This window comes from Streptomyces justiciae (assembly GCF_015163075.1).
Taxonomy (GTDB): domain Bacteria; phylum Actinomycetota; class Actinomycetes; order Streptomycetales; family Streptomycetaceae; genus Streptomyces; species Streptomyces justiciae.
In genome coordinates this window covers 1-115,343 of record NZ_JADDXU010000006.1, presented here as the reverse complement: position 1 = coordinate 115,343, position 115,343 = coordinate 1, and the positions used below count along the sequence as shown (strand labels likewise).

General features: G+C 70.9%; 102 protein-coding genes and 2 riboswitches (1 of these 104 running past the window's edge). Of the genes, 33 read left to right on the top strand and 69 right to left on the bottom strand.

The window, feature by feature from the left end; translation table 11 throughout:
• From IQ210_RS18395 to IQ210_RS18375, 5 genes are all read left to right on the top strand, one after another.
• Positions 1–202: the final stretch of a DUF2252 domain-containing protein gene (locus tag IQ210_RS18395; protein ID WP_194080120.1), read on the top strand. It extends 1,124 nt beyond the left edge of the window; the window shows 202 of its 1,326 coding nt (coding positions 1,125–1,326); its start codon lies beyond the left edge, outside the window; its stop codon occupies positions 200–202.
• Positions 203–294: 92 nt separating this feature from the next.
• Entirely contained in the window at positions 295–987 is a 693-nt protein-coding gene (locus IQ210_RS18390) for a hypothetical protein (RefSeq protein ID WP_194080119.1), read from the top strand.
• An 83-nt stretch (positions 988–1,070) separates the two neighbouring features.
• Positions 1,071–1,883: a thioredoxin domain-containing protein gene (locus tag IQ210_RS18385; RefSeq protein WP_194080118.1), complete on the top strand. Its 813-nt coding sequence runs from the start codon at positions 1,071–1,073 to the stop codon at positions 1,881–1,883.
• A 103-nt stretch (positions 1,884–1,986) separates the two neighbouring features.
• Positions 1,987–3,645 (top strand): alkaline phosphatase D family protein, encoded by a 1,659-nt coding sequence (locus IQ210_RS18380; protein WP_194080117.1) that lies wholly within the window; start codon positions 1,987–1,989, stop codon positions 3,643–3,645.
• Between the two features lie 206 nt (positions 3,646–3,851).
• The gene (locus tag IQ210_RS18375) at positions 3,852–4,808 is read left to right on the top strand and encodes a zinc metalloprotease (RefSeq protein ID WP_390897672.1); all 957 of its coding nucleotides are present in this window, start codon (positions 3,852–3,854) and stop codon (positions 4,806–4,808) included.
• Between the two features lies 1 nt (position 4,809).
• Here IQ210_RS18375 and IQ210_RS18370 read toward each other — a convergent pair whose 3' ends face one another.
• Complete coding sequence (locus IQ210_RS18370) at positions 4,810–5,379, bottom strand: dienelactone hydrolase family protein (protein WP_194080115.1); 570 nt, start codon at positions 5,377–5,379, stop codon at positions 4,810–4,812.
• Positions 5,380–5,409: 30 nt separating this feature from the next.
• On the opposite strand from IQ210_RS18370, the gene IQ210_RS18365 reads away from it, so the two are divergent.
• Positions 5,410–6,525: a mechanosensitive ion channel family protein gene (locus IQ210_RS18365; RefSeq protein ID WP_194080114.1), complete on the top strand. Its 1,116-nt coding sequence runs from the start codon at positions 5,410–5,412 to the stop codon at positions 6,523–6,525.
• A 3-nt stretch (positions 6,526–6,528) separates the two neighbouring features.
• Here IQ210_RS18365 and IQ210_RS18360 read toward each other — a convergent pair whose 3' ends face one another.
• The 6 genes from IQ210_RS18360 to IQ210_RS18335 all read right to left on the bottom strand — a co-directional run bounded on the left by IQ210_RS18360 (position 6,529) and on the right by IQ210_RS18335 (position 12,096).
• The gene (locus IQ210_RS18360; protein ID WP_194080113.1) at positions 6,529–7,269 is read right to left on the bottom strand and encodes an SDR family NAD(P)-dependent oxidoreductase; all 741 of its coding nucleotides are present in this window, start codon (positions 7,267–7,269) and stop codon (positions 6,529–6,531) included.
• A gap of 109 nt (positions 7,270–7,378) precedes the next feature.
• Positions 7,379–8,965: a Na+/H+ antiporter gene (locus tag IQ210_RS18355; RefSeq protein WP_194080112.1), complete on the bottom strand. Its 1,587-nt coding sequence runs from the start codon at positions 8,963–8,965 to the stop codon at positions 7,379–7,381.
• A gap of 73 nt (positions 8,966–9,038) precedes the next feature.
• Positions 9,039–9,455 (bottom strand): GNAT family N-acetyltransferase, encoded by a 417-nt coding sequence (locus IQ210_RS18350; protein ID WP_228048018.1) that lies wholly within the window; start codon positions 9,453–9,455, stop codon positions 9,039–9,041.
• A gap of 50 nt (positions 9,456–9,505) precedes the next feature.
• Positions 9,506–10,450: an RluA family pseudouridine synthase gene (locus tag IQ210_RS18345; protein WP_194080110.1), complete on the bottom strand. Its 945-nt coding sequence runs from the start codon at positions 10,448–10,450 to the stop codon at positions 9,506–9,508.
• Between the two features lie 58 nt (positions 10,451–10,508).
• Positions 10,509–11,105: a signal peptidase II gene (gene lspA, locus IQ210_RS18340; protein ID WP_194080109.1), complete on the bottom strand. Its 597-nt coding sequence runs from the start codon at positions 11,103–11,105 to the stop codon at positions 10,509–10,511.
• 61 nt (positions 11,106–11,166) lie between these two features.
• Positions 11,167–12,096 (bottom strand): TraR/DksA family transcriptional regulator, encoded by a 930-nt coding sequence (locus tag IQ210_RS18335; protein ID WP_194080108.1) that lies wholly within the window; start codon positions 12,094–12,096, stop codon positions 11,167–11,169.
• A gap of 588 nt (positions 12,097–12,684) precedes the next feature.
• Here IQ210_RS18335 and ileS point away from each other — a divergent pair.
• Positions 12,685–15,822, top strand: coding sequence for an isoleucine--tRNA ligase (ileS, locus tag IQ210_RS18330; protein ID WP_194080107.1), 3,138 nt, complete (start codon positions 12,685–12,687; stop codon positions 15,820–15,822).
• A gap of 396 nt (positions 15,823–16,218) precedes the next feature.
• Here the strand turns inward: ileS and IQ210_RS18325 are convergent, their stop codons facing one another.
• The 16 genes from IQ210_RS18325 to rsmH form a co-directional block, all read right to left on the bottom strand.
• Positions 16,219–17,397, bottom strand: coding sequence for a DivIVA domain-containing protein (locus tag IQ210_RS18325; protein ID WP_194080106.1), 1,179 nt, complete (start codon positions 17,395–17,397; stop codon positions 16,219–16,221).
• Positions 17,398–17,449: 52 nt separating this feature from the next.
• Positions 17,450–17,734: a YggT family protein gene (locus IQ210_RS18320; protein WP_007448661.1), complete on the bottom strand. Its 285-nt coding sequence runs from the start codon at positions 17,732–17,734 to the stop codon at positions 17,450–17,452.
• 73 nt (positions 17,735–17,807) lie between these two features.
• A complete protein-coding gene (locus IQ210_RS18315) occupies positions 17,808–18,449 on the bottom strand; it encodes a cell division protein SepF (protein WP_097262896.1) in 642 nt (213 codons plus the stop codon).
• A 129-nt stretch (positions 18,450–18,578) separates the two neighbouring features.
• Positions 18,579–19,298, bottom strand: a complete 720-nt coding sequence (locus IQ210_RS18310) for a YggS family pyridoxal phosphate-dependent enzyme (RefSeq protein ID WP_194080105.1) — start codon at positions 19,296–19,298, stop codon at positions 18,579–18,581.
• Positions 19,299–19,304: 6 nt separating this feature from the next.
• Positions 19,305–20,033, bottom strand: a complete 729-nt coding sequence (gene pgeF, locus IQ210_RS18305) for a peptidoglycan editing factor PgeF (RefSeq protein ID WP_194080104.1) — start codon at positions 20,031–20,033, stop codon at positions 19,305–19,307.
• The gene (ftsZ, locus tag IQ210_RS18300) at positions 20,030–21,226 is read right to left on the bottom strand and encodes a cell division protein FtsZ (protein WP_126271386.1); all 1,197 of its coding nucleotides are present in this window, start codon (positions 21,224–21,226) and stop codon (positions 20,030–20,032) included. Before ftsZ ends, pgeF begins: the two co-directional genes overlap by 4 nt.
• Positions 21,227–21,504: 278 nt before the next feature.
• Positions 21,505–22,299 carry a cell division protein FtsQ gene (gene ftsQ / locus IQ210_RS18295; RefSeq protein WP_194080103.1) on the bottom strand — a complete coding sequence of 265 codons (795 nt, stop codon included), beginning with the start codon at positions 22,297–22,299 and terminating at the stop codon, positions 21,505–21,507.
• A gap of 26 nt (positions 22,300–22,325) precedes the next feature.
• Positions 22,326–23,423 (bottom strand): undecaprenyldiphospho-muramoylpentapeptide beta-N-acetylglucosaminyltransferase, encoded by a 1,098-nt coding sequence (gene murG, locus IQ210_RS18290; protein ID WP_109499348.1) that lies wholly within the window; start codon positions 23,421–23,423, stop codon positions 22,326–22,328.
• A 6-nt stretch (positions 23,424–23,429) separates the two neighbouring features.
• On the bottom strand, positions 23,430–24,794 hold the full coding sequence (gene ftsW / locus IQ210_RS18285; protein WP_194080102.1) for a putative lipid II flippase FtsW: 1,365 nt from the start codon (positions 24,792–24,794) through the stop codon (positions 23,430–23,432).
• A gap of 20 nt (positions 24,795–24,814) precedes the next feature.
• Positions 24,815–26,248, bottom strand: a complete 1,434-nt coding sequence (murD, locus tag IQ210_RS18280) for a UDP-N-acetylmuramoyl-L-alanine--D-glutamate ligase (RefSeq protein WP_194080101.1) — start codon at positions 26,246–26,248, stop codon at positions 24,815–24,817.
• Positions 26,230–27,303: a phospho-N-acetylmuramoyl-pentapeptide-transferase gene (gene mraY / locus IQ210_RS18275; RefSeq protein WP_194080100.1), complete on the bottom strand. Its 1,074-nt coding sequence runs from the start codon at positions 27,301–27,303 to the stop codon at positions 26,230–26,232. The genes murD and mraY overlap by 19 nt, the downstream gene beginning before the upstream one ends.
• Positions 27,300–28,706 (bottom strand): UDP-N-acetylmuramoyl-tripeptide--D-alanyl-D-alanine ligase, encoded by a 1,407-nt coding sequence (locus IQ210_RS18270; RefSeq protein WP_194080099.1) that lies wholly within the window; start codon positions 28,704–28,706, stop codon positions 27,300–27,302. Before IQ210_RS18270 ends, mraY begins: the two co-directional genes overlap by 4 nt.
• 4 nt (positions 28,707–28,710) lie before the next feature.
• Positions 28,711–30,366, bottom strand: a complete 1,656-nt coding sequence (locus tag IQ210_RS18265; RefSeq protein WP_194080098.1) for a UDP-N-acetylmuramoyl-L-alanyl-D-glutamate--2,6-diaminopimelate ligase — start codon at positions 30,364–30,366, stop codon at positions 28,711–28,713.
• Between the two features lie 27 nt (positions 30,367–30,393).
• The gene (locus IQ210_RS18260) at positions 30,394–32,355 is read right to left on the bottom strand and encodes a peptidoglycan D,D-transpeptidase FtsI family protein (protein ID WP_322656383.1); all 1,962 of its coding nucleotides are present in this window, start codon (positions 32,353–32,355) and stop codon (positions 30,394–30,396) included.
• Between the two features lie 5 nt (positions 32,356–32,360).
• Positions 32,361–32,885, bottom strand: a complete 525-nt coding sequence (locus tag IQ210_RS18255; RefSeq protein WP_194080096.1) for a septum formation initiator family protein — start codon at positions 32,883–32,885, stop codon at positions 32,361–32,363.
• Between the two features lie 8 nt (positions 32,886–32,893).
• Positions 32,894–33,850, bottom strand: a complete 957-nt coding sequence (gene rsmH / locus IQ210_RS18250) for a 16S rRNA (cytosine(1402)-N(4))-methyltransferase RsmH (protein ID WP_132797930.1) — start codon at positions 33,848–33,850, stop codon at positions 32,894–32,896.
• A 354-nt stretch (positions 33,851–34,204) separates the two neighbouring features.
• Here rsmH and IQ210_RS18245 point away from each other — a divergent pair, with 354 nt between their 5' ends.
• The 4 genes from IQ210_RS18245 to IQ210_RS18230 all read left to right on the top strand — a co-directional run bounded on the left by IQ210_RS18245 (position 34,205) and on the right by IQ210_RS18230 (position 39,849).
• A complete protein-coding gene (locus IQ210_RS18245) occupies positions 34,205–34,813 on the top strand; it encodes a beta-class carbonic anhydrase (protein ID WP_194080095.1) in 609 nt (202 codons plus the stop codon).
• A 250-nt stretch (positions 34,814–35,063) separates the two neighbouring features.
• Positions 35,064–36,095: an AAA family ATPase gene (locus IQ210_RS18240; RefSeq protein WP_194080094.1), complete on the top strand. Its 1,032-nt coding sequence runs from the start codon at positions 35,064–35,066 to the stop codon at positions 36,093–36,095.
• Entirely contained in the window at positions 36,092–37,468 is a 1,377-nt protein-coding gene (locus IQ210_RS18235) for a DUF58 domain-containing protein (RefSeq protein WP_194080093.1), read from the top strand. Before IQ210_RS18240 ends, IQ210_RS18235 begins: the two co-directional genes overlap by 4 nt.
• Positions 37,465–39,849, top strand: coding sequence for a transglutaminase TgpA family protein (locus tag IQ210_RS18230; protein WP_194080092.1), 2,385 nt, complete (start codon positions 37,465–37,467; stop codon positions 39,847–39,849). Before IQ210_RS18235 ends, IQ210_RS18230 begins: the two co-directional genes overlap by 4 nt.
• 210 nt (positions 39,850–40,059) lie before the next feature.
• On the opposite strand, the gene IQ210_RS18225 is transcribed toward IQ210_RS18230, so the two are convergent.
• The 3 genes from IQ210_RS18225 to IQ210_RS18215 all read right to left on the bottom strand — a co-directional run bounded on the left by IQ210_RS18225 (position 40,060) and on the right by IQ210_RS18215 (position 42,270).
• Entirely contained in the window at positions 40,060–40,455 is a 396-nt protein-coding gene (locus IQ210_RS18225; RefSeq protein WP_079308681.1) for a DUF3040 domain-containing protein, read from the bottom strand.
• A 283-nt stretch (positions 40,456–40,738) separates the two neighbouring features.
• Positions 40,739–41,503: a methyltransferase gene (locus IQ210_RS18220; protein WP_194080091.1), complete on the bottom strand. Its 765-nt coding sequence runs from the start codon at positions 41,501–41,503 to the stop codon at positions 40,739–40,741.
• A gap of 197 nt (positions 41,504–41,700) precedes the next feature.
• On the bottom strand, positions 41,701–42,270 hold the full coding sequence (locus tag IQ210_RS18215; protein ID WP_059197542.1) for an SAV_6107 family HEPN domain-containing protein: 570 nt from the start codon (positions 42,268–42,270) through the stop codon (positions 41,701–41,703).
• A gap of 170 nt (positions 42,271–42,440) precedes the next feature.
• Between IQ210_RS18215 and IQ210_RS18210 the strand changes: the two genes are divergently transcribed.
• The 5 genes from IQ210_RS18210 (at position 42,441) to IQ210_RS18190 (ending at position 48,440) form a co-directional block, all read left to right on the top strand.
• Entirely contained in the window at positions 42,441–43,175 is a 735-nt protein-coding gene (locus IQ210_RS18210; protein WP_194080090.1) for an ATP-binding cassette domain-containing protein, read from the top strand.
• On the top strand, positions 43,147–45,231 hold the full coding sequence (locus tag IQ210_RS18205; RefSeq protein ID WP_194080089.1) for a YhgE/Pip family protein: 2,085 nt from the start codon (positions 43,147–43,149) through the stop codon (positions 45,229–45,231). Before IQ210_RS18210 ends, IQ210_RS18205 begins: the two co-directional genes overlap by 29 nt.
• A gap of 44 nt (positions 45,232–45,275) precedes the next feature.
• Complete coding sequence (locus IQ210_RS18200) at positions 45,276–45,896, top strand: TetR/AcrR family transcriptional regulator (RefSeq protein WP_194080088.1); 621 nt, start codon at positions 45,276–45,278, stop codon at positions 45,894–45,896.
• A gap of 363 nt (positions 45,897–46,259) precedes the next feature.
• Positions 46,260–46,877, top strand: a complete 618-nt coding sequence (locus tag IQ210_RS18195; protein ID WP_194080087.1) for a DUF4126 domain-containing protein — start codon at positions 46,260–46,262, stop codon at positions 46,875–46,877.
• A gap of 48 nt (positions 46,878–46,925) precedes the next feature.
• Positions 46,926–48,440 (top strand): phytoene desaturase family protein, encoded by a 1,515-nt coding sequence (locus IQ210_RS18190; RefSeq protein WP_194080086.1) that lies wholly within the window; start codon positions 46,926–46,928, stop codon positions 48,438–48,440.
• A gap of 30 nt (positions 48,441–48,470) precedes the next feature.
• Here IQ210_RS18190 and IQ210_RS18185 read toward each other — a convergent pair whose 3' ends face one another.
• The 6 genes from IQ210_RS18185 to IQ210_RS18160 all read right to left on the bottom strand — a co-directional run bounded on the left by IQ210_RS18185 (position 48,471) and on the right by IQ210_RS18160 (position 53,591).
• Positions 48,471–49,421 carry an SCO2102 family sporulation regulator gene (locus IQ210_RS18185; RefSeq protein ID WP_194080085.1) on the bottom strand — a complete coding sequence of 317 codons (951 nt, stop codon included), beginning with the start codon at positions 49,419–49,421 and terminating at the stop codon, positions 48,471–48,473.
• A gap of 56 nt (positions 49,422–49,477) precedes the next feature.
• Positions 49,478–50,401, bottom strand: coding sequence for a methylenetetrahydrofolate reductase [NAD(P)H] (gene metF, locus IQ210_RS18180; protein ID WP_194080084.1), 924 nt, complete (start codon positions 50,399–50,401; stop codon positions 49,478–49,480).
• 122 nt (positions 50,402–50,523) lie between these two features.
• A complete protein-coding gene (thiE, locus tag IQ210_RS18175) occupies positions 50,524–51,180 on the bottom strand; it encodes a thiamine phosphate synthase (protein WP_194080083.1) in 657 nt (218 codons plus the stop codon).
• 359 nt (positions 51,181–51,539) lie between these two features.
• Positions 51,540–51,911 (bottom strand): Rv2175c family DNA-binding protein, encoded by a 372-nt coding sequence (locus IQ210_RS18170; protein ID WP_194080082.1) that lies wholly within the window; start codon positions 51,909–51,911, stop codon positions 51,540–51,542.
• 76 nt (positions 51,912–51,987) lie between these two features.
• Complete coding sequence (locus IQ210_RS18165; RefSeq protein ID WP_194080081.1) at positions 51,988–53,208, bottom strand: NAD(P)/FAD-dependent oxidoreductase; 1,221 nt, start codon at positions 53,206–53,208, stop codon at positions 51,988–51,990.
• A gap of 32 nt (positions 53,209–53,240) precedes the next feature.
• Positions 53,241–53,591: a hypothetical protein gene (locus IQ210_RS18160; protein WP_194080080.1), complete on the bottom strand. Its 351-nt coding sequence runs from the start codon at positions 53,589–53,591 to the stop codon at positions 53,241–53,243.
• 52 nt (positions 53,592–53,643) lie between these two features.
• Positions 53,644–53,755, top strand: a riboswitch (TPP riboswitch).
• On the opposite strand from IQ210_RS18160, the gene thiO reads away from it, so the two are divergent.
• The 6 genes from thiO to IQ210_RS18130 all read left to right on the top strand — a co-directional run bounded on the left by thiO (position 53,753) and on the right by IQ210_RS18130 (position 59,448).
• On the top strand, positions 53,753–54,913 hold the full coding sequence (gene thiO, locus IQ210_RS18155; protein ID WP_194080079.1) for a glycine oxidase ThiO: 1,161 nt from the start codon (positions 53,753–53,755) through the stop codon (positions 54,911–54,913). Its footprint overlaps the riboswitch before it by 3 nt.
• Positions 54,910–55,110, top strand: coding sequence for a sulfur carrier protein ThiS (gene thiS, locus IQ210_RS18150; RefSeq protein ID WP_126271412.1), 201 nt, complete (start codon positions 54,910–54,912; stop codon positions 55,108–55,110). Before thiO ends, thiS begins: the two co-directional genes overlap by 4 nt.
• Before the next feature lie 3 nt (positions 55,111–55,113).
• Positions 55,114–55,908, top strand: coding sequence for a thiazole synthase (locus IQ210_RS18145; RefSeq protein WP_194080078.1), 795 nt, complete (start codon positions 55,114–55,116; stop codon positions 55,906–55,908).
• Positions 55,909–56,026: 118 nt separating this feature from the next.
• Positions 56,027–57,955, top strand: a complete 1,929-nt coding sequence (pknB, locus tag IQ210_RS18140) for a Stk1 family PASTA domain-containing Ser/Thr kinase (protein ID WP_194080077.1) — start codon at positions 56,027–56,029, stop codon at positions 57,953–57,955.
• 58 nt (positions 57,956–58,013) lie between these two features.
• Positions 58,014–58,874, top strand: a complete 861-nt coding sequence (locus IQ210_RS18135; protein WP_194080076.1) for a deoxyribonuclease IV — start codon at positions 58,014–58,016, stop codon at positions 58,872–58,874.
• Positions 58,875–58,950: 76 nt separating this feature from the next.
• Complete coding sequence (locus IQ210_RS18130) at positions 58,951–59,448, top strand: DUF4396 domain-containing protein (protein WP_194080075.1); 498 nt, start codon at positions 58,951–58,953, stop codon at positions 59,446–59,448.
• 16 nt (positions 59,449–59,464) lie between these two features.
• Here IQ210_RS18130 and IQ210_RS18125 read toward each other — a convergent pair whose 3' ends face one another.
• The gene (locus IQ210_RS18125; protein ID WP_194080074.1) at positions 59,465–60,097 is read right to left on the bottom strand and encodes a sulfite oxidase-like oxidoreductase; all 633 of its coding nucleotides are present in this window, start codon (positions 60,095–60,097) and stop codon (positions 59,465–59,467) included.
• Between the two features lie 175 nt (positions 60,098–60,272).
• Between IQ210_RS18125 and bfr the strand changes: the two genes are divergently transcribed.
• Complete coding sequence (gene bfr, locus IQ210_RS18120; protein ID WP_194080073.1) at positions 60,273–60,752, top strand: bacterioferritin; 480 nt, start codon at positions 60,273–60,275, stop codon at positions 60,750–60,752.
• 11 nt (positions 60,753–60,763) lie between these two features.
• Here the strand turns inward: bfr and IQ210_RS18115 are convergent, their stop codons facing one another.
• From IQ210_RS18115 to IQ210_RS47910, 4 genes are all read right to left on the bottom strand, one after another.
• Positions 60,764–61,015 carry a (2Fe-2S)-binding protein gene (locus IQ210_RS18115; RefSeq protein WP_194080072.1) on the bottom strand — a complete coding sequence of 84 codons (252 nt, stop codon included), beginning with the start codon at positions 61,013–61,015 and terminating at the stop codon, positions 60,764–60,766.
• A 138-nt stretch (positions 61,016–61,153) separates the two neighbouring features.
• Complete coding sequence (locus tag IQ210_RS18110) at positions 61,154–62,506, bottom strand: class II 3-deoxy-7-phosphoheptulonate synthase (protein ID WP_194080071.1); 1,353 nt, start codon at positions 62,504–62,506, stop codon at positions 61,154–61,156.
• A 101-nt stretch (positions 62,507–62,607) separates the two neighbouring features.
• On the bottom strand, positions 62,608–63,294 hold the full coding sequence (locus IQ210_RS18105; RefSeq protein ID WP_194080070.1) for a T6SS immunity protein Tdi1 domain-containing protein: 687 nt from the start codon (positions 63,292–63,294) through the stop codon (positions 62,608–62,610).
• Positions 63,294–69,638: an RHS repeat-associated core domain-containing protein gene (locus IQ210_RS47910; RefSeq protein ID WP_194080069.1), complete on the bottom strand. Its 6,345-nt coding sequence runs from the start codon at positions 69,636–69,638 to the stop codon at positions 63,294–63,296. The genes IQ210_RS18105 and IQ210_RS47910 overlap by 1 nt, the downstream gene beginning before the upstream one ends.
• On the opposite strand from IQ210_RS47910, the gene IQ210_RS48485 reads away from it, so the two are divergent.
• Both IQ210_RS48485 and IQ210_RS18090 read left to right on the top strand, forming a co-directional pair.
• Positions 69,637–69,816, top strand: coding sequence for a trp operon leader peptide (locus tag IQ210_RS48485; RefSeq protein WP_407699707.1), 180 nt, complete (start codon positions 69,637–69,639; stop codon positions 69,814–69,816). The genes IQ210_RS47910 and IQ210_RS48485 overlap by 2 nt on opposite strands.
• A 100-nt stretch (positions 69,817–69,916) precedes the next feature.
• Positions 69,917–71,797: an anthranilate synthase family protein gene (locus tag IQ210_RS18090; protein WP_194080067.1), complete on the top strand. Its 1,881-nt coding sequence runs from the start codon at positions 69,917–69,919 to the stop codon at positions 71,795–71,797.
• Here the strand turns inward: IQ210_RS18090 and IQ210_RS18085 are convergent.
• From IQ210_RS18085 to IQ210_RS18050, 8 genes are all read right to left on the bottom strand, one after another.
• Positions 71,749–72,744 carry a 2-hydroxyacid dehydrogenase gene (locus IQ210_RS18085; protein WP_194080066.1) on the bottom strand — a complete coding sequence of 332 codons (996 nt, stop codon included), beginning with the start codon at positions 72,742–72,744 and terminating at the stop codon, positions 71,749–71,751. The genes IQ210_RS18090 and IQ210_RS18085 overlap by 49 nt on opposite strands.
• Positions 72,745–72,793: 49 nt before the next feature.
• Entirely contained in the window at positions 72,794–73,651 is an 858-nt protein-coding gene (locus tag IQ210_RS18080) for a hypothetical protein (RefSeq protein WP_194080065.1), read from the bottom strand.
• A gap of 10 nt (positions 73,652–73,661) precedes the next feature.
• Positions 73,662–74,003 carry a hypothetical protein gene (locus IQ210_RS18075; protein WP_194080064.1) on the bottom strand — a complete coding sequence of 114 codons (342 nt, stop codon included), beginning with the start codon at positions 74,001–74,003 and terminating at the stop codon, positions 73,662–73,664.
• 29 nt (positions 74,004–74,032) lie between these two features.
• The gene (locus tag IQ210_RS18070; protein WP_194080063.1) at positions 74,033–77,725 is read right to left on the bottom strand and encodes a CHAT domain-containing protein; all 3,693 of its coding nucleotides are present in this window, start codon (positions 77,723–77,725) and stop codon (positions 74,033–74,035) included.
• A gap of 91 nt (positions 77,726–77,816) precedes the next feature.
• Complete coding sequence (locus IQ210_RS18065) at positions 77,817–78,845, bottom strand: 6-phosphofructokinase (protein ID WP_194080062.1); 1,029 nt, start codon at positions 78,843–78,845, stop codon at positions 77,817–77,819.
• 153 nt (positions 78,846–78,998) lie between these two features.
• Positions 78,999–79,676 carry a response regulator gene (locus tag IQ210_RS18060; RefSeq protein ID WP_194080061.1) on the bottom strand — a complete coding sequence of 226 codons (678 nt, stop codon included), beginning with the start codon at positions 79,674–79,676 and terminating at the stop codon, positions 78,999–79,001.
• On the bottom strand, positions 79,673–80,887 hold the full coding sequence (gene macS, locus IQ210_RS18055; RefSeq protein ID WP_194080060.1) for a MacS family sensor histidine kinase: 1,215 nt from the start codon (positions 80,885–80,887) through the stop codon (positions 79,673–79,675). The genes IQ210_RS18060 and macS overlap by 4 nt, the downstream gene beginning before the upstream one ends.
• A gap of 34 nt (positions 80,888–80,921) precedes the next feature.
• Positions 80,922–81,668, bottom strand: a complete 747-nt coding sequence (locus tag IQ210_RS18050) for a lysophospholipid acyltransferase family protein (protein WP_194080456.1) — start codon at positions 81,666–81,668, stop codon at positions 80,922–80,924.
• Between the two features lie 169 nt (positions 81,669–81,837).
• On the opposite strand from IQ210_RS18050, the gene IQ210_RS18045 reads away from it, so the two are divergent.
• Positions 81,838–82,620 carry an alpha/beta hydrolase gene (locus IQ210_RS18045; protein WP_126271422.1) on the top strand — a complete coding sequence of 261 codons (783 nt, stop codon included), beginning with the start codon at positions 81,838–81,840 and terminating at the stop codon, positions 82,618–82,620.
• Positions 82,613–83,227 carry a hypothetical protein gene (locus IQ210_RS18040; protein WP_194080059.1) on the top strand — a complete coding sequence of 205 codons (615 nt, stop codon included), beginning with the start codon at positions 82,613–82,615 and terminating at the stop codon, positions 83,225–83,227. Before IQ210_RS18045 ends, IQ210_RS18040 begins: the two co-directional genes overlap by 8 nt.
• On the opposite strand, the gene IQ210_RS18035 is transcribed toward IQ210_RS18040, so the two are convergent.
• From IQ210_RS18035 to IQ210_RS18010, 6 genes are all read right to left on the bottom strand, one after another.
• Positions 83,224–83,937: an endonuclease/exonuclease/phosphatase family protein gene (locus tag IQ210_RS18035; RefSeq protein WP_194080058.1), complete on the bottom strand. Its 714-nt coding sequence runs from the start codon at positions 83,935–83,937 to the stop codon at positions 83,224–83,226. The two genes, IQ210_RS18040 and IQ210_RS18035, sit on opposite strands and share 4 nt — an antisense overlap.
• Before the next feature lie 143 nt (positions 83,938–84,080).
• Entirely contained in the window at positions 84,081–85,034 is a 954-nt protein-coding gene (locus IQ210_RS18030; RefSeq protein WP_194080057.1) for an ROK family glucokinase, read from the bottom strand.
• Positions 85,035–85,089: 55 nt separating this feature from the next.
• Positions 85,090–85,575, bottom strand: coding sequence for a DUF5304 domain-containing protein (locus IQ210_RS18025; RefSeq protein ID WP_194080056.1), 486 nt, complete (start codon positions 85,573–85,575; stop codon positions 85,090–85,092).
• A 57-nt stretch (positions 85,576–85,632) separates the two neighbouring features.
• The gene (locus IQ210_RS18020; protein WP_194080055.1) at positions 85,633–86,802 is read right to left on the bottom strand and encodes an ArsA family ATPase; all 1,170 of its coding nucleotides are present in this window, start codon (positions 86,800–86,802) and stop codon (positions 85,633–85,635) included.
• 34 nt (positions 86,803–86,836) lie between these two features.
• Positions 86,837–87,280 (bottom strand): SRPBCC family protein, encoded by a 444-nt coding sequence (locus IQ210_RS18015; RefSeq protein WP_194080054.1) that lies wholly within the window; start codon positions 87,278–87,280, stop codon positions 86,837–86,839.
• Between the two features lie 127 nt (positions 87,281–87,407).
• On the bottom strand, positions 87,408–88,205 hold the full coding sequence (locus tag IQ210_RS18010; RefSeq protein WP_194080053.1) for a metallophosphoesterase family protein: 798 nt from the start codon (positions 88,203–88,205) through the stop codon (positions 87,408–87,410).
• Positions 88,206–88,501: 296 nt separating this feature from the next.
• Here IQ210_RS18010 and IQ210_RS18005 point away from each other — a divergent pair, with 296 nt between their 5' ends.
• The gene (locus IQ210_RS18005; RefSeq protein WP_194080052.1) at positions 88,502–90,298 is read left to right on the top strand and encodes an AMP-dependent synthetase/ligase; all 1,797 of its coding nucleotides are present in this window, start codon (positions 88,502–88,504) and stop codon (positions 90,296–90,298) included.
• A gap of 17 nt (positions 90,299–90,315) precedes the next feature.
• On the opposite strand, the gene IQ210_RS18000 is transcribed toward IQ210_RS18005, so the two are convergent.
• Both IQ210_RS18000 and IQ210_RS17995 read right to left on the bottom strand, forming a co-directional pair.
• Positions 90,316–91,953, bottom strand: coding sequence for a GMC oxidoreductase (locus IQ210_RS18000; protein WP_456115061.1), 1,638 nt, complete (start codon positions 91,951–91,953; stop codon positions 90,316–90,318).
• A 40-nt stretch (positions 91,954–91,993) separates the two neighbouring features.
• The gene (locus tag IQ210_RS17995; RefSeq protein ID WP_194080454.1) at positions 91,994–93,136 is read right to left on the bottom strand and encodes a glycosyltransferase family 4 protein; all 1,143 of its coding nucleotides are present in this window, start codon (positions 93,134–93,136) and stop codon (positions 91,994–91,996) included.
• A gap of 164 nt (positions 93,137–93,300) precedes the next feature.
• Here IQ210_RS17995 and IQ210_RS17990 point away from each other — a divergent pair, with 164 nt between their 5' ends.
• On the top strand, positions 93,301–94,548 hold the full coding sequence (locus IQ210_RS17990; protein WP_194080051.1) for a glycosyltransferase 87 family protein: 1,248 nt from the start codon (positions 93,301–93,303) through the stop codon (positions 94,546–94,548).
• On the opposite strand, the gene IQ210_RS17985 is transcribed toward IQ210_RS17990, so the two are convergent.
• Positions 94,497–95,807 (bottom strand): MATE family efflux transporter, encoded by a 1,311-nt coding sequence (locus IQ210_RS17985; RefSeq protein ID WP_194080050.1) that lies wholly within the window; start codon positions 95,805–95,807, stop codon positions 94,497–94,499. The genes IQ210_RS17990 and IQ210_RS17985 overlap by 52 nt on opposite strands.
• A gap of 93 nt (positions 95,808–95,900) precedes the next feature.
• Here IQ210_RS17985 and IQ210_RS17980 point away from each other — a divergent pair, with 93 nt between their 5' ends.
• On the top strand, positions 95,901–96,458 hold the full coding sequence (locus IQ210_RS17980) for a PadR family transcriptional regulator (RefSeq protein ID WP_194080049.1): 558 nt from the start codon (positions 95,901–95,903) through the stop codon (positions 96,456–96,458).
• Here IQ210_RS17980 and IQ210_RS17975 read toward each other — a convergent pair.
• The 5 genes from IQ210_RS17975 to IQ210_RS17955 all read right to left on the bottom strand — a co-directional run bounded on the left by IQ210_RS17975 (position 96,415) and on the right by IQ210_RS17955 (position 101,759).
• Positions 96,415–97,605, bottom strand: coding sequence for a hypothetical protein (locus IQ210_RS17975; RefSeq protein ID WP_194080048.1), 1,191 nt, complete (start codon positions 97,603–97,605; stop codon positions 96,415–96,417). The two genes, IQ210_RS17980 and IQ210_RS17975, sit on opposite strands and share 44 nt — an antisense overlap.
• 46 nt (positions 97,606–97,651) lie before the next feature.
• Positions 97,652–98,671: a C40 family peptidase gene (locus tag IQ210_RS17970; RefSeq protein WP_194080047.1), complete on the bottom strand. Its 1,020-nt coding sequence runs from the start codon at positions 98,669–98,671 to the stop codon at positions 97,652–97,654.
• A 222-nt stretch (positions 98,672–98,893) separates the two neighbouring features.
• Positions 98,894–99,928: a C40 family peptidase gene (locus IQ210_RS17965; RefSeq protein ID WP_194080046.1), complete on the bottom strand. Its 1,035-nt coding sequence runs from the start codon at positions 99,926–99,928 to the stop codon at positions 98,894–98,896.
• 210 nt (positions 99,929–100,138) lie between these two features.
• On the bottom strand, positions 100,139–101,482 hold the full coding sequence (locus IQ210_RS17960) for an NYN domain-containing protein (protein WP_194080045.1): 1,344 nt from the start codon (positions 101,480–101,482) through the stop codon (positions 100,139–100,141).
• A 37-nt stretch (positions 101,483–101,519) separates the two neighbouring features.
• Positions 101,520–101,759 carry a hypothetical protein gene (locus IQ210_RS17955; protein ID WP_037719539.1) on the bottom strand — a complete coding sequence of 80 codons (240 nt, stop codon included), beginning with the start codon at positions 101,757–101,759 and terminating at the stop codon, positions 101,520–101,522.
• Positions 101,760–101,933: 174 nt separating this feature from the next.
• Here IQ210_RS17955 and IQ210_RS17950 point away from each other — a divergent pair, with 174 nt between their 5' ends.
• Together IQ210_RS17950 and IQ210_RS17945 are read left to right on the top strand one after the other, a co-directional pair.
• Complete coding sequence (locus IQ210_RS17950) at positions 101,934–102,674, top strand: rhomboid family intramembrane serine protease (protein ID WP_194080044.1); 741 nt, start codon at positions 101,934–101,936, stop codon at positions 102,672–102,674.
• The gene (locus IQ210_RS17945; RefSeq protein WP_059197589.1) at positions 102,671–102,952 is read left to right on the top strand and encodes an Lrp/AsnC family transcriptional regulator; all 282 of its coding nucleotides are present in this window, start codon (positions 102,671–102,673) and stop codon (positions 102,950–102,952) included. The genes IQ210_RS17950 and IQ210_RS17945 overlap by 4 nt, the downstream gene beginning before the upstream one ends.
• On the opposite strand, the gene IQ210_RS17940 is transcribed toward IQ210_RS17945, so the two are convergent.
• The 7 genes from IQ210_RS17940 to ctaE form a co-directional block, all read right to left on the bottom strand.
• Positions 102,949–105,096: a protein kinase domain-containing protein gene (locus IQ210_RS17940; protein WP_194080043.1), complete on the bottom strand. Its 2,148-nt coding sequence runs from the start codon at positions 105,094–105,096 to the stop codon at positions 102,949–102,951. The two genes, IQ210_RS17945 and IQ210_RS17940, sit on opposite strands and share 4 nt — an antisense overlap.
• Before the next feature lie 66 nt (positions 105,097–105,162).
• Positions 105,163–106,524: an aminotransferase class V-fold PLP-dependent enzyme gene (locus IQ210_RS17935; RefSeq protein ID WP_194080042.1), complete on the bottom strand. Its 1,362-nt coding sequence runs from the start codon at positions 106,522–106,524 to the stop codon at positions 105,163–105,165.
• A gap of 145 nt (positions 106,525–106,669) precedes the next feature.
• Positions 106,670–106,786: riboswitch (SAM riboswitch) on the bottom strand.
• Positions 106,787–106,860: 74 nt separating this feature from the next.
• On the bottom strand, positions 106,861–107,925 hold the full coding sequence (gene trpD / locus IQ210_RS17930; protein ID WP_194080041.1) for an anthranilate phosphoribosyltransferase: 1,065 nt from the start codon (positions 107,923–107,925) through the stop codon (positions 106,861–106,863).
• 143 nt (positions 107,926–108,068) lie between these two features.
• Positions 108,069–109,709: a cytochrome bc1 complex cytochrome b subunit gene (gene qcrB, locus IQ210_RS17925; RefSeq protein WP_194080040.1), complete on the bottom strand. Its 1,641-nt coding sequence runs from the start codon at positions 109,707–109,709 to the stop codon at positions 108,069–108,071.
• Positions 109,706–110,761 carry a cytochrome bc1 complex Rieske iron-sulfur subunit gene (gene qcrA / locus IQ210_RS17920; RefSeq protein WP_194080039.1) on the bottom strand — a complete coding sequence of 352 codons (1,056 nt, stop codon included), beginning with the start codon at positions 110,759–110,761 and terminating at the stop codon, positions 109,706–109,708. Before qcrA ends, qcrB begins: the two co-directional genes overlap by 4 nt.
• Positions 110,758–111,567, bottom strand: coding sequence for a cytochrome bc1 complex diheme cytochrome c subunit (gene qcrC, locus IQ210_RS17915; RefSeq protein ID WP_194080038.1), 810 nt, complete (start codon positions 111,565–111,567; stop codon positions 110,758–110,760). The genes qcrA and qcrC overlap by 4 nt, the downstream gene beginning before the upstream one ends.
• Positions 111,568–111,649: 82 nt before the next feature.
• A complete protein-coding gene (ctaE, locus tag IQ210_RS17910; RefSeq protein WP_079308715.1) occupies positions 111,650–112,270 on the bottom strand; it encodes an aa3-type cytochrome oxidase subunit III in 621 nt (206 codons plus the stop codon).
• Positions 112,271–112,448: 178 nt separating this feature from the next.
• Here ctaE and IQ210_RS17905 point away from each other — a divergent pair, with 178 nt between their 5' ends.
• Positions 112,449–112,850 (top strand): response regulator transcription factor, encoded by a 402-nt coding sequence (locus IQ210_RS17905; RefSeq protein ID WP_194080037.1) that lies wholly within the window; start codon positions 112,449–112,451, stop codon positions 112,848–112,850.
• An 8-nt stretch (positions 112,851–112,858) separates the two neighbouring features.
• On the opposite strand, the gene IQ210_RS17900 is transcribed toward IQ210_RS17905, so the two are convergent.
• The 3 genes from IQ210_RS17900 to IQ210_RS17890 form a co-directional block, all read right to left on the bottom strand.
• The gene (locus tag IQ210_RS17900; RefSeq protein ID WP_194080036.1) at positions 112,859–114,121 is read right to left on the bottom strand and encodes a L,D-transpeptidase; all 1,263 of its coding nucleotides are present in this window, start codon (positions 114,119–114,121) and stop codon (positions 112,859–112,861) included.
• A gap of 154 nt (positions 114,122–114,275) precedes the next feature.
• Positions 114,276–114,674, bottom strand: a complete 399-nt coding sequence (locus tag IQ210_RS17895) for a cytochrome c oxidase subunit 4 (protein WP_079308716.1) — start codon at positions 114,672–114,674, stop codon at positions 114,276–114,278.
• A partial coding sequence (locus tag IQ210_RS17890) for a cytochrome c oxidase subunit I (RefSeq protein WP_194080035.1) occupies positions 114,671–115,343 on the bottom strand: 673 nt, incomplete at its 5' end. The genes IQ210_RS17895 and IQ210_RS17890, both read right to left, overlap by 4 nt.

The following is a 115,343-nucleotide window of genomic DNA, read 5'->3' as shown; positions in this document are numbered from 1 at the left end:
GCACGCGGCGGCGGACGACCAGTCCGGCGAGTCCCTGGTGCCGTTCTCCACCGAGCGGGCCATCGACGCGGCGATCGCGGCCGACGAGGAGGGCTTCGGCGAGCTCCTGGTCTCCTTCGCGCACGACTACGGCGCACGCGCGCGTGCCGACCACCAGATCTTCGTGGACCTGTTCCGCAACGGCCGGATTCCGGGCCTGTGACGGAAACCGCACGCATGTCGATAACGATAGGGGCGCTCACAGGGACCTTTTAGGGGTCCCTTACAGGGGCGCGTGACACACTCTCTGTCGCTATGGACATATCCGGGACCCAGCTACGAGCGCTCCGCGCGGCGCTGTTCACGGCACTCGTCGTGACGCTCAGCACCGCGTCGCACGTACTGCTGTCCCGCGCCCCGCTCCCGCTGAACACGGTGGCCCTGGTCGCGGTCGCCGTGTTCGCCGTGGCGTACGCCCTGGCCGGCCGGGAGCGGAGCTTCGGGCGGATCGCCGCCCTGCTCGTCCCGCTGGAGCTGGCCGCGGACACGGTCCTCACCACCGGGCAGCACGTGTGCTACGGCGCCGCGGGCGGCCCCGTCGCGGGCCCCCTGCGCTCGGTCGGCTGGGACGTGTTCTGCGGCGACGGCACCAGCGTCGGTACCCCCCTGGCCCGGGTCACCGGCGCCGACACCGACCGGCTCGCGAGCGTCCTCGCCCACGCCGATCCGCAGGCCGCCTGGCTGCTGCTCGGCGCGCACATCGGCGTCGGCCTGCTGGCCGCCGCCTGGCTGCGCCGCGGCGAGCGGGCGCTGGCCCAGCTGCTGCGGGCGGTGGCGGCGACGACGTTCCGCCCGCTCCTCCTCGCGGTCGCCGCGGTGGCGGTACGACAGACCCCGGCACCCCGCGTCCCGCGGCGCCCCCGTCGTCGTACGACCGTCGCCCGCGACCGGCTTCTCGTGCACTCCCTGGGACGGCGTGGACCGCCCTGCTCGGCCGCTCTCGCCTGAACGATCACGCACAGCACCGAGCACCACCACCCCCTTTTACGTATCCGCACACACGTGTGCGCGTCCCCTTACGGAGATCCCCCATGAGCAAGCGGAACAGCCAGGCGGCGAAGACGGCGGCCCGCGAGCGGCTGCGCCAGGAGCGCGAGCGCCAGGCCAAGCGCGACAAGATCAAGCGGCAGGTCATCGTCGCCTGCTCCATCGTCGGCGTCCTCGCGATAGCCGGCGGCATCAGCTACGCCGTGGTCCAGGGCAACAAGCCCAGCTACTGGGAAGAGGCGAAGAGCGACAAGCTCGTCAAGCCGGCCAACACCACGGGCGAGAACGGCACGACGGTCGTCATCGGCAAGGACAGCGCCAAGAAGACCCTCGTGATGTACGAGGACCCGCGCTGCCCGGTCTGCGCCCAGTTCGAGCAGACCGTCGGCTCGACCGTGGACAAGGACGTCGAGGCCGGCAAGTTCAAGATCGAGTACGTCGGTGCCAGCTTCCTCGACAAGGGCCTGGGCGGCGAGGGTTCCAAGAACGGGCTCAGCGCGCTCGGCGCCGCGCTCAACGTCAGCCCCGAGGCCTTCCTCGAGTACAAGACCGCGATGTACTCGAAGAAGTGGCACCCCGAGGAGAACGACGACAAGTTCAAGGACGACGCCTACCTCATCAAGATCGCGAACACCGTCGACGCCCTGAAGGACAACAAGACCTTCCAGAACGCCGTGAAGAACGGCACCTACGACAAGTGGGCGCTGGAGATGTCCGCCAAGTTCGACGACAGCGGCGTGACCGGCACTCCGACCCTGAAGATGGACGGCAAGGCGCTGACCGGCTCCGACGGGCAGAACGCGCCGATGACGGTGGCCGAGTTCAACACGGCGATCGAGGCGGCGCTGAAGGCCTGACGCTCCTTCACCTCGAAGACCTGACCTTCTTCACCTCAAAGAGCGGGCGAACTTTCACCAGTTCGCCCGCTCTCGTTCATACCGATCAGTAACCTGATCGGTCGTGACCAGTAGACACAGAGCATCCGAGCGCCTCAACTCCCTGGCGCCACGCCGCCGTACGGTCGTGAAGGCCGCCGCCGCCACCGCGGGCGCGGCCCTCGTCGCAGCCCCCTTCCCCGCCGGCGCCGCCGACGAGGCCCCCGCATTCCTGCACGGCGTCGCCTCCGGCGACCCGCTGCCCGACGGCATCCTGCTGTGGACCCGGGTGACCCCCGTGGCCGCGGCGATACCCGGCTCCGGGCTCGGCCCGGACACCGAGGTGAGCTGGATCGTCGCCACGGACAAGGCGTTCACGAACATCGTCGCCAAGGGCTCCGTCACCGCGACCGCCGCCTCCGACCACACCGTCAAGGCCGACGTCCGCGGCCTCGCCCCCACCACGCACTACTGGTTCCGCTTCTCCGCGGGCGGCACCGACTCCCCGGCGGCGCGCACCCGCACCGCGCCGGCGGCGGATTCGGCCGTCGCCAACCTCCGCTTCGGCGTGGTCTCCTGTGCGAACTGGGAGGCCGGCTACTTCTCCTCGTACCGCCATCTCGCCGCGCGCGGCGACCTGGACGCCTGGCTGCACCTGGGCGACTACATCTACGAGTACGGCACCGGCGAGTACGGCACCCGTGACACCGTCGTACGGCAGCACGCGCCGACCCACGAGATCCTGACCCTCGCCGACTACCGGGTCCGGCACGGGAAGTACAAGACCGACGCCGATCTCCAGGCGCTGCACGCGGTGGCTCCGGTCGTGGCGATCTGGGACGACCACGAGTTCGCCAACGACGCCTGGTCGGGCGGCGCGGAGAACCACACCGAGGGCACGGAAGGCGCCTGGGCCGCACGCCAGGCTGCCGCCAAGCAGGCGTACTTCGATTGGATGCCGGTGCGCCCGGCGATCGCGGGGACGACCTACCGGCGGCTGCGCTTCGGCAAGTTGGTCGATCTGTCGCTGCTGGACCTGCGGTCCTTCCGTTCGCAGCAGGTGTCCGTCGGCAACGGCTCGGTCGACGACCCGGACCGCACGCTCACCGGGCGCGCCCAACTGGACTGGCTGAAGGCGGGGTTGAAGTCCTCCGACACCACCTGGCGGCTGGTCGGCAACTCGGTGATGATCTCGCCGTTCGCGATCGGCTCGCTCTCCGCGGATCTGCTCAAGCCGCTCGCCAAGCTGCTGGGCCTGCCGCAGGAGGGCCTCGCCCTCAACACCGACCAGTGGGACGGCTACACGGACGACCGCCGTGAACTCCTGGCCCACCTGCGCTCGAACGCGATCCGCAACACCGTGTTCCTGACCGGTGACATCCACATGGCGTGGGCCAACGACGTGCCGGTGGACGCCGGTACGTACCCGCTGTCGGCCTCGGCCGCGACCGAGTTCGTCGTCACGTCGGTGACCTCCGACAACCTGGACGACCTCGTGAAGGTCCCCGAGGGCACGGTCTCCGCGGTCGCCGCGCCGATCATCAAGCTGGCCAACCGGCATGTCCACTGGGTCGACACCGACCGCCACGGCTACGGCGTCCTGGACATCACCGCCGACCGCGCGCAGATGGACTACTACGTCGTCTCCGACAAGACGAAGGCCAACGCGACGTCGTCCTGGGCCCGTTCGTACCGCACGAGGACCGGCACGCAGAAGGTCGAGCGGACGTACGACCCCGTGTAGTCAGGTTTTGGCCAACGGCGAGGGGTGCGGCCCGTGTTCGTATACGGCCGCGCCCCTCGCCCGGTCAGAAGCTGTTCGGGAGGCATTTACAGGCTGAGCATGTACACGTAATCTCCGGGCGGCGGCCAGGAAGACCCCTGCGCCCGCTCTCCCCAACGCATCAGCTAGGAGTCAGCATGCGTGCGCTTGCCCGGATAACCCCTGTTATGCGCAGACGCCTTCTCGGCACGGCCGTTGTGGCCGGAACCCTGATGCTCACTCCCCTGTCGGCGCCCACCGGAATCGCGGCGGCCCGGACTCCGACCGCCGACTGCGCCGACACGGACACCCACGCGGCGGCCCGCGAGTCCCGCCCCGGCAGCGGCGAGCACATCGCCGAGCCCAACGAGATCAGCACCGCCAAGGCCCAGGCCATGGACGCCGATCTGCGCGCCAAGCTCGACAAACTGCCCTCGTCCGGCAGCCGCAGCCTCGCCGCCGCGGCCTCCACCACCATCCCGGTGTACTTCCACGTCATCCACGACGGCGCCACCGGCAACCTCAGCTCCTCCGACATCAGCGCCCAGCTGAACGTCCTGAACGCCGCCTACGCCGGCCAGGGCACCGGAAACGTCGACTCCGGCTACCAGTTCACGCTGGCCGGCACCGACTACACCGACAACGCGGCCTGGTACAACGTCGGTTACGGCTCCGCCGAGGAGAAGGCGATGAAGACCGCCCTGCGCAAGGGCGGCGCGAACGCGCTCAACATCTACACCGCCAACCTCGGCGACGGCCTCCTCGGCTGGGCCACCTTCCCCAGCTCCTACAAGTCCAGCCCGTCCATGGACGGCGTCGTCATCCTCGACGCGTCCCTGCCCGGCGGCTCGGCCACCCACTACGACGAGGGCGACACCGCCACCCACGAGGTCGGCCACTGGATGGGCCTGTACCACACCTTCCAGGGCGGCTGTAACGGCAAGGGCGACTACGTCGACGACACCCCCGCCGAGAAGAGCGCGGCCTACGAGTGCCCGACCGGCCGCGACACCTGCACCACCAAGGCGGGCGTGGACCCGATCCACAACTTCATGGACTACACGTACGACAACTGCATGTACCAGTTCACCTCGGGCCAGGTGACGCGCATGCAGCAGAGCTTCGCGGCCTACCGCGCCGGATGACCTAGAGCGAGTCGAGGAAGCCGAGCGCCACCCGCCAGGTAGCCTCGGCGGCCTCCTCGTCGTAGTCGGGCAGGTCGGGGTCGGTGTAGAGGTGACCGGCCCCGACGTACCGGTAGATCTCCACGTCGGCGCCCGCGCGGCCCATCTGGAGATACCAGGAGCTCAGCCAGTCGTCCGTCTCGAACTGGTCCGGCTCGGCGACATGCAGCTGGACCGGCAGCTCGTCCACGGCCGCGTTGGCCGCGATGTCCGAGGTGCCGTGCAGAAGCAGCAGCCCGCGCGCCTTGTCGTCGCCGAGAGCGAGGGTCTGCGCGACGGAGGCGCCGAACGAGAACCCGGCGTACACCAGGCCCCGCTCCGAGTAGGGCGCGGCGGCCAGCACGGCCCGCTTGAGCAGTTCGTCCTTGCCGACGCTCTCCCTGAACTCCATGCCTTCCTCGACCGTCTCGAACGTGCGCCCCTCGAAGAGGTCCGGCGTCCAGACCTGGTGCCCGGCGGCGCGCAGCCGGTCCGCCGCCGCGCGCACCGCGGGCCGCAGACCGTACGTCGAGTGAAAGAGCATGATGTTCATGAGACCCATCGTGCCAGTACGGTCGGAGGCATGGAGAACGTACTGCGTCCGCTGATCGTCGTCGGCGGCTCGGTCGTGCTCACGCTTCTCATCGGCTGGGCGACCGATCTGCTGATGCGCAAGGCCGACCAACGGCAGAGCGAGACCCCGCTGTGGGGCCTGCTGCGCCGCGGCCGCATCCCCTACCAGCTCGTCATCTTCGCGGCTCTGCTCAGAGGGTCGTACGACGAGGCGCGGGTGCTGGAGGCTCACCGGGTCGGCATCGGCCGGACACTGACGCTGGTCCTCATCGGGGCGACGGCGTGGCTGATGATCCGGATCGCGGCGGCGGTCGTCGAGACGACGTACACGCGTTACTCGCGCGCCCAGCGCGATCCGGCCCGGGTCCGTCGGGTCCGCACCCAGGTGACTCTCATCACACGGGTGGTCACCGCGGTCGTCGCCGTGGTGGCGATCGCCGCGATGCTGCTGACGTTCCCCGCGATGCGCGCGGCCGGTGCCTCGCTGCTGGCCTCGGCCGGCATCCTCGGCATCGTCGCCGGTGTCGCGGCGCAGTCCACGCTGAGCAACATGTTCGCGGGGCTCCAGATCGCGTTCGGCGACATGGTGCGCATAGGGGACACGGTCGTGGTGGACGGCGAGTGGGGCACGGTCGAGGAGATCACGCTCACGTTCCTGACGGTCCGGACCTGGGACGAACGCCGCATCACCATGCCCGTCTCGTACTTCACCTCGAAGCCGTTCGAGAACTGGTCGCGCGGCGGGGCCCAGATGACCGGCATCGTCTACTGGCACCTCGACCACTCGGCACCGATGGACGCGATGCGCGTGAAACTCCGCGACATCCTCCGCGAGTGCCCGGCATGGGACGGCCGAGCCTGTGACCTCACGGTCACGGACTCGACCCCGAACACCATGCAGGTGCGTGCCCTGGTGACCGCCAGGGACGCCGACGACATCTGGAAGGTACGGGTCACGGTCCGCGAGCAGATGATCCGCTGGCTGACCGACCACCACCCGTACGCCCTCCCCCGCGTCAACACGGCCGACTCGGCCCTGCCCCCGGGCAGCAACGGCGCCCGCCCGGCCGCCTCCCCGGACGGCGCGCCCCGCAGGATGCACGAGCCGCCGAGGCAGAGCCGCTGACCGTCAATGGCCTCGCTCGGCGCCCCCGTTGACCTGCACGATCTGTGAGGTCACGTGTCCGGCGCCGGGCGAGGCCAGCCAGTGCAGCGTCTCGGCGACGTCCCCGGGGGTCCCGGCGCGACCGTTCGCGGTGTCGTTGATGAGCCGCTCGCGCCGGGCGGGGTCGATGGCGCCGCCGAAGAACTCGGTGTCCTCGATGTAGCCGGGCGCGACCACGTTCACGGTGATGCCACGCGGCCCGAGATCCCGGGCCAGGTCATGGGCGTACGGATGCAGCCCCGCCTTGGCGGCCCCGTACGCCCCGCTCCCGGACCCCCGGTAGGCGGCGATGGAGCTGACGAACAGCACGCGTCCGCCGGGCGAGGCGAGCCGGTCCTTGAGGGCCTCGGTGAGCAGCGCGGCGGTCAGTAGATTGAGCCGGAAGTTGACGGTCCAGTTGTGCGCGACGGCGTCCAACGGATCATCTCCGGCGGCAGACGGTTCGAGCTGCCCGGTCCCCCCGGCACTGTGGACGAGCACGTCCACGGCCCCGAACTCCCGCCCGACGAACTCGGCGACCCCGCGCACGTCGGCGGTGTCACTGAGATCGGCGGCACAGCTGAGCGCCCCAGGCACGTCCGCCCGTTCCAGCACCTCCTTGCGCCGCCCGACCAACAACACCCGATCCCCGCCCGCAGCAAAGACCCGAGCCGCAGCGAGCCCAATTCCCGTACCACCGCCACTGATCACAACGTTACGAGCCATGATCCGAGCGTACGAACGGAAAGCCGCCGACGGCGAGCAACCCCCACGGGAAACGGCACCTTTTCACGAACTGGAAACGGGCGGTGCGCGGGTGGGAGAACACCCCGAATCAACGCAGACTGCGCACATCCAGATGCCGCAGCACCCGATCCACCACCTCCGGATCCGCCCCCGGCTCACTCCGCGCCGCCAACACCTCATGCCGCGCCGCGCTCAACATCTCCCCCTGAATCCGCCGCACCCGCTTCAACCGCTTCGCCCGCTGCTGATGCGCCTCCCGCCGCTCCTCGTCCCCCATGTCCGGACTGATCCGCACCCCGATGTCGAAGGCCCGCCGCAACATCTGCTCGGACAGCTCCTCCGGCAGCTCCTCGACGTCCTCGATCTCCCTCAGCCGCCGCTTGGCCGCCTTGGCCGCCCGGATCGCCAGCGTCTTCTCGAACTCCTTCTCCCGCTCGGTGTCGGCCTTCACCCCGAGCCGCTTCACCAGCCACGGCAGGGTCAGCCCCTGGAGCACGAGGGTCGCCATGATGACCCCGAACGCGATGAACACGATCTCGTCCCGGTCGGGAAAGGCCGCCCCCTCGTCGGTCTTCAGCGGAATCGCCAGCGCCAACGCCACGGACGCCACCCCCCGCATCCCCGACCACCACATGACGACGGTCTCCCGCCAGGTCATCGGGATCTCCTCGTCGTAGTCCTGCCTGGCGTGCAGCCGCTTGGCGACCCAGGTCGCGGGCAGCAGCCACAACAGCCGTACGAGGACGACGACCACGACGATCGCGGCCGCCCAGCCGAGCATCTCGCCCCACCGCCCGGACGCGGTCCGGATCGCGTTGTGCAGTTCGAGCCCGATCAGCCCGAAGGCCACCCCGGTGACCAGCGTGTCGACGATGTCCCAGAAGGTGTGCCCGGCGAGCCGGGTGAGCACGTCGTCGGCGTCGGTGCCGTACTCGGCGAGGAAGAGGGCGGTGGTGAGCACGGCGAGCACCCCGGACCCGTGCAGCTCCTCGGCGAGCACGTAGGAGGCGTACGGCACGAGGAGCGTCAGCCCGATCTGGAGGGTCGCGTCGTCGAGCAGGTCCATCAGCTTGTTCGCGCCCCAGCCCAGGACGACGCCCATGACGACGGCGACGACCGCGGAGAGCACCAGCTCGAACGCGGCCTCCCCGAGGTGGAAGGAACCGCTGACGGCCGCGGCGATCGCCACGTGGTAGAGCACGATGGCCGTGACGTCGTTGAAGAGCCCTTCGCCCTCCAGGATCGACACCAGCCGCCGCGGCAGCCCCAGTTGCCCGGCGACGGCAGTCGCCGCGACGGGGTCGGGTGGCGCGACCAGCGCGCCGAGCGCCACGGCGGCGGCGATCGGCAGCCCGGGCACGATCGCGTTGGCGACGGCGGCCACACACACGGTGGTGACGAACACCAGCGCCACGGCGAGCAGCAGGATCGGCCGTACGTTGGCCGCGAACTGCCGCCAGGAGGTGCGCCGCACGGCCGCGTAGAGCAGCGGCGGCAGCAGGAGCGGCAGAATCAGCTCCGGCGCGATCTCGACGTTCGGCACGAAGTCCAGCAGCGCGAGGACGATCCCGAGCAGGGTCATGAGGACCGGCGCCGGCAACCCGAACCGGTCTCCCACCGGGACGCTCACCACGGCCCCGAGCAACAGCACGAACAGCAGGGCCAACTGATCCACGGTCAGGCTCCGGCGGGTCGGACGAGCAGGAATCTCCAGCTGTCCAGCCTGCCATGACGGCCGCGCCGATCAGTTACAGCGCGCGCCGCATCCCCTGGTGCGGAATCCCCGCCTCCAGGTACTCCGGCCCGTAGGGCTCGTACCTGAGCCGCTCGTAGAACCCCAGTGCGTGCGTCTGCGCGTGCAGATCCACCGCCGCGAGCCCCCGCGCGCGTGCTGCGTCCTCGATGGCCCGTACGAGCGCCACGCCGACGCCGAGACCGCGCGCCTCCTCGGCGACCGCGAGCCGCCCGAGCGAGCCCAGGGTGAGATCACCGCCGACCTTGTCGGCGGCCTGCGCGCCGTACAGCAGCCGCCCGGTGCCCAGCGCCGTCCCGTCGTCCCGCACGGCCAGCACATGCACCGCGACGGCGTCGTACGCGTCGTACTCCAGGTCCTCCGGGACGCCTTGCTCGACGACGAAGACCTGCTTGCGCACGGCGAAGCACATCTCCCGGTCGGCGGGGCCCTCAGCGACCCGCACCGTGTACGACAGCCGGCTCACGCGTACGTCTCCTCGCGGACCTGGTCCAGGGCCTGCTGGAGGTCCTCCGGGTAGTCGCTCTCGAACTCGACCCACTGCCCGTCCCCGGGGTGCTCGAAGCCGAGGCGGACCGCGTGCAGCCACTGCCGGGTCAGGCGCAGCCGCTTGGCGAGCGTCGGGTCGGCGCCGTAGGTGAGGTCGCCGACGCAGGGGTGGCGGTGGGCGGCCATGTGGACGCGGATCTGGTGGGTGCGGCCCGTCTCCAGCTTCACGTCGAGCAGGGAGGCCGCGCGGAACGCCTCGATGAGGTCGTAGTGCGTGATCGACGGCTTGCCGTCGGCGGTGACCGCCCACTTGTAGTCGTGGTTCGGGTGACGGCCGATGGGGGCGTCGATGGTGCCGCTCGTCGGGTCCGGGTGGCCCTGGACGAGGGTGTGGTAGCGCTTGTCGACCGTGCGCTCCTTGAACTGGCGCTTGAGCGACGTGTACGCGTACTCCGACTTGGCGACCACCATCAGGCCGGAGGTGCCGACGTCGAGGCGGTGCACGATGCCCTGGCGCTCGGCGGCGCCGGAGGTCGAGATGCGGTACCCGGCGGCGGCGAGGCCGCCGATGACGGTCGGGCCGGTCCAGCCGGGCGAGGGGTGGGCGGCGACCCCGACGGGCTTGACGATGACGACCACGTCATCGTCGTCATGGATGATCTCCATGCCCTCGACCGGCTCGGCGACGATCTGCACGGGCGCGGGCGCGCCGGGCATCTCGACCTCCAGCCAGGCGCCGCCGTGCACGCGCTCGGACTTGCCGACCACGGACCCGTCGACCTGGACCTTGCCCGCCGCCGCCAGCTCGGCCGCCTTGGTGCGGGAGAAGCCGAACATGCGGGAGATGGCGGCGTCGACGCGCTCGCCCTCCAGGCCGTCCGGCACGGGCAGGGTTCGGATCTCGGGAATCGTGCTCACCCGTCGAGTATGCCGGACCGGATCAGGCACCCCGCACGAGCCTGTGGAAAACCGGGCCTCAGTCCTTGTGGACGGTGCCGTCCGGGTCGAGGCCCTTGAAGGACAGCAGCACGATCAGGATGCCGCCGCACACGATCGCCGAGTCGGCGAGATTGAACACCGCGAAGTGCTTCGGCGCGATGAAGTCGACGACCGCGCCCTCGAAGACGCCTGGCGAGCGGAAGATCCGGTCGGTGAGGTTGCCGAGCGCACCGCCGAGGAGCAGGCCGAGCGCGATCGCCCAGGGCAGGCTGTAGAGCTTGCGGGCGAGACGGGCGATGACCACGATCACGGCCGCCGCGATCACCGTGAAGATCACGGTGAAGGCCTCGCCGAAGCCGAAGGCGGCGCCCGCGTTGCGGATCGCCTCGAACTTCAGCCAGTCCCCGATGATCTCGATCGGCGCGTGGTGCTCCAGCTTGGCCACCACGAGCAGCTTGCTGCCGAGGTCGAGGAGGTACGCGAAGGCGGCGACGGCGAACAGCACGGCGATCCGGCGCTTGCCCCTGGACTGGGGCCGCTCCTCGACGCCCGCCTGCCCGGCTGCCTGCTCCGGCTCGGCCCCGTCCCCCTCAGGGGTGTCCGGCGTACCGATCATGCGCTCCGCTTCGGTCACGTGAGTCCCTCAACCTAGGTGCCTGACTGAGGACGAGGGTACGGCACGCCCCGCTGGACCCTCAGTACCGGCGTTCCTGCTTCTGCTTGCACTCCACGCACAGGGTCGCGCGCGGGAACGCCTGCATACGCGCCTTGCCGATCGGGTTGCCGCAGTTCTCGCACAGACCGTAGGTACCCGCGTCGAGCCGGTCCAGGGCCCGCTCGGTCTGTTCGAGCATCTCGCGCGCGTTGGCCGCGAGGGCCATCTCGTGCTCGCGCGTGATGTTCTTGGTGCCGGTGTCGGCCTGGTCGTCGCCCGCGCCGTCCCCGGAGTCCCGCATCAGACCCACGAGGGACTCCTCGGACGTCGTGATCTCGGAGCGCAGCCGCAGCGCCTCGGACTGCAGCTCGGCGCGCGCCTCCGCGACCTCCTCCGGCGTCCAGGGGTCCTCGCCGGGGCGGACCGCGAGCTCGCCCGGCTCCGCCGCGGCGAGGCGTGCCTTGGGGACGGCCGTCTTCGCCGCCGTGGCCGTGCCAGGAGTCTTCTTCGCAACCACCGTCGTGGCTCCCGTCTGCTTCGCGGCCTGCGCCGCGCCCGCCTTCTTGGCCGTCTTCCCGGCCGCGCTCTTGGCGGCCGCGCTTTTCGTGGAGGTGCTCTTCGTGGTCTTCGAGGTGGTGCTCTTCACGGCAGCGGTCTTCTTGCCGACCGCCTTCTTCGCCGCCGTCTTCTTGGCAGTCGCTGTCTTCTTGACAGCCGCCTTCTTCACGGCCGCCGCCGTCTCCGCCGTCTTCTTGGCGGCGGCCTTCTTCGTCACGGTCTTCTTGGCCGCCGTCTTCCTGCTCCCGGCCGCAGCCCCTGGTCTTTCAGGACCCTCCGCCGCCTTCTCGGCCGCCTTCTTCGCCGCCGCCCCCACGGCCTTCTTCCCGCCCACGTCCTTGGCCGCACCGCCGGAGGCATGTGTGGACCTGCCCGACGCCGACTTCTGATCGGCGGTCTTCTTCGCCACCATGGCCGCGGCCCCTTCACATATTGTGATCTTGCACGCGAATCGTGCTGGGACGATAAATCGACTTGAGTCCCGCGGCAACGGGGCGCACCGCCCGATTCGCCCGCCTCGCGCAGGGAGCACGCCAGGCATGCAAGCGTTGTGCCCAGCTCCCCGCCCGGTAATCCGCCGGACCGCGCGTCCCAGAATCCGAACACGCGTACCGCTCCATTCGGGTCACTGCGGCGACCGCGGCGACCGCGCCCCGGAGGCCGGGAAAACCGGTCGGCCGCTGTCCTCGCGGCGCCGTACACTGGGCGGAGCGAGAAGCGTGGATGGGGACGAGTAGCGACGTACGCAGCCCAGAGCGACCCGGGGACGGTGGAAGCCCGGGGGCGAGCGCGACGTGAAGATCACCCCGGAGCCGCCGGAAGAACGCCCTGAAGGGCAAGTAGACCCGGCATCGCGACCCCAATGAGGGGGCTCACCGGTGCGTAGAGCGCACAGGGGAGCCAAGGAGGGTGGTACCGCGGGAGCGCGCCGAAACCGGCGTACAAGAATCGGCTCTCGTCCCTCCGGACGGAAGGCAGCAAGTCCGCCGGAGGAAGACTGATGACGCAGTACCGCCAGGTGCCCGCCCAGGTCGATCTGCCCGCGCTCGAGCACGCGGTGCTCGACTTCTGGCGCGAGCAGAAGATCTTCGCCAAGTCCCTGGAGCAGTCCGAGGGCCGCCCCGAATGGGTGTTCTACGAGGGCCCGCCCACCGCCAACGGCATGCCCGGGGCCCACCACATCGAGGCGCGCGTCTTCAAGGACGTCTTCCCCCGCTTCCGCACCATGCGCGGCTACCACGTGGCCCGCAAGGCCGGCTGGGACTGCCACGGCCTCCCGGTCGAGCTCGCGGTGGAGAAGGAGCTCGGCTTCAGCGGCAAGCAGGACATCGAGGCGTACGGCATCGCGGAGTTCAACGCCCGCTGCCGCGACTCCGTGCTGCGGCACACCGACGCGTTCTCCGAGCTGACGACCCGCATGGGCTACTGGGTCGACCTCGACGACGCCTACGTCACGATGGACCCCGAGTACATCGAGTCGGTCTGGTGGTCGCTCAAGGAGATCTTCAACAAGGGCCTGCTGGTCCAGGACCACCGCGTCGCCCCCTGGTGCCCCCGCTGCGGTACCGGCCTGTCGGACCACGAGCTGGCGCAGGGCTACGAGACGGTCGTCGACCCGTCCGTGTACGTCCGTTTCCCGCTCACCTCCGGTCCGCTCGCCGGCGAGGCCGCGCTCGTGGTGTGGACGACGACGCCCTGGACGCTGGTCTCCAACACCGCGGTCGCCGCGCACCCCGACGTCACCTACGTCGTCGCGACCAACGGCGAGGAGAAGCTGGTCCTCGCCGAGCCGCTCGTCGCCAAGGCGCTCGGCGAGGGCTGGGAGACCACCGGCCAGTCCTTCACGGGCGCCGAGATGGAGCGCTGGACGTATCAACGTCCGTTCGAGCTCGTGGAGTTCCCGGAACCGGCACATTTCGTCGTCAACGCCGAATACGTCACGACCGAGGACGGTACGGGTCTGGTCCACCAGTCCCCCGCCTTCGGTGAGGACGACCTCAAGGTCTGCCGCGCCTACGGCCTCCCGGTCGTGAACCCCGTCCGCCCCGACGGCACTTTCGAGGAGGACGTCCCGCTGGTCGGCGGCGTCTTCTTCAAGAAGGCGGACGAGAAGCTCACCGAGGACCTCCACGACCGCGGCCTCCTCTTCAAGCACATCCCGTACGAGCACAGCTACCCGCACTGCTGGCGCTGCCACACCGCGCTCCTCTACTACGCGCAGCCGTCCTGGTACATCCGCACCACGGCCATCAAGGACCGCCTCCTCCAGGAGAACGAGAACACCAACTGGTTCCCGGACACGGTCAAGCACGGCCGGTACGGCGACTGGCTGAACAACAACATCGACTGGGCGCTGTCCCGCAACCGCTACTGGGGCACCCCGCTGCCGATCTGGCGCTGCGAGGACGACCACCTGACCGTCGTCGGCTCCCGCGCGGAACTCACCGAACTGACCGGCACCGACCAGTCGGACCTCGACCCGCACCGCCCGTTCATCGACGACGTCACCTTCGCCTGCCCCAAGGACGCCTGCGGCAAGGCGGCCACGCGCGTGCCCGAGGTCATCGACGCCTGGTACGACTCGGGTTCGATGCCGTTCGCGCAGTGGGGCTACCCGTACAAGAACAAGGAACTCTTCGAGAGCCGCTACCCGGCGCAGTTCATCTCGGAGGCCATCGACCAGACCCGCGGCTGGTTCTACACGCTGATGGCGGTAGGCACCCTGGTCTTCGACAAGTCGTCCTACGAGAACGTCGTCTGCCTCGGCCACATCCTCGCCGAGGACGGCCGGAAGATGTCCAAGCACCTGGGCAACATCCTCCAGCCGATCCCGCTGATGGACCAGCACGGCGCCGACGCGGTCCGCTGGTTCATGGCGGCCGGCGGCTCCCCGTGGGCGGCCCGCCGCGTGGGCCACGGCACGATCCAGGAGGTCGTCCGCAAGACGCTCCTGACGTACTGGAACACGGTCGCCTTCCAGGCCCTGTACGCCCGTACGTCCAACTGGGCCCCGTCCGCGGCCGATCCGGCCCCGGCCGACCGCCCGGTCCTGGACCGCTGGCTGCTCTCCGAACTCCACGCGCTCACCGACCAGGTGACGCAGGCTCTGGAGGCCTACGACACCCAGCGCGCCGGCAAGCTGCTCTCGGCGTTCGTCGACGACCTGTCCAACTGGTACGTCCGCCGCTCGCGTCGCCGCTTCTGGCAGGGCGACAAGGCCGCGCTGCGCACGCTGCACGAGGTCGTGGAGACGGTCACCAAGCTGATGGCCCCGCTGACCCCGTTCATCACCGAGCGGGTCTGGCAGGACCTGGTCGTCCCGGTCACGCCGGGCGCCCCGGAGTCCGTCCACCTGGCCGGCTGGCCGGAGGCGGACCTCTCCGCCATCGACCCCGAGCTGTCGCGGCAGATGGTCCTCGTCCGGCGCCTGGTGGAGCTGGGCCGTGCCACGCGCGCGGAGTCGGGCGTCAAGACCCGTCAGCCGCTGCGGCGCGCGCTGGTCGCGGTGACGGGCTTCGACACCCTGAACCCCGAACTGCACTCGCAGATCACGGAAGAGCTGAACGTCGAGTCGCTGGCGTCCCTTTCCGAGGTCGGCGGCAGCCTGGTCGACACCACCGCCAAGGCCAACTTCCGTGCCCTGGGCAAGCGGTTCGGCAAGCGGGTCCAGGACGTGGCGAAGGCGGTCGCGAACGCCGACGCCGCCGCCCTGTCCCTCGCCCTGCGCGAGGGCACGGCGTCGGTCGAGGTCGACGGCGAGACCATCACCCTCGCCCCCGACGAGGTCATCATCACGGAGACCCCGCGCGAGGGCTGGTCGGTGGCGTCCGACTCCGGCGCGACGGTCGCCCTGGACCTGGAGATCACGGAGGAGCTGAAGCAGGCGGGCCTGGCCCGTGACGCGATCCGCCTGATCCAGGAGGCCCGCAAGAACAGCGGCCTGGACGTGGCCGACCGCATCGCCCTGCGCTGGACGTCCACGGACCCGGCGGTGCTCGCGGCCCTGACCGAACACGCAGCCCTGATCGCCGACGAGGTCCTGGCGACGGACTTCGCCCAGGCCGAGGCGGACGACACCTACGGCACCCCGTTCACAGACGAGGGCCTGTCGCTGACGTTCCGCCTGCGCAAGGCGTAAGGCAAGGCACGACCCACAAAGGCCCGGCCTCCCCACACAGGGAGGCCGGGCCTTTGCCACACCCTCGCACAGCTGCGGGCAGCGCCACCCGTCCGTCCGCCGTAGCTGCGGGCAGTCGAGCCGCTGGGACGGTGCCCACCCAAGCAGGGCCACCCGTCCCTCCGCCGTAGCTGCGGGCAGTCGTGCCGCTTGGGCGGCACGGGTGGGCGCAGCGGCACCCCGCCAGCGAGGGCGAGCGAAACCCTCGCGACCTGAGCCCCCACGCCGCCGCACCCGTTCGCCCTGCCCTGCCCCACCGCCCCCGAGATCAACCCGCGTAAAAGGGGCGAGCCCCGGACCGAAGTCCAGGGCTCGCCCCTTTGAACGCTGCCGACGCCTAAGGCGTACTACAACTCGTCAGTTGTCGTCCTCGTCGATCAGGAACCCGCGCATCGGCGAGGGAGCCTGCCCCATCGGCGACGGACCCTGCGGCCGGACCGGAGCCATCGGCTGGGTCATCGCGGGCGACATCTGCTGCTGACCGCCGTAGGACGGAGCGGCCGGCGCCGGAGCACCGCCCATGCCGCCCGGGTTGCCACCGTACGACGGGGCGCTCGCACCGGCCGGAGCCATCGAGGGCGCCGGGGACGGCGGCAGCGACGCGGTCGCCGGGGTACGCGGCGGAGCCAGCGAGTCGTCGGCCTGGGTCTCCAGCTGACGCAGCTGCGACTCCAGGTAGGACTTCAGACGCGTGCGGTACTCGCGCTCGAAGCCGCGCAGATCCTCGACCTTGCGCTCCAGCGTGGCGCGGGCGGACTCCAGGGAGCCCATCGCGACGCGGTGCTTCTCCTGCGCGTCCCGCTCCAGGGCGTCGGCCTTGGCACGGGCGTCACGCTCGAGACCCTCGGCACGCGAACGCGCCTCGCCGACGATCTTGTTGGCCTCGGAACGGGCCTCGGCGATCGCCTGGTCGGCGGTCTGCTGGGCCAGCGACAGGACACGGGCGGCGCTGTCGCCACCGGGACCCTGACCGGGGCCGCCCATCGGACCGCCCATGGGGCCGCCCATCGGGCCACCCATCTGCTGCTGCATGGGCGGCTGACCACCCATGGGGCCCTGACCCATCGGACCCTGGCCCATCGGACCGGGACCCTGCGGGCCACCCTGGCCGCCGCTGGGACCGGCAGGCAGCTGCGGCGCACCGCTCGGCAGCTGGGGCGGGCCGCCCATGGGGCCGCCCATCTGCTGCTGCGGCGGGCCAGATATGCCGGCCGGCACGGGGCCGCCCGGCCCTCGCATGCCCTGCTGCGGCATCCCCTGCTGGGGCATTCCCTGCGGGGGCATACCCTGCTGCTGGTCCTGCGGACCGGGACCGCCAGGACCCTCCGGAGGCTTGCGCATGTTCTGCTGGTTCTGCGCAGCAGCGCGCGTGGCCGCGGCCAGCTTGGCGCGCAGGTCCTCGTTCTCCCGGAGCAGGCGGGTCAGTTCGGCTTCGACCTCATCGAGGAAGGCATCGACCTCGTCCTCGTCATAGCCTTCTCGGAGGCGGACGGTCGTGAACTGCTTGTTCCGCACGTCCTCGGGGGTCAACGGCATCTCTTCACCTCAACGTAGTCGTCGGCATCGGCAAGACGGTAGTTCACATCGCTCACAGCCGGCTCACGATCGAGATCAGGATGTAGACGATGATCATCAGTACGAAGAAGGACAGGTCGAGCGCCACGCCCCCGAGACGCAGCGGCGGAATGAACCGCCGCAGAAGCTTGAGCGGTGGATCGGTGACAGTGTAGGTGGCCTCCAGAACGACCACCATCGCCTTGCCGGGTTGCCACGAGCGGGCGAACTGGAAGACGTAGTCCATGACCAACCGGAAGATGAGCACGATCAGGAAGCACATCAGCGCGATGTAGACGACATCCAGAACCACGCTCATGACCTGTGCTTCCCTCTCCCCTGTTTTCCGTGCTGCTGGGTACTACTTGTACTGCTGTTTCCGGCCTTGCGTCTCAGCTCTGGTTGAAGAACCCGCCCTCTGCGATACGGGCCTTGTCCTCCGCCGTGACATCGACGTTAGCAGGCGACAACAGGAACACCTTCTGCGTCACCCGCTCGATGCTGCCGTGAAGACCAAACACCAAACCGGCCGCAAAGTCGACAAGTCGCTTGGCGTCTGTGTCATCCATCTCAGTGAGATTCATGATCACAGGGGTGCCCTCACGGAAGTGTTCCCCGATGGTACGGGCCTCGTTGTAGGTCCGCGGGTGAAGTGTGGTGATCCGGTAAGGCTCTCGTTCCGACACGACCTTGGGCATGATCACCGGTGCGTTCTTCTCCAGGCTTTGGCGTTCTTGTGTGATGGACGCCACGGGCGCGATGCGCGCCGGACGTCCGGATTCCGCGGCTAGCGAAGCGGAGCGGGCGACCGGCTCACGCGGGGTGGAGGGCTGCACGATTCGCACCTCTTCGTCCCTTTGGGACTGATGTGCTCCGTGCGACTGGTGCACCGGCTCGTGTCGCCGGTGGTCCCGCTCGGGCTCCGGGTCGAGTTCCGGTTCGAAGTCGTCGTCGGGGTCGAAACCGCGGCCGTCGTACCCATCGTCCTCCACGAGGCCGAGGTAGACCGCCATCTTGCGCATCGCGCCGGCCATGCTCTGAGTCCTCCGCTCTGTGGTGGATCTGCTGACGACTGCCAAGTGCCTGCGATCCACGAGGTCGTTACGCCCGCCTTTCGGCGGTAATGACCATATTTTCTGCTGTGGTCCGACTTCTTGGCGACGTTACCCGAGCCTCGCGCGGACTCCGAGTACCGCGGTACCGACGCGTACATGTGTCGCTCCGGCGGCCACGGCCTGTTCGAGATCCGCACTCATCCCTGCCGAGACCATGTTCGCAGCCGGATGGGCTCGGCGCAGGTCGGTCGACAAATCCATCAACCGCTCGAACGCCGCCTGTTGGCGCCCCGCGTACTCCCCGGTGAGCGGCGCGACGGTCATCAACCCGCCGAGCCGCAGCCCCGGAGCGCCGGCCACGAGGTCGGCCAACTCTTCGATTCCGCCGGGCGCCACGCCACCCCGCTCCCCTCGCTCGCTCTCCCCGGCGTCGAGCGCGACCTGGATCAGACATCCGATTTCGCGTTCGGCCCGGACGGCCTCCTTGGAGAGGGCCGTCACCAGCTTCGAACGATCGACGGACTGCACGAGATCCGCGTAACCGACCACGGATCGCACCTTGTTGGTCTGAAGCTGACCGACAAAATGCCAATTAAGGGGCAGATCCGAGCATTCGGCAGCCTTGGGTGCCGCGTCCTGGTCCTTGTTCTCGGCGACGTCGCGCACACCGAGTTCCGACAGGATCCGCACATCGCTCGCGGGGTAGGTCTTGGTGACCACGATCAGGGTCACCTCTTCCCGCTTGCGCCCCGCGGCCACGCACGCGGCGGCGATGCGCTCCTCCACCTTCGCCAGATTTGCGGCGAGTTCGCCCTTACGGTCCGTCATGCTCTCTCAGTCCAGCCAGACATATCCCGCGAGTCGCCCCGTGGTGCGCTCGCGGCGGTACGAGAAGTGGTCGCCCGACTCCAGCGTGCACACCGGCGACTGCTCCCGGTCGCGCACCCCGAGCCGGTCGAGCTGTGCGTGCACCCCGGCGGTCACGTCGACGGCGGGCGTGCCCCAACTCGTCTCGGCGTACGCCGCCGGTTCGACGGCGGCGACCTCGGCGCGCATCGCGTCCGGGACTTCGTAGCAACGGCCGCACACCGCGGGGCCGGTGCGGGCGACGATCCGGCCGGGCTCGGCGCCGAGTTCGGCCATGGCCCGTACGGCGGCGGGGACGACCCCGGCGACCATGCCGGGCCGGCCCGCGTGGGCCGCGGCGACGACTCCGGCGACCGGGTCGGCGAGCAGGACGGGTGTGCAGTCGGCGGTGAGGACGGCGAGGGCGAGACCGCGTTCGGCGGTGACGACCGCGTCGACCTCCGGCACCGGCCGGTTCCCCCATGCCTCGGCGACCACCGCCACCTCCGCCCCGTGCACCTGGTTCATCCAGACCACCCGCGCCGGGTCGATCCCCAGCGACTTGGCGGCCAGTTCACGATTCGTGCGTACGGCGTCGGCGTCGTCGCCGACCGCCCCGCCGAGGTTGAGCTCCTCGTACGGAACGGCGCTCACCCCGCCCCACCGGTCGGTGAAGGCGAAGTGCGCGCCGCTCACGGTGTCGCGCCGTCCTATCACTTCAGGAAGTCCGGCACGTCCAGTTCCTCGGCCGCGCTGTCCGAGTAGGTCCGCGACGGCGGGACCGGCGGGGCGACCGGGAGGTCGGCGACCGGCTCGGGCGCGGGCTCCGGCTCCTCCTTCGGCGTGACGCTGCCGAGCGAGCCGAAGGACGGGCGGGACTCGGTCTGCCGTACCGGAGTGGGCTCTTCGCGGCGGCCCGAGTTGGAGGTCGAGCCGAGGACGGTGTCCCGGCGGGCCGGCGGCTGGCCGCCGTCGAAGCCGGCGGCGATCACCGTGACGCGGACCTCGTCGCCGAGGGCGTCGTCGATGACCGCGCCGAAGATGATGTTGGCCTCGGGGTGGGCGGCCTCGCTCACCAGCTGGGCCGCTTCGTTGATCTCGAACAGGCCGAGGTCGGAGCCACCGGAGATGGAGAGCAGCACACCACGGGCGCCGTCGATGGACGCCTCAAGGAGCGGCGAGGAGATCGCCATCTCGGCGGCGGCCACCGCGCGGTCGTCGCCGCGGGCCGAGCCGATGCCCATGAGGGCCGAACCGGCCTCGGACATGACCGACTTGACGTCGGCGAAGTCGAGGTTGATCAGGCCGGGCGTGGTGATGAGGTCGGTGATGCCCTGGACACCGGAGAGCAGGACCTGGTCGGCCGACTTGAAGGCGTCGAGGACCGAGACCTGGCGGTCCGAGATGGACAGCAGCCGGTCGTTGGGGATGACGATGAGGGTGTCGACCTCTTCGCGGAGCTCCGCGATGCCGTCCTCGGCCTGGTTGGCGCGGCGCCGTCCCTCGAAGGTGAACGGGCGGGTGACCACGCCGATGGTGAGGGCGCCCAGGTTGCGGGCGATGTTGGCCACGACGGGCGCGCCGCCGGTGCCGGTGCCGCCGCCTTCACCGGCCGTCACGAAGACCATGTCGGCCCCCTTGAGGACCTCTTCGATCTCCTCGCGGTGGTCCTCGGCGGCCTTGCGCCCGACGGCCGGGTTGGCGCCGGCGCCGAGTCCACGGGTGAGTTCACGGCCGACGTCGAGCTTCACGTCGGCGTCGCTCATCAACAGCGCCTGCGCGTCGGTGTTGATGGCGATGAACTCGACGCCCTTGAGACCGACCTCGATCATCCGGTTGATGGCATTGACACCACCGCCGCCGACACCGATGACTTTGATGACTGCGAGGTAGTTCTGCGGTGCTGCCACGTCGAAGGCCTCTCGCCTCGAGTTACGTGTCGTCGTCTCGCGTGGTCATGCGATACGACGACGGATGCCGAATGGGACGGTCCATAGTGCCGACCCGAACCCTAACGTTGAAGTTTAGGGTTACCAGTGTGTCTGTTCCCTGGAGTCTTCTGAACAGGACACTAAGTCGACAAGTGGCGCACGTTCAACGAACACGCCGAACCTCCCGTTTTTCTTTTCACCCTATGTGATCAGCCGTAGCGGTAGCCAACCAGGGTGCTGGCCTGCGCGGATGTACGTCAACTCCCTGATGACGCAGGGGCGGTGGGAACCGAGACGTCGAAGTGCCGCGCATCGGGCGCCGCTTTCAGCAGAGCGGTGAGCGTACGGGCCTTCGCGGCACCCTTCTCACCGCTCCCCCACGCGACGGTCCGGCCGTCGCTCAACTCCAGCGAGATGTCGTCGTACGAACGCACCTTGACGGTCCGGGTGGTCCGCGCGACCGCGGCCGGAATGTCACCGGCGACGCGCACCGCCTCGCGCACCAGCCGGTCGTCGCCGAAGCGGCGCAGGCTCGCGCCGGCGGAGCCCGACTCGGCGGGCGTCAATTCGAGTGCGGGGATGCCTTTCGGGGCCCGGGAAACCGTGGCAAAACGGACGCCGTCATCGTCCACTTCGACAAACTTTCCGCCCTTTTCGACAATCAGAACCGGAGTGCGCTCGACCACTTTCAGCCCGATTCCGTGCGGCCAGGAGCGAGTCACGTCAACCGAGTCAATTCGGGGCAATTTCCGGAGCAGCCGCGCCTCAATCGCGTCGGTGTCGACGGAAATCAACGGCGATCCGAGCGGTACGTCGGCCGCCTCGCGCACCTGTGCGGGCGTCAGCACGCCGGTGCCGGAGACCGACACCCGTTCCACGCGCAGCCATTGGGAGCCGTAGAGCGCCCAGACGCCGCCGGCGCCGAGGAGGACCAGCGCGACGGCGAGAACGATGATCGTACGAGGCCGGGGCAGCCTCAGCCGTCGGACAGGGGGCGGAACGGACGACTCCTGCTGGCGTTCACCGCGTTCGGCGGTGGTCGGTCCGGCCACGCTCCCTGCCCTTCGGTCATGCGTTCCTAGTGACGTGCACGGTTGGCGGCGATCGCCTCGTACACCATGCCGACGAGCAGGTCGTCGGCGTCCCGGCGGCCGAACTCGGCGGCGGCGCGGGACATCTGGTACAGCCGGTGCGGATCGGCGAGCACGGGCAGGACGTTCTGCTGGACCCACTCCGGGGTGAGTTCCGCGTCGTCGACCAGCAGTCCGCCGCCCGCCTTGACCACCGGCTGGGCGTTGAGCCGCTGTTCGCCGTTGCCGATGGGCAGCGGGACGTAGGCGGCCGGGAGTCCGACGGCGGAGAGTTCGGCGACGGTCATCGCGCCCGCACGGCAGAGCATCATGTCGGCCGCGGCGTACGCGAGGTCCATCCGGTCCACGTACGGTACCGGGATGTACGGGGGCATCCCCGGCATATGGTGCACCTGCGGCAGTTCGTTCTTCGGACCGACCGCGTGCAGGATCTGGATGCCGGCCTGCTGGAGCCAGGGGGCGACCTGCTGGACGACCTCGTTGAGCCGGCGCGCGCCCTGGGAGCCGCCGGAGACCAGCAGCGTCGGCAGGTTCGGGTCGAGGCCGAACGCCGCGCGGGCCTCGGGGCGGACGGCGGCCCGGTCGAGGGTGGCGATGGTGCGGCGCAGCGGGATGCCGATGTAGCGGGCGCCACGCAGCTTGCTGTCCGGGGTGGAGACGGCGACCTGGGCGGCGTACCGCGAGCCGATCTTGTTGGCCAGGCCGGGGCGGGCGTTGGCCTCGTGGATCACGATGGGCACGCCAAGGCGCTTGGCGGCGAGGTAGCCGGGCAGGGCCACGTAACCGCCGAAGCCGACGACGGCGTCCGCCTTGGTGCGCTCCAGGACCTGCTCGGCGGCCTTGATCGTGCCGCGCAACCGGCCCGGCACGGTGATCAGCTCGGGCGTGGGCTTGCGTGGCAGCGGTACGGCGGGGATCAGCGCGAGTTCGTAGCCGCGCTCGGGGACGAGACGAGTCTCGAGGCCGCGCTCCGTGCCCAGGGCCGTGATTCCCACGGTCGGGTCCTGCCTGCGCAGGGCGTCCGCGAGGGCGAGCGCGGGCTCGATGTGGCCGGCGGTCCCCCCACCGGCGAGTACGACATGCACCGAAATTCACCGCTCTCCGGACGGACGTGCCGCCGAGGCACGCCGTCGCATCGTGTTCCATCTCCGCGGCTCCCTGTTGCGAGCGGAGCCCCCGGCACCCCGCTTTCTACCAAAGCGGGGTTGCCGCATCGCAAGCGCGGCCCGTGCAGCGGGTTCGTCGCGTGCGAAGGCGATCAGCAAGCCGATCGCGAACATGGTCGGCAACAGGGCGGATCCTCCGTAGGAGAACAGCGGGAGCGGGACGCCGGCGATCGGCAGCAGGCCGAGCACCGCACCGATGTTGATCACCGCCTGCGCGGTGATCCAGGTGGTCACGCCTCCCGCGGCATACCTGACGAAGGGGTCCTCCGTGCGGCCGGCCACGCGGATACCCGCATAGCCTAGAGCCGCGAACAGGGCCAGCACCGACAGCGTCCCCGCCAGGCCCAGTTCCTCACCGGTGACGGCGAAGATGAAGTCCGTGTGCGCTTCGGGCAGTTGCCCCCATTTTTCCACACTCGCGCCGAGCCCGGAGCCGAAGATCCCGCCGGAGGCGAGGGCGTAGATGCCGTGCACGGCCTGCCAGCAGTCGGCTCCCGCGGACCGGGGCTCGGTGGCGCCGATGCAGGCGAGCCGGGCCATCCGGTTGGGGCTGGTCTTGATGAGGATCAGGCCGATCAGACCCGCGATCGACAGCACCCCCACGAACAGCCGCGTCGGCGCCCCCGCGAGCCACAACAGGCCGAAAAGGATCGCCGTCAGGATGATCGCCGTGCCCATGTCGCCGCCGAGCATGATCAGCCCGAGCAGCATGAAGGCGACCGGGACGAGCGGCACCAGCATGTGCTTCCACTGGGTCAGCAGCTTCTTGTCCTGCTTGCGGGCGAGCAGGTCGGCACCCCACAGGACGAGCGCGAGCTTGCCGAACTCGCTGGGTTGGATCTGGAAGGAGCCGCCGAGCGAGATCCAGTTCTGGTTGCCGTTGACCGACATCCCTATCCCCGGCACCTGCACCAGCGCCATCAGGAAGACCGCGCCCGCGAGGATCGGGTAGGCCAGCGCCCGGTGCAGCTTCACCGGCATCCGGGAGGCGGCCAGCAGCAGCGCGCCGCCGATGAGCGCGGCCAGGAACTGCTTGCGGAAGAAGAAGGACCCCGGCAGCGACATCTGCAGCGCGGTGATCTGGGAGGCCGAGTAGACCATCACCAGGCCCAGCACGGTGATCAGCAGACTGCCGCCGAGGATCAGGTAGTACGCGGTCAGCGGCCGGTCCCAGGCCTTCTTCGCGCGCAGGTAGAGCTGTCGTACGGGGTTGTCGCGCGCGGTCCGGGGGGCGGCGGGACGTCTGACGGTCCGCTGCACGGGCGGTCGGCCGGTACGGCTGCTGGGCATCAGAGCCTCCGCTACGTCGGTCAGGAGCCGAGTTCGCGAACCGCCTCCGCGAACGCGTCACCGCGCTTGTTGTAGTTGGTGAACATGTCCATGGAGGCGCAGGCCGGGGCCAGCAGCACCGTGTCGCCGGGCTGAGCCAGCCGCTTCGCTTCCGTCACCGCCTGGAGCATCGCCCCAGTGTCGGTCCGGTCGAGGTCGACCACGGGTACTTCCGGCGCGTGTCGCGCGAGGGCTTCGCGGATCAGGGCCCGGTCGGCGCCGATCAGCACCACGCCCCGAAGTCGCTTTGCCGACTTGGCGACCAGCTCGTCGAAGGAGGCACCCTTGGCGAGCCCCCCGGCGATCCAGACGATGGATTCGTACGCCGCCAACGAGGCTTCCGCCGCATGGGTGTTGGTGGCCTTGGAGTCGTCGACGTACGCGACGCCGTCCACGTCGGCCACGTGCGCGATGCGGTGTGCGTCCGGGGTGAAGGCCCGCAGACCGTCCCGTACGGCCTTGGCGGGCACCCCGAAGGCGCGCGCGAGGGCCGCCGCCGCAAGGGCGTTGGCGATGTTGTGCGGGGCCGGCGGGTTGACGTCGGAGACCTCGGCGAGCTCCTGGGCGTTCTTCTGCCGGTTCTCCACGAAGGCGCGGTCGACCAGGATGCCGTCCACGACGCCGAGTTGGGAGGGGCCGGGCGAGCCGAGGGTGAAGCCGATGGCCCGGCAGCCCTCCTCGACGTCGGCCTCGCGGACCAGGTCCTCGGTGGCCTTGTCGGCCACGTTGTAGACGCAGGCGACGCGATTGCCCTCGTAGACACGGCCCTTGTCGCGTGCGTACGCCTCCATCGAGCCGTGCCAGTCGAGATGGTCCGGCGCCAGGTTCAGGACGGCCGCCGAGTGGGCGCGCAGGGAAGGCGCCCAGTGGAGCTGGTAGCTCGACAACTCCACGGCCAGGACGTCGTACTGCTCCTCGCCGAGGACCGCGTCCAGCACCGAGACCCCGATGTTGCCGACGGCCGCCGTGCGCAGGCCCGCCGCCTTGAGGATCGACGCGAGCATCTGCGTGGTCGTGGTCTTGCCGTTGGTGCCGGTGATCGCGAGCCAGGGGGCCGCGTCGGGGCCGCGCAGCCGCCAGGCGAGTTCGACGTCGCCCCAGATCTCCACGCCGGCTTCCCGGGCCGCGGTGAACAGCGGCTTGTCGGGCTTCCAGCCGGGTGCGGTGACGATGAGTTCGGTGCCCTCGGGCAGGGAGGCGCCGTCGCCGAGGCGGACGGTGATGCCGAGCGCCTCCAACTCGGCGGCCTGCTCACGCGCGCGTGCGTCGTCGCCGTCGTTGACGACCGTGACGTGCGCCCCGCGCGCGTGCAGCACCTTGGCCGCCGGGATGCCGGAGACGCCGAGTCCGGCGACGGTGACGTGCTTGCCCTGGAAGTCCGCGGACACCGTGGAGGTCACTTTTCTGCTGCCCATCCCGCGTAGAAGAGGCCCAGGCCGACGATCACACAGATGCCCTGGATGATCCAGAAGCGGACCACCACGAGGACCTCGGACCAGCCCTTGAGTTCGAAGTGGTGCTGGAGCGGCGCCATGCGGAAGACGCGCTTGCCCGTCATCCGGAACGAGCCGACCTGGATGACCACCGACATGGTGATGAGGACGAAGAGGCCGCCCATGATGGCCACGAGCAGCTCCGTGCGGGAGCAGATGGCCAGACCCGTGAGGACACCGCCGAGGGCGAGCGAACCGGTGTCGCCCATGAAGATCTTCGCGGGTGAGGTGTTCCACCACAGGAAGCCGAGGCAGGCACCCATCAGCGCCGAGGCGATGACGGCGAGGTCGAGCGGATCGCGTACCTCGTAACAGGCGTTGGGGTTGGTCAGGGTGCCCGCGTTGGCACAGGACTCCTGGAACTGCCAGACGCCGATGAACGTGTAGGCGCCGAAGACGAGCACGGAGGCGCCGGTGGCCAGGCCGTCCAGACCGTCCGTCAGGTTCACGCCGTTCGACATGGCGAGGATCATGAACAGCGCCCAGATGACGAACAGCACCGGGCCGATCTTCCAGCCGAAGTCCGTGATGAACGACAGCTTGTCGGAGGCCGGGGTGTTGTTGCGGGCGTCCGGGAACATCAGGGCGAGCACCGCGAAGCTGATGCCGACGATCAGCTGGCCGGCCATCTTCGCCTTGGCCCGCAGGCCGAGCGAGCGCCGCTTGACGATCTTGATGTAGTCGTCGAGGAAGCCGACCAGACCCATGCCGACCATCAGACCGAGCACCAACAGGCCCGAGTAGGTGGGCGGGTAGCCGGTGATGACCTTGGACAGGAAGTAGGCGGCGACCGTCGCCAGGATGAAGGCGATACCACCCATGGTCGGCGTACCGCGCTTGCTGGCGTGCTCGCGCGGGCCGTCGTCGCGGATGTACTGGCCGTAGCCCTTGCGGGCCAGCAGCTTGATCAGCAGCGGGGTGCCGACCAGGGTCAGGAACAGACCAATGACTCCTGCGAACAGGATCTGCTTCATCATCGGGCGGAAACCTCACCCTCGGCACCGGTCGCGAGCAGCGCAGCGGCGATGCTCTCCAGACCGACCGAACGGGACGCCTTCACGAGTACGACGTCTCCCGGGCGCAGCTGACTGCGCAACAGGTCGACCGCCGCCTGTGCGTCGGACACGTGCACCGACTCCTCACCCCACGAACCCTCGTTATATGCGCCCAGTTGCAGCCAGGACGCTTCCCTGCCCCCGACCGCGACGAGCTTGCTGACGTTGAGCCGGACGGCGAGCCGTCCGACCGCGTCGTGCTCGGCGAGCGCCTCGTCCCCGAGCTCGGCCATCTTGCCGAGCACCGCCCAGGTCCGCCGCCCCCGGCCCATGGCCACGAGCGCGCGCAGTGCGGCCCGCATGGATTCGGGGTTGGCGTTGTAGGCGTCGTTGACGACGGTCACGCCGTCCGGGCGCTCGGTGACCTCCATCCGCCAGCGGGAGAGGGAGCCCGCCTCGGAGAGCGCGGTGGCGATCTCTTCCGCGGACATGCCCAGCTCATGGGCGACGGCGGCCGCGGCGAGCGCGTTCGACACGTGGTGCTCACCGTACAGGCGCATGGTCACGTCGCTGTCACCGGAGGGTGTGCGAAGCCTGAAGGCCGGCTGTCCCGTGTCCGTGAGTCTCACGTTCTCGGCGCGTACGTCCGCTTCGTCGGACTCTCCGAAAAGGATCACCTTCGCCTTCGTACGGGACGCCATGGCCCGTACGAGAGGATCGTCGGCGTTGAGGATCGCCGTACCGTTCTCCGGAAGTCCCTCGACGAGCTCGCCCTTGGCCTGCGCGATCTGCTCGCGGCCGCCGAACTCGCCGATGTGGGCGGTGCCGACGTTGAGGACGAGGCCGATCTTCGGGGGCGTCAGTTCGGCGAGGTAGCGGATGTGGCCGATGCCGCGGGCGCCCATCTCCAGCACGAGGAACTTCGTCTCCTCGGTGGCGGACAGGGCGGTCAGGGGCAGCCCGATCTCGTTGTTGAGCGAGCCCGGCGTCCACACGGTGGGTGCCTTGCGCTGGAGCACCTGGGCGATGAGGTCCTTGGTGCTGGTCTTGCCGGCCGAGCCGGTCAGGGCGACGAGGGTCGCGCCGAGCCGTCGTACGACCTCACGCGCGAGGGCGCCGATCGCGGTCTGGACGTCGTCCACGACGACCGCGGGCACGCCGACGGGGCGCGACGCGAGGACGGCGGCCGCGCCCGCCTCGACGACCTGCGCCGCGAAGTCGTGGCCGTCGACGCGCTCGCCGACGAAGGCGACGAAGAGGCTGCCGGGCTCCACTTCTCGGGAGTCCCGGACGACCGGCCCGGTGACCTGGACGGACGGATCCGGTATGTCGTGCGTCTGCCCGCCGACGACTGAGGCGATCTCGGCGAGAGAGAGGGCGATCACAAGTTCATCCCTGGGTCTTCTGGATGGCTTCTCGAAGCACCTGGCGGTCGTCGAAGGGACGGACCACCCCGGCGATGTCCTGGCCCTGCTCATGGCCCTTGCCCGCGACCAGCACGGTGTCTCCGGGCCGCGCCCGGGCGACGGCGGCGGCGATCGCGGCGGCCCGGTCCTCGAAGACCTGGACCTCGCCGCGCTCGTGTACTGGCACGGACGCCGCGCCCTCGAGCATGGTTGCGAGGATCGCGAGGGGGTCCTCGGAGCGGGGGTTGTCGGAGGTCAGTACGGCGGTGTCGGCGAGCCGGGCCACGGCGGCGCCCATCGGCGCGCGCTTGGTCCGGTCGCGGTCGCCGCCGCAGCCGAGCACGACGTGCAGGCGGCCCTCGGTGACCTTGCGGAGCGCCTTGAGGACGGACTCGACGGCGTCGGTCTTGTGGGCGTAGTCCACGACCGCGAGATACGGCTGTCCGGCGTCCACACGCTCCAGGCGCCCCGGCACGCCCGGGACCGCGGCGATGCCGTCGGCGGCGGTCTGCGGGTCGAGCCCGGCGACGGCGAGGGCGACGATCGCGGCGAGGGTGTTGGCCACGTTGAAGGGGCCGGCCAGCGGCGACCTGGCGTGGATGCGCTCGCCCTCGGGGCCGATCACGGTGAACGTCGAGTCCATCGGGCCGACCTGGACGTTCTCGGCGCGCCAGGCGGCGTCGGGGTGGCCCTCGGCGGAGAAGGTGACGACCGGGACCGTGGCCTCGTCGACGAGCCGGCGACCGTACTCGTCGTCGAAGTTGACGACGCCGAGTTTGCTGCGTTCCGGCGTGAAGAGCTGTGCCTTGGCCCGGAAGTAGTCCTCCATGTCGGAGTGGAACTCCATGTGTTCCGGGCTGAGGTTGTTGAAGACCGCGATGTCGAACACCGTGCCGTCGACCCGGCCGAGGACCAGGGCGTGGCTGGAGACCTCCATCGCGACGGCCTCGACGCCGCGTTCGCGCATGACCGCGAACAGGGCCTGGAGATCGGTGGCTTCGGGGGTGGTGCGCTCGGACTTGATGCGCTCGTCGCCGATCCGCATCTCGACCGTGCCGATCAGACCGGTGTTGTTCTTGGTCTTCAGGCCGCCCTCGACGAGGTAGGCGGTGGTGGTCTTGCCGGAGGTGCCGGTGATGCCGATCTGGAGCAGGTCGCAGCCCGGGCGGCCGTAGATGGTGGCCGCCAGTTCGCCCATCCGCGCGCGTGGGTCGTCCACGACCAGGACCGGCAGACCGGTCGCCGCGGCGCGCTCGGCGCCGGTCGGGTCGGTGAGCACGGCGACCGCGCCGAGGCCCGCGGCCTGGGTGACGAAGTCGGCGCCGTGCAGGCGGGCGCCCGGGAGGGCGGCGTACAGGTCGCCGGGACGGACCGCGCGCGAGTCATGGGTGATGCCCGTGACCTCGGCGGTGCTGTCCGGCTGCTCGACACCCAGCTGATCGGCGAGTTCCGCGAGGGGTGTTGCGGAGACCCGGACCGGCCGGGGCGGTCCCGGATATGTCACGGGATGGCCCTTCTGGGTGGTTTGGGACTGATCAGCGTGTGGCACGGCGGTGAGCGTACCGGGCACACCCGCTTCGGAGCGAAGTGAGGGCGCGGGCGTGCTCTGGTTCCCGGAATCGGGAGTGATCGTTGTCACGAGGTGGTTCCTGGGTGCTCGTACTGATCAGGGTGTGAAGGTGACGGGGAGAGAGGCGGACTTGGTTCCCGTCGGCGGTACCTGGAGGGTTTTCAGGGCGAACTCCATGACCTGCTTGTAGACGGGGCCGCAGATCTGGCCGCCGAAGTAACTGCCCTTGGTGGCGTTCTGGATGGCGCAGTACACGGTGACGCGGGGGCTGTCGGCGGGCGCGAACCCGGCGAACGACGAGGTGTAGCCGCGGTATCTGCCGGTGGCCGGATCCACACGGTTGGCCGTACCCGTCTTGCCCGCGACCCGGTACCCCGGAATGCGCGCCTTGGCGCCGGTGCCCGCCTCGTCGTCCACGACCGACTCCAGCATCTGGGCGAGGGTCTTCGCCGTCTTCTCGCTGATCACCCTTGACTTCTTGGGCTTCGCGGCCGGTGTGAAGCGTCCGTCGGGTCCCTGTGTGCCGCGCACGAGGGTGGGTTCGACGCGGACGCCGCCGTTGGCGATCGTCGAGTAGACGGAGGCGGCCTGCATCGCGTTGAGCGAGACGCCCTGGCCGAAAGGAATCGTGTACTGCTGCGAGGTCGACCAGTCCTGGGGCGCGGCGAGGATGCCCTTCGTCTCGCCGGGGAAGTCCAGGCCGCTGTAGCTGCCGAGGCCGAACTTGCGCAGGTAGGAGTAGAGGACCTGGTTGGACTGGGCCTGGGTCTTGCCGAGTTGGCCGGTCGCCAGGATGGTGCCGATGTTGCTGGACATGGCGAGCACGCCGTTGAGCGTGAGGTACCAGGTCTTGTGGTCGACGTCGTCCTTGAAGAGCCGGTCGCCGCGGTGCAGCCGGTTGGGGACGGTGACGTGCGTCAGCGGCGTCGCGACGTTCTCCTCCAGCACGGCGGCCATCGACATGACCTTGGCGGTGGAGCCGGGCTCGTAGGCGTCCTCCAGGGCCCAGTTGTGCAGGGTGCCGGGGTCGGCCTGGGAGAGGTCGCCGGGGTCGAAGCCGGGCGAGTTGGCCATGGCGAGGATCTCGCCGGTCTTCGTGTCCTGCACTATCACGTACCCGCGGTCCGCCTTGGACTTCCGCACCTGCTCGGTGATGGCGTTCTGCGCGGCCCACTGGATGTCGCGGTCGATGGTGAGCTCGACGTCGCTGCCGGGCACGGCGGGGGTCTCCGTGGAGCCCGCGGTCGGGACCTGCCGGCCGCCGGACTGGGCGTACCGGATCTTGCCGTCCTTGCCGGAGAGCAGCGTGTTCAGCTTCTGCTCGACCCCACCGCCGCCCTTGCCGTCGGCGTTGACCCAGCCCAGTATCCCGGCGGCCAGATCGCCGTTCGGGTACACGCGCTTGCTGGTGGCGACGGCGAAGACACCGGCGAGGACGTTGACTCCGGTGCCGTCCTCGGCCTTCGCGGCCAGGGCGCTCTTGAGGTCCTTGATCTGCTTCCAGACCTGCGGCGTCTGCCGCCCGGCGAGCTTGACGTACTGCCCCTTGGTGCGGAGCTTCTCGGTCAGCTCGCTCTGCTCCTGCCCGAGGATCGGGGCGAGCAGCGCGGCGGCCTGCTCGGGCCCGTCGTCGATCTTGAGCTGCTTGCGCTTGAAGAGCGTGGGGTCGGCCGTGATGTCGTACGCGTCCACGCTGGTCGCGAGGGCCACGCCGGCGCGGTCGGTGATCTGGCCGCGCTCGGCAGCCAGGGTGTAGCCGACGTACCGGTTCTGCTCGGCCTTGGCGGCGTAGGTGCTCGCGTCGACGGCCTGGACCTGGAGGAGCCGGACCGCGAAGGCGATCAGGACGAGGGTCAGGCCGAGACTGACCATGCGCAGCCGGGGCCGGGGGCTGCCGAGCCGGATCTGACGCGCGGCCGTGGCGCGGGGGGCCGCGGGGCGGGGCGCCGCCGGCCGGCGGGCCGGGCGGGCGCCGGGGCCGGCGGGACGCCGGCGGCCGTCGGGGGCGGGCCTGGCGGGTCCGGGCACACGGCGGCGCGGCGGTTCCCTGTCGGACACTTCCGTCACCTGCCGGGGGTCGGGGTCGCGGAGGACGGGGTTGGTGTGGCGGGGGCCGACGGCGTCGGCGTGGGGGTGGGCGTCGGGGACGCGGCCGTGAGGGGCATCGCCTCGGGCGGGCGTACGACCTCGACCGCGGACTGCTCGGCCGCAGCGCCCGGGACGCCCTTGACGGTGCCGTCGGGGTCGAGGAAGGCCGGGTCTCCGCCGGGGACCATGCCGAGTTCCCGGGCGCGGCGCTGGAGGGCGTCGGGGGCGGAGTAGGCGTCGATGTCGCGCTGGAGGGCCTGTTCCTGGTCGGTGAGGCTCTTGGTCTCCTTCTGGAGGTCGTCGAGTTTGAACGACCCTTCGCTGAGCGCGGAGTTCAGCACCAGGAGCCCGATGAGGCCGCCGCCGAGGAGGAGCACGACGAGGAGCACGAACGGGGTGCGGGCGGCCTGGCCGGAACCGGGCCGGCCGGAGCCGGAATGGGGTGGGAAGAGCCGCGCGAGCCGAGCCGCCCGCCCCCTCAGTTCGGGTTTCCTGCTCACTCCGCTCCTCACTCGATGTCCGCCCTGATCCGCTCGGCGCCACGCAGCCGCGCGGGGGCCGCCCGCCGGTTCTCGGCGACCTCTTCCTCGGTGGGAAGTTCGGCACCGCGCGTGAGCAGCTTGAGCCGCGGCTGGTACTGCTCGGGGATCACCGGGAGCCCGGGGGGCGCGGTGTTGGCGGCGCCGGCCGCGAACACCTGCTTCACCAGCCGGTCCTCCAGCGAGTGGTACGACAGCACGGCGATCCGTCCGCCGACGCCGAGGGCCTTCACGGCGGCCGGGATCGCCCGCTCCAGGACGGAGAGTTCGCCGTTGACCTCGATGCGCAGCGCCTGGAAGGTGCGCTTGGCCGGGTTGCCGCCGGTGCGCTTGGCGGCCTGCGGCAGGGAGTCCCGGATCAGCTCGACGAGCCGCGCGCTGTTGCTGAACGGCTCCTTCTCCCGCTCGCGCACGATCGCGGCCACGATCCGCTTGGCCTGCTTCTCCTCGCCGTACGCCCGCAGGATGCGCACCAGCTCGCCCGGCGGGTAGGTGTTGAGGACCTCGGCGGCGCTGATGCCGGTCGTCTGGTCCATGCGCATGTCGAGCGGGGCGTCCTGGGCGTAGGCGAAGCCGCGGTCGGCCTCGTCGAGCTGCATGGAGGAGACACCGAGGTCGAACAGGACGCCCTGGACGTGCGGGATACGGAGTCGCTCGAGAACCTCCGGAAGTTCGTCGTAGACCGCGTGGACGAGCGTGGCGCGCTCGCCGTAGGGCGCGAGGCGCTCTCCGGACAGGCGCAGGGCTTCCTTGTCGCGGTCGAGGGCGACGAGCCGGGCCTCGGGGAACTGCTGGAGGAGGGCCTCGCTGTGGCCGCCGAGACCGAGGGTGCAGTCGACGACGACCGCTCCGGGGGCCTGCAGGGCGGGGGCCAACATGTCCAGGCAGCGCTGGAGCATCACCGGGACATGTCGCGTGTTGCTCAAGGGGCCCTCTCAGGTCCGGCGGGCCGTACGCACCGCCGGGTCCCCGCCCGCTCGTGAAGGGGAGGCCTGCCGGCGCCGGAAGCGTCAGCCGGCCGGAAGCGGGAGGAGGCCGAGCCGTACGTACGCGCCGCGCGCGTGGGGAGATCCGGTGACTGCGCCGGTTTCTCCTGGGGAATTCATGCCAGCAGGGAGACCTCGCCTCCCGCTTCGCGTCACTTTAGTCCACGGTGTCTCGCGGTCAATCAACCGGCCTGCGCGTCGCGCCGGGCATCGGGGCGACGCGACCGGTGGCGGGAAATCACCCGCTCGGGCGTACCCCGCCACCCCTGTGGCTTACCTCACAAAGAGGACGTGATGACGCTCTTTTTCCCTTCTCACCACAGGACCGGATCGGCTGTGACCAGTAACGTCGTGGATATGACGACTTCCGCATCCGCTGCCAACGCATCCGAAGGCGCCATACGCGTCGCCGCCGTCACCGACCGGCTCGTCGACGCGAACGAGCAGTACGCCGCCGCGTTCACCGACCCCGGCATGGACGCCCGCCCCGTCCTGCACGTCGCCGTCGTGGCCTGCATGGACGCCCGTCTCGACCTGCACGCCGCGCTCGGCCTGGAGCTCGGCGACTGCCACACCATCCGCAACGCGGGCGGCGTGGTCACCGACGACGTGATCCGGTCGCTCACCATCAGCCAGCGCAAGCTGGGCACCCGCAGCATCGTCCTGATCCACCACACCAACTGCGGTCTGGAGCAGATCACCGAGGACTTCCGCACCGAGCTGGAGGACGAGGTCGGCCAGCGCCCCGCCTGGGCCGTGGAGGCCTTCCGGGACGCCGACCAGGACGTCCGGCAGTCCATGCAGCGCGTGCGCACCAACCCGTTCCTGCTGCACACCGACGACGTGCGCGGCTTCGTCTTCGACGTGAAGACCGGCCTGCTGCGCGAGATCGACCCCGCCTGACCCGCTCCGGCCGCTCTCCGAAGCTGTCGTTCTGCTGTTGATTTCCGGTTCCGGGGTACCCAAAAGGTCGCAAGCCCTGACATATCGCAGGCAGTTGTCCACAGGCGAGTGACACGAATCGGTAACGGCAGCAAGAATGCGTGGATGGACGTCACGCGGAACCATTTCCGCGTGGTGTCCGTGATTCGGGGTGGGCCGGTCCGCAACGCAGAGCGTCGGCCCGGAGAAAGAACGGGCCGAGGAGGGCCGGGTGACGACCTATGACGATCGAGCGAGCCTCACTGATCTGACTGCCACTGTGGAGCGAGTCCGCAGTTCGGTGGAGGGAGTGATCGAGGGCAAGCCCGAGGTCGTACGGCTTTCGCTGACCGTGCTGCTCGCCGAGGGACATCTTCTGATCGAGGATGTCCCCGGCGTCGGCAAGACCATGCTGGCGAAGGCACTGGCGCGGTCCATCGACTGCTCGGTGCGGCGTATCCAGTTCACGCCCGACCTGCTGCCCTCGGACATCACCGGTGTGTCCATCTGGGACCAGCAGCGCCGGGACTTCGAGTTCAAGCCGGGCGCGATCTTCGCGCAGATCGTGATCGGCGACGAGATCAACCGAGCCTCGCCGAAGACTCAGTCCGCGCTCCTGGAGTCCATGGAGGAGCGGCAGGTCACCATCGACGGGCAGACCTACGAGCTGCCCAGCCCCTTCATGGTGGTGGCCACGCAGAACCCGGTCGAGATGGAGGGCACCTACCCGCTGCCGGAGGCCCAGCGCGACCGCTTCATGGCGCGGGTCTCCATCGGCTACCCCAGCGCGGAGGCCGAGCTGCAGATGCTCGACGTCCACGGCGGGGTGAACCCGCTGGACGACCTCCAGCCGGTGGCCCACGCGCACGACATCGTGAAGCTGGTCGACGCCGTCCGCGGCGTCCATGTCGCCGACCCGGTCCGGCGCTACGCCGTCGACCTGGTCGCCGCCACGCGCACCCACCCCGACCTCAGACTCGGCGCCTCCCCGCGCGCGACGCTGCATCTGCTGCGCGCGGCGAAGGCGTCCGCCGCCCTCAGCGGCCGGGAGTACGCGCTGCCGGACGACGTGCAGGCGCTGGCCGTCGCCGTCCTGGCCCACCGTCTGCTGCCCACCGCCCAGGCCCAGCTCAACCGGCGCACCGCGGAGCAGGTCGTGCAGGAGATCCTGCAGCGCACCCCGGTACCCCAGCAGCAGAGCGGCATGGGCCTCGGCCACGGCACGCAGGGCTACGGCCAGCAGCCGCCGCGGAGGCTTGGATGACCACCGCCGCCGGGCCGGGCCACGCGGAGGCCGACCGGGGCGACAAGGGCGGGGTGCGCACCGCGCTGGCCGGCCTGACCACCCGCGGCCGGTCCTTCCTGGCCGCGGGCATCGCCGCCGCCATCTGCGCGTACGTCCTGGGGCAGAGCGATCTGCTCCGGGTCGGCCTGCTGCTCGCGGTGCTGCCCGTCGTCTGCGCCACCGTCCTGTACCGCACCCGCTACCGGGTCGCCGGCAGCCGCCGGCTCTCCCCCGCGCGCGTGCCGGCCGGCAGCGAGGCCCGCGTCCATCTGCGGATGGACAACGTCTCGCGGCTGCCCACCGGCCTGCTGATGCTCCAGGACCGGGTGCCCTACGTCCTCGGTCCGCGCCCCCGCTTCGTCCTCGACCGGGTCGAGGCGGGCGGCCGCCGCGAGGTGTCCTACCGGGTCCGCTCCGACCTGCGCGGCCGCTACCCGCTGGGCCCGCTCCAGCTCCGCCTGACCGACCCGTTCGGCATGTGCGAGCTGACCCGGTCCTTCTCGTCGTACGACACCCTGACGGTGATCCCGCGCGTGGAGCCGCTGCCGCCGGTCCGCTTCAGCGGCGAGGCGAAGGGCTACGGCGACGGGCGGCAGCGCTCGCTCGCGCTGGCCGGCGAGGACGACGTCATCCCGCGCGGGTACCGCTACGGCGACGACCTGCGCCGGGTGCACTGGCGTTCCACCGCGCGCTACGGCGAGCTGATGGTGCGCCGCGAGGAGCAGCCGCAGCGCTCCCGCTGCACGGTGCTGCTGGACACCCGGGGTCTCGCCTTCCACGGCGCGGGCCCCGACTCGGCCTTCGAGTGGGCGGTCTCGGGCACCGCGTCGGCGCTGGTCCACATGCTCGAACGCGGCTTCTCCGTACGGCTGTTGACGGACACCGGCAGCTCGGTGCCCGGCGAGGGCGCGGACGGGTTCGCCGGCGCGAACCAGGAGTCGGCCGACGCGGCGGGCCTGATGATGGACACCCTCGCGGTGATCGACCACTCCGACGGCACCGGCCTGTCGCGCGCGTACGACGTGCTGCGCGGCGGCAACGAAGGGCTGCTGGTCGCCTTCTTCGGCGACCTCGACGAGGAGCAGGCCACGGTCGCCGCCAAGATGCGCCAGCGCAGCGGCGGCGCGGTCGCCTTCCTGCTGGACAGCGCGAGCTGGGGACGGGAACCGACCGATGTGGCCGGGCCGTTGGACAGGAGCGAGGAGCGGTTGCGGATGCTGCGCGAGGCGGGCTGGACGGCGCTGCGCGTGCCGCGGGGCGCCTCTCTGACCGAGCTGTGGCGCCAGGCGGACCGTGAGCGCACCGGTCTCGGTGTGGCGAGCGGCGCGGGCAATGAGGGGGCACCGGCATGAGCGGGCGGGCACGACTGGCGCTGGGCGCCTGGGCGGCCACCCTGATGGCGTCCTGCGCCCTGCTGCCCCTGGTCGAACCGGCCACGTGGATCCTCCAGGCGGCCTTCCTGCTGGGCGTGCAGTCGCTGGTGGGCGCGGCGACCCGGCGGGTGCCGCTGGCCCGGCCGCTGACCGTGGCCTCCCAGGCCCTGGTCACGCTGATGATGCTGACCCTGGTCTTCACCCGGGAGCAGGCGGTCGCCGGGATCGTCCCCGGCCCCGAGGCCTTCCAGCGCTTCGCCGACCTGCTCCAGCAGGGCAGCGACGACATCGCGCGGTACGCGATCCCGGCGCCGCTGGAGTCCACCGGCATCCGGCTGATGATCATCGGTGGCGTCCTGGTCATCGGGCTCGCGGTGGACACCCTCGCGGTGACCTTCCGTAGCGCGGCCCCGGCCGGGCTGCCGCTGCTGGCGCTGTACTCGGTGGCCGCGGGATTGTCCGACGGCGGCGCCGACTGGCTGTGGTTCGTGGTCGCGGCGGCCGGCTATCTGATGCTGCTGCTCGCCGAGGGACGCGACCGGCTCTCCCAGTGGGGGCGGGTCTTCGGCGGGGCGCCGCGCACTCCCGGCGGGGAGTCCGGGGTGGTGGCCCCGGTCCGCACCGGTCGGCGCATCGGCGCGGTCGCCCTGGGTCTGGCCCTCGTGGTGCCGGTCGCCCTGCCCTCGATGAGCGGCGGCCTCCTGGACGGCGTGGGGACGGGCGCGGGCGCCGGGAACGGCAGCGGGGGCACGATCTCCGCGGTGAACCCCCTGGTGTCCCTGCGCGACAACCTCAACGCGGACGACGACCGCCAGGTCCTGTCGGTGCGCTCCGACCCCGAGGCGGCCGCGAGCACGTATCTGCGGATCGTCTCCCTGGACGACTTCGACGGCACGACCTGGAAGCCGTCCAGGCGCGACATCGACAAGGTGCCGGACGAGTTCCCCACCCCACCTGGACTGGGTGCCGACGTCCGGCGTGCGGAGATCACGACGCGGATCGCGGCCGCCGACTGGTACCAGCAGGACTGGCTGCCGATGCCGTACCCGCCGAGCGGCGTGGACATCGACGGCAAGTGGCGCTACGAGCCCGTGGGGATGACGCTGGTCGGCGACAAGGGCCAGACCACACGCGGGGAGACGTACACGGTCAAGAGCCTGGACGTGCGGCCGACGGCCGAGCAGCTCGCCTCGGCGCCGGAGCCGCCCGCGGCGCTGAAGCGCGAGTACACCGAGCTGCCGAAGTCGCTGCCCGACATCGTCTCCGAGACCGCCCGTGAGCAGACCGCCGGCGCCTCGAACCACTACGAGCAGGCGGTGAAGCTCCAGGAGTACTTCACCGTGACGGGCGGCTTCCAGTACGACACCCAGGTGCAGGCGGGCAGCGGCTCGCAGGCGATCGCCCGGTTCCTGCAGAACAAGCAGGGCTTCTGCGTCCACTTCTCGTTCGCGATGGCCGCGATGGCCCGGAGCCTCGGCATCCCGGCCCGGGTCGCGGTGGGCTTCGCGCCCGGGACGCCGCAGGGCGACGGTTCGGTGTCGGTGGGGCTGAGGGACGCCCACGCGTGGCCGGAGCTGTACTTCGAGGGCGTGGGCTGGACCCGCTTCGAGCCGACCCCGACCCGGGGCACGCAGCCCGAGTACACGCAGACGGAGACCCCGGGCAGCAGCCTGCCGGACACCGGCCGTCCGACGCAGTCGGCGAGCGCGGCGCCCTCCGCCACGCCCTCCGCGAGCGAGAGCTGCACGGCGGAGCAGAAGAAGCTCGAGGCCTGCCCGAGCGAGTCCGCGGCAGCCGCGCTCACCAAGGACGAAGACGGCCCGAAGTGGTACGTCCTGCTGGCCTGGGCGCTCGCCGGTCTCGCCGCCCTGGCGATCCCGCTGTCGCCCGCCCTGTGGCGGATGCGGACCCGGGCGGTACGCCTGGGGGCGCACGGACGGACCGAGGCGGACGCCGCGCTGCACACCCTGGCGGTCTGGCTGGAACTGACCGACACGGCCTGGGACTTCGGGATCGTGCCGGACGGGTCGCAGACCCCCCGCAAGGCGGCGGCCCGGATCGTCCGGCTGGGGCATCTCGAGACCGAGGCGGCGGCCTCGGTGCACCGCGTGGCCGAAGCGGTGGAGCAGGTCCTCTACGCGCCGCGGCCACGTCCGGTGGCAGGGCTGGCGGAGGACGTCCGGCGGGCGATCGCCGGGCTGCGCGGCACGGCACCGCGGAGCACACGGCTGCGCGCGACCTTCGCCCCGCGTTCCACCGTCCGGGTGGTGTGGGCCGTCTCGGAGTGGTGGAGCGGCGTCACGGCGCGGGTGGCGGCGGCCCGGCCGACCCTGCGCAAACCGTCCGGCCAGCAGAGCTGAGGCCGGCCGGCAGGCATCACGGGTGAGGCCCCGGTCCGTGGGAAACGGACCGGGGCCTCACCTGTGTCCGCCGCTGTGGTTCAGGCGCTCACAGGCCTTCTTCAGGCGCTCACAGACCACCGGGGCTTGGGCCGGGAGCCCGGGACAAGGGCGTGCGTGAGGGGGTGACCGCCCGGCAGGCGGTCACCCCCTCATCGGCTTCTGGTCGAGCTACTGGCCGCCCTGTTCGTCGCGGCGCCGCTGCCAGCGCTGCTCGATGCGGTCCATCATGGAGCGCTTCTGCCGTGGCTGACGGCGGGCGTGCGGGCCACCTGCCGAGGGCTGTTCGCCCGGCTTGGGGGCCTTGCGCCAGCCGGTCACGGCGAGTACCGCACAGCCCAGCATGACGAGGAAGCCCACCACGCTGAGCCAGACCTGCTTGGCGACCATTCCTGCCATGAGGAGCGCGATACCCACGAGGAAGCCCGCGACCGCCTGGTAGACCCGTCGCCGGGTGTACGTGCGCAGCCCGCTTCCCTCAAGCGCTGTCGCGAACTTGGGATCTTCGGCGTACAGCGCTCGCTCCATCTGCTCGAGCATTCGCTGCTCGTGCTCCGAGAGCGGCACGGAGTCCTCCTCATCGTGCAGTCGCCGGGGCGACTCGGGGGGTCCCTTCAGGATAGGCAGGGAATCGCCCCCGTGAAACCCGCCCCTCTACGCCAATTGGCCAACCGGATTCCGCCATGAACGTCCCGGCCACTGAATCTTCCATTCCCCAGCGGCCGGCCCGTCATGCCGGGCGGTCTCCCTCGATCATACGGCGCTGGGCGCCCGATCGGGGGGCCTGTGGCGTACTCCATCTGCACCCAAGTCCCTGATCAGCGCGGCACCAGGACGGGGCACCCGGGCCTCAGGAGGTCGTCCGCGTCTCGGCGAGCACATGAAGCTGGGTGGCCACGGAGTGGAAGGCGGGGAGCTCGGCGGCCGCCTCCTCCAGCTTGAGCAGCGCCTCCAGGGCGCCGGGCTCGGTGTCGACGAGCACTCCGGGGACGAGGTCGGCGAAGACCCGTACGCCGTGCACGGCGCCGACCTCCAGGCCCGCGCCCTCGACCAGTGCGGTGAGCTGCTCGGCGGTGAAGCGCCTCGGCACGGGGTCACCGGCGCCCCATCGGCCGTTCGGGTCGGCGAGGGCCTGCTTGGCCTCCTTGAAGTGGCCGGCGAGGGCGCGGGCGAGCACGGCGCCGCCGAGGCCGGACGCGAGCAGGCTGAGGACGCCCTCGGAGCGCAGCGCGGCGACCACGTTGCGCACCCCCTCGGCGGGGTCGTCGACGTACTCCAGGACGCCGTGGCACAGCACCGCGTCGTAGGCGCCGCGCTCGACCACGTCGAAGAGGCCGTGGGCGTCGCCCTGGACGCCCTGGACCCGGTCGGCGACGCCGGCCTCGGCGGCGCGGCGCTCCAGGGCGAAGAGCGCGTTGGGGCTGGGGTCGACGACGGTGACGCGGTGGCCGAGGCGGGCGACGGGCACGGCGAAGTTGCCGCTGCCGCCCCCGGTGTCGAGGACGTCCAGGGACTCCCGGCCCGTGGCCTTGACCCGTCGTTCGAGAGCGTCCTGGAGGACCTCCCAGACCACGGCGGTACGGAGGGAGGCGCGGGGTCGCAGCGGGTCCGACACGACAGTTGACTCCTCGGCGCGGCACCGCCTCTTGCGCGGCGGAGCGAACGGGCACCCTCCCCGCCCGGGCTACGGAGGGCGAAGGGCTTCAGGCGCCTCCACCCTATTGCCTCCGTCACCTCACCTGGTCATCACGGGGCGGCGGCCCGGGGGGCGTCTCACACGACGGACAGCGGCGCCCCATGGCCACCCCCGCTTCAGCCCGCGTCCGGCATGTCCCTGCTCCCTGGGTGGTCGTCGGGGTCCGGGTGGTCGGCGTCCTGGCGGGGCTGGGGCAGGACCGGCTGGAGGACCAGCATCCGCTCGACGAGGCGCAGGAACATCGCCACGTCGCGTATGAGGTCGTCGGCGTCCCGGCGGGAGGCCGCGCCCTGGATGCCGGCCTCGGCCCGGGCGCGGCGCCGGGCCCCGGCGGCGAAGAGCGCGCTCCACTCGGCGAGCTCGGGCGCTATCTCGGGGAGCACTTCCCAGGCGCTCCGGATCTTGGCGCGGCGTCGGGGCGTGGGCTCCGGGCGGCCTCGCGCGGCGAGCACGGCGGCGGCGGTGCGCAGGGCAGCGAGATGTGCCGTCGCGTAGCGCTCGTTCGGCGTTTCCAGGACGGCGGCCTCGTCGAGTCCGGCGCGGGCCTGGGCGAGCAGGTCGAGGGCGGCGGGCGGGGCCGTGGTCCGGCGCAGCACGGGGTGTACGTCGCTCGCCGGTCCGGTCAGTGAGGGGGCAGGGCCGGTGGCGCGGCGCCGGCGGGCGGCTGCTGCGTGATAGCTGGCCATGACGAACCTCCTGTCGTCTGCGTGACGGCGTTGTGGCCGTATGTGCCCATCGTGAGGTATGGCACTGACAATCCGTTCTGACCTGGGCTTTTGCTTCGATCGCAGGTTCGGGTTAGTTTTTGCACTGACCAGTCAGTTCAAAAACTCGCCACACACTCAGGGGGTGGGCTGTGGACGCAATCGCCGTCACAGCCGAGGGCCTCGGGCTCAAGGGACCGCGGGGGTGGGCCTTCCGCGGGATCACCTTCGAGGCCGAGCCCGGGTCGCTCATCGCGGTCGAGGGCCCGTCGGGGTCCGGCCGCACATGTCTGCTGCTCGCGCTCACCGGGCGGATGAAGGCCACCGAGGGGACGGCGGCCGTGGGCGGGGCGCGGCTGCCGAAACAGCTCGGGGCGGTGCGGCGGCTGAGCGCCGTCGCGCATGTCGCCGGCGTCACCGATCTCGACCCGGCCCTCACCGTCGGGGAGCACCTGCGGGAGCGGGCCCTGCTCCAGCGCCGGTTCGGGGACTCCCTGCGCGCCCTGCTGCGGCCCCGCGCCGAGCGCGCGAACGAGGCCAAGCTGCGGATCGACACCGCCCTGACCGCCGCCGGTCTCGACCGGGAAGCCCTGCCCAAGGGCTCGCGGACCGCCGTACGCGATCTGGAGCGGCTGGAGGCGCTGCGGCTGTCCCTCGCCCTCGCGCTCATCGGCCGTCCGAAGCTGCTCGGCGTCGACGACACCGATCTGAAGCTGTCGGACGCCGAACGGGCCGAGGTCTGGGCCCTGTTGAGGTCGCTCGCCGAGGCCGGGACCACGGTCGTGGCGGTGTGCAGCGAGGCCCCGGAGGACGCTCTGACGATCTCCACCGGACAGAAGGAACAGAAGGAGGGGACCGATGCGCTCGCCGCGACTGGCCGCGCTTGAGCTGCGGCGCTTCGGGAGGGGCAAGCTGCCGCGCGCCGCCCTGGTGGCGCTGCTGGTGCTGCCGCTGCTCTACGGCGCCCTGTACCTGTGGTCGTTCTGGGACCCGTACGGCCGTCTCGACCGCATCCCGGTGGCGCTCGTGAACGCCGACAAGGGGGCGACCGCCGACGGGAAGAAGATCACCGCGGGCGCCGACATCACGAAGGGGCTGCGCGAGAGCGACGTCTTCGAGTGGCACGAGGTGAGCGCCGCCGACGCGCGCGCGGGCGTCGAGGACGGCACGTACTACCTGTCGCTGACCATGCCGACCGACTTCAGCGAGCGGATCGCCTCCAGCGCGGGCGACTCCCCGGAGACGGGCGCGCTCCAGGTCAGGACCAACGACGCGAACAACTACATCGTCGGGCAGATCTCGCGCACGGTCTTCAGCGAGGTGCGCGAGGCCGCGTCCACGAAGGCGTCTCGGTCCTTCCTGGACCAGATCTTCATCTCCTTCTCCGACATCCACGGCGCGACGGTCAAGGCCGCCAAGGGTGCCGACAAACTGGAGACCGGCACGGCCAAGGCCGAGAAGGGCTCCAAGGACCTCGCCGACGGGCTGAAGGACGCGAAGAGCGGCAGCGGCAAGCTGTCCAAGGGGCTCAAGAAGCTCGACAAGGGCGCGGGCGACCTCCAGGACGGCTCGGCGAAGGTCGCGGAGGGCACCCAGACGCTCGCCGACAAGGTCAACGGGGTCGCGGAGAAGGTCGGGCCGTTCCTCAAGGACAACGAGAAGACGATCGGCGACACCGCCCAGCTGGTCGCGGACTCCGCCGGGGCGATCCGCGACCACCTCGACACCCTGGTGAAGACGGCTCCGGCCGCCGCCAAGGGCGCCCACACAGCCTCCGACACCCTGGACGACGTCTACAAGGCGCGCTGCGAGAACCCGGTCCTGCCGGACGGGGCCTGCGCCGACCTGAAGAAGGCCAAGGACGCCGCCGCCGACGTGGCCACGATCGCGGACGACCTGAACACCCTCGTGGGCGATCAGGACGGCGACCTGAAGAAGCTCGACAAGAACCTGGCGACCCTCCAGAAGCAGGCCCAGGCGCTCGCCGACCGGGCGCCGAACCTGTCCGAGGACCTCGACGACGCCGTCTCCAAGATCAACGCACTGAACGAGGGCGCGGGCAAGGTCGCCGCGGGCGCCAAGACGCTCCACACGGGCCTCGGCACCGCCAAGACCGGCGCCGGTGACCTGGACGAGGGCGTCGGCAAGCTCAAGACCGGCGCCGAGGACCTCAACGGCGGCATGTTCAAGCTCGTCGACGGCACCGGGAAGCTCTCCGACGGACTGCACGACGGCGCCGGCCAGATCCCCGACTACGACAAGGCCGACCGCGACCAGCGCACCGGCGTCATGGCCGACCCGGTCCAGCTCGTCTCCAAGGACCTGCACAAGGCGCCCAACTATGGCACCGGCTTCGCCCCGTACTTCATCCCGCTGTCCCTGTGGGTGGGCGCGATGGTGGCGTACATGCTGGTGGCGCCGATGAACCGGCGCGCGCTCGCGGCGGGCGCCCCGGCGTGGCGGATCGCGCTGGCCGGCTGGCTGCCGGTGGTGGCGGTCGGGGTGCTCCAGACCGTCGCCCTGATGTCGGTGCTGCACTGGGCGATCGGCCTGCAGATGGTGCGGGCGGCCGGGACCGTGGGCTTCCTGTTCCTGGTCACGGCGTGCTTCGCGGCGATCGTGCAGTGGCTCAACGCCCGCTTCGGGGCGGCGGGACGGATTCTCGTCCTGGCCTTCCTGATGCTCCAGCTGACGTCCGCGGGCGGCACGTACCCCGTGCAGACCAGCCCGGGCTTCTTCAACGCGCTCCACCCGTTCCTGCCGATGAGCTACGTCGTGGACGCGCTGCGCCGGCTCATCACGGGCGGCGGGCTCGGTCCGGTGTGGCACGCGTGCGTGGTGCTCGTCGCCTTCACCGCGGGAGCCCTCGCGCTGACCGCGCTGTCGGCCCGCCGCCGCCAGGTGTGGACCCTCGACCGGCTGCACCCGGAGCTGAGCCTGTGACCTCGACGACGGACGGGCCCACGGTTGCTGTGACAATCAGGGCCATGGAAAGCAGCAGCGGCAGCACGCGCCGCGAGGCCACCCGCCAGAAGCTCTACGAGGCGGCCGTCACCCTCATCGCGGAGCAGGGCTTCTCCGCCACCACGGTCGACGAGATCGCCGAGCGGGCCGGGGTCGCGAAGGGCACCGTCTACTACAACTTCGCGAGCAAGTCCGTCCTCTTCGAGGAGCTGTTGCGGCACGGCGTGGGCCTGCTCACCGCCTCCCTCCGGGAGGCGGCGGAGCGGACGGCCGCGGCGGGCGGCAGCAAGACGGACGCCCTGGACGCGATGATCCGGGCCGGCCTGGTCTTCATCGACCGCTACCCGGCCTTCACGCAGCTGTACGTGGCGGAGCTGTGGCGCACCAACCGGGCCTGGCAGTCCACGCTCATGGTGGTCCGTCAGCAGGCGGTGGCGGTGGTCGAGGACGTGCTGCGCGAGGGCATCGAGGGCGGCGAGTTCCACGAGGCGATCGACGTCTCGCTGACCGCGTCCGCGCTCGTCGGCATGGTGCTGGTGGCCGCGCTGGACTGGAAGGCGTTCCAGCCGGAGCGCTCGCTGGACGACGTCCACTCGGCGCTGTCGCGGCTGTTGCAGGGCCGGGTGAGCGGTACGCGCGCGTAGCCACGAAAGCGCCGGTCCGCTGTGGCCGCGTCCCCCGCGGGCCACCTCGAACCGGCGCCTTCTCGTGCTCCCCCGTTTTCCCCCGTGTCCCCCGTCGGACCCCCGTTCGGTCGTTCCCCCGGGCCCCCGTGCCTCGCTCCCGCCGACTTCCGCCGGCGGAAGGAGCGGATCCGGGGCGGCTCCGCTCCGGCGCCCCGTGTCGCCGGTGCCGGAGCCGTTCCCCTTCTCCGTGGCTCCACTCTCTCGTTCACGCAGGTCGGGACCCATCCGCGCGCGTACTCATCTCCCCCACTAGGTACGGATACTCAGACCTGCGCACTCAGGCCCAGGACGCTCCGTTGCCCACTGGTTACGATCGCCTCCGTGTCCGTACTCCCCCTTGTCTTCACCAGCGGCTGGGCCAGCGGAATCAATGCCTACGCCGTCGTGCTGCTGCTCGGCGTCTTCGGCGCGACCGGGCTGAGCGACGACGTCCCCGAGACCTTGCAGCGCCCTGAGGTCCTCGTCACAGCGGGCGTGCTGTTCCTGTGCGAGGCCGTCGCGGACAAGATCCCGTACGTCGACTCGGCGTGGGACTCCGTGCACACGCTGATCCGGCCCGCCGCGGGCGCCTGGGTCGGTGCGGTGCTGGCCGGTCAGAGCGGCTCGCTCAACGACGCGGTCGCGGGCCTGGTCGGCGGTTCGACGGCGCTGGCCAGCCACGCGGTCAAGGCCGGGACCAGGATGGCGGTGAACACCTCGCCGGAGCCGTTCAGCAACGTGATCGTGAGCCTGGCCGAGGATCTCGGCGTCGGCGGGCTGGTCACGTTCGCGATCTTCAACCCGCAGGCGGCGGCGATCATCGCGGCCGTGCTGCTGCTCGCCGGACTGGTGATACTGATCTTCCTGATCTCCCGCATCCGGCGGTTCCTGCGGCGCAGGGCCCAGCGCCGGGAGGAGAAGCGGCTCGCGGGCCGGTCAGGGTCGCCGCCCGGCTGGTGACCCCACCTGTCACCAGGGCTGTCAGTGGCGGCCGATAAAGTCGCAGGCATGGCACGGATTGCGGTGATCGGCGCCGGGATGGGCGCGATGGCGGCCGCTGCCCGGCTGGCCGTCGCGGGCCACCGGGTGGCGGTGTACGAGCGTACGGAGACGTACGGCGGTGCGGTGCGCCGCTTCGAGCGCGACGGGTTCGCCTTCGACACCGGGCCGGGGCTGCTGCCGCTCCCCGCCGTCTACCGCGATCTCTTCGTCAAGACCGGCAAGGAGCCGCTGGAGTCGGTCGTCGACCTGGTCCAGGTCGATCCGTCGTCGCGGCATCTCTTCGCGGACGGCACCGAGGTCGCCCTGCCGAACGCGTCCCGCGCGGGCGTGGTGGCCGCGCTGAACGAGGCGCTCGGTGCGGGCGCCGGCGACCGCTGGGGCGACTTCCTGGTCCGGGCCCGCGAGGCCTGGGACCGTACGCGCCGGCCGCTCCTGGAAGAGCCGCTATGGCCCAACTGGTCGGTGCTGGCCGACCGTGAGCCCTATCCGTCGGTCCCGCACAAGAAGCTGCTGCGCACCCGCCGCGCCGGGCTGCTCGCCGAGATCGGCGCCTGGGAGCTGCGCGACCCCCGACTGGCCGCACTGCTGGACGGCTACGCGCTGGCGTACGGCCTCGACCCGAGCGACGCCCCGGCGAGCGCGGCGGTGCTGCCGTACATGGAGCACGCCTTCGGGGCCTGGTATGTCCGCGGCGGCATGCGGGAGTTGGCGCGCGCGGTGTACGAGCGGTGTGTGGCGCGCCGGGTGGAGTTCCACTTCGGTGCCGAGGTCACCGGGGTGGTGGAGAAGGACGGGCGGGCGGCCGGGCTGGAGTTGGGCGACGGTTCGGTGGTGGAGGCGGAGTTCGTCGTCGCCGGGGTCGCTCCTGAGGTGCTGAACCGATGTGTGCGGGGCGCGGCGGTCAGGGACGCGGGCAGCGTTCTGCCGCGGCACGGGCTGCCGAGCCGTCTCACGGTGCTGCTGGCGCTGCGCGGTGGCCGCCCAGAGGGCGTGGCACACAAGACGGTCGTGCACGCGGAGGACCGGGAGCGCGAGCTGGGCCTGCTGTTCGGTTCGCCTCCGGGGCTCGACGCGCGCCCCACGCTCACCGTCCTGCGCCCCGACGACGTCCGCTCGGTCCCGGACGCGGACCACGAGGCGATCACCCTCACCGCGACGGTTCCCGCGTTCACTGGCAGCGGTTGGCCGGAGCCCGAGGTTTTCGCCGATCACGCGGACAAGTTGATCGCCACCGCGGAGCGGGCCGTACCGGACCTGCGCGAGCGCCTCCTGTGGCACGAGGTGCGGACCCCGGCCCACATCGCGGAGACGACCGGTGCGGAGGGCGGTGCGGTACCGCCCCCGGCTCTCGCCGCGGCCGATGGGCGACTGCTGCACCCGGCGAACAGCACGGAGCTGCCGGGCCTGTTCACCGTCGGCGGCTGGTCGCACCCCGGCGGTGGCCTCCCGCACGCGGGCATGTCGGGTGCGCTGGTCGCCGGACTGATCGTGGAGGGACCGGACTTCCGGGGCTCTCAGTGACGGCCCCGGGTACCTTCCGCTGACCGCTCCTCAGAAGCGGTACTGCTCGTCGTAGCCGTTCCCCTGCTGGCCGTTGCCCTGGTAGGGGTACTGCTGCTCCGGCGGGAGTTCGCCGCCGTAGGAGTCGTCGGAGCGCTGCTGCGGGACCCAGACGCCGCCGGCCGGGGTCTCGCCGCCGTAGGTCGCGTTGCCGTACTGGTCCTGGCCGTAGGCCTGCTGGCCGTAGTTCTGCTGGCCGCCGTACGAGGTGTCGTAGCCGGCGCCGCCGTAGGTCTGGGTGCCGATGTACGGGTCGGAGTAGGCGGCGTACTGCTGCTGTCCGGCCATGTCGTAGCCGTACTGCTGCTGGTCGTAGCCGGTGTACCCGTCGTAGGAGTAGCTCTGGTCGGCGCCCTGGGCGGCCGTCGCGTACTGGTCCTGGCCGGCGTAGGTGCCGTCGCCGGCCGCCGCCGGGTAGGGGGTGTCGCCGTATATGCCGTAGGAGCCGGTGTCGTCCGGCATCGGCTGGGGCTCGTAGACCGCGGTGGTCTCGGCCGCCGCGGCGGGGCGGGCGGGCGTGAACACGTCGTCGCGGTCGTAGTCGTCGCCGTAACCGGCCGGGTCCTGGCGGTAGTCGGCCTCGTCGCCGTAGGCCGCGTCCGTCGCCTCGAGGTCGGAGACCTCCAGGGTGGGCTCCTCGCGGCCGCGCTCGCGGCGCTTGCCGCCGGTCAGGCCGCCCAGGGCCGCCGGCGGATTGACCGCCCAGCCCTGTTCGAAGCCGCGGCGGAAGGAGAGCGTGACGTACGTCTGGCCGATCGCGAAGGCGATGGCGCCCAGCCCGATGACGACGACCGACGGGATCAGCACACCGAGGACGACGCCGAGGAAGCCCGCGAAGGCGAGCAGGCGCCAGCGCAGCCGCGCCTTGTACTGGAGCAGCACCTCGCCGAGCAACCACAGCGCGACGATTCCGAACGCGATGTAGAGGACCGTCCAGCCCATGTACGCCCCTCTCCCAGTGACCGCTACGCAGTGTGTCGTATATCCGTGCGGCCGGTCTAGGCCTGCGGTGGGTGGTGCAGGCCCAGGTTCTCGTAGATTTCCAGCGTCGCCGTGGAGTTGTTGAGCGTGATGAAGTGCAGTCCGGGCACTCCCTCGGCCAGCAGCCGCGCGCAGAACTCGGTGGCGAAGTCGATACCGATGGAGCGTACAGCGGCCGGATCGTCTTTTGCTGTGAGGATCCGCTCTTTCAGGACGGAGGGGATCGACGCGTTGCTGAGCTGCGGAAGCCGTTCGAGCATCTTCACACTCGTGACCGGCATCACCTCGGGGATGACCGGGGTGGCGCAGCCGGCGGCGGCCACGCGGTCGCGGAGGCGAAGGTAGGAGTCGGGCTCGAAGAACATCTGCGTGATGGCGTAGTCGGCGCCGGCGCGGCACTTGTCGACGAAGTGCTCGACGTCCGTGTCCCAGTCGCCGGAGCGCGGGTGCATCTCCGGGAAGGCGGCGACGCCGACGCAGAAGTCACCCGACTCCTTGATGAGCCGGACGAGTTCGGCCGCGTACGTCAGGCCCTGCGGATGCGGCACCCAGTCGCCCATGGGGTCGCCGGGCGGGTCGCCGCGCACGGCGAGCATGTTGCGGATCCCGGCGTCGGCGTACTGGCCGATGATGTTGCGCAGCTCGGCGATCGAGTGGTTGACCGCGGTGAGGTGGGCGACCGGGGTGAGCGTGGTGTCCGCGGCGATCTGCTCGGTGGCGCGGACGGTGCCGGCGCGGGTGGAGCCGCCGGCGCCGTAGGTCACGGAGACGAAGTCGGGGGCCACCGCCTCGACCCTCCGCAGCGCGTTCCACAGGTTCCGCTCGCCCTTCTCCGTCTTCGGAGCCCAGAACTCGAACGAGTAGGCGGTTTTGCCGGTGGCGAGGATGTCGCGCACGGTGCGTGCGCGGTCCGTCCTGGTGGATGCGGTTCCGAGGGCCATACCGGCAGGTTAGCCAGGGGGCGCTGGTCGCCCAACCAGATCACGGAAATTTGCCCGTTTTGTCGATTTACTGTCCACCCATCGGACAGTTTTCGGACAGCGAGGGCCCACGATGTGGCTGGTCACCGCTGACGCAGGCGCTTGGCGAACTCCGCGGCGGCCGCGCCGGGGTCGGTCGCCTCCGTGATGGCGCGTACGACGACGACACGGTCCGCGCCCGCCTCCAGCACCTCGTCGAGGTTGCCGAGGTCGATGCCGCCGATGGCGAACCAGGGGCGGTCGGTGCGGAGGGCGGCGGTGTGGCGGACCAGGTCGAGGCCGGGGGCGTGGCGGCCGGGCTTGGTGGGGGTGGGCCAGCAGGGGCCGGTGCAGAAGTAGTCGACGCCGTCCTGGACCGCGGCGGCGGTGGCTTCCTGATCCGCGTGGGTGGAGCGGCCGATGAGGACGTCGTCGCCGAGGATCGCGCGGGCCGCGGGGACCGGGAGGTCGCCCTGGCCGAGGTGGAGTACGTCGGCGCCGGCGGCGTGGGCGACGTCCGCGCGGTCGTTGACGGCGAGGAGTTTGCCGTGGCGGGCGCAGGCGTCGGCGAAGACTTGGAGGTGCTCCAGTTCCTCGGCGGCCTCCATGCCCTTGTCGCGGAGCTGCACGATGTCGACGCCGCCGGCGAGGACCGCGTCGAGGAACTCCGGGAGGTCGCCCTGGCGCTTGCGGGCGTCCGTGCAGAGGTAGACGCGGGCGTCGGCGAGCTGGGCGCGGGCGGTGCGGGCGGCGTCGGTCATGTTCGGTCCCCCGGTGTCGGTGGCGTACGGCCGTGGACGAGTGCGGTCGGCCTTGGCGGCGGGCGGTAGTGAACCACAGGTGGGTCGGGGCGGGGCATGCCGGTGTGCCGTGGTGGGTCACGCGGGCCGAGGTGCGTGTCACTCACCCGCGCTCGCGGGGCACCGCCGCGCCCACCCGTGCCGCCCTGCGGCACGACTGCCCGCAGCTAGGCGAACAAGGCGGGTGCCACTGCTCGGGTGGGAGCCGCCCCAGCGGCACGACCGCCCGCAGCTAAGCGGATGCCAGGGTGGGCAGCCGCCCCGGTCCGGGGCCGCACAGACATCCTGCGGCCCCGGTTCACGCACCGGACGGTGTTCGGTCAGACCGCCAGTGCCTGGGCTCGGCGCTTCACCTCTGTGCCTCGGTTCTCGCTGAGGGCCTGGGCGGGGGTGCCGGGGAGGCTGTCGTCGGGGGTGAAGAGCCACTCCAGCATCTCTTCGTCGGTGAAGCCGTCGTCCCTCAGAAGGGTCAGGGTCCCGGTGAGGCCCTTGACGACCTTCTGCTCGGCCCCGTCGATGAAGGCGGCGGGGACGTGCAGTGCGCGGTTCTCACCTCGGCGTACGGCGATGAGCTGGCCCTCCTTGACCAGCTGCCGCACACGCGTCACCTCGACGTCCAGCATTTCTGCGATGTCGGGGAGGGTGAGCCAGGCGGGGACGAGAGCATCGATCTTTGCGTCAATCTCGGTCACGGAATCAAGCCTGCCATCCCGCACTGACAGTCGGAAGCCGGGGCCACCCGAAACGGCCCCTACCTCGACATTTCCGCTAGACCACCGCCGCCTTCAGCGGCCGCCCCGGGTCTGACAGCAGCCCGGGGTCGAGTGCCGTCCCCGCCTCGATCAGCCGCCGCCCCTGCGCAAGATCGCGCGGCCGGCCCACCGCCAGCAGCGCGACCAGCCGGTTCTCCCGCAGCCAGCACACCGTCCAGGCCGGTCCGGACGGGTCCCCGCGCCACAGGACCGTGTCGGCGGACGTGTGATGGCCGGCGTACTGGACGAAACGGCCGAACTGCTCGGACCAGAAGTACGGCACCGGGTCGTAGACCGACGGCGTCTCGCCGATGATGTTGGCCGCGACCGTGCGCGGCCCCTGGAGGGCGTTGTCCCAGTGGTGGACCAGCAGCCGCTCGCCGTAGCGCCCCGAGGGGAAGGACGCGCAGTCGCCCACGGCGTACACGTCCGGGACCGACGTGCGCAGCCCCGCGTCGGCCACGACCTCGCCGTGTGCACCGAGGTCGATGCCCGAGCCGGACAGCCAGGACGTGGCCGGGCGGGCGCCGATGCCGACCACGACCGCGTCCGCGGGCAGCCGGGAACCGTCGTCGAGGACGACCTCGCCGGGCTCGATGTGCGCCACGCGTGCGTGGGTGCGCAGAGTTGCGCCGGCGTCGGCGTACCAGGCCGCCATGGGCGTGGCCACCTCCGCGGGCAGCGCCCCCGCGAGCGGCCGGTCGGCGGCCTCGACGACGGTCACCGCGCAGCCCGCGTCGCGCGCGGCGGTGGCGAACTCGGCGCCGATCCAGCCCGCGCCGACGACCACGATGTCGTGCTGCCGGGCGAGCACCGGGCGCAGCCGTTCGGCGTCGTCGAGGGTGCGCAGCAGATGGACGCCGGGCACACCCTCCGCGCCGGGCAGCCGGATCGGTTCCGCGCCGGTGGCGAGGACCAGGACGTCGTACGGCACCGGCCCGCCCTCGGCGTCCAGTTCGTGGTCGGCCGGGCGGACGCCGAGCACCTCGACGCCGAGCCGCAGGTCGATGCCGAGCGCCTCGAAGTCGACGTCGAAGGCGGAGCCCTCGGCCTTGCCGAGCAGTACCGCCTTGGACAGCGGCGGCCGGTCGTACGGTTGGTGGGGTTCCGCGCCGATCAGTGTCACCGTGCCGGTGAAGCCCTGTTCGCGCAGGGCCACGGCGGTCTGTACGCCGGCCATGCCCGCGCCGACCACGACCACCCGTCGCCGCGCCTGCGTCTCCGTCTCGTCGCTCACCTGATCACCATAGACAACTGACAATTTGTCAGTCAGGAGTCGTGCACCGTGACCTGCTCCACAACGCTGGTCCCGCTGCCGGGCTGCGACTCCCACGCCCAGCTCTCCTCCAGCCGCACCCGGCCGTCCGCGAGCTCCACGACCGTCGAGACGCAGTGCCCGCTCGACGTCGTCCCGTCGTGCTTCAGCTGTACGTACCGGAAGTCGAGCCGGTCGCCCGCCCGCGTGCCCACCAGATGCCCGCGGACTACGTCGCCGCCCTCGTACTCGGCCCAGATCTCGCCGTCCTTCTCGTGGTACGTGAACCGGGTGCGGGTACCCACCTGACCTGGGGCCTGGTCGGCGACGGGGGCGAGGACGAGGCCGTCCAGCGAGCGGGCCATGACAGTGGGCCTCCTTACAAAAGGGCAAAACCAAGAGCTAGGGTGGCCAACGTAGAGCACTCGCGGGAGCCCGGACGCACCGGGCTGAGAGGGAGGCTGGCGGCCTCCGACCGTACGAACCTGATCCGGGTCATGCCGGCGAAGGGAGGGGCTGGACGCCCATGTCCTCACGTACGTCAGACGTCCTCGTCGTCGGGGGCGGAATCATCGGCCTCGTCACGGCCTGGCGGGCCGCGCAGCGCGGTTTCGCCACGGCCGTCGTGGACCCCGAACCGGGCGGCGGGGCCGCCCAGGTGGCGGCCGGCATGCTCGCCGCCGTCACCGAACTGCACTACGGCGAGCAGACCCTGCTCGGCCTGAACCTGGCCTCGGCCCGCCGCTATCCGGACTTCGCGGCCGAACTGACCGACCTGACCGGGCTCGACCTCGGCTACCGCCGCTGCGGCACGCTCGCCGTCGCCCTGGACGCCGACGACCGTGCCCACCTGCGCGAACTGCACGCCCTGCAACAGCAGTCGGGGCTGGAGTCCGAGTGGCTGTCAGGGCGGGAGTGCCGGCGTCTGGAGCCGATGCTCGCGCCGGGCGTGCGCGGCGGGCTGCGGGTGGACGGCGACCACCAGATCGACCCCCGGCGGCTGACCAAGGCGCTGCTGGCCGCCTGTGAGCGGGCGGGTGTGGTGTTCCACCGCGACTGGGCCGAGCGGCTCGACGTCGTGCGGGAGCGGGCCGCGGGCCTCACGACGACCGACGGTACGCGGCTGGGCGCGGGGCAGGTCGTGCTGGCGGCGGGCAGCCTCAGCGGCCGCCTCGCCGGGGTCCCGGACGCCGTACTGCCCCCGGTCCGCCCGGTGAAGGGCCAGGTGCTGCGGCTGACCGTGCCGTCCCGGTACGCGCCGTTCCTGAGCCGGACCGTGCGGGCCGTGGTGCGCGGCAGCCAGGTCTATCTGGTGCCGCGCGAGAGCGGTGAGCTGGTGATCGGGGCGACCAGCGAGGAGCAGGGCTGGGACACGACGGTGACCGCGGGCGGGGTGTACGAGCTGCTGCGCGACGCCCATGAGCTGGTGCCCGGCATCACCGAGCTGCCGCTGACGGAGACCCGCGCGGGGCTGCGTCCCGGCTCCCCCGACAACGCGCCCTTGCTCGGCCCGACCGAGCTGCCGGGACTGCTGCTGGCCACCGGCCACTACCGCAACGGCGTGCTGCTGACGCCGGTCACCGGCGACGCCATGGCCCACGCCCTGACCACCGGTGAACTCCCGGACGAGGCCCGCCCGTTCACCCCCAGGCGATTCGCGAAGCACCTCACGGAGCAGCCCGCATGAACATCTCCGTCAACGGGGAGCCGCGCCAGTTCGCTCCCGGCACGGCGCTCGACACCGTCGTGCGCGCCCTCACCCCGGCACCCTCCGGAGTGGCCGCCGCCCTCAACGAAACCGTCGTCCCGCGCGCGCAGTGGCCGTCGACGCCCCTCTCCGAGGGGGACCGCGTCGAGGTCCTGACCGCCGTCCAAGGAGGCTGACCCATGGCCGACGATCCCTTCGTCCTCGGCGGTACGACGTTCTCGTCCCGGCTGATCATGGGCACGGGCGGGGCGCCCAGCCTGGACGTGCTGAAGCGGGCGCTGGTCGCCTCGGGCACGGAACTCACGACGGTCGCGATGCGGCGCGTGGACCCGAACGTGCACGGCTCGGTCCTGTCCGTGCTGACCGAGCTCGGCATCCAGGTGCTGCCGAACACGGCCGGCTGCTTCACGGCGGGCGAGGCGGTGCTGACGGCCCGCCTCGCGCGCGAGGCGCTCGGCACGGACCTGATCAAGGTGGAGGTCATCGCCGACGAGCGCACCCTGCTGCCGGACCCGATCGAGCTCCTGGAGGCGGCGGAGACCCTGGTCGACGACGGCTTCACGGTGCTGCCGTACACCAACGACGACCCGGTCCTCGCGCGGAAGCTGGAGGACGTGGGGTGCGCGGCGATCATGCCGCTGGGCTCCCCCATCGGGTCCGGGCTCGGCATCCGCAACCCGCACAACTTCCAGCTGATCGTCGAGCACGCGCGCGTGCCGGTGATCCTGGACGCCGGGGCGGGTACGGCGTCGGACGCGGCGCTCGCGATGGAGCTGGGGTGCGCGGGTGTGATGCTCGCCTCGGCGGTGACGCGCGCCCAGGAGCCGGAGCTGATGGCGCACGCGATGCGGCACGCGGTCGAGGCGGGCCGGCTGGCCCACCGGGCGGGCCGCATTCCCAAGCGGCACTTCGCCGAAGCGTCCTCCCCCACCGAGGGGTTGGCGCGCCTGGACCCGGAACGCCCGGCATTCTGAACGTACGTTCGAGGAGATTCGGGAGCGGGTGCGAGGTCCGTCACAGCTCGGCTTCAGTCCCGCCCCGATCTCACCCGAACCCCCGGCCCTGTCAGTCACGGCTCGTACACTCACCTGCGTGGATACGACCCTTCAGGACCCTCTGGTCGGGCAGGTGCTCGACGGCCGGTACCGCGTGGAAGCGCGGATCGCCGTCGGCGGGATGGCCACGGTCTACCGGGCCCTGGACACCCGCCTCGACCGCGTGCTCGCCCTGAAGGTCATGCACCCGGGCCTCGCCGCCGACGCCACCTTCGTCGACCGCTTCATCCGCGAGGCCAAGTCCGTCGCCCGGCTCGCCCACCCCAACGTGGTGCAGGTCTTCGACCAGGGCACCGACGGGTCGTACGTCTATCTCGCCATGGAGTACGTCGCCGGCTGCACCCTGCGTGACGTGCTGCGCGACCGCGGGGCGCTGCAACCGCGGGCCGCCCTCGACATCCTGGAGCCGGTGCTGGCCGCGCTCGGCGCCGCGCACCGCGCCGGGTTCGTGCACCGCGACATGAAGCCCGAGAACGTGCTGATAGGGGACGACGGCCGGGTCAAGGTCGCCGACTTCGGACTGGTCCGCTCGGTCGACACCGTCACCAACACCAGCGGTGCCGTGCTCGGCACCGTCTCCTATCTCGCGCCCGAGCAGATCGAACAGCCGGGCGCCGCGGATGCCCGCGTCGACGTGTACGCGTGCGGTGTCGTGCTGTACGAGATGCTGACCGGCGAGAAGCCGCACGACGGGGACTCGCCCGCGATCGTCCTCTACAAGCACCTGCACGAGGACGTCCCGCCACCCTCGGCGATCGTGCCGGGCCTGCCGTTCGCGCTGGACGAGCTGGTCGCGTCGGCGACCGCCCGCACCCCGGACGTCCGCCCGTACGACGCCGTGGCGATGCTCGGCCAGGCCCGCGAGGCGCGTGCCGCGCTCAGCGCGGACCAGCTGGACGCCGTACCGCCGCAGGCGCTGACCACCGAGCACAACAACACCGAGGACCGGACGAGCGTGATCCCGCGCTCGCTGACGGTGCCGCGGCCGCTGCCGGTCAACGAGGACGACGATCCCGCGCTCAACCGCACCAGCCGGTTCGCGACCCCACCGCCCCCGCCGCCCCGGCGCCGCCGCTCCGGCGTTCCGCGCGGGCCGCTCGCGATCGTCGTCGCCCTGCTGCTGATCCTCGGTGTCGGCGCGGGCGTCTGGTACATCAACTCCGGGCAGTTCACCAAGGTCCCGGCGCTGATCGGGAAGACCGAGGCGCAGGCGCGTGAGCGGCTCTCCCAGGAGGGCCTCGACGTCGGCAAGATCAAGCATGCCTACAGCGACACCGTGAAGCGGGGCCGGGTCATCAGCTCCGACCCCGGTGTGGGCACCCGCATACGGAACAACGACTCGGTGGCGCTCACCGTCTCCGACGGTCCCGAGACCGTGGAGCTGGCCGACCTCAAGGGCTACCGGCTGGACAAGGCGCGGCTCCGGCTGAAGAACGACGGCCTCGAACCGGGCATGGTCACCCGGGAGTTCAGCTCCGACGTCATCAAGGGCTTCGTGATCCGCACCGACCCCGAGGGCGGCACCAAGCTCCACGCGGGCACGGCCGTCGCCCTGGTCGTCAGCAAGGGCAGCCCGGTCGAGGTCCCGGACGTCACCGGCGAGAGCCTGGAGGACGCCAAGGCGGATCTGACGGAGGCGGGCCTGAAGGTGAAGGTCGCCACCGAGCAGGTCAACTCCGAGTACGACAAGGGCCAGGTCGCCGCCCAGACGCCGGGCGAGGGCAGTAGGGCCGCCGAGGGCGACACCGTGACGCTGACGATCTCCAAGGGTCCGGAGATGGTCGAGGTCCCGGACGTGGTGGGCGACAGCGTCGACGACGCGAAGGCCGCGCTGGAGGGCGCCGGGTTCGAGGTCGACGAGGACCGCGGCATCCTGGGGCTGTTCGGCGACACCGTGAAGAGCCAGTCCGTGGACGGCGGCGACACCGCGCCCAAGGGGTCGACGATCACGATCGAGATCCGCTAGGACCTGACCTTGGACCGCCGACGGGGCACTCCCCCGCGCATGACACCCTGAACGGGTGATGACTCAGCGCAACCCCGTCGGCGGCCATGTCCCCGTGGCCGGCGGTCTGAACTCCGTCGGCCTGTCCTATGCCCGCGATCTGAAGGCCGAGACCGTACAGGTCTTCGTCGCCAACCCGCGCGGCTGGGCCACGCCCGCCGGCAACCCGCGGCAGGACGAGCAGTTCCGGGCGGCCTGCGAGGCGGAGTCGATCCCGGCGTACGTCCATGCCCCGTACCTGATCAACTTCGGCTCGCACACCGAGGCCACTGTCGAGAAGTCGGTGGAGAGCATGCGGCACTCGCTGCGGCGCGGGCGGGAGATCGGGGCGCTCGGCGTGGTCGTGCACACGGGCAGCGCGACCGGCGGCCGGGACCGGTCGGTAGCGCTGAAGCAGGTCCGGGAGTACATGCTGCCGCTGCTCGACGAGCTCACCCACGACGACGACCCGTTCCTGCTGCTGGAGTCGACCGCAGGACAGGGCGCCTCGCTGTGCTCGCGCACCTGGGACTTCGGGCCGTACTTCGAGGCGCTGGACGCCCATCCCAAGCTGGGGATCTGCCTCGACACCTGCCACATCTTCGCGGCCGGACACGATCTGACCGGCCCGTCCGGCATGCACCAGACCCTCGACCTGCTGGTGGACACCGTCGGCGAGGGGCGGCTGAAGCTGATCCACGCCAACGACTCCAAGGACGTCGTAGGCGCCCACAAGGACCGGCACGAGAACATCGGCGCCGGTCACATCGGCGAGGACCCGTTCCGGGCGCTGATGACCCACCCGGCCACGGCGGGCGTACCGCTGATCATCGAGACGCCCGGCGGGAAGGAAGGGCATGCCGCGGATGTGGAGCGACTGAAGAAACTTCGCGACGCATAACCCGTTACGGAATACCCCTGGGGGGTATACGGTTCCTGCTGGATGCAGGAACCGTTACCTGACGTTGGGGGCACTCATGCAGCACGAGGCGCACACAGGGCACGCTCACCACCGGCACGAGAGCCACCAGGCGCCCGGCAGCAGCTGGGCCATGGCCGTCCAGGCCACCCTCCACTGCCTCACCGGCTGCGCCATCGGCGAAGTGCTCGGCATGGTCATCGGTACCGCGCTCGGCTGGGGGAACCTGCCGACGACGATCCTCGCGATCGTCCTCGCGTTCTTCTTCGGCTACTCGCTCACCCTGCGCGGTGTCCTGCGCTCCGGCCTCGGATTCCGGGCCGCGGTGCAGGTGGCGCTGGCCGCGGACACGCTGTCGATCGCCGTGATGGAGCTGGTCGACAACGGGGTGATCGTGCTGTGGCCGGGCGCGATGGACGCGGAACTGGCCGACCTGCTGTTCTGGGGCGCACTGGCGATCTCGCTGGTCATCGCGTTCGTCGTCACCGTGCCGGTGAACAAGTGGATGATCGGCCGGGGCAAGGGGCACGCGGTGGTGCACCAGCACCACCACTGAACCAGGAGAGCAGACGTCAGAGCTCGGGGCCGTCCCCGGGCTCCTCCTGGTACGAGTACCGCTGCTCTTTCCACGGATCGCCGATGTTGTGATAGCCGCGCTCCTCCCAGAAGCCACGGCGGTCGGCGGTCATGTACTCGACGCCGCGGACCCATTTGGGTCCCTTCCAGGCGTACAGATGGGGGACGACCAGGCGGAGCGGGAAGCCGTGCTCGGCGGTCAGCAGCTCGCCGTCCTTGTGGGTGGCGAAGATCGTGCGGTCGGCGGCGAAGTCCGCGAGGCGCAGGTTGGAGCTGAAGCCGTACTCGGCCCACACCATCACATGGGTGACGTCCGGTGCGGGCGGGGCGATCTCCAGGACGGTCCGGGCGGGGACCCCGCCCCACTCGGCGCCGAGCATGCTGAACTTCGTCACGCAGTGCAGGTCCGCGAGGACGGAGGTGTACGGCAGGGCCGTGAACTCCTCGTGGTTCCAGCAGTGCTTCTCGCCGTCAGCGGTGGCGCCGAAGACCCGGAACTCCCAGCGCTCGGCCCGGAACTTGGGGACCGGCCCGTAGTGGGTGACGGGCCAGCCGCGCTGCAGTCGCTGCCCCGGCGGTAGCTCGGAATGCGCCGCTTCTCCACTTTCGCGCTCCACCGGCTGACCCATGACTCCATCCTGACAGACCAGGGACGGTGCACCTGACCAACCCCATCCCGATTCATCTCAAATCGGACTAAGCATGTACTTACTTACTAAGCGCAGACTTACTGGACGATCTTCGGTGACGGTGCAAGGATGCGGCGCAACCTGCCAGTTCCCCCCTTTGGAAGGAGCCTCTGCGATGCAGGGCGACCCCGAGGTCATCGAATTCCTCAACGAGCAGCTCACCGGCGAGCTCACCGCGATCAACCAGTACTTCCTGCACGCGAAGATGCAGGAGAACTTCGGCTGGACGAAGCTCGCGAAGTACACCCGCCACGAGTCGTTCGACGAGATGAAGCACGCCGAGGTGCTCACCGACCGGATTCTCTTCCTGGAGGGGCTGCCGAACTACCAGCGCCTGTTCCATGTCCGGGTCGGGCAGACGGTCAAGGAGATGTTCGAGGCGGACCGGCGGATCGAGGTCGAGGCGATCGACCGCCTCAAGCGCGGGATCGAGGTGATGCGCGCCAAGGGCGACATCACGTCGGCGAACATCTTCGAGTCGATCCTGGAGGACGAGGAGCACCACATCGACTACCTCGACACCCAGCTGGAGCTCCTGGAGAAGCTCGGTGAGGCGCTGTACATCGCCCAGCTGATCGAGCAGCCGGAGAGCTGAGCCGCGAGCGGCTAGGCGGCCTCTTCCAGCACCTCGACCTCGGACACCTCGGCGAGAACCGGCATGCCCTGGTCGGCCAGCTCGCGTCGCGGGCAGGCGCCCCGGCCCAGGATCGCCTGGATACGGCGGACGCAGGAACCGCAGTCCGTGCCCGCCTTGCAGGCGGAAGCTATCTGGCGGGGGGTGCAGGCACCGTCCGCGGCGTGCTTCTTCACCTGCTGCTCGGTGACCCCGAAACAACTGCAGACGTACACGCGGGTCACCTCCCGAGGGGATTGATCGGTCTTGCCATCCCCGTTGATCGGTGAGGCTAACCTAACCTTACCCGCCCTGCGGGAGCCGTAAAAGAGGAGTGGGGCGCGGATCGTATGTGATCCGCGCCCCACAGCCGTCTCAAGGACTCACTGGTCCCGGTACATCTCCGCCACGAGGAAGGCCAGGTCGAGCGACTGGCTGCGGTTCAGCCGGGGGTCGCAGGCCGTCTCGTAGCGCTGGTGCAGGTCGTCGACGAAGATCTCGTCGCCGCCGCCCACGCACTCGGTGACGTCGTCGCCGGTGAGCTCCACGTGGATGCCGCCCGGGTGGGTGCCGAGGGCCTTGTGGACCTCGAAGAAGCCCTTGACCTCGTCGAGCACGTCGTCGAAGCGGCGGGTCTTGTGACCGGAGGCCGCCTCGAAGGTGTTGCCGTGCATCGGGTCGGTCACCCAGGCGACCGTCGCACCGGAGGCGGTGACCTTCTCGACCAGCTCGGGCAGCTTGTCGCGGACCTTGTCCGCGCCCATGCGCACGATGAAGGTGAGGCGGCCCGGCTCGCGGTCGGGGTCGAGGCGCTCGATGTACTGGAGCGCCTCCTCGGCCGTGGTGGTCGGGCCGAGCTTGATGCCGATCGGGTTGCGGATCTTCGAGGCGAACTCGATGTGCGCGTGGTCCAGCTGCCGGGTGCGCTCACCGATCCACACCATGTGCGCGGAGACGTCGTACAGGCTGCCCGTGCGCGAGTCCACGCGGGTGAGGGCCGACTCGTAGTCGAGCAGCAGCGCCTCGTGCGAGGAGTAGAACTCGACGGTCTTGAACTCCTCCGGGTCGGTGCCGCAGGCCCGCATGAAGTTCAGCGCGTTGTCGATCTCCCGGGCAAGCTGCTCGTAGCGCTGGCCGGAGGGGGACGACTTCACGAAGTCCTGGTTCCAGGCGTGCACCTGGCGCAGGTCGGCGTAGCCGCCGGTGGTGAAGGCGCGCACCAGGTTGAGCGTGGAGGCGGAGGCGTTGTACATCCGCTTCAGGCGCTCGGGGTCCGGGACGCGGGCCTTCTCGTTGAAGTCGAAGCCGTTGACCGAGTCGCCGCGGTAGGTCGGCAGGGTCACGCCGTCGCGGGTCTCGGTGCCCTTGGAGCGCGGCTTGGAGTACTGGCCGGCGATCCGGCCGACCTTCACGACCGGCACCGAGGCGGCGTACGTCAGCACGGCGCCCATCTGGAGCAGGGTCTTCAGCTTGTTGCGGATGTGGTCGGCGGACACGGCGTCGAAGGCCTCGGCGCAGTCGCCGCCCTGGAGGAGGAACGCCTCTCCCTTGGCGACGGCCGCCATCCGGGCGCGCAGCTGATCGCACTCGCCCGCGAAGACGAGCGGCGGATACGACTCCAGCTCCGCAACGACTGCGCGCAGAGCCTCGGTGTCGGGGTACTCGGGCTGCTGCGCCGCGGGCAGTTCTCGCCAGGTGTTGCCAGCGCTCGCGCTGGTCTTAGCGTTCACGGTCACCCCGTAAACATTACGTGGTCGTGTCGTGGGTCCATTCATCTGCTCATCAAGTGAGACGCGTTCCGCTCGTACGGGGTCACGGTCCGCGACCCCGTACCTGGTCAGCGGTCGAAGCGGACGCGGAGCCGGGGTCGTCCCCGTTCGTCCGTATACGGTTCGACGCTCGTGGCGTCCCGGTCGGCGCCCTGCATCGCGGTGGCGATGTCCCCGGCGAAGGTCATGGCGACCGTCGCGGGCAGCAGCGTGATGTTCTCCACGTCCTCCTCGCCGCCGAGGGCGACGGAGGGGACGTAGGCCCAGTGCTGGTCGGGGGCGATCGGGCCGTGCCGGTGGACGGCCTCGACGACGAGGATGTCGTACGGCTCCTTGGCGTTGCGCAGCAGCTCGTCGGCGAAGAACGCCTCGAAGCTCGGCGCGATGACCTCGGGGCGCAGCAGGACGCCCTCCAGGAAGTGGACCTCCGGGGCCAGACCGCCGCCGGGGAGGCGGCGGTAGGCGTACGAGTCACCGAAGGCGGTCTCCCCGAAGATCACGAAGTCGTCGATCCGGTCGTCCCAGGCGAACCGCCAGGTGTCGTACGCGTTCCAGGCGGCCAGATCGAGGGCGTCCCCGCGGCCGATGCCCAGCAGTCTGAACGCGCCGTGGTGGACGGTGAATCCGTTGAAGCGGTCGAGCAGTGCGCGGTGAGCCTCGGGAAAGTGCTCGGCGGGTGTTCCCGTCGCCGCCGACGGACCGGGCGGGGGCCCGATGTGGTCGGCGAGCGACGGGAGTTCCTCGGCGTGCGGCATCACAGTGGCGGTCCTCCGTTGACCGTGAATCCTCGGAGCAGTACTCCGACCCGGGAGCCCAGTACACCACCCGCGATGCTGTTGGACTTGCCGGGCATGTCGAGCCAGCCGGCGGGCGGGTTGGCGGTGCCGGAGATCGCCGTGTCGGGGACGTGTCCGGCCTGGCCGGTGTACGGGGAGCCGGCCCGGGCGGCCCGCAGGCGCTCGGCGCGGGCCGCCGCGTTGGCGTCGGTGCGCAGCTGTCCTTGCGTGCTCTGGATGACCTTGGGGCCGTTCTTGGCCAGCCACTGGTTGGTGAGCTTGGCGTACTCGTGGATGGCGTCGATCTCGGCCTGGGTGGTCGCCTTGGTGAGCGGGATGTCGACGGTCTCGCCCTTCGGGGCGCCCCGCCCGGCGACCGCCTTGATCTTGTCGGCGACCGCCTTGCCGACCTCGGCGACCTTGGCGCCCGCGCGGGAGTTGGCGATGGCGCGTCCGGCGGTGGCGACCTTGCCGGTGACGGCGGAGGCGGCCTTGGAGCTGCCGGAGGCGACGGCCTTGCCCACGGCGGTCTTGGCGACGGCCCCGACGACCTTCGGCGCGACGGCCGCGACGCCCTTGCCGATGGCCCCGCCGAGCACCCCGGCGGCGGCACCGATGCCGACCCGGGTCGCGAACCCGCCGAGGGTGAAGTCGGTCTTGCCCTCGGCGACGTCCACCCCGTACCCGGCCGCCGCTCCCGCGGCACCGGCGGCGACGCCGGCGACGACCAGGCAGCCCACGCCGGTGGAGCACAGCGCGCCCACCGCGATGCCGACGCCGATGCCGACGGCGACGTCCGCGATCAGGCCCTTGTTCTCCTTGGCCCAGTCCCAGGCGGCGGAGGCGCCCTCCTTGACGGAGTTCCACGCGCTGGACAGCGACCACAGGCCGGTCGGGTCGACGTAGACGATCGGGTTGTTGCTGCCGTAGGCGTAGGGGTTGAGGGACTGGGTGGAGGAGCTGTCCACGGCCGGGTCGGTGGAGATGAAGCGGCCGAGACCGGAGTCGTAGTACCGGGCGCCGAGCGCGTTGAGCCCGGTCGTGGGGTCCTGGACCTTGCCCAGGAAGCCGTGGTCGGACGGTGGTGGCGCGGAGCCGTGCCGGATGTCTCCGTACGGGTTGTAGTAGGTCCGCGTCGCCAGCGAGGTGCCCTCGACGACCGCCACCTGCGCCGAGCCCTGGATGTCGTTCAGCTGCCAGACCAGGACGCCGGTCGGCTGGCGGACGGCGACGGCGATGCCGTCCTCGGTGTAGAAGCGGGTGCCCTTGGAGATGCCGAGGGCGGTGGTGATCTCCTGGCCCTCGATGTAGAGGGTGGCGACCCCGCCGGGCGTGATCCGTGCCATGCGGGTGCCGTCGGGGGCGTAGACGAAGTCGGTCTTCTCCAGGAGCGCCTTGGTGACCTGGGTCAGTTCCTGGTTGGCGTTCCATTCGTAGGTCGTCGGGACGAGGCCGTCGACCTTCTTCTTCAGGGCGCCGTTCGCGTCGTACTCGTACTTGCTCGCGCCCTGCTTGGTGACGGCGTGCGGGTGGTCGGGGTCGTCGTAGGCGTAGGTGTCGGTGTCCAGGAGGCTGCGCTGCGAGGCGATGTTGCCGTCGGCGGTGTAGGTCCAGGACTGGTTGAAGCCGGCCGGGCCGTCGTGGACGAGCTCGGAGTCGCTGTCGGAGCAGTCCGTCTCGTACGACGTCCAGGCGTGCGCGAGCCTCGCCAGGCCGTCGTAGGTGTAGCAGGTGGCGACGTCCTTGTGGCCCGACTTGTCGGTGACCGAGGTGAGGTTGCCGGCCCGGTCCCAGGCGTAGGTGTCGTCCTGCTTGGCCTCCCAGTCGCCGGTCAGGCCGGTCGTCAGGGTCTGGACGCGGGACAGGCGCTGGCTGTCGCTCTCGTACGCGTAGACGCGCCGCAGGTCGTGGTGCGGGTTGGCGTAGTCGCGGGAGGCCAGCTTGCCGTCGGCGGCGAAGCCGGTGCCGGAGACGTACGGGACGGTGACGTCCTTGCCGGTCAGCGGGTCCTTCTGGACGCCGGTGAGGGTGTCCGGGTTGCCCTGGGCGTCGTAGCTGGTGGTGATCTTCTCGCGCGGGGCGCCGATGACGGCGTCCTCGTACGCGATGCTCACCGTGTGGTCGGCGTCGTCGTAGCCGTAGTCGACGCTGTACGACGTCCGGTGCAGGGAGCCGCCGAGTCCGGCCGGGAAGGTCCAGGTGCGGCCGGTGGCACGGCCCCGCTTGTCGTAGCCGTCGACGGCGATCGTGTAGTCCTTGCCGTCCCGGTGGGTGGTCATCGTGGCGGGCCGGCCGACGCCGTTGGTGAGGTCGGCGGAGTCGTAGGTCCAACTCGCCGTCTTCTCCGTCCCGTTGTACCGGGCGACGGGACGGTCCAGCTCGTCGTACTCGGTCCGCAGGGACGGAGTGTCACCGGCCTTCGCGTCCCATACGGCCGTGGCGTTGCCGTTGGCGTCGTACTCCGTGCGGGACTTGCCGGCGTCCGGGTCGTCGCCGGTGATGCGGCGGCCGAGGAGGTCGTAGGTGCTGGAGGAGGTGTGGCCGGACGGGTCGGTGACCGAGGAGACCTGGTCGGCCGGGGTGTAGGCGTAGACGGTCGCCTGTTTCGGGTCGCTGCCCTCCTGCTGGCGGATCTGGCGGCTGCGGGCGTCGGTCCACACGGTGGTGACGGTGCCGCCGGGCGGCGGGGTGGAGCGGACGTGGTCGCCGTAGTAGGCGATGCTCGTCGCCCACAGCTCCTTGCCGTCGCCGTAGCGGGCGGACCGGACGACGCGGCTCATGGAGTCGTAGGAGCGCCGGGTCTCGTCGACCTGGTCGCCGGGGACGGTCAGCAGCGCGCTGCCGGACTCCCCCGCCGCGACCACGGGCAGCGACTCGGCGGCGATGTTGCCGATGTCGTCGTAGCGGGTGTCGATGACGACGGTCTTCTGGTCGTCGCCGGTCGAGGCGGGCGAGACCTCCTGGCTCTGCCGGTCCCGGCCGAGCGAGTCCAGGTACTTCCAGTTGGTCAAGTAGGTGTCGCCGGACTGGAGTTGACGGGTGGTCACCAGCGGAGGCCGGCGGTGTTCCGGGTCCAGGAAGTACGCGTACGTCTGCGCGGCCGGGTCACCCTCGGCCTGGTCGGCCTCGTGGACGGAGACGATCCGGCCGAGCTGGTCGTAGCCGTTGCGCTTGGTGTTGCCGTTGGCGTCCTTCACCGCGACCGGCAGCTGCCGGTCCGGTTCGAGGGTGGTGACCTCGGTCTGGCCGAGGGCGTTCGTCTCGGTGACCGTGGCCGGGCGGCCGGTGGCGGGGGCATAGGCGGTGCGATCGGTGTTGCCCCGCCCGTCCGTTTCGGTGAGCGTGCGGCCGTAGGCGTCGAAGGTCGCGGAGGTGGTGACGGTGTCGGAGACGGCGTCCGGGCCGCTCGCGGTCACCGCGGCGACCGAGCGCGTGATGTCGCCCTTGGTGACGGCACCGCCCAGCTGAGCCGAGCCGTCGTAGTACTGGTCCTTGCCGTTGACCAGCGCCTTCGGGTCGGCGCAGGTGCCGGAGTAGGCCCGCACCCGGTACGGGAAGGCGAGCATCCAGCCGTCGAGGGTGGCGGCCGAGCGGTCGTACGACGTCTTGGTGCAGCGCACGTCGTCGCCGGCCGTGTCGAGGACCTCGGTGACCTGGCCGTAGGTGTCGTACGTCGTCTTCAGGCTGGTCGTACGGCTGCTGCGGCCGCCCGCGTCGGCGGTGACCGTCTCGCGCGTGATCGACTCGTCCTCGACGACCAGGTGGGCGTCCTTGTCCGGGTCGGTCTCACCCTCCTTCGCCGGGGTGGTGTGGGCGGAGGTGTAGCCGTGGAGGGTGCCGCCGAGCTCGTAGGCGATCGCGCCGGACGCGTCGACCTGGAACTGTTGGCTCTCGCGCTCCTTGCCGCGCAAGTACGGAAGATCCTTGAGGGAGTTGCCCTGCGAGTCGGTGACCTCGACGGACTTGTGGGAGCCGTCGGCCTTGGAGTCGCCGTCCATGCCGCGGAAGTGCAGGGTGCGGGTGATCTGGGCGGCGCGGCTGGTGGCCTCGCCCCGGTAGTCGGGGTCGGTCATCTTGGCCACGTCGACGCTGCCGTAGCCGCGCCAGTCGCTCCAGGAGCGGCGCTCGGCCTTGGTGACCGGGTCGTCGTCGTGGTGCCAGGCGGGCGTGGACCGGTAGCGGTACTCGGTGGTCTGCGGGGGTGAACCGCCGCCGTTGTCACGGACGGTGACCTTGGTGGTGAGGTACTTGTGCCAGACGCCGAAGCCGGAGGAGTCGCCGTTGGTGCGCCAACCCGGGAAGCAGTCCTGGGTGTTGGAGTCGAAGCGGCCCTCGGGCAGGTCGTCGACCGGGCACGGGTTGGGCTGACCGTAGGTCACGTCGACCCGGCGGCCCAGCTCGTCGACGAACTCGGAGATCCGCAGCTTGCGCATCTCCGGGGCGCCCGCCTCCGGGTCGGCGTCGGCGCGGTTGGCGTACTCCTTGCCGGTGAACTCCACGGCGGGCAGCTTGAGTTCGCCGTCCCCGGCGAGACCGGTCTGCTGCACCTTGGACAGCCACAGCATGGCGCTGGTGCCGTCGGAGGGCTCAGGGTAGTCGTAGGTGAAGTCGAGACGGTCCACGTCGGTCCAGCCGCCATCGGCATTGGAGCGCTGGGCGGTGACGCTCCTCAACAGGCTCTCGGTGAAGAACGTCGGCGATTTCTGGTCCTCGCCCGTGCAGTCGCCGCTCGCGCACAGGGAGTCGAGGGGCGCGTCCGGATACGAGCCGGCGTGGTCCGCGTCGAAGGCCGGGCAGTCGCCGCTGCCGTCGGCGGCCTCGACGCAGCGCAGGCCGGTCGTGAAGTGCAGCCGGGCCGGGGCCTGTTGGTCCTCGGCGCCGGAGCGCTGCGAGTAGACGATGTCCTTGAGGTGGCCGCCACGGACGTACGAGGTCGACTTGTCCGGGTCGCCGTTGCGGGCGTAGCGGTTGGTCTCCCGCTCGTAGAAGTACGTGTTGGAGTTGCCGTGCGCGTCCACGACCCCGTCGAGGTTCCAGCGCCAGGCCTGGGTGCAGTACGAGTCCTCGACGCTGCCCGCGTGACAGGGTTCGCCCTCGTCGTCGCCGAAGACGGGAACCGTGTAGACGGAGTCGGTGGCGGTGCCGGTGGTGGCCTGTTTACCGCGGCCGAAGGTGTACTGGGTGCCCTGCGGGGTGGTCACGACCCAGTACTCGCCGTTGTCGTCACCGTTGTCGGCACCGGTCTTGCGCTGGATGCGCCAGCCCGGGTCCTCCTGGGCGCGCCAGCTGTCGCCGCCCGCGGCCGTGTCCTTGACCAGCGAGGACGAGGTGCCCTGGAGGGAGATGCGGTACTCGTCGCCCGCCCAGCACAGGTCGCCGGTGTCGCCGCCGTCGTCGGCGCAGCCGTTGTAGCGGCGCTCGATGTAGGGCAGGGCGAGGTCCCAGCCCTGGCCCACCCAGGACGGCTGGTTGTTCTCGGCGGCCACCATGCCGTCCACGGCCTGCGAGGAGTAGCCGAGGCTGATGTCGGGGGCGTCGCCCGCGATCGCGGGGACCTGCGGGAGCGGCAACGACCAGGAGAAGTCACCGGAGTTGAGGCCGACCTGCCACTTGCTGGACGAGGCGAGCGTGGTGGCGGTGGCGGAACCCGTCTCGCCGTTCGGGGCGGCGGCGACCACGAACACCGTGTCCGGATCGGCGGCCACCTCGGCGGAGAGCGTGTGGGTGGTGAGGTCGATGCGGCTCTTGACCGGGGCGCTCTGCTCGCACTTCGCGGCGCGGGGCGTGCTGAGCGCGCACGCGGGCTTGGCGACGAGCCGGAGGCGGGTCTCGAAGTCGGCGCCGAAGGCCTGGCGGAATCCGGAGGTGTCGACACGGACGCCGACGCGGTCGGCGGGGTCGGCGGCTTCGAGGGTGAACGCGGTGGCGTGGCCGCCGAGTTGGCGGGCCTTGGCATTGCCGTACGCCTTGACCTCGACCGTTTCGGGAGCGGCGCTGCGGCTGCGGGGCGCGGTCACCGCTACGGCGGTGTCGGCGGCGCGGGCGGGTTCGGTGCCGACGGTGACGGTGTCCTCGCCGGCGTCGGGCCAGTCGACCTTCGCGGCCTTGGCGGCGGCGAGGGGTCTGCCCTGGGGGTCGACGGGTCTGGTGTCCAGGCGGGCGCCGGCCGGTAACTCGGTGCGGTCGATCGTGGTGACGGATCTGTCCGCGTCGGCGATCGAGGTGGTCTGCCCCGATGCGGCCTGGGCGATCGCCGGCTGTAAGCCCGAAAGGCCCATCGCCAGGACGACCGCCGCGACGCAGGATGTCCGGAAGCGCTTCATGAGTCCCCCTCCACCCGTGAGGCCTCAAGCGTCACGGCGGGGCATGAGCACGTCAATGTACAAGCTGAGACATTCCTGTGAAGGGACCGTGGGGCAGGGAGCGTGGTGTAGGGTCCCTGGCATGTTCGCGCACTCGACCCAGAACTGGTGGTGGACCGCTCATCCGGCGGCCCACTGACTGCGCGTACGCAAGACTTCGCGAAGGCCGCCCGAGGGGCGGCCTTCGGCGTTTCCGGGGTCGTTCCTCACCATCGACGTCATCGACAGCCGAGGAACCCATGGACCTGACACAGCTCGTGCACGACGACCGCCCGTTCGCCCTGCTGCGCCGCCGCACGCCGGGCCATGACGAGAACACCGTCGAGGTGTTCCTCGGCCCGGTCTCCTCCTGCGACCGCCTCGCCGACCTCCCCGACGAGGGCCTCGCCCTCGTCCCCTTCCGGCAGATCCGCGAGCGCGGCTTCGATGTGCGGGACGACGGGACACCGCTGACCGTGCTGGTCCCCGAGGAGACCCACACGCTGGCCCTGCCGGACGCCCTCGCCCAGCTCCCCGCCCATGACGTCCGCGTCGACAACGGCGGCTTCGACGTTGCCGACGAGGAGTACGGCGAGATCGTCGGCCGGGTGCTGCGGGAGGAGATCGGGCGGGGCGAGGGCGCGAACTTCGTGATCCGGCGGACCTACGAGGGCGAGATCCCGGGGTTCTCCCGCACGGACGCGCTCGCCCTGTTCCGGCGGCTCCTCGTGGGCGAGCGGGGCGCCTACTGGACCTTCGTCGTCCACACCGGCGACCGCACGCTCGTCGGCGCCAGTCCCGAGGTGCACGTGCGGATGTCCGGCGGCACGGTCGTGATGAACCCGATCAGCGGGACGTACCGCTATCCCGCCGAGGGCCCCACCCCCGAGCACCTGCTCGACTTCCTCGCCGACGGCAAGGAGATCGAGGAGCTGTCGATGGTCGTCGACGAGGAGCTCAAGATGATGTGCACGGTCGGCGACATGGGCGGCGTGGTGATCGGGCCGCGCCTGAAGGAGATGGCCCACCTCGCGCACACCGAGTACGAGCTGCGCGGCAAGTCCTCGCTGGACGTCCGGGAGGTGCTGAAGGAGACCATGTTCGCGGCGACCGTCACCGGGTCGCCGGTGCAGAACGCGTGCCGGGTCATCGAGCGGCACGAGGTCGGCGGGCGCGCCTACTACGCGGGAGCGCTGGCCCTGCTCGGGAAGGACTCCGGCGGCGCCCAGACCCTTGACTCCCCCATCCTGATCCGCACCGCCGACATCTCCGCCGACGGACGCCTCCGGGTCCCGGTCGGCGCGACCCTCGTCCGCGGCTCGGACCCGGCGAGCGAGGTGGCCGAGACGCATGCGAAGGCGGCGGGGGTGCTGGCGGCGCTGGGCGTACGACCGTCACGGCCGCGCGCGGAGGAGGCGCGCCCGAGGCTGGCCGACGACCCCCGGGTGCGGGCCGCGCTCGACGGGCGCCGGTCGTCCCTCGCGCCGTTCTGGCTGCGGATGCAGGAGCGGTCGGAGGAGCTGGAGGGCCACGCCCTCGTCGTCGACGGCGAGGACACCTTCACGGCGATGCTCGCGCACGTCCTGCGCTCCAGCGGGCTGGAGGTGACCGTCCGGCGCTACGACGAGCCCGGCCTGCGCGAGGCGGTCCTCGCCCACGAGGGCCCGATCGTTCTCGGCCCCGGCCCTGGCGACCCCTCCGACCTGACCGACCCGAAGATGCGCTTCCTGCGCGACCTCGCCGCCCACGTCATCCGGGAGCACCGGCACGGCGTGCTCGGCGTCTGCCTCGGCCACGAGCTGATCGCGGCGGAGCTGGGCCTGGAGATCCTACGGAAGGAGGTGCCGTACCAGGGGGCGCAGACGACCGTCGATCTGTTCGGGCGGGAGGAGACCGTCGGCTTCTACAACAGCTTCGTGGCGCGCTGCGACGACGAGACGGCGGCCGAGCTGGCCGCCCACGAGGTCGAGGTGAGCCGGAGCGGTTCGTACGAGGTGCATGCGCTGCGCGGACCGGGCTTCGCGGGCGTGCAGTTCCACCCGGAGTCGGTGCTGACACTGAACGGGGCGGCGATCGTACGGGAGTTGACGGCTCAGCTGCGCGGCACGAGCACGTTCTCCGAGCGGCGGCCGGCCTTGTAGTCGAGGACGTTCCGCACCGTGGCGTCGACGATCTGACCGACGGCGTCCTCGGTGTAGTACGCCTGGTGGGACGTGACCAGGACATTCGGGAAGGTGACCAGGCGGGCCAGCGTGTCGTCCTCGATGGCCTCCAGGGACTTGTCGAGGAAGAACAGGCCCGCCTCCGCCTCGTACACGTCGAGGCCGACGCCCGCGAAGCGGCCCGCGCGCAGCTCGGTGACGAGCGCCGCGGTGTCGATGAGGCCGCCGCGGCTGGAGTTGACCAGGACCGCGTCGTCCCGCATCGCCCTGAGGGCGGCCGCGTCGATGAGGTGCTTGGTCTCCGGCATGAGCGGGACGTGCAGGGTGACCAGGTCGGACTCGGCGAGGAGCTGCTCCTTGGGGACGTACTTCATGCCGAGTTCCAGACAGGCGGGGTTCTCGGCGACGTCCCAGCCGAGCAGCTTCATGCCGAAGCCGTGGGCGATCCGGGTGAAGGCCTCGCCGATCTTGCCGGTGCCGAGGACGCCCGCGGTGCGGCCGTGCATGTCGCGGCCCATCAGGCCGTCGAGGCGGAAGTCGAAGTCGCGGGTGCGGGTGGAGGCGCGGACGATCCGCCGGTTGACGGCCATGGCGAGGGCCCAGGCGAACTCGGCGACCGAGTACGGCGAGTAGTACGAGACACGGGCCACCGTCATGCCGAGCCGTTCGGCGACCTTGAGGTCGATGTTGTTGAAGCCGGTGGAGCGCTGGGCGATCATCCGGGTGCCCCCGGCGGCGAGGACCTCCAGGACGCGGGGGCCGAGCTCGGCGTTGACGCTGGTGGAGATGACCTCGTACCCGGCCGCGATGGGGGCGGTGTCCTCGTTGAGGAAGACATCCAGGCAGCGGACCTCGTGATGGCCCCGGAAGGCGTGCTCGATCAGGGGCTTCTCGTCGGCCTGGACACCGAAGGCGAGGATCTCCACAGCGGCTCCCGTTCTGGTGGGGTATGGCCGAATATACGTCCGGAGGGGCTCAGAGACCTCTGCGGAGCCGCTCCGTGAGCGCCCGGCCCTGCTGCGGGGACGGGCGGGGTTCGGCGAGGCGGCTGTGCAGACGGTCCAGATGCAGATCGACGGTGGCCTCGACGAGCTCGGCGTAGACCTCGGCGGTGAGGGTGGCGCGGCGCCGGGAGACGAGCGCGGTGACCAGCGCGATCAGCGCCGCGGGCCACCAGTACAGGGCGAGCGGCAGATACAGCACCGCCCAGCCGCCGAGTGTGAACGCCGTGTCGAGGCGGGTGCGGGCCTCGGTGAGGGCGTCGCGGGTCGGGGTGGGGAGCAGGAGCCAGAGGCGGGGCCAGACGGTGGCCAGGTCGATGCCGTACTCCTGGCGGAGACGGACGGCGGGGGCGCGGAGGCGGTCGCCGAGGCGGGTGGGGTGCTCGGGCGGGATGAGGGAGAGGGCGTTGCGCCGGGCGGCCCGCTCCGGGTCGCGGTGCTCACGGTAGGCGGCGTCCTCGGCGGCCCAGTCGTCGGCGCGGCGGAGGGTCCGGCGGGCGGACAGGCCCGCGAAGGGGCGCGGCCAGGGGCCGCAGAGGGCGCGCTCGACCGGGCCGGCCAGCGCCTGCGCCAGCACACCGAGCGCCGCCGAGACCGGTACGGCGGCCAGGACCAGCAGGATCGCCCGCACCACGAGGGCGTCCTGGCGGCCGGGGTCCCCCTCGGTGAGCGCGGTGAAGCCGTCCCACAGCTCACGCCGGTCGTGCCAGTCGCTCTGCCCCAGTCTGACCGCCGCGGCGGCGACCAGGACATAGGCCAGCCCCGGCAGGACCAGCAGCGTGAACCAGCGCTCGGCCAGCTTCCGGCCCAGCTCGGCGAGGAACCCGGTCACCGGCCGGTCCTCAGGCGTCCGGTACGAAGGTCAGGACGCGTTCGTGGACGAGGCACTCGGGTGGGCCGTCACCGGCGTACCGCTGCTCGACGCGGTGGCAGGCGCCCACGGGGCAGAGGTAGGCGCCGGGGACGGGTGGTCCGTGGGTGGCGACCGGGGGCGGGGCGTTCCGGCCGCGCAGCGGCTCGGTGACGCTGACCGGGAGGGCGGCCATGACCTCGCCGATGGCCGCCCCCTCACGCAACCGTCGTACCGCCTGTTCCAGGGCCGCGCGCCGGGGCCCGCTGAAGAGCCGCAAGGCCGCCAACTCCCGGCAGAATTCAGCGTGCAGATCACTGTCGGCTGGTTCCACGGGACCGATCGTAGAGCCGCTCAGGCCTCTCACGCCCCCGAATGCACATGCGCGGCCCAGCTCAACGGCTGCCCCGGATGCCGCTCCCGCAGCCGTCGTACGGCGTGATGGAGGGCCCGCGCGGCAGGCGGCGCCCCTGGACCCGCGACGGCCAGCCGACCGTAGACCTGTGCGGCGATCTCCGCGGACGAGTCGTCGTCCACCCGCCACAACGTGCCGATCACCTGGGAGAACCCGGCGAGTTGGAGCGAGCCCGCGAGATGCAGCGCCTCGTCGGGCAGCCGGGTACCGCCGACGGCGGTCTCGCAGGCCGAGAGGTAGGCGAACTCGGCGGCGGGCAGGTGGAGTCGGGTGACGTCGAGGACGGAGAGGGCGCCGCCAGGGAGCAACAGCCGTCCCTGTGAGGGCTGTTCGGGGTCCTGGACGCCATGGCAGGCGAAGTGCACCCAGGGGTGGGCGTGCAGCGCGTCGCGTACGGCGTCGGCGCGTGCCCCCGCTCCCCGCACCAGCTCGCCGCCGACCGCCCGGTGCGCCAGCTCGGCCTCCCGCAGGGCGCCGGGCAGCGGTGCCTGGCCGGCCAGGTCGGGGACGGCGACGATCAGCGGGTCGCGGTCCCCGGCGGCTGCCTTCTCCCGCGCCCGCAGCAGGGCCGCGAGGCTCGGGGTGTACGAGGAGACGACCCGGTCGGGCACGGCGCCCGCGGCGTGCCAGGGGAGGAAGGTCAGTGGCCCGGAAGGGCACCACCACAGTCGGGGCGGCTCCGCGCCGGGCGGGGGCGGGCCGGTGATGCCGAGGGTGTCGAGGACGGGCTCGGCGACCGTGGTCCACAGCCACTCCAGGAGGTCCCCGACGAACTGTTCGGCGAAGGCGCGGGCCAGCCCGGAGCGTCCGGCGGCGGCGACCGCCTGGAACAGCAACTCGCTGCGCTCCCGGGCCTCTTGGTGGGTGAGGCCGGGCAGCGGGCAGACCTTGAGGCCGGTGCCGTCGAGGAGCAGGGCGTGCCCGGTGCCCTCCTCGCCGACCGTGAGGACCACGACGGGGCCGTGGGCGCCCGCCGACGCCAGTTGCCCGGCACCGGGCGGACGCAGGAAGTCCGCGAAGCCGTCCCGGGAGCGGATCTCGCCCAGGGTCTCCTGCCACACGCGGGCCAGCCGGTGGCGGCGGTCGGCGCCGGGTGCGGAGAGGTCGTCGGCGACCCGTTCCAGCTCCGCGCGCAACTGGGTGAAACGGGCGCCCAGTTCGGGGTGGGCGACGGTCAGGTCCTCGGCGTCGGTGCGCAGTTCGAGGGCCTGGGCGGCGAGCACGCCTCGGCCCGCCTCCAGCAGCTCCAGGGCGTCGTGCGGTTTCCCGGCGGCCAGTGCGACCGTGGCGGCGAACGAGCCCAACTCGGTGCCGCTGAGGGCCTGTTCGTGGTCCGAGCGGTCGCCGCCGCGCCACACGACCAGCGGGAGCGTGTCGATCGCGTCGCGCATCGCGGCCAGCGCCCGCTCCCCCTCCCCGAGGGCGTGCGCCACGCCCGCCAGCCGCAGCGAGGCCGCGACCCGGACGCTCGGGGACAGGGCCGGGTCGGCGGCGAGTTCAGAGTTGACGGCGAGCGCCTGCTCGCGGATCTCGTCGTAGCCGCCGTCCGCCTCGGAGATGTCCGCCAGCACCCAGGACAGGGCGCCCAGCGCGCCGCCGCGCAGCGGATGCCCGGCCGGCATGAGGCGCACGCACTTGAGGGCGGCCGCGAGCGCGATGTCGAGGTCCTCGCGGTCCCGGGTGCGCCGGTGGCGTTCGCGCAGCGCGTGCGCCAGGTTGCCGTAGAGGGCGGCGCGGCGCAGCACGTCCGAGGGCGGGTCCGCGAGGGCTCGCTCGAAGTGGGCCACGGCGGTCTCGACGACGTCGGCGTCGGCGCTGGGCAGGCTGATGCGGGCGAGCAGGAGGCTGCCCTGCGCGCCCTCCAGATGGTGCCGACCGTGATGGTCGGGCCGTAGGACTCCGAGGGCACGCTTCACCAGCTGCTGGGCGCGGACCAGTTCGGTGCGGTCCTTGGTGCGGCGGGCGTACTCGATCATCAGGGTGGTGAGGTTGTCGAGGACGACCGGGGTCTCCGCCTCGAACTTGGGGAGATCCGCGACCAGTTCCTCGGCCACGTCGATGGCCTCGCGCAGGGCGGCGAGGTGCCCGGTGCGGGTGTGCCGCTCGGCGAGGACCATGATCAGGCTGTTGCGCAGGCCCATCAGGTCCTCCCTGTGCGTGTCCGTGCCGGACAGGGTGTCGAAGGCCCGGCGGCTGTGATCCACGGCCTCGTCGAGCACGGCCAGGTCGTAGCCGAAGCGGTAGCGGTGCACCAGCACCGTGGCGAGCAGGGACAGGCCGCGGGCCCGGTCGATGGCGGAGTCGGCGACGGCCACGGCCCGGCGGGCGGCCTCCTCGGCGGGGCCGAAGTCGGGTTCGGTCTCGCGCTCGGCGCGGGCCAGCCGCAGCGTGCACAGGCCGCGCTGGGCCGAGGAGTCGTCGGCGTGCGGGCCGCCCGGCGAGACGAGCGGGGTGACGACGGCGAGGGCGCGGGTGATCACCTCCGCCTCGCCGGTCTCCCGGAACTCGTGCGCCGTGGCGGTGCAGTACGAGCTCACGGCCTCGGCCGAAACGTCCGGCCCGGTCAGGCCTTCGCCCATGAGCTCCAGCGCGCGGCGCCGGTCCGCGCTGTCGCCGCGCATCTGGTAGCGGTACTGGAGGTGGCGGCCGAGGTCGGCGGCGAAGCGGCGCGGCTCGGCGGCGTACAGCTTCTCGTAGACCTGGACGGCCTCGTGGAGGATGTCCAGGTCGCGGCGGCGGGCGAAGCGCTGGGCGAGCAGGCCCGCGAAGGTCGGCTCCATGCCCTCCCGGTGGGCGGCGAACCGCGGGTGGCGGAAGATCTCGCGCTGCAACTCAAGGGCCTCGTCGAGGAGTTCGACGTTCTTCGTCTCGTGGACGGTGGCGGTGATGAAGGCGCCCACGGCCGTCATGGCGTGCGCCAGCCACTGGGGGCTGTCGGGGTCGAGTTCGGCGAGGGCGGTCCGCACGAGGGCGGGCACGCCGGCCATGCCGGAGGCGTCCCGCAGGCGGGCGCAGCGTTGTGACAGCAGCCGGGCGAGTGCGGCGGCCCACTCGGCCGCCGGGTCCCTCGGTGTGCGCAGCTCGTAGGCCGTGCGGACGTGGGCGATCGCCGTCTCCTCGTCGGCGGGGTCCTCGCTCTCCTTGAACCGCAGCGCCGCGATGTCCGAGAGGAACGCGAGCATCCGCGGCCGGCGCGGGTCGTCGACGGCCGAGCCGCCCAGGCAACGGGTGCCGCAGAGCAGGGCGGCGTCCACGCACCAGCGACGCAGGTGATGCGGGGTGCTCTCGTCCTTGACGAGCTGGAAGAAGCGGACGGCCATCTGGGCCGCCAAGTTCACGCCGTCGACGTCGAGAGGTGCCGTCGGGTCGATCAGCGGGCGCAGTGCGGCGGGCGTGGCCGCCGGATTCATGCGGTGGCCCCGGGCGACGGCGAGGACGATCACCGCCGTCTCGGGTGGATTCTCGCCGGCACCGTACGAACGCCCGGCCGCCGCCAGCAGTTGGCCGACCCCTCGCAGTTCGTCCCCCGTGGACAGCGGCACCGGCGTGCCGTCCCGGAACGCGGGCCAGACGGCGGCGAGGACGTCGTCGTACCGCTCGAGGAGGGCCCGTAACTCCCGTGCGCTCCACCACCCGACCATCCGGTCTCCCCTGTGCCGTCCGTGACGCCGCCACGGCAACCGTGACGGCGTCCGGGCCCAGAGGTCAACTCGCCTTGTGGAAACGGGGCGTTCAGCCGAAGAACACCCCGACCTCCGCGTACAGCTCCGGGTCGACCGTCTTCAGCTTGGCCGTGGCGTCCGAGATCGGCACGCGCACGATGTCGGTGCCGCGCAGCGCGACCATCTTCCCGAAGTCGCCGTCCCGCACCGCCTCGATGGCGTGCAGCCCGAAGCGGGTGGCGAGCCAGCGGTCGAAGGCGCTGGGGGTGCCCCCGCGCTGGATGTGCCCCAGCACGGTGGTCCGGGCCTCCTTGCCGGTCCGCTTCTCGATCTCCTTGCCGAGCCACTCGCCGACCCCGGACAGCCGGACGTGCCCGAAGGAGTCCAGCGACTCGTCCTTGAGGACCATGTCGCCGTCCTTCGGCATGGCCCCCTCGGCGACGACGACGATCGGGGCGTACGACGCCTTGAAGCGGGAGGTGATCCAGGCGCACACCTGGTCGACGTCGAAGCGCTGCTCGGGGATGAGGATGACGTTGGCGCCGCCGGCGAGGCCGGAGTGCAGGGCGATCCAGCCGGCGTGCCGGCCCATCACCTCGCAGACCAGGACGCGCATGTGGGACTCGGCGGTGGTGTGCAGCCGGTCGATGGCCTCGGTGGCGATGCCGACCGCGGTGTCGAAGCCGAAGGTGTAGTCGGTGGCGGACAGGTCGTTGTCGATGGTCTTCGGTACGCCGACGACGGGGACGCCGTACTCGTCGGTGAGGCGTGCGGCCACGCCCAGGGTGTCCTCGCCGCCGATCGCGATCATCGCGTCGACCTCCAGCTTGGCGAGGTTGTCCTTGATCCGGCGGATGCCGTTCTCCTGCTTCAGGGGGTTCGTCCGCGAGGAGCCGAGGATGGTGCCGCCGCGGGGCAGGATGCCGCGCACGGCGGGGATGTCGAGGCGGACGGTGTCGCCCTCCAGGGGCCCGCGCCAGCCGTCCCGGAAGCCGACGAAGTCATAGCCGTACTCCTGCACGCCCTTGCGGACGATGCCCCGGATGACGGCGTTGAGCCCGGGGCAGTCGCCGCCTCCGGTCAGTACTCCGACCCGCATGGAAATGTCCCTTCGCCGCGGTTGCCTGGTGTAGGCCACGCTAATGGTGATCCAGGTCACACAGGGATGGGCAGGAAGGGCAATTCCGGTGAATCAGCGAGCGGTTGGTTTACTCGTCGGCTGGTTTTCTCGTCGGCAGAACCGATGGTCTGTCTACTCGTCGTCCAGGCCGCGCTCTATCGCGTACCTGACCAGCTCCACCCTGTTGTGCAGCTGGAGCTTGCCGAGGGTGTTCTGGACGTGGTTCTGGACCGTGCGGTGGGAGATGACCAGGCGCTCGGCGATCTGCTTGTAGCTCAGGCCCTTGGCGACGAGGCGCAGCACCTCGGTCTCGCGGTCGGTGAGTTCGGGCGCCTTGGGCTGGTCGGTGTCGGCGGCGGGCGCGGGCTCGGAGGCGAGGCGGCGGTACTCGCCGAGGACGAGACCGGCGAGGCCGGGGGTGAACACCGGGTCGCCGACCGCCGTCCGGCGCACCGCGTCGAGCAGCTCCTCCGTGGACGCCGACTTCAGCAGATAGCCGGTCGCGCCCGACTTCACCGCCTCCAGCACGTCCGCGTGCTCGCCGCTGGCGGACAGCACCAGGACCCGCAACGCCGGGTTGTGGCCGACGAGTTCCTTGCAGACCTGGACGCCGGGCTTGAGCGGCAGGTTCAGGTCGAGCACGAGCACATCGGGCCCGGCCGCCTTGGCGCGGCGTACCGCCTGGTCGCCGTCGCCCGCGGTGGCCACCACCTCGAAGCCGGACTCGCCCAGGTCGCGGGCGACCGCGTCGCGCCACATCGGGTGGTCGTCGACCACCATCACCTTGATCGGGCCCTGCTGCTCACTCATCGCTGTCCTGCCTTCCCCCGTGAAGCCTTCGGTACCTTCAGTTCGACCTCCGTGCCCTGCCCGGGCACCGAGATCAGCTCGGCGCTGCCGCCGAGGTCGCGCAGCCGCCCCCGGATCGAGAGGGCCACCCCCATCCGCCCCTCGCCCTCGGCCTGGGCGAGCCGCCCCTCGGGGATGCCGGGCCCGTCGTCCCGTACGGTCACGATCACCTCGTCGGGCTCGTCCTCGACCAGGATCCACGCGCGCGCCTGCTCCCCCGCATGCTTCCGTACGTTGTCCAGGGTGGCCCCCACCGCGGCGGCCAGCTCCCTCGCGGCGGCCGGGGGCAGCTCCACCGGAGCACCGGGCTCGGCGAAGCTGACCTTGGCGGCGGCGAACGGGGCGAGCAGCGTGCGCAGATCGACGGGGCCCTCGGGATCGGGCTCGTCGACGGCCCGTACGACCGCCCCCTGGGCCGCGTCCTCGGACGCCCAGGAGACCCGCGTCAGCCCGCCGGAGACCAGGGTGCGCAGCGCGACCTCCTGCTCGCCCGCCATCCGGCCCAACTCGGCCGCCTCGCCGCCGAGGACGGCACCGCGCCGCTGCACCATGGCCAGCACCTGGAGCACGCTGTCGTGGATGTCCCGGGCCAGCCGCTCCCGCTCCCTGGTCGCCGCCTCGATCTCCAGCGCGCGGGCGAGGGTGCGCTCGGAGGCGCGGGCGACCTCGACGACGTAGCCGATGGCGATGGAGGCGACCCAGACCAGGATCACGTTGTGGATGGTGTCCCGGGCCGGGGCGCCGCGCTCGATGAGGTTGGCGACGGCGACCGGCGTGGAGGCGAACGCGGCCCAGCGCCAGCCGCCCTTGATGGCGAACGCGAGGACCGATCCGGCCGTCCATATCGACGGCAGGGTGGGCCCGCCGCTGTCGATGTGCGCGTCGTTGACCACCAGCGGGGTGAGCACGATGCCGGTTAGCGCGATGGTCAGGTCCGCGGCGAGGAAGCGCTTGGTGCAGGCCGCCTCGTTCTGGACGCGGGGCAGCGTGGCGAGCGTCCATGCGCACAGGACGACGAAGTAGCCGATGGCGATGCCCGGGCGGTCGTAGTCGTCGTACTGCGTGGCGAACAGGCCCACCGCGTACAGCATGGTCAGCACCCGGTAGCCGGTGAGCGCACGCCACAACGGCAGCTCGACCGACATCCTCATGACACGCTCACGCCTGGCCACGTCCCCCACCCCCCACACACCCGATGTCCCGTTGTCAGGACTCGGCGCGTTCCTTCTCAGCCTGTGCGACGGCGGCCTTCGCCGCCTTCTCGGCTTCCTTCTGGGCCTTGGCCGCCTCCGCGATCTGCCGCTTGGCGGCGGTCGCGTAGATGTCGACGTACTCCTGGCCGGAGAGCTTCATGATCTCGTACATGACCTCGTCGGTCACCGCGCGGAGCACGAACCGGTCGTGCTCCATGCCGTGGTACCGGCTGAAGTCCAGCGGCTTGCCGATGCGGATGCCCGGCCGCATGATCTTGGGCATCACCTTGCCAGGCGGCTGGATCTTCTCCGTGTCGATCATGGCGACCGGGATGACCGGCGCGCCGGTGGCGAGCGCCACGCGCGCGAGGCCGCCCGGCTTGCCCCGGTAGAGGCGGCCGTCGGGCGAGCGGGTGCCCTCCGGGTAGATCCCGAACAGCTCACCGCGCTCCAGGACCTCGATACCGCTCTTGATGGCCGCCTCGCCCGCGCCGCGCGCGCCGGAGCGGTCCACGGGCAGCTGGCCGACGCCCTTGAAGAAGGCGGCCGTCAGGCGGCCCTTCACGCCGGGCGTGGTGAAGTACTCGGCCTTCGCGATGAAGGTGACCTTGCGGTCGAGGACCGCGGGCAGGAAGAAGGAGTCCGAGAAGGAGAGGTGGTTGCTCGCCAGGATCGCGGGGCCCTCGGCCGGAATGTTCTCGGCGCCCTCCACCCAGGGCCTGAAGGCGACCTTCAGCGGCCCTCCGATGGCGACCTTCATCGTTCCGTACAACAACCGAGTGCCTCCTGTGTCTGTCGATCAGACCTTAACCCGGAGCACCGTCAAAGGACCCGACGACCCTGGTCGGTGTCAGTGCGGTCGCGTACGGTGAAGTACCTGCGCACGACCCCATGAACACGCAACCGACCCCATGAACAGGAGACCGAAGGTGCCGGTCCTCCCTGGAGCCGAGCCGTTCCGCCATGAGGGCGGGGAGACGGGTGTCCTCCTCTGCCACGGTTTCACCGGTTCCCCGCAGTCGCTGCGCCCCTGGGCGGAGCACCTCGCCGAGCGCGGCCTGACGGTGTCGCTGCCCCTGCTGCCGGGCCACGGCACCCGTTGGGAGGACATGCAGCTCACCGGCTGGCAGGACTGGTACGCCGAGGTGGACCGCGAACTGCGCGCCCTCACCGAGCGCTGTGCCGACGTGTTCGTGGCCGGCCTGTCGATGGGCGGCGCGCTGGCGCTGCGGCTGGCGGCGAAGCACGGCGACGCGGTGCGGGGCGTGCTGGTCGTCAACCCGGCGAACCGTATGCACGGCCTCGCGCCGTACGCCCTTCCGGTGGCCCGTCATCTCCTGCGGTCGACGCCGGGCATCGCCGACGACATCGCCAAGGAGGGCCGGCACGAGCTGGGCTACGACCGGGTGCCGCTGCACGCCGCGCACTCCCTGCGGGCCTTCTTCCGGCTGGTCGACGGCGAGTTGCCGCAGGTCACCCAGCCGCTGTTGCTGCTGCGCAGCGCCGAGGACCATGTCGTGCCCGCGGCGGACTCCGCGCGCGTGCTGAGCCGGGTGTCGTCGACGGACGTGACGGAGATCGTGCTGGAACAGAGCTATCACGTGGCGACGTTGGACCATGACGCGGAGCGGATCTTCGAGGAGAGCTCCGCGTTCATCGGCCGGCTCGCCGCCGGCTCCGGCAGCAAGGAAGGGACGGCCGTACGTGGCTGAGTACGACTCGGACCGCGAGGACCGGGAGAACCGCGACGACCGCGAGGACCGCGACGGTCTCGGCCCGGAGGAGCAGCACGTCCCCTTCGACGAGGCCGCCGCCTGGGAGGCGATCGTCGCCGGGTACGGCGAGGAGCCGCCGGACCCGCCGGGCGCCAAGCCGTTCAAGTCGGTGGAGGACCTGGCCCTGCTGACCAACGACACCGACACGGACGCGTCCGCCGCGGAGTCGCCGAAGGCGGACGAGAAGCCCGCGCCGGCCAAGCCGCTGGGCAGCTCCGTCGCCTTCGCGCCCGGCGTCGGCCCGCGCGACTACACGGCGCCGGAGCCGACGGAGGACGACTTCGACGAGGACGACGAGGGCCACTTCGTCCCGCCGGAGCCGCCCCCACTGCCGGACGCCGACACCACGGCCAAGTTCGCCTGGCTCGCGGTGCTGGGCGGCCCGCTGCTCCTGCTGCTGGCGATACTGCTCCGCTGGGACATGACCTGGTGGCTCGCCACGATCGGGATCGGCGGCTTCCTGGGCGGGTTCGCGACGCTGGTGATGCGGATGCGGACGGACGAGGACGAGGACGACGACCCCGGGCGCGGTGCGGTCGTCTAGTCGGCAGGGACTTTGAGGGTGGCCAGGACCGGGAGGTGGTCGGTGGCCGCCCTCAGGTCTGTCTCGGGGAGGTGCGCCGGCACCCCGCAGCCGAGCACCTCGATGCCCTTCGTCGCGAAGATGGCGTCGATGCGCTGGTGCGGCTCGCTGTGGGTCCAGGTGTGCTCGCCGCCCTCGGGGGCCACCGCCCAGCAGTCCTGGAGGTTCTCGGCGAGGCGGCGGAACGTACGGCCGCCGGGGCGTTCGTTGAGGTCGCCGCCCGCGACGGCGTGTTCCACGCCCATGCCGGCGAGGCGGTCGAGGAGCATGCCGGCCTGCTCGTAGCGCTCGTCCTTCTGGAGGCTGAGGTGACAGCTGAGTACGCCGAGGCGGGCGTTGCCGAACCGGACGACGGCGGTCGCGAAGCCTCGGCGGTGCTGGCCGGGGGTGAGCGGGAGGAGGACGTCCTCGGTGCGCTCCACGGTGGCGCGGAGGTCGCACAGGATGGCCGGACCCGCGGCGGTCGCGCCGCCGGTGAGGATGACGAGGTCGGCTGCGCGGGCCAGGCGGGCGAGTTTCTTGCGCCAGCGGAAGAAGCGGGGGGCTTCTTGGACGAGGACGAGGTCGGGGGCGCAGGCCTTGATGACTCGGGCGAGGGCGGCGGTGTCGTCGCGGAGTGAGCGGACGTTGTAGCTGAGGACTCGGACGAGGGCTGAATCGTCAGGTGCCATGTCGTTGATTTTTGCGCCCAATAGCTCGGGGCGCGAGGTGTATGTGCGCGACTGGCCCGCCGTCGTGGCTTGTCGCGCCCACGCGGCGGAGCCGCATATTTACACAGCCCCGCGCCCCCAAGAGCCTTCCCCCGGCCCCCCGATTACATGATCGGGTCGGGTTCCCGTGCCAGGTCCGCCGCTCCGACCATCCCCGCCTTGTTGCCCAGCTGAGCCGCGATCACATCCGCCACCGGGCGCCAGTTGCCGCCCACCAGCCAGCGCTTGTACGACTTGCGGATGGGGTCGAGGACCAGTTCGCCCTCGTCGGAGAGGCCGCCGCCGACGATGAAGGCGGACGGGTCGAAGAGGGAGGCCAGGTCGGCGAGGCCGGCGCCGGCCCAGCGGGCCAGCTCGCGGTAGGAGTCGACGGCGACCGGGTCGCCCTGCCGGGCGGCGACGGAGATGTGCTTGCCCTCGATGCCCTCGGGGGTGCCGTCGCCGAGGGCGAGCAGCACCTCGGCGCGCTCGGGGGTGGCGTTGGCGCGCTGCTTGGCGTACCGCACGAGGGCGCGGCCGGAGGCGTACTGCTCCCAGCAGCCCTGCGAGCCACAGCCGCACAGCAGGCCGTCCGGCACCATGCGGATGTGGCCGAACTCGGCGGCGACGCCGAAGTGGCCGCGGCGCAGCTTGTTGCCGATGATGATGCCGCCGCCGAGGCCGGTGCCGAGCGTGATGCAGATGACGTTGCGGTGGCCCTTGCCGGCGCCGAATTTGTACTCGCCCCAAGCGGCCGCGTTGGCGTCGTTCTCCACGACGACAGGGAGGCCGACGCGGGCCTCGACCTTGTCCTTCAGCGGCTCGTTGCGCCAGTCGATGTTGGGCGCGAAGTAGACCTCGGAGCGCTGCCGGTTGACGTAACCGGCGGCTCCGATGCCCACGCCGACGATCTCGTGACCTGCGCGTGCGCCCTCGACGGCGGAGGCGATGGCGTCCACGATGCCCTCGGGCGTGCCCGGGGTCGGCACCTTGAAGGTCGAGAGGATGTTGCCTTCCTCATCGACCACGCCGGCCGCGATCTTCGTGCCGCCGATGTCGACGCCGATGGTGAGTCCCATGAATCCCTCAGTTTCGGTCGAGCCCCGCTACGGCCCACCGTACCTGAGCCCACCTCTAGTCCAGGTCGATGCGCTCCCCCGGACCGGCCTCCTCGCCGCCCTCCCGGGGCTTGGTGTCCCGTTGGGTCCAGCGCTGTTCCTGGGCCTGGACCGCGGAGCGGTAGGCGGCCAGCAGTTCGTTGCCGGCGGCTGCCAGGTGGTCGAAGACGTCCGGGTTGCGTTCGATGACGGGCTCGACGGCGGCCTTGGCCTGCTGGACGACCTGCTGCACCACCTGCTGGGCGGCCGGTCCGGCGACCGCCCCGAACAGCGGCGACTGGATCGACGACAGCTTGTCGCTGACGGCGTCGACGAGCTTGCGCAGTTCCTCCGCGGCCGAGCCGGGCGGCGGACCGTAACTGGCGCGGCGACGGGCCTTCTCCGCCGCGAGATCCTCGGCGCACGCCGTCGCCCACGCGTCGGCGTCGGTGGCCCGCACCTCATCCGCAGCCTCGGCCTCGCGCTCCGAAGCGGCGTCTGACGGGCGGAGCTCTTCGCTCATGACGGACTCCTGACTGCGTTTCGTCCCTACGACGTTACCCGAACGGCCGCACCGGATTCACCGGGTCTGCGGCCAGAGATCCGGGTCCGGCGCGAACCGGACACGCAGCTCCCCGTCCCGCAGCGCGGCCCCGGCGACGGTGCACCGGCGCAGCGCGGACGGCAGCGGCACGATCCGCCGGAACTGCCCTGCAGCGACGACGAGTTCGTCCCCTCGCCGGATGAGGTCCAGCGCGTCGCGTATGGCGCCGGGGAGCGGCACGTGCCACACCAGCACGCCGTCCTCGGCCAGCCGGTCGACGACCGGCCACTCGACACACGACGAGGCCTCCGGCGCCCCGGGCACCGCGAGTGCGTCGAGGTCGTCGAGGCCGCGCGGGTCCCGTCCGGGGTGGGCGATCTCCACGACCTCGTACGACTCCCGCCACTCCTCCAGCGTCTTGCGCTGCTGGGCGACGGGCCCGGCGAGCCAGCTGTCGGCGGGCGCGTCGGGAAGGACCCGGTTGGCGATCAGGTGCTCGGGCCGCAGCCCGCGCAGGGCGAGCCCGAGGCCGGCGTCGCGCACGGCGTCGGCGCCGGCGGGACCCGGTTCGGCGACGAGCCGTACGACGGTCTTCCGGTCGGCGATGACGGCCTCGACGGCGGCGAGTTCCAGGTCCCAGCGCGCGGTGGTCTCGTACAGCCACTCCGAGGGCATCGGCACCCCGGCCAGCCGTCCGAGCACGGGCCTGAGCGCCCGCGCGGCCTGCCGTTCGGGCGGCAGCAGTCGGCGCAGATAGCGGCGCAGTTCCTCGGGGAGGGCGAGGAGGGCGAGGGCCTGCGGGGTGGGCGGGAGGTCCACGACGAGCAGGTCGTGGCGTTCGGAGAGGGCCGCGTCCCGGAGGGCCCGCAGGAGGGTGAGCTCCTCGGCGCCGGGCAGCGGGGTGACCTCTTCGGGGTCGAGGCGGGAGGCGCCGAGCAGGTCGAGGACGGAGGAGGCGCGCTCCTGGAAGCCGGCGAGGTCGTCCCGGAACCCGGCGGTCGCGTCGGGCCGCCAGGCGGTGAGTCCCTCCCGGACCTCGACGGGCACCGGCCCCGTGGCCACACCCAGGACCGCGCCGAGGGTGTCGGTCCGGTCGCCGCTGAGGAGGAGGGTCCGGTCACCCGCGCGTGTGGCGGCGAGTGCGGTGGCGGCGGCAAGGGTCGTACGACCGCTGCCGCCGGGACCGGTGATCAGGAGGGTGCGCATGGGAGTGAACGGTAGATCCCCCCGCGGCGAATCCCTACTTCGCCCCGGACTCCACCCGCTTCTTCAGCCCGGCGAGCGCCCGGTCGATGATGACCTTCTCGGCCTTGCGCTTGATCATCCCCAGCATCGGGATCTTGACGTCGACGGTCAGGACGTAGGTGACCTCGGTGGAACCCGCGCCGGTGGCCTTGAGGAGGTACGACCCGTCGAGCTGGCGCAGCATCTGGGACTTCACCAGCGTCCAGGAGACCTCGTTCTCGCCGGTCCAGGTGTAGCCGAGCACCTGGTCGTCCTTGATGGCGCCGGCGTCCATGACGAGCCGTACCTGCTCGGCGCGGCCGGCGGCGTCCGTCGCGAGGACCTCCGCCTGCTTCACCTCGCCGGTCCAGTCCGGGTAGCGGGCGAAGTCGGCGATCACCGCCATGACGTCGGCCGGTGCCGCCTCGATCGTGATGCTCGAGCTGGTGTGTTCCGCCATCGCCGTGGCTCCTCCAGATGCGGGCCGGTAGGTCATGAAGCGTGCGCACGTGTGTGCAGCGTGAAGGCTACCGCGCACGTGAGCGGCCGACTTCACCGCCCGTCACCATTCGGGCTTCACCGACCGCTCACCATTCGAGCGCCCACGGCCGGCCGCTCCCCGCGAAGTGTCCGACGTTGACGCACTCGGTCGCCCCGATGCGCATCCGGCGCACGAGCGGCTGGTGGACATGACCGAACAGCGCGTACCGGGGCCGGGTGCGCCGGATCGCGTCCAGCAGCGCCCGGCTCCCCCGCTCGAAGCGGCGCGCGACGGTGTCGTAGACCAGTTCGGGCACCTCGGGCGGGATGTGGGTGCACAGCACGTCGACCTCGCCGACCGCCTCGATCTTCGCCGCGTACTCCTCGTCGCTGATCTCGTACGGCGTGCGCATGGGGGTGCGCAGGCCGCCGCCGACGAAGCCGAAGACCCGGCCGCCGATCTCCACGCGCTCGCCGTCGAGGACCGTGGTGCCCGGTCCGGCGTACTCCGCCCACAGCGGCGGCATGTCGACATTGCCGTAGGTGGCGTACGTCGGTGTCGGGAACGCGGCGAACATCTCGGCGTACTGCTTGCGTACGGCCTTCTCGATGGCGCTCGCCCGGTCCGTACCGATCCCGGCCCACAGGCGGGCGCCGAACTCGCGGGCCTCCTCGAAGCGGCGGGCGGTGCGCAGTTCGACGATGCGGTCGGCGTTCTCGGTGCCGAACAGGTCGGGGAAGATGCCGCGGGAGTGGTCGGCGTAGTCGAGGAAGAGGACCAGGTCACCCAGGCAGATCAGGGCGTCCGCGCCCTCGCCGGCGCTGGCCAGGTCACGGGCGTTGCCGTGCACGTCGCTGACCACATGTACGCGTGTCCTGCGGTTTCCGGGTGGTGAGGGTGCCATGGCGATCAAGGGTAGGCGTGTGCGGCATACGTGAACAGTGGCGGCCGGACCTGCGGTTACTGGCCAGTCATCAAATGCCTCGACTACTGTGCGCTGAGAAACACCAATCCGTGTGACGCAGCGAACATCTCGCCGGGACCCCCTGTCGGAGACGCCATACCGGCGGGTAACGTCCGGGCAGTCCAGTCGTGCTCGGGATTTCAACATGTGAATCCCTGAGCACCTGCCCGAGCCTTGGACCGCACCGTCGCATCGCACAACGTCGTGGCGCCGGCGCCTTATTAGGAGCAGCAGTCTTGCGCGAGTTCAGCCTTCCGGCCTTGTACGAGGTCCCTGCGGACGGAAACCTCACCGACATCGTCCGCAGAAACGCCGCGCAGCATCCCGACGTCGCCGTCATCGCCCGCAAGGTCGACGGCGCCTGGCAGGACGTGACGGCCACGACCTTCCTCGCGGAGGTGCACGCGGCCGCCAAGGGCCTCATCGCCTCGGGTGTGCAGCCCGGCGACCGGGTGGGCCTGATGTCGCGGACCCGCTACGAGTGGACGCTGCTCGACTTCGCGATCTGGTGCGCGGGCGCGGTCACCGTGCCGGTGTACGAGACCAGCTCGCCCGAGCAGATCCAGTGGATCCTCGCCGACTCCGGCGCGACCGCGTGCATCGTCGAGCTGGACAACCACGCGGCGGCCGTGGAGTCGGTACGCGACCGGCTGCCCGCGCTCAAGCACGTCTGGCAGATCGAGGGCGGGGGTGTCGAGGAGCTGGGCCGGCTGGGCGCGGACATCACCGACGCCGCCGTCGAGGAGCGCAGTTCGCTGGCGAAGGCGGACGACCCGGCGACCATCGTCTACACGTCCGGTACGACCGGTCGCCCCAAGGGCTGTGTGCTGACCCACCGCAGCTTCTTCGCGGAGTGCGGCAACGTCGTGGAGCGGCTGCGCCCGCTGTTCCGCACCGGCGAGTGCTCCGTGCTGCTCTTCCTGCCGCTCGCGCACGTCTTCGGGCGGCTCGTGCAGGTCGCGCCGATGATGGCGCCGATCAAGCTGGGCACCGTCCCGGACATCAAGAACCTCACCGACGAGCTGGCCTCCTTCCGGCCGACGCTGATCCTGGGCGTCCCGCGCGTCTTCGAGAAGGTCTACAACTCGGCGCGCGCGAAGGCGCAGGCGGACGGCAAGGGCAAGATCTTCGACAAGGCCGCCGACACCGCGATCGCGTACAGCAAGGCGCTGGACACCCCGTCGGGCCCGTCCCTCGGTCTGAAGATCAAGCACAAGACCTTCGACAAGCTGGTCTACAGCAAGCTGCGCGCGGTCCTCGGCGGCAAGGGCGAGTACGCCATCTCCGGCGGCGCCCCGCTCGGTGAGCGGCTCGGCCACTTCTTCCGCGGCATCGGCTTCACGGTCCTGGAGGGCTACGGCCTCACCGAGTCCTGTGCGGCCACCGCCTTCAACCCCTGGGACCGGCAGAAGATCGGCACGGTCGGCCAGCCGCTGCCGGGCTCGGTGGTCCGCATCGCCGACGACGGCGAGGTGCTGCTGCACGGCGAGCACCTGTTCAAGGGCTACTGGAACAACGAGGCCGCGACCGCCGAGGCGCTGGCCGACGGCTGGTTCCACACCGGGGACATCGGCACCCTCGACGAGGACGGCTACCTCAGGATCACCGGCCGCAAGAAGGAGATCATCGTCACCGCGGGCGGCAAGAACGTCGCCCCGGCCGTGATCGAGGACCGTATCCGCGCCCACGCGCTGGTCGCGGAGTGCATGGTCGTCGGCGACGGGCGGCCCTTCGTGGGTGCGCTGGTCACCATCGACGAGGAGTTCCTGGGCCGTTGGGCCGCCGAGCACGGCAAGCCGGCGGATGCCACCGCGGCGTCGCTGGCCGGGGACGCGGACCTGAACGCTGCCATCCAGGCCGCGATCGACGACGGCAACGCCGCGGTGTCGAAGGCGGAATCGGTGCGGAAGTTCCGCATTCTGTCCTCCCAGTTCACGGAGGAGTCGGGCCACCTGACGCCGTCCCTGAAGCTCAAGCGCAACGTGGTGGCGAAGGACTACGCGGACGAGATCGAGGCGATCTACCAGAAGTAGTCACTGCGGTACGAGACTTATGGCGCGGTGTCCTCCACGAGGACCCGCGCCATCGTCCGTTCCGCGAGCGCGGTGATCGTCACGAACGGGTTGACGCCGATCGACCCGGGCACGAGCGAGCCGTCGGTGACGTACAGCTTCGAATATCCCTTCACCCGGCCGTAGTTGTCGGTCGCCTTGCCCAGCACGCAGCCGCCCAGCGGGTGGTAGGTGAAGTCGTCGGCGAAGGTCCTGTTGGAGGAGCCGAACAGATCGGTGCGGTAGATCGTCACGTTCGCCGAGTTGATCCGGTCGAAGAGCTTCTTGGCCATGCCCGAGGACACCGCGCTCTGGGCGGCCGTCCAGCCCAGCTTCACGCCGTCCGTGGCGCTGTCGTACGTGAACGCGGCCCGCTGCGGGTTCTTGGTGATCGCCAGATAGAGGCTGACCCAGTGCTCAAGTCCCGTGGGTAAAGGAGCGATCTCGGCGAAGACGGGGTTGGCGGTGTTGGCCCAGTCGTCGATGCCCATGACCGGCATGGTCGACTGGTTGGCCCCGACCGTGTCCCACAGATGGTTGGCCCGGCCGAGCATGGTGTTGCCGTTGGGCCCCCACCCGGCGCCGACGCTCGCGTCCAGGGCGGGCAGGGTGCCGGTGTCCCGGGCGCGGACGAGGAGTTCGGTGGTGCCGAGGCTGCCGCCGCCGAGGAACAGGTAGGTGCAGCCGTACTGCTTGGTCTCGACGACCGTGCCGGCGTCGTTGATGCGGTCGGCGGTCAGGACGTACGCCCCGTCGCTCGCCCGGCTGATGGCCCGCACCCGCTCCATGGTGGTGATGGTGACGTTCCCGGTGCCGAGCGCGGCGGCGAGATACGTCTTGTCGAGGCTCTTCTTGCCGAAATTGTTGCCGTAGATGACCTCCTGGGCGAGCGCCGACTTGGTCGCCGTACCGGCGGCCTCCTTCTGCATGTAGGCGAAGTCGTAGGTGCTGGGCACGAACGTGGTCTTCAGGCCGGTGTTCTGGGCGTGCTTGCGGGAGATCCGGGTGAAGCGGTACCACTCCGTCGACTCGAACCAGGTGGGGTCGACGGTGTTGACGCCGAGCATGGAGTTGGCGCGCGGGAAGTACGTCGCGTACATCTCGTCGGCGTCGACGGTCGGGAACTGCTCGGCGAAGTACGACTTGAGCGGGGTCACCGCCATGCAGCCGTTGACCAGCGAGCCGCCGCCGACGCCCCGCCCCACGAACACCGACATGTTGGCGAAGTGCACCCGGTCCAGGACGCCGGGGTAGGGGGTGATGTCCTTGTTGACGACGTCCAGCCACAGGAACGTGGCCAGCGGGGCCTCGGTGCGGGTGCGGAACCACATGGAGCGCTGGTCCGGGCCGGCGGTGGAGCAGAAGATCTTGCCGTCGGAGCCGGCGGTGTTCCAGAGCCGGCCCATCTCGATCATGAGCGTGCGGATGCCCGCCTGACCGAGGCGGAGGGCGGCCACGGCGGCGCCGTAGCCCGAACCGACCACGATGGCCGGGGCGTTGTCGACGGCGGCCGGTTCCACGGCCGACGCGGACTCGAGACCGATGCGGGTGAGACCGGACGCGGCGGCGGTCTGGAGGGCCACCATGCCCAATATTTGACGTCTCGTCAGCTGACGCTGCATCAGTTTTGCTGTCATGCGCGCAGCATGGGCGGATTATTCGGTTCCGCCTAGACGGCTAGAGCAACGTCTTCAACTTTTCTGCCAGCAGGTCCCACCGCCACTTCTCCTCGACCCAGGCCCGCCCCCGCTCCCCCATCCGCTGCCGCAACTCGGCATCGCCCAGGAGCGCCAGAATCCGCTCGGCGGAGTCCTCGACCGACCCGCCCCGGACGACCCACCCGGTCTCCCCGTCGAGCACGGCGTCCGGCGCGCCCCCGGAGTCCCCGGCGACGACCGGCAGCCCGGTCGCGGAGGCCTCCAGGTACACGATCCCGAGCCCCTCCACATCCAGCCCGCCCCGCCGCGTCCGGCACGGCATCGCGAAGACGTCCCCGGCGCCGTAGTGCGCGGGCAGCTCGGACCAGGGCACGGACCCGGTGAAGACGACCGAGTCGGCGACCCCGGTCTCGCGCGCCAGCCTGCGCAGCTCCTTCTCGTACGGCCCGCCCCCCACGATCAGCAGCACCGCGTCCGGCTGGTCAGCGAGAATCCGCGGCATCGCCAGGATCAGCGTGTCCTGCCCCTTGCGCGGCACCAGCCGCGAGACGCACACCACCACCGGCCGGTCGGTCAGCCCGAGCCGCGCCCGCACCACGTCACCGCCCGACCCCGGATGGAAGGTCTTCTCGTCCACCCCGGGCGGCAGCTGCACCATCCGCGAACCGGCCTGAGGCGTCAGCGCCCCGGCGATCCGCGACCGCGTGTACTCCCCGAGGTAGGTGATCGTGTCCGTGCCCTCGCCGATCCGGCGCAGCAACTGCCGCGCGGCGGGCAGCTGCGCCCACCCCGCCTCGTGCCCGTGGGTCGTGGCCACCAGCCGCTCGGCCCCCGCCTTCCGCAGCGCGGGCGCCATCAGCCCGAGCGGCGCCGCCGCCCCGAACCACACCGACGTGCAGCCGTGCTCCCGCAGGAGTCCGACCGCCGTACGCGTGGCCGCGGGCGTCGGCAGGAGCATCGTCGTACGGTCGCGTACGACGGTGAAGGGCTGCTCGGCGTCGAAGGCGGCCGTGGCTTCTACGCCCTCCCGGCCGCGCTTCCAGGTCGACGCGTAGACCACGAGCCGCTCGGGATCGAGGCGCAGCGCCATGTTGTGCAGGAACGCCTGGATACCGCCTGGCCTGGGCGGGAAGTCGTTCGTGACGATCAGGGTCTTGGACATCGTCGTGCGCATCGCCGCCGACCCTACCCAAAGGCGTGCCCACCTCGGCTCCACGACCCCCTCACAGCCGGTCCCGGCCACGTTTATGGCAACCTCACAGCAGGCCGGGACATCATGGCCATCTCAAAGACGGCACGGACGGCAACGCGCGAACAGGGGCTCCGGTGGACATTGCGGGTGCGAGGCGGTCTCCGGCGGGACTGCTGGCGACCTGGGGCCTGACGAGGCTGCTGCTGCTCCTGTTCGTCCTGAAGGTGTACGTCTTCCCCGGCCCGGACGTCACGAGCGACGTGTCGGTGATCTACCAGGGCTGGTACGACGTGCTGCGCACCGGCACGTTCCCGCAGGACGACGTCACCTGGCAGTACCCGCCGGCCGCCGCGCTGGCGATCCTCTCCCCCGCGCTGCTGCCGTTCCTCCCGTACGCGACCGCGTTCTTCGTCCTCGCCTTCCTCGCCGACCTGGTGGTCCTCTCCCTGCTGCTGTACGCGGGCCTGCGCCCCGGCCGGAGCCTGCGCGGTGCCTGGGTGTGGGTGGTGGGCGTCCCGCTGCTCGGCCCGACCGTGTACGCCCGCTACGACGTGATGGTCACCGCCGTCGCCGTGGCCGCGCTGCTCGCGGGCGCCCGGCATCCGCGCGTGATGGGCGCCCTGGTCGGCTTCGGGGCGATGCTCAAGGTGTGGCCGGTGCTGCTGCTGGTGGCCGCGCGGAAGCGGGGCATCTGGATGTCGGCGGCGGTGACGGCGGCGGGCCTCGCGGCGCTGTTCGCGGTGACCATGCCCGGCTCCTTCGCGTTCCTGACCTTCCAGGCCGACCGCGGCACCGAGGTGGAGTCGCTGGGCTCGCTGGTCTTCCATGTGGCCCGGCAGTACGGCTGGGACGGCCAGGTGCTGCTGAACTACGGCTCGGTGGAGTTCCTCGGCCCGTGGGTGAACGTCGTCAGCACGGCCGCGCTCGCCCTGACCGGCGTCGCCTTCGGCTGGCTGCTGCTGTGGCGGCTGGTCGCGACCCGCTTCGAGGCGCACACCATGGCGGACGCGGCGTTCGTGGCGGTGCTGCTGTTCACGACCACGAGCCGGGTGATCAGCCCGCAGTACATGGTGTGGCTGATCGGCCTGGCGGCGGTCTGCCTGTGCTTCCGGGCGAGCCGGATGACGGTGCCCGCACTGCTGGTCCTGCCGGCCTCCTTCGTGACGGTCCTGGAGTTCCCGATCTACTTCGCGAACGTCGTCGCCAGCGACGGCCTGGGCGTCACGCTGCTCTTCCTCCGCAACGGCCTGCTCGTCGCCGCGACCGTCCTGGCCGCCGTGGAGCTGTGGCGGGCCACGGCGAGCGCGCCCGTCGAGGCCCCCGAGCCGGCTCAGCCGGCGCAGGCCACCGACGAACCGTCGGAGACCTCGGTCACCTCCTGACGCCGGGACCGCCCGAGGATCACGCCCACCACCGCGCACTGCGCCGCCATGGCCACCGCCATCGCGAGGCACACGCCGGGCAGCCCGAGCCCGGACAGCCCGTACGCCAACGGCAGTTGGACGGCCGTCCCGAGCAACGTCACCCTCAGCAGCACCGGCGCGCCCCCGCTCCCCTCGAAGACCCCGCCCAGCGCGATGAAGCAGGCCATCAACAGGAGATAGGGCCCGACGCAGCGCAGGAACAGCACCCCTTCCCCGGCGACCTCGCCCCCGGCGCCGAAGGCGGCCATGATCCAGGGCGCGGTCACGGCAAAGAGCAGAGCGGCGGCCGCCCCGAAGGCGCCGGACACCACGACCGCCTCCCGCCCGATCGCCCGCCGCTGGTCCCGCCCGGCGCCCAGCAGATGCGCGGTGTGGATGGAGGCGGCCTGCCGGACGGCATAGAAGCCCATGGTGGCCACGTACAGGACCTTGTAGGCGATGGCGTACGCGGCCACCGCCGTCACCCCGATCCGCGCCACGATCCCGACCAGCACCAGCGCCCCGCCCTGCCGCACGGTGAAGTCGGCGGCCATGGGCAGCCCGGTGCGCAGCACCCGCCCGAATGCGACCCCGGGCCCCACCGCCGCCCGCAACAGCGCGTTCCGCCGCAGGGCGAGGAGGCCCGCCCCCAACGCCACGCACCGGCACAGCACCGTCGAGGCGGCGGCGCCCTGGACGCCGTAGAAGTGGATGAAGAGCGGGTCGCAGACGAGGATCAGCCCGTTGGCGAGCAGCGCGAGCCGCATCGGCGTCCTGGTGTCCCCCGTGCCCTTCAGAATCCCGTCGACCAGCTGCTGGGCGAAGAACACGGCGATGCCCGGCATCGATATCGCGAAGTACCCGACGGCGAGCGGCAGCGCCGCGCCCCCGCCGAGGACCAGCCGCGCCAATGGCTCCCGCAGCAGATACCCGCCCGCCACGATCACCGGCGTGACCACCCCGAACACCGCCCAGCCCCCGCGCACGGCGGCCCGTATCGCCCCCGGGTCCCGCGCGCCCCTGGCATGCGCGACCAGCACGGTCGTCCCGGAGCCGAAGACCAGGGCGACCCCCAGCAGCACGTTCTCGGCGTTCGTCGCCACCGCGACCGCCGCCACCGCCGCTCCGCCGAGCCGGGAGACCCAGACGGTGTTGATGATCCCGGCGGTCACGGAGGCGAGCAGCGAGAAGTAGACGGGATGGGCGAGCGCGACGAGCCGACGCCGATGACTGTCCATGACCACACAACCCCCTCGAAACGAGCTACCTCGTTTCGAGGTAGCTCGATAAGAGGTACCATGGTGTCACGACGACCACAAGGAGGAATCGGCGTGCTGGAGCTGTCGATCCTGGGCTTCCTGGCCGAAGAGCCCTTGCACGGCTATGAGTTGAAGGAGCGCATCAAGGCGCTCAACGGCCATGTCCGCCCGGTCAGCGACGGCGCCCTCTATCCGGCCATCTCCCGGCTGATCAAGGCGGGCAAGCTCGACGAGCACACCGAGCCGGGCGCGAGCGCGGCCCCGCGGCGCACGCTCTCCCTCACCGAGACGGGCCGCGCGGACCTCCTGGAGCGCCTGCGGCACCCCAAGCCGGTGGAGATCTCCGACCAGGTCCGCTTCAACACGGTCCTGACGTTCCTGCGCCACCTCCCGGACCGCCGCGAACAGGCCGCGGTGCTCCGCCGCCGCCTGGAGTTCCTCGACACACCCACGAGCTTCTTCTACGACGAGGGCAGACCCGTGCGCGCGGAGGAGGCGGCGGACCTGTTCCGGGAGGGCATGCTGCGGGTCGCGCGGGCGACCGGCGAGGCGGAACGCACCTGGCTGGAGGAGGCCGTCGAGCGGCTCAGTCGAGCTGATCCCGCAGATAGTCCCGCCACTGGGCCGTGAAGTCGTCCAGGTCCGTGCCGAGGATGGTCTTCAGCGCGTCCTCGACCGCCCCGGCGCGCTGCTTATGGGCGCCCACGGCCTGGTAGAACGCCCGCAATTGCTCGGTACCCCACCGGTCCGCGATCATCCGGCAGGCCAGCCAGCCGCTCTCGTAGGCCTGCGCGAGCTTCGTCGCGTCGCCGCTGAACCCGAAGTCCGCGTCCGCGGGCAGGGCCTTCGGCGTCCGCCCCTCGGTCACGGCCCGCCACAGCTCCGGCGCGGCCTGGACCGGCGACCGGCCGGAGTCGAGGTACCCGACCCAGTCCGCGTACCCCTCGGACAGCCACAGCGGTGTGGCGGCGGTGGTGTGGTCGCGGGTGGCGACATGGGTGGTCTCGTGGGTGAGCACGACCTGCTTGCCGACGCTGCCGAGGACGCCGTACGCGTCGGGGTTGACGATGATCCGGTCCGCGGGTGCGCTCGCCGGGGCGCCCGTCTCACCGGTGGTGACGGCGGCGATCCCGCGGTACGAGGAGGCGGGCGACCCCAGCAGCCCAGCCATGCCCTCCAGCGACTTCGGTACGAGCACGACGACGTGCCGGGTCCAGTCGGTGCCCCACTCCGCCGACACCGCCGGAACGGCACGGTCGGCGAGATCGGCGTAGGTGTGCAGCGCCGCGCTCGACCGCCCGACGCCGAGGACGAGGCTGTGCTTCCCGCGGACGACGTCCACCTCGCCCTGGTCCCACAGCTGCTGGGCGGACTTCTTCGCCGGCTGCTCCTGGTCGACGTACCACTCGCCGCCCGCGTCCAGACTGAGGGTGAGCGTGCGGCCGACGGTGACGGGTGCGTTGTCGTAGCCCTGTATGCGGTACTTGAGCTCGACGTCCGCGGTGGCCTCGGCGCCGTCCTGGTGGAGCCCCGTCAGCCGGTACGCCCACGCCGCGAACGGCACACCCCGCGCGTTCTCGAACCAGTCCAGCGCGCCCGTCTGCATGAACGCCGCCCGGTCCCGGTCGAGGACAGCGCTCGCCCGCCGGTCGAGCAGCTCCTGGACATCGGCCCTGGCGGTCCCGTTCCCCGCCTTGCCGCCACAGGCCACCAGCGAGACCAGCAGCAGACAGAGCGCGAGCACTCCGTGTCTCGACGCCCGCCTTCGACCAGCCATTTCACGATCGTACGGCGGGACGGCCGCCAGAGTCAGAGGGCCTGGGTCAGACCCGGGTGACCGTCGCGCCCGGCATCATGCCCACCGGGTCGTAGCGGACGGGGGCGCCGGGGTAGGGCGCGTGGATCACCTGGCCGTTGCCGACGTACATGCCGACATGGCTCGCGTCGCCCCGGTAGGTGACCAGGTCGCCGGGCTGCGCCTGGGAGAGCGGGACCTGCCGCCCCGCGTAGCGCTGGCCCTGCGAGGTGCGGGGCAGGGAGACGCCGGCATGCCGGTACGACCACACCATCAGGCCCGAGCAGTCGAAGCCGGAGGGGCCGGTCGCGCCCCACACGTACGGCTTGCCGACCGCGGCGCGGGCCGCGGCGACCGCGGCGGCGGCCCGGGCGTTGGGCGGCAGCGCACCGCTGAGGTCGGGCATCTCGTCGCGGCCGGAGCGGGAGGCCCGGTCGTAGGCGGCGCGCTCCTCGGACGGCAGGGAGTTGAGCAGCCGGCGCGCCTGGGCGAGCTTCTTCTCCACCGTCTTCTTGTGGCTCGCGACGGCCTTGCGGCTCTTCTCCAGCTCGGCCAGCTGACCGGCCGCCTCCGCACGCTCCTGGGCGAGTTCACGCATCGCCGACTGGAGGTCCTTGAGCTCACCGGCCTGATGGGCGGTGATCCGGTCGAGGGCGGCGGCCTTGTCGAGGTAGTCGTCCGGGTCGTCGGAGAACAGCAGGGCGAGGGACGGGTCGAGACCGCCGGAGCGGTACTGGGCGCCGGCCAGCGAACCGAGCGTCTCCCGCATGGAGTTGATGCGGTCCTGCTGCCGGGCGATCCGGTCCTGCGCGGTACCGACCTGCTTCTTCAGCGCGTCGGCGCGTTCGTCGGCCTTGTTGTAGGCCTCGGTCGCCTTCTCGGCCTCCTCGTAGAGGCGGTCCACCTCGGCACGGGTGTCGTCGTGCGGGGCGGCCGTGGCCGGTACGGCCCCGAGGGCCGCGGCGGTGGCCGACAGGACGCAGAGCGCGGCGCTGGCGCCCCGGTCGAACCCGGACGATGTCGATGCAAGGCGGCGATGGGACCCCACGAGAAGCCGCACCCCTTCCGCTGGCGGACAGGAAACGCGGCAGACAGTAGCCCCGCGACAAGGGCGCTTCCAAAGACCTCCACGGCCACACAACGTGACACCCCGCCACCGACGCAGGTCAGTGGCGGGGCACGGGGTCAGTTCACGTCGCCAGGATTCGCCCGAACGGGCGGCAGGGTGTCGTGATCTTGAGGGTGATCCTCGGAGTGATCCCCGGGGTGCTCAGATGCGGACGCCGAACTGGAACGGCATGTTGCCGATCGACTCGTAGCGCACGACCGTGCCGGTGCGCGGGGCGTGGATCACCTGGCCGTTGCCGGCGTAGAGGCCGACGTGGTGCAGGTCGCCGTAGAAGATGACGAGGTCGCCGACCTTGAGCTGGCTCTGCGAGTAGATGCGCGTACCGGCGTTCGCCTGCGCCTGCGAGGTGCGCGGGATGGAGACGCCGGCCTGGGCGTAGGCCCAGGAGGTGAGGCCCGAGCAGTCGTAGGAGGCGGTGCCCGTGGCGCCGTAGACGTACGGCTTGCCGAGCTGGCTCTGGGCCGCCGAGAAGGCGGCGGCGGCGAAGTTGGAGGCGGCGGGGGCGTCACCGAGGTCCACGCGCTCGCTGGCGGAGCGGCTGGCGCGCTCGTCCTCGGCGGCGAGGGCGGCCTTCTCGGCGGCCGTCAGCGTGTTGAGCAGCTTCTGCGCCTCGGCGAGCTTGCCCTGGACTTCCTTCTTCTTCTTGGCCAGTTCGGTCCGGGTGGAAGAGAGGTCCTTGAGCTTCTCGGAGGCCTCGGAGCGCTCCTGCGCGAGCTCGCGCTGCTTCTCCTGGATCTTCTTCAGCGCCTCGACCTGCTGGGCGCTCAACTGGTCGGCCGTGGAGGCCTTGTCCAGGTAGTCGTCCGGGTTGGACGACAGGAAGAGCTGGAGGGAGGAGTCTATGGAGCCGGTGCGGTACTGGGCGGCGGCCGCGAGACCCATGGAGTCGCGGAGCCCGTTGAGCTCCTCCTGGCCGCGGGCCACGGTGTCCTGGATGGCGGAGATCTCCTTCTGGAGCTTCTCCTGCTTCTCCTTGGCGCCGTTGAGCTTCTCGGTGGCCTGCTCGGCCTCCTCGTAGAGCTTGTCGACCTTGGACTTGACCTCGTCCTTGCTGGGCTTCTCGCTCGGCGCCGCGTTGGCGGCGTTGGCGCTCAGCGCGACGGCGGCGGCAGCAGCGGTGGTCAGCACGGTCACGCGTGTGCGGCTCGGCTGCTTGGGTCGACGGTGGGACGCCACGGAGGTGAGCTCCTTCTTGTGAGTGATCACCCGTTCGGAGGTTCGAGCCCAGACCCTAGTGACCTTCTTGTGATCAGTTCAAATCCTCACGCGAAAAAATCGGTCACGGACTGCATTCTTTACACACAACTCACGTGCGGTAATGCTCGATTGACACTACGTTGCGTGACGATCCCGCCAATTCGGGCAATGAGCCCACAAGTTCGATGTTTAGGACAGGCGCTTCAAAAGCATCGCCGAAGCGACAGGCCTGGCCCCCGCCTTGGCCACCCCGTCGGCGACCTCGCGGTCGGTGGACGCGACGATGACGGGCCGGCCCGGCGGCTCGGCGCGCACCAGCTGGCGGATCAGCTCGTCGGCCGTGACACCCGGCTTGGAGAACAGCACCCGCACCCCGCGCGGCGGCGCCAGCAGCACCGGCGCGGCCAGTTCGGCGCCGTCGAAGACACAGGTGACCTCCGCCCCGGTCTGCGCCGCGAGCTGCGAGAGCTGACCGAGCAGTCGCAGCCGCTGCTTCTCCAGCGGCATCTGGGGATAGCCGGTCTTGGTGACGTTGTAGCCGTCGACCACCAAGTGGGCCTGGGGCAGGGCGAGTAGCTGGTCCAGAATGGCCGGATCATGCTCGGACAGGGCCCGCGCGGCGATGTCCTTCGGGGTCATTCGTCCCGGTTCGACCGCGTCGACGGTCTCCGCGGGCCGTACGGACACGGGCGGCAACGCCAGCTCCCGGCGCAGCCCTTGAGCCGCGTCGAGCACGGTGTCCAGCAGCAGCCGGACGCGCATGTCCTCGACGCTGCGCCCCTCCCGCGCCGCCTTGCGCGTCGCCTCCAGCGCGGCCTCCGCCTCGCCCAGCCGGGCCTTGAGCCGCCGCGTCTCGACCTCGGCGGCGGACACCTGCGTCTGCCCCTCGGCGCGCACGGTGTCCATCTCGCCCTGCAGCTTGCGCAGCGCCGCCTCACCGCGCTTGACGTCACTGAGGGCGGCGCGCAGCTTGCGGTGAAGCGATTCGGCTTCCTTCTTGGCCGCGTCCAGCTCGGTGCGCAGCCGCTCGGTCTCGGCGCGGGTGTGGTCCCTGGCGGCCGCCAGCTCCTCGCGCAGCCGCTCCAGCTCGATGCGGCTCTCCTCGTCGGCGCGCTCGGCGTCGGCCCGCAGGGCCTCCTCGCCGGCGGCCGTCACGAGCTTCACCCAGCCCGTGGGACGCAGAACATAGGCCGCGGCCGCCACGTCGAGCGGATCCGCGGCCGGGGGCGGCGAGCCGGAGTCGAGAGCGCCGGACAGCTCCGGCTGGGCCTCTCTGAACTTCTCGCCGATCCGCTGCCGGAACAGCGGATCGGTCTCCAGCGCCGCCGCCATCGCGTTGCCGGCGAACTTGGCCCGCCGGTTCGGCGCGAACCGCGCGTACTGTCTGAGCTGCGCGGGCAGTTCGCCGACGGTCAGCCCGCCGAAGCCGTCGGACACGATCTGTACGACACGGCGGCGCACCCCGTCGGGCAGCGGACGGTCGAGCACCTCAGCGGCGCCGTCGCCCGGCCCCCCGCCTTGTGACTCCACCATCCGTCAACACCCCAACCTGTGTGCGGGGGCCGCTCCCTCAGGAGCCGGCGCCCGGCCTGTCCACGAGTTCCACCTGATCCACGGCGTTGCACCAGCGGCAGCGCACCGACTCGATGGTCTCACTGACCACCTCGCGCTCCTCGACCTTCGGCTCACCGGCCAGGTCGAGGTGGACGTACTCGACGACCTTCGACGAGCGGGTCACGTCGAACCGCGTGAGGTTGCCGCAGAGGGTGCAGCGCCACCGCGTCGAGGCGGTCGGCAGGGGAACCGTCATCGTGCCTGTGCTCTTTCCTGCTAGGTCTTCTATTGTCCGCGACACACCGGACCCGGTGCGTGTGGCTCGTAACCCTACGGCCTGGCGGGTACTCGTCGCTCGGCCGTCCACGTCGCCCACCCGGCGGCGAGGCGGTCTGTTCGGTTGCGTCCCGTTACGTCATGCTCTGTGTTCATGATCAGCAACTGGAGGGTGACGGTCGGTGGCGCGAGCAGGGCGTTGTGGGGGTCGGCACCGGTCACCTACGGCCTGATCGCCCTGTGCTGTCTGCTGTTCCTGATCGGCCCGGCGGCGGGCCTCAATCCGGCCTACGGCACCGGCGACGAGCTGCTGGCCGCGCAGCGGGCCTATTTCCACCGCTGGGGTGTGGTCCCAGCAGAACTGTTCGAAGGCTCGGCCCGCGCCACCCTGACCCCCGCGACGGCCCTCTTCGTGCACGGCAGCTGGGTCCACCTCCTCGGCAACATGCTCTTCCTCTATGTCTTCGGAGTGCTGACCGAGGAACGGATGGGCCGCGTCCAGTTCACGCTGTTCTACGTCGGCTGCGGCTATCTGGCGCTGCTGGGCTACGCGGCGGCGAACTCCGACTCCGACCAGTCGCTGGTGGGCGCCTCCGGGGCGATCTCAGCCGTCCTCGGAGCGTTTCTCTACCTGTTCCCCGGCGCCCGGGTGACAAGCCTGCTGCCGTTCCTCTTCTTCCTCCCGTTGCGCTTCCCGGCCTGGGTGGTGCTGCCCTTCTGGGCGGCCCTCCAATGGCTGGCGGCGGGCCGGGCGCCGAACGGCCCCGGGGTGGCGTATCTGGCCCACCTGGTGGGCTTCGGCCTGGGCTTCGCCTTCGCGTGGGTGCGATTCCCCCCTGCGACTAGAGTGAAGCCCGCCCCAGCTCCGGCCCCCGAGGGAGAGAACCAGCCGTGATCACCGCGATCGTCCTCATCAAGACCAGCGTGGACCGGATCCCCGAGATCGCCGAGTCGATCGCGGCGCTGGACTCCGTGAGCGAGGTCTTCTCCGTCACCGGCACCTACGACCTGATCGCCATGGTCCGCGTCCGGCAGCACGAGGACCTCGCCGAGGTCATCCCCGGCAGCATCAGCAAGATCCCGGGCGTGGAGGCCACGGACACCCACGTCGCGTTCCGCACGTACTCCCAGCACGACCTGGAGGCGGCGTTCGCGATCGGCCTGGACAACTAACCGCTGACGTCCAGGGCGGCGACGCCCTTGTTCGTGCCGGCGTAGACGCGGCGGCCGTGGACGACGGGCGTCAGCAGGACGCCCGGGTCGGGGCCCACGTCCGTCTTCCAGAGCCGATTGCCCTGAAGGTCGAGGGCGTGGACCTCGGTGTCGCTGCGCACGTAGACCGTGGAGTCCACCAGCACCGGGTCCGAGAGGGCCCCGTTCCCGCCGTACGTCCAGACCACGTCCCCGTCCTCCGTGATCGCGTTGAGCGTCGCGTTCGCGTTGGTCACGCCCAGGAAGGCGAAGGAGGCCGTCTTCGCCGGGACGTAGGAACCGGCGAGGCCCGGCTTCGTCCACTTCTCCCGGCCCGCGAGGTCCAGCCCGAACAGGTCGTTGGCCTGGTTCCCGGTGCTCACGACCACGGTCTTCCCGCCGGCCGCGGGGCGGCTGACATCACCGTCCAGCGGGGCGTCGAACGGCGTGGCGCCGCCCTCGCGGATCCCGTAGAGGTGGTTGTCGTAGCAGGGCACGTAGAGGACGTCACCGGCCACGACGAGCTCTTCGTACGGCGCACCGTCCAGCGACGCGTACCAGCGCACCTTGCCGCGACTGTCGTACGCCTGCACGACACCCGGTCCGTCGCTCGTGCGCACGGCCGAGCCGACGACGACGGTGTCACCGAACACCGCGGGCTGACGGAAGTACGGGCTGGGCAGATCCCGCTTCCACATCTCCTGGCCCTCGGCGCTCACCGCGACGAGCCGGCCCGGTTCGGTCTCGGTGTCGCTGACCACGGCGACGAAGATCCCGGCAGCAGTGACGACCGGCCTGGTGACGAAGGACTCCCCCTCGAAGAGGGACACCTCCCAGCGCTTCTCGCCGTCGCTGCCCAGGGCCGTCAGAGTCCCGTCGGCCCCGACGAAGTACAGCGTCCGGCCGTCCGCGGAGAGCACCCCGCAGGGACCACCGTCCACGTTCGGCGCGCCACCGTCCTCGTACGTCCAGCTCACGGCCGCCTTCCGCGCGACGAACCCCGGAGTCTTCGCGCTCCCGTTCTTCGCCCCGCCATCGCCACCGGTCTCCGACCGCCCGAGCCACCACCAGCCGCCCACTCCCCCGGCACCGGCGACCACGGCCCCGCCCACGGCGAGGCGCAGCAGCCCGCGCCGCGACGGCCGTACCGGAGGTGTCAGCACCTCGGGCACCGGCGTCTCCGCCACCGGCGTCACATACTCGACGCGGCTCTCCCGCTCCCCCGACTCCCGCTCCGGAAGCCAGAGTTCGTCCCCCTGAGAAGCCTCGGGCTGCGGCCCCGCAGCGGTGTACCAGCCCGGGCGCAGGCCGCCGCGCGGGGAACCCCCGACGGCCTCGACGACGTCCTTCGGCATCGGCCGCTGCCCCGGCTCCTCCCGCAGGCACGCCTCCACCAGCGGCAGCAGTTCCTCCGGTACGCCCGTCAGGTCGAAGTCCCGGGTCAGGATGCGCAGCAGGATCACCGAGTCCTGGCCCTCGCCGAAGGGTTCGCGCCCGCTCGCCGCGTAGGCGAGGACGGCCCCCAGGGAGAAGACGTCGCTCGGCGGTCCGACCTTGCCGCCGTTGCGGATCTGCTCGGGCGAGACATAGCCGACCGAGCCGACGATCGCGCCGGTGCGGGTCATCGCCGTCGCCTCCAGGGCCCGTACGATCCCGAAGTCGATGACCCGTGGCCCGTCCGGCGCGAGAAGGATGTTGGAGGGCTTCAGGTCCCGGTGGACCATGCCACGGGCGTGGATCGCGCCCAGCGCCTCCCCGAGCGCGGCCACCAGCACCCGTACCGCGGGCTCGGGCAGCGGTCCGCCGTCCAGGACCGCGTCCCGCAGGTTCGGCCCCTCCACGAACTCCGTCGCCATCCACGGGTGTTCGCCCTCGGGGTCGGCGTCCACCACGCGTGCGGTGTATGTGCCCGCCCCGCCGACGGTCTGCGCCGCCCGCACCTCCTGCCGGAACCGGGCACGGAAGGTGCGGTCCTGGGCGTACTCGGCCCGTACGACCTTCACCGCCAGCCGCAGTCCGGTCCGTGACTCGGCGAGGTAGACCTCGCCCATGCCGCCCGAGCCGAGCCGGCCCCGTACCTCGTACGGGCCGACCCTGCGCGGATCCGTCGTGCGCAGCGCCTGCACTTCCCGCTCCCCCTGTGTGTCGTACGAACGCGTAGGGGAGCGTATCGGCAACCGCCGGTCAGACGGTCAGACGGCCGGGACGCAGCGCCCGTCCTCCGTCCGGTACCGCCACTTCGCACCGTCGCTCACCAACTCGCGCACGGCGGTCACGAACCGCTCCACGTGCTCGTCCGGCGTGCCCGCGCCGAAGCTGACGCGGATGGCGTTGAGGGACTTCTCGCCGGGCGCGGCCTCGGGGGCGCCGCACTCGCCCTGGGTCTGCGGGTCGCTGCCGAGCAGGGTGCGGACGAGGGGGTGGGCGCAGAAGAGGCCGTCGCGGACGCCGATGCCGTACTCGGCGGAGAGGGCGGCGGCGAAGTGGGAGCTGTTCCAGCCCTCGACGACGAAGGAGATCACGCCGACGCGGGGGGCGTCGTCGCCGAAGAGGGAGAGGATGCGGACCTCGGGAACGTCGGCGAGGCCGCCCTTGACCTTCTCGATCAGGTACTGCTCGCGGGCGACCAGGTTCTCGAACCCGACCTCGGTCAGCGCCTTGCAGGCCGAGGCGATGGAGTAGGCGCCGATGACGTTCGGGGAGCCGGCCTCGTGGCGGGCCGCGCTCTCGTGCCACTCCACGTCCACGCCGCCGTCCTCGCGCCGGGTGACCTTGCGGCTGGCGCCGCCGCCCGCGAGGTAGGGCTCGGCGGCCGTCAGCCAGTCGGCGCGGCCGGCGAGGACGCCGGAGCCGAAGGGGGCGTACAGCTTGTGCCCGGAGAAAGCGACCCAGTCGACGTCGAGGTCGGCGACGGACACCGCGTGGTGCGGGGCGAGCTGGGCGGCGTCGAGGACGATCCGGGCGCCGTGCGCATGGGCGGCGGCGGCCAGCTCGCGCACCGGCCACAGCTCGCCGGTGACGTTGGAGGCGCCGGTGACGCAGACCAGGGCCGGGCCGTATGGGTCGCGGTCGGCGAGGGCCTTCTCCAGGGTCGCCACGGCCTGCTGGTGGGTGCGGGGCGCGTCGAGGTAGGTGACGCGGGCGTCGCGCCAGGGCAGCAGCGAGGCGTGGTGCTCGGTCTCGAAGACGAAGACCTGGCAGTCGGCGGGCAGCGCGGCGGCGAGCAGGTTGAGGGAGTCGGTGGTGGACCGGGTGAAGACGACCTGGTCGCCCTCGCGGCAGCCCAGGAACTCGGCGACGGTCTTCCGGGCGTTCTCGAACAGGTCGGTCGACAGCTGCGAAAGGTACCCGGCACCGCGGTGGACGCTGCCGTAGTAGGGCGCGTACGCCGCCACGTCGTCCCACACCCGCTGGAGGGCCGGCGCGCTGGCGGCGTAGTCGAGGGCGGCGTAGGTGACCTCGCCACCGGTGACGAGCGGGACGGTGACATCCCTGCCCAGAACCGGAAGAGGGGCACAAATGGTCCGGGCGGCGGCAGCGGTGGAGACAGACATGGGGAACTCCCGTGAGAAGGCATGCCGAAGCAGGCATGCAGAAGAAGAGAAAAGGGGTGCGCGGAGGCGGGGCTCGGCGGCCCTATCGCATTCGCTTGCTCACGGAAGACTCCCTCGAACGACCAGGACCCCTGGTTTCGAGAGGGGCCCGCGCTTGCCGTAGACCTCACTGCCTACGGCCTGGTCTTCACCCGGGGCACCCCGCCACGGACGGAGGGTTGCCGGACAGTCGGCCGGGGCCTCATGACTGTCACTCATGACCTGGTACAGGAACCTACGCGATGTGATCGTCGGCCCGCAACCCGTGTCCGGATCGCGGGACGACGATCGGTACGACTACCGGTTGCTGGCCGCCACCCAGCGGTCCAGCGTCTGCTTGGCGGCGCCCGAGTCGATCGACTCGGCGGCCTGGTCCATGCCGGCCCGCAGCTGCTCCGCCAGCGTCCCCGAGCCGGGCTCCAGGGCCACCAGAGCGGCCGCCGAGTTCAGCAGGACCGCGTCCCGGACCGGTCCCGTCTCACCGTCGAGCAGCCGGCGGGCGACCTCCGCGTTGAACGCCGGGTCCCCGCCCCGCAGCGCCTCCACCGGCACCAGTTCGATGCCGACGTCACGGGGGTCGAAGGCCTCCTCGGTGACCTTGCCGTCGCGGACGATCCAGACCCGGGAGGTGGCGGTGGTCGTCAGCTCGTCGAGGCCGTCGTCGCCGCGGAAGACCAGGGAGGAATTGCCGCGCTCGGCGAACACCCCGGCGACGATCGGCGCCATCAGCGGGTCGGCGACGCCCACCGCCTGCGCCTTGACCTTCGCCGGGTTGGTCAGCGGGCCCAGCGCGTTGAACACCGTACGGATGCCCAACTGGCCGCGGGCGGCGCCCGCGTGACGCAGTGCCGGGTGGAACTTGATGGCGAAGCAGAAGGTGATGCCGGCCTCCTCGGCGACCTCGGCCACCCGCTGCGGGGTGAGGTCGAGGTTGACGCCCAGCTTTTCCAGGACGTCCGAGGAGCCCGACGCCGACGAGGCCGCCCGGTTGCCGTGCTTGACGACCTTCGCGCCGGTGCCGGCCACGACGAGGGAGGACATCGTGGAGATGTTCACCGTCTTCGCGCCGTCGCCGCCGGTGCCGACGATGTCGACGGTCCGCCCGGACACCTCGATCACGTTGGCGTGCTCGTACATCGCCTGGACCAGGCCGGTGATCTCCTCGACCGTCTCGCCCTTGGCGCGCAGGGCCACCACGAACCCGGCGATCTGCGCGTCGGTCGCCTCACCGCGCATGATCTTGTCCATCGCCCAGGCGGTGGCGTCGGCGCTCTGGTCCTGCCCGTACAGCAGGGCGTTCAGCACCTCGGGCCAGGAACGGCCCGCCGCGGTGTCGCCTCCAGCGGGGGTCACAGCGCTCATAAGGCCGCTCCTGGGTTTCGAAAGACCGTAAGACCTGCTTCAGCAGATGTCCGACCCCACCCTATCCAGCCCAGGACACGGAGAAGGGCCCCCGTCCGAAGACCGGACGGGGGCCCTTCCAGCGCGCGTGGCGAGCGCAGCGATCAGTGGTGGCCGTGGCCGCTCGTGATCTCCTTGTACTCCTCGACGGTGGGCTTGGCGATCTGCGACTCCTCGCCGAAGTACGCCTCGCTGAGCTTGGCGCGCAGCTTCTCGGAGCCCTTCACCTTGCGCTCGACGCCGTTGTCGTCGACCGTCGGGCCGATCTCGGCCGGCTTGTACTGCTCGTGCGCGGTGAGCGTGTGCAGCGCGTCCTGGCTGAGCGGCTCGTGCACCTCGATGAACTCACCGTGCGGCAGGCGCTTGATGATGCCGGACTCGCGGCCGTGCAGCACCTTGTCCTTGTCGCGGCGCTGGAGGCCGAGGCAGATCCGCTTGGTGACGATGAACGCGAGCACCGGCGCGACGAAGAACGCCACACGGACGAACCAGGTGATCGAGTTGATCGACAGGTGGAAGTGCGTGGCCCACAGGTCGTTTCCACCACCGACGAGCAGCACCATGTACCAGGTGATCCACGCGACGCCGAACGCCGTGCGGGTCGGGGCGTTGCGCGGGCGGTCCAGGATGTGGTGCTCGCGGCGGTCGCCGGTGACCCAGGCCTCGATGAACGGGTAGACCGCGATCGCGACGAGGACCAGCGGGAAGATCACCAGCGGGATGAACACGCCCAGGACGAGCGTGTGGCCCCAGAAGTTGATCTCCCAGCCCGGCATGACACGGATCAGGCCCTCGGAGAAGCCCATGTACCAGTCGGGCTGGGCGCCCGTGGACACCTGGTCCGGACGGTACGGGCCCATCGACCAGATCGGGTTGATCGAGGCGATGGCCGCGATGGCCGCGATGACACCGAAGACCAGGAAGAAGAAGCCTCCGGCCTTGGCGGTGTACACCGGGAACAGCGGCATGCCGACGACGTTGTTGTTGTTCTTGCCGGGGCCCGCGTACTGCGTGTGCTTGTGGACGAACACCAGGATCAGGTGGGCCACCACGAGGCCGAGCATGATGCCCGGCAGCAGCAGGACGTGGATCGAGTAGAAGCGGGCCACGAAGTCGCCGCCCGGGAACTCGCCGCCGAACAGGAAGAACGACAGGTACGTGCCGACGATCGGCACGGACAGGATCGCGCCCTCCATGAAGCGGACACCGGTGCCGGAGAGCAGGTCGTCCGGGAGCGAGTAACCGGTGAAGCCGGTGAACATGCCCAGGACGAACAGCAGGAAGCCGAACAGCCAGTTGACCTCACGCGGCTTGCGGAACGCACCGGTGAAGAACACGCGCATCATGTGCACGAACATGCCGGCGAGGAAGATCAGCGCCGCCCAGTGGTGGATCTGCCGGATCAGCAGACCACCGCGCACATCGAAGGAGATGTGCATGGTCGAGTTGAACGCCTCGGACATCAGCTGTCCCTGCAGCGGGACGTAGCTGCCGTGGTACTCCACCTCGTTCATCGACGGGTGGAAGAACAGCGTCAGGTACACACCCGTGAGGATGATGATGATGAAGCTGTAGAGGCAGATCTCACCCAGCATGAACGACCAGTGGTCGGGGAAGATCTTGCGCAGGTTGGCCTTGGCCAGGGAGTAGATCCCGAGCCGGCCGTCAGCCCAGTCGGCGAGCTTCTCGCCGGCCGGGGCCTTCCCGCGAGCGCGGGACTCTGTGGTCTCAGTTGTGGTGCTCATCCGCGCTCCCAGAATGCAGGACCGACGGGCTCCTCGAAGTCGCCGAGCGCCTCGAGGTAACCCTCCTCGTTCACACCGATGCGCAGCTGCGGCAGGGCGTGACCAGCGGGGCCGAAGATCACCCGGGCACCGTCGGAGAGGTCGAAGGTGGACTGGTGGCACGGGCACAGCACGTGGTGCGTCTGCTGCTCGTACAGGGAGATCGGGCAACCGACGTGGGTGCAGATCTTCGAGTACGCCACGATGCCTTCGTGCGACCACTCGAGCTCGCGCTTGTCCTTGATGTTGTCCGGCTGGATCCGGACGATCATCAAGGCGGCCTTGGCGATCTCGGTCTGGAACTCCTCGTCGTGCTCCTCCAGGCCCTCGGGCTTGGCGAAGGTGAGCGAACCGACCGCGACGTCCTCGGGACGCAGCGGCTCGTTCGTGTTCATGTTGACGAGCTGGAGGCCCTTGCGCCACATGGTGTGACGCAGCTTGGTGCCGGGCAGCGGGCCGAGGTCGCGCAGCAGCACGACACCGGCGAGCGGCACCAGGGTGAGCGCGCCGAGCATGGTGTTGCGGATCAGCTTGCGACGGCCGATCACGGACTCCTTGGCGCCCTGCTTCCAGTCGTCCATGACCTTCGCGCGGACCTCGGGAGGCGCCTCGATCGGGTGACGCTCGTCGACCATCTCCACGTCGGACATCAGGGTGCGGGCCCAGTGGACCGCGCCCGCGCCGATCGAGAAGAGGGCGACGCCGAGGGTCAGGCCGAGCGAGAAGTTCAGCGCGTTGATGTGCCCGATCGGGAAGACGTAGATCGCCTTGTCGTGCGGGACGCCGACGTACGCCGCGATGAAGCCGATCGTGGCCAGCATCGACAGCGTGAACAGCATGGCCACCACACGCTCGGACCGCTTGGCGGCCCGCTCGTCGATGTCCTGGACCCGGTGCTCGTGCGGCGGCAGGCCGGGGTCGGCGAAGGGGTCCTTGTCGTCCGCGACGCCTACCGCGCCGTGGGCGTCCTGCTCTGCGGGCAGGTTCTCTTCTGGAATGTCTTGGCTACTCATGACTTCTTGGCCTTTGCGGTCCGAGCGGCGAGCCAGACGGCGATCGCGATCAGGCCACCGAGTCCGAACACCCACGCGAAGAGACCCTCGCTGACCGGACCGAGGCCGCCCAGCTCGAGGCCACCGGGGCTCTCGGTGTCGTCACCGTTGACCGCGTCGAGGTACGCGATGATGTCCTTCTTGTTCTGCTCCGACAGCGTGGTGTCGGGGAACGACGGCATGTTCTGCGGGCCGGTCTGCATGGCCTCGTAGATGTGCTTCGGGTCGACACCCTCGAGGCTCGGCGCGAACTTGCCGTGCGTCAGCGCACCGCCCTTGCCGGTGAAGTTGTGGCACTGCGCGCAGTTGGTGCGGAACAGCTCGCCACCCTTGGCGATGTCCGCGCCCTCCGGGCTGTACTGGTTCTTCGTCGGGACGGCCGGACCGGCGCCCAGGGAGGAGATGTACGCGGCGAGCTGGTCGATCTCGGCCTGCGTGTAGATGACCTTCTTGCGCGGGACCTGTGCGCCCGGCTGCTGGGCCGGCATACGGCCGGTGCCGACCTGGAAGTCCACGGCCGCGGCGCCGACACCCACGAGGCTGGGCCCGTCGGTGGTGCCCTGAGCACCGGTGCCGTGGCAGCTGGCGCAGCCCACGGCGTAGAGCTTCTTGCCCTCCTCGATGGTGAGGGACTGGGCGGTTTCATCGGCCTGCGCCTTGTCCGCGGGCGCGAACGCGGCGTACAGCCCCCCAGTGGCCGCCAGCGCGAGGAGTAGGACGACGAGCGCCGCCAGCGGATGGCGTCGTCGTGCGGAGAGCTTTTTCACGGATTACCCCGGTGTCAGGATCTTCTGCGTCGATGCTTCTGGAAGTGCGCTTCTCGTGGAGGCGCTCGGGAACGGGCCCCGACTACTTGATCATGTAGATCGTGGCGAAGAGGCCGATCCAGACGACATCGACGAAGTGCCAGTAGTAGGACACGACGATGGCGGCCGTCGCCTGCTCGTGAGTGAACCTCTTCGCCGCGTAGGTGCGGCCGAGGACCAGCAGGAAGGCGATGAGACCGCCCGTCACGTGCAGGCCGTGGAAGCCGGTGGTCAGGTAGAAGACCGAGCCGTACGGGTCGGAGGAGAGCGAGAGCCCGTCCTTCTTGACCAGCTCGGTGTACTCGAAGACCTGACCGCCGATGAAGATCGCACCCATGATGAAGGTGACGATGAACCAGCCCCGGAGCTTCTTCACGTCACCGCGCTCGGCGGCGAACACGCCGAGCTGGCAGGTGAGGGAGGAGAGCACCAGGATCGTGGTGTTGGTGGCCGAGAACGGGAAGTTCAGGCTCTCGGCCATTTCCTTCCAGTGATCAGGACCCGTCACCGATCGCAGGGTGAAGTACATCGCGAAGAGGGCCGCGAAGAACATCAGCTCGGAACTCAGCCAGATGATGGTTCCGACGCTGGTGAGGTTCGGCCGATTGACCGACGGGTGCGCGTGCCCGGTTTCTACTGTCGTTGCTGTCGCCACGACCGACATTATGTCGGTCGCTTATCCCGCCCTCACTCCGGGGGGTGCCGTTCGGAGTGTTCGTACCGTGTGTACTGCCCGGATGGCCCATCGCAGGGGTGTTCCAGCGGGTGTTGACGGGCTGTTCAAGGGAGTAGCATCCGCGGCAACTGTTCTGTCCGTACGACGCTGATGTCACGGAGGAAGCATGCAGGCGACCGCCACGGTGCTGGTCTACAGCGACGACGCCAACACCCGCGAGCAGGTACGGCTCGCGACCGGCCGGCGGCCGGCTCCGGACGTCCCGGTGGTCGAGTTCGTGGAGTGCGCCACGCCTGCGGCGGTGCTCAAGGAGCTGGACCGGGGCGGGATCGACGTCTGTGTGCTGGACGGCGAGGCCGTGCCGATGGGCGGCATGGGGCTGTGCCGGCAGATCAAGGACGAGGTCTTCAACTCCCCGCCGGTGCTGCTGCTGATCGGCCGCCCGCAGGACGCCTGGCTGGCCACCTGGAGCCGCGCGGAGGGCGCTGTGACGCACCCGGTGGACCCGGTGGAGTTCGCGTCGGCGCTGGCCTCCCTGCTGCGCCAGAAGCGGGCCCTGAGCGCCTGAGGCGGCCTCTAGACGCTCTCCGGCCGCAGTCGAGCCCGCTGCTCGGCGCTGGGGGCCTCAGGGGTGCCGGCGGTCAGGGCGCTGCCCTTGCGCCACTTGTTCCACTTGAGGTTCCAGTCGCCGAAGCCGTTGCCGAAGGTCTCCATGGTGTCGCCGTACGAGTTGACGACCTTCACCACGTCGCCTTCGTGGACGGTGTCGAAGAACCACTCGGCGTTGCCGGTGCTCATGCCGGTGCAGCCGTGGCTGACGTTCTCGTAGCCCTGGGAGCCGACGGACCAGGGGGCGGCGTGCACGTACTCGCCGCTCCAGGTGACCCGGGTCGCGTAGTAGACCGGCAGGTCGTACGACTCCGACGAGCCCTCGGCGATGCCGATGCTGGTGCCGCGCATCCGTACGAAGTACTCCTTGCCGAGTACGACCTTGACGCCGTTGCGGGTCTCGAAGCCGGGCTTGCCGGTGGTGACCGGGAGCTCCTTGATGACCTCGCCGTTCTTGTAGACCGTCATGTTGTGTGACGAGGCGTCCGTCACCGCGATGATGCGGTCCCCAGTGGTCAGCTTGAGGGGCTTCGTCCGACCGCCCCACAAGCGGTCGCTGATCTTCACTCCGTCCAGGTTGCTGCGCACCTGGATCGTGGCGTGGGCGGGCCAGTACTCCTTGGGGCGGTAGTGGAGTTCCTTGTCGTCCACCCAGTACCAGGCGCCCTCTGTGGCGGGCATCGAGTCGACCTTGAGGGCGCGCTCGACGATGGCCCGCTGCGCCTTGTCCTTGACGGGCTTGTTCAGTTCGGCCGTGATGGGCTGGCCGACGCCGTACTTGCCCGCCTTGGGGCCGAAGGTGACCTTCAGGCGCTTCTTGGTGGTGGGCTTGCCGGTGTCGAAGGCGAGGACCCGGCGGCCGGGCGCCCCGTCCTCGTCCTCGGTGCTCACGCGGACCGTGTAGTGGGCGCTGGCGGCCAGCGGGGTGGTGCTGTGCCACCGGGTGCCGTCGGCGGAGAGTTCGCCCGCCACATGGCGTCCCGTGGCGTCCATGGCCGTGACGTCGGTGATGCGCCCGTCGTCGTCCTCGGCGGTGACCTCCAGCGGCTTGTCCGGGTCGGCCTTCTTGCCGTCGCCGGAGGGGCCGTTGAAGGAAATCTGGTCGGCCGCGTCGTACGGCGCCGCCGACAGCGGGTTGCCGTCGCTGCTGCAGGCGGTGGCGCCCGCGGTGAGGGCGAGCACCAGCAGGGTGCAGGAGAGGACGGTGCGCGTGCGCGGAGTGTGGCTCATGTACTTCACGCTAGGAACGTTCGTCAGCCACGGCGCGGCGGGTAACTCGTACGAGGGACGGACGCTGCTGCATCCGGCCATCGAAACTGCTGCAAAAGCGGGAGCCCGGACGCTCCTGACGGAGTGTCCGGGCTCTCGTTGAGCTCAGGCCGTGCTACTGGGTGCGGTTCTCACCGCGGTAGTACTCGAAGACCCAGCCCCACAGGCCGACCAGGATCAGCGGCGCCGAGAAGTACATCAGCCACCAGCCGATCGCGATCGACAGGAAGGCGAGCGCGCCACCGATCGCCAGGGACAGCGGCTGCCAGCTGTGCGGGCTGAAGAACCCGACCTCGCCGGCGTCGTCCGCGACGTCCGCCTCCTTGTTGTCCTGCGCGCCCGCGTCGACCCGCCGGGCCGTGAAGCCCAGGTAGAAGCCGACCATGATGCACAGGCCGAAGGCCAGGAAGAGGGCCGTGGTACCGGCCGGCTCCTTCGACCACACGCCATAGACGACCGCCATGGCGAGGACGAAGACGCTCAGCCACATGAACATCTTGCCCTGGATCTTCACTTGCCGGCCTCCTTGCCACCAGCGAGAGCCTTCTCACCGTGAGGCGCGTTCTCGAGCTGGTCGAGAGCGGCGATCTCCGGGTGGTGCAGGTCGAACGCCGGGGATTCGCTGCGGATACGGGGCAGGGTGAGGAAGTTGTGCCGCGGCGGCGGGCAGGACGTCGCCCACTCGAGCGAACGGCCGTAGCCCCACGGGTCGTCGACGCCGACCGGCTTGCCGTACTTGGCGGTCTTCCACACGTTGTAGAGGAACGGCAGGATCGAGGCGCCGAGCACGAACGAGCTGATCGTCGAGATCGTGTTCAGGGCGGTGAAGCCGTCGGCCGCGAGGTAGTCGGCGTAACGCCGCGGCATGCCCTCCGCGCCCAGCCAGTGCTGGACGAGGAACGTGCCGTGGAAGCCGACGAACAGCGTCCAGAACGTGATCTTGCCGAGCCGCTCGTCGAGCATCTTGCCGGTCATCTTCGGCCACCAGAAGTGGAAGCCGGAGAACATCGCGAAGACGACGGTGCCGAAGACGACGTAGTGGAAGTGCGCCACCACGAAGTACGAGTCGGACACGTGGAAGTCCATCGGCGGCGAGGCCAGGATGACACCGGTCAGACCACCGAAGGTGAAGGTGATGAGGAAGCCGGTGGCCCAGAGCATCGGGGTCTCGAAACTCAAGGAC

Coding starts and splice junctions, on each gene's coding strand:
- IQ210_RS18390 (WP_194080119.1), top strand. CDS start 295: ATGGACATATCCGGGACCCAGCTACGAGCGCTCCGCGCGGCGCTGTTC.
- IQ210_RS18385 (WP_194080118.1), top strand. CDS start 1,071: ATGAGCAAGCGGAACAGCCAGGCGGCGAAGACGGCGGCCCGCGAGCGG.
- IQ210_RS18375 (WP_390897672.1), top strand. CDS start 3,852: ATGCGCAGACGCCTTCTCGGCACGGCCGTTGTGGCCGGAACCCTGATG.
- IQ210_RS18370 (WP_194080115.1), bottom strand. CDS start 5,379: ATGAACATCATGCTCTTTCACTCGACGTACGGTCTGCGGCCCGCGGTG.
- IQ210_RS18365 (WP_194080114.1), top strand. CDS start 5,410: ATGGAGAACGTACTGCGTCCGCTGATCGTCGTCGGCGGCTCGGTCGTG.
- IQ210_RS18360 (WP_194080113.1), bottom strand. CDS start 7,269: ATGGCTCGTAACGTTGTGATCAGTGGCGGTGGTACGGGAATTGGGCTC.
- IQ210_RS18350 (WP_228048018.1), bottom strand. CDS start 9,455: ATGTGCTTCGCCGTGCGCAAGCAGGTCTTCGTCGTCGAGCAAGGCGTC.
- IQ210_RS18335 (WP_194080108.1), bottom strand. CDS start 12,096: ATGGTGGCGAAGAAGACCGCCGATCAGAAGTCGGCGTCGGGCAGGTCC.
- ileS (WP_194080107.1), top strand. CDS start 12,685: ATGACGCAGTACCGCCAGGTGCCCGCCCAGGTCGATCTGCCCGCGCTC.
- IQ210_RS18325 (WP_194080106.1), bottom strand. CDS start 17,397: ATGCCGTTGACCCCCGAGGACGTGCGGAACAAGCAGTTCACGACCGTC.
- IQ210_RS18320 (WP_007448661.1), bottom strand. CDS start 17,734: ATGAGCGTGGTTCTGGATGTCGTCTACATCGCGCTGATGTGCTTCCTG.
- IQ210_RS18315 (WP_097262896.1), bottom strand. CDS start 18,449: ATGGCCGGCGCGATGCGCAAGATGGCGGTCTACCTCGGCCTCGTGGAG.
- IQ210_RS18310 (WP_194080105.1), bottom strand. CDS start 19,298: ATGACGGACCGTAAGGGCGAACTCGCCGCAAATCTGGCGAAGGTGGAG.
- ftsW (WP_194080102.1), bottom strand. CDS start 24,794: ATGCCCAGCAGCCGTACCGGCCGACCGCCCGTGCAGCGGACCGTCAGA.
- murD (WP_194080101.1), bottom strand. CDS start 26,248: ATGGGCAGCAGAAAAGTGACCTCCACGGTGTCCGCGGACTTCCAGGGC.
- mraY (WP_194080100.1), bottom strand. CDS start 27,303: ATGATGAAGCAGATCCTGTTCGCAGGAGTCATTGGTCTGTTCCTGACC.
- IQ210_RS18245 (WP_194080095.1), top strand. CDS start 34,205: ATGACGCTCTTTTTCCCTTCTCACCACAGGACCGGATCGGCTGTGACC.
- IQ210_RS18235 (WP_194080093.1), top strand. CDS start 36,092: ATGACCACCGCCGCCGGGCCGGGCCACGCGGAGGCCGACCGGGGCGAC.
- IQ210_RS18230 (WP_194080092.1), top strand. CDS start 37,465: ATGAGCGGGCGGGCACGACTGGCGCTGGGCGCCTGGGCGGCCACCCTG.
- IQ210_RS18215 (WP_059197542.1), bottom strand. CDS start 42,270: ATGGCCAGCTATCACGCAGCAGCCGCCCGCCGGCGCCGCGCCACCGGC.
- IQ210_RS18205 (WP_194080089.1), top strand. CDS start 43,147: ATGCGCTCGCCGCGACTGGCCGCGCTTGAGCTGCGGCGCTTCGGGAGG.
- IQ210_RS18200 (WP_194080088.1), top strand. CDS start 45,276: ATGGAAAGCAGCAGCGGCAGCACGCGCCGCGAGGCCACCCGCCAGAAG.
- IQ210_RS18190 (WP_194080086.1), top strand. CDS start 46,926: ATGGCACGGATTGCGGTGATCGGCGCCGGGATGGGCGCGATGGCGGCC.
- IQ210_RS18185 (WP_194080085.1), bottom strand. CDS start 49,421: ATGGGCTGGACGGTCCTCTACATCGCGTTCGGAATCGTCGCGCTGTGG.
- metF (WP_194080084.1), bottom strand. CDS start 50,401: ATGGCCCTCGGAACCGCATCCACCAGGACGGACCGCGCACGCACCGTG.
- thiE (WP_194080083.1), bottom strand. CDS start 51,180: ATGACCGACGCCGCCCGCACCGCCCGCGCCCAGCTCGCCGACGCCCGC.
- IQ210_RS18160 (WP_194080080.1), bottom strand. CDS start 53,591: ATGGCCCGCTCGCTGGACGGCCTCGTCCTCGCCCCCGTCGCCGACCAG.
- thiO (WP_194080079.1), top strand. CDS start 53,753: ATGTCCTCACGTACGTCAGACGTCCTCGTCGTCGGGGGCGGAATCATC.
- thiS (WP_126271412.1), top strand. CDS start 54,910: ATGAACATCTCCGTCAACGGGGAGCCGCGCCAGTTCGCTCCCGGCACG.
- IQ210_RS18145 (WP_194080078.1), top strand. CDS start 55,114: ATGGCCGACGATCCCTTCGTCCTCGGCGGTACGACGTTCTCGTCCCGG.
- IQ210_RS18135 (WP_194080076.1), top strand. CDS start 58,014: ATGACTCAGCGCAACCCCGTCGGCGGCCATGTCCCCGTGGCCGGCGGT.
- IQ210_RS18130 (WP_194080075.1), top strand. CDS start 58,951: ATGCAGCACGAGGCGCACACAGGGCACGCTCACCACCGGCACGAGAGC.
- IQ210_RS18125 (WP_194080074.1), bottom strand. CDS start 60,097: ATGGGTCAGCCGGTGGAGCGCGAAAGTGGAGAAGCGGCGCATTCCGAG.
- bfr (WP_194080073.1), top strand. CDS start 60,273: ATGCAGGGCGACCCCGAGGTCATCGAATTCCTCAACGAGCAGCTCACC.
- IQ210_RS18105 (WP_194080070.1), bottom strand. CDS start 63,294: ATGCCGCACGCCGAGGAACTCCCGTCGCTCGCCGACCACATCGGGCCC.
- IQ210_RS48485 (WP_407699707.1), top strand. CDS start 69,637: ATGAGTCCCCCTCCACCCGTGAGGCCTCAAGCGTCACGGCGGGGCATG.
- IQ210_RS47910 (WP_194080069.1), bottom strand. CDS start 69,638: ATGAAGCGCTTCCGGACATCCTGCGTCGCGGCGGTCGTCCTGGCGATG.
- IQ210_RS18090 (WP_194080067.1), top strand. CDS start 69,917: ATGGACCTGACACAGCTCGTGCACGACGACCGCCCGTTCGCCCTGCTG.
- IQ210_RS18070 (WP_194080063.1), bottom strand. CDS start 77,725: ATGGTCGGGTGGTGGAGCGCACGGGAGTTACGGGCCCTCCTCGAGCGG.
- IQ210_RS18065 (WP_194080062.1), bottom strand. CDS start 78,845: ATGCGGGTCGGAGTACTGACCGGAGGCGGCGACTGCCCCGGGCTCAAC.
- IQ210_RS18060 (WP_194080061.1), bottom strand. CDS start 79,676: ATGAGTGAGCAGCAGGGCCCGATCAAGGTGATGGTGGTCGACGACCAC.
- IQ210_RS18050 (WP_194080456.1), bottom strand. CDS start 81,668: ATGAAGGTCGCCATCGGAGGGCCGCTGAAGGTCGCCTTCAGGCCCTGG.
- IQ210_RS18035 (WP_194080058.1), bottom strand. CDS start 83,937: ATGGCACCTGACGATTCAGCCCTCGTCCGAGTCCTCAGCTACAACGTC.
- IQ210_RS18030 (WP_194080057.1), bottom strand. CDS start 85,034: ATGGGACTCACCATCGGCGTCGACATCGGCGGCACGAAGATCGCGGCC.
- IQ210_RS18025 (WP_194080056.1), bottom strand. CDS start 85,575: ATGAGCGAAGAGCTCCGCCCGTCAGACGCCGCTTCGGAGCGCGAGGCC.
- IQ210_RS18020 (WP_194080055.1), bottom strand. CDS start 86,802: ATGCGCACCCTCCTGATCACCGGTCCCGGCGGCAGCGGTCGTACGACC.
- IQ210_RS18015 (WP_194080054.1), bottom strand. CDS start 87,280: ATGGCGGAACACACCAGCTCGAGCATCACGATCGAGGCGGCACCGGCC.
- IQ210_RS18010 (WP_194080053.1), bottom strand. CDS start 88,205: ATGGCACCCTCACCACCCGGAAACCGCAGGACACGCGTACATGTGGTC.
- IQ210_RS18000 (WP_456115061.1), bottom strand. CDS start 91,953: ATGACAGCAAAACTGATGCAGCGTCAGCTGACGAGACGTCAAATATTG.
- IQ210_RS17995 (WP_194080454.1), bottom strand. CDS start 93,136: ATGTCCAAGACCCTGATCGTCACGAACGACTTCCCGCCCAGGCCAGGC.
- IQ210_RS17985 (WP_194080050.1), bottom strand. CDS start 95,807: ATGGACAGTCATCGGCGTCGGCTCGTCGCGCTCGCCCATCCCGTCTAC.
- IQ210_RS17975 (WP_194080048.1), bottom strand. CDS start 97,605: ATGGCTGGTCGAAGGCGGGCGTCGAGACACGGAGTGCTCGCGCTCTGT.
- IQ210_RS17960 (WP_194080045.1), bottom strand. CDS start 101,482: ATGGTGGAGTCACAAGGCGGGGGGCCGGGCGACGGCGCCGCTGAGGTG.
- IQ210_RS17955 (WP_037719539.1), bottom strand. CDS start 101,759: ATGACGGTTCCCCTGCCGACCGCCTCGACGCGGTGGCGCTGCACCCTC.
- IQ210_RS17950 (WP_194080044.1), top strand. CDS start 101,934: ATGATCAGCAACTGGAGGGTGACGGTCGGTGGCGCGAGCAGGGCGTTG.
- IQ210_RS17935 (WP_194080042.1), bottom strand. CDS start 106,524: ATGTCTGTCTCCACCGCTGCCGCCGCCCGGACCATTTGTGCCCCTCTT.
- trpD (WP_194080041.1), bottom strand. CDS start 107,925: ATGAGCGCTGTGACCCCCGCTGGAGGCGACACCGCGGCGGGCCGTTCC.
- qcrB (WP_194080040.1), bottom strand. CDS start 109,709: ATGAGCACCACAACTGAGACCACAGAGTCCCGCGCTCGCGGGAAGGCC.
- qcrA (WP_194080039.1), bottom strand. CDS start 110,761: ATGAGTAGCCAAGACATTCCAGAAGAGAACCTGCCCGCAGAGCAGGAC.
- ctaE (WP_079308715.1), bottom strand. CDS start 112,270: ATGTCGGTCGTGGCGACAGCAACGACAGTAGAAACCGGGCACGCGCAC.
- IQ210_RS17905 (WP_194080037.1), top strand. CDS start 112,449: ATGCAGGCGACCGCCACGGTGCTGGTCTACAGCGACGACGCCAACACC.
- IQ210_RS17900 (WP_194080036.1), bottom strand. CDS start 114,121: ATGAGCCACACTCCGCGCACGCGCACCGTCCTCTCCTGCACCCTGCTG.